At 64.8% G+C, this 114110-nt stretch carries 104 protein-coding genes, 1 other RNA gene and 1 pseudogene (2 of these 106 running past the window's edge); 39 read left to right on the top strand and 67 right to left on the bottom strand.

From position 1 onward, the window contains the following. Both ACYUME_RS05465 and ACYUME_RS05460 read left to right on the top strand, forming a co-directional pair. A protein-coding gene (locus ACYUME_RS05465; protein WP_460418259.1) for an OprD family porin crosses the window boundary here: on the top strand, positions 1 to 288 show its 3' portion. It extends 966 nt beyond the left edge of the window; 288 of the gene's 1254 nt are visible here — the last part of the coding sequence; its start codon lies beyond the left edge, outside the window; the stop codon is at positions 286 to 288. Positions 289 to 435: 147 nt separating this feature from the next. After that, entirely contained in the window at positions 436 to 1419 is a 984-nt protein-coding gene (locus ACYUME_RS05460) for a LysR family transcriptional regulator (RefSeq protein WP_460418258.1), read from the top strand. Here ACYUME_RS05460 and ACYUME_RS05455 read toward each other — a convergent pair. Beyond that, complete coding sequence (locus ACYUME_RS05455) at positions 1319 to 2005, bottom strand: Crp/Fnr family transcriptional regulator (RefSeq protein ID WP_279881475.1); 687 nt, start codon at positions 2003 to 2005, stop codon at positions 1319 to 1321. The two genes, ACYUME_RS05460 and ACYUME_RS05455, sit on opposite strands and share 101 nt — an antisense overlap. A gap of 92 nt (positions 2006 to 2097) precedes the next feature. On the opposite strand from ACYUME_RS05455, the gene ACYUME_RS05450 reads away from it, so the two are divergent. Further along, a complete protein-coding gene (locus tag ACYUME_RS05450; protein ID WP_279881446.1) occupies positions 2098 to 2622 on the top strand; it encodes an Mpo1 family 2-hydroxy fatty acid dioxygenase in 525 nt (174 codons plus the stop codon). Positions 2623 to 2818: 196 nt separating this feature from the next. Here ACYUME_RS05450 and pcaC read toward each other — a convergent pair whose 3' ends face one another. The 9 genes from pcaC to pcaR all read right to left on the bottom strand — a co-directional run bounded on the left by pcaC (position 2819) and on the right by pcaR (position 12534). After that, complete coding sequence (pcaC, locus tag ACYUME_RS05445) at positions 2819 to 3220, bottom strand: 4-carboxymuconolactone decarboxylase (RefSeq protein WP_186713129.1); 402 nt, start codon at positions 3218 to 3220, stop codon at positions 2819 to 2821. A 10-nt stretch (positions 3221 to 3230) separates the two neighbouring features. Then, positions 3231 to 4022 (bottom strand): 3-oxoadipate enol-lactonase, encoded by a 792-nt coding sequence (pcaD, locus tag ACYUME_RS05440; protein ID WP_460418257.1) that lies wholly within the window; start codon positions 4020 to 4022, stop codon positions 3231 to 3233. A 12-nt stretch (positions 4023 to 4034) separates the two neighbouring features. Next, positions 4035 to 5387 carry a 3-carboxy-cis,cis-muconate cycloisomerase gene (locus ACYUME_RS05435; RefSeq protein ID WP_460418256.1) on the bottom strand — a complete coding sequence of 451 codons (1353 nt, stop codon included), beginning with the start codon at positions 5385 to 5387 and terminating at the stop codon, positions 4035 to 4037. A 9-nt stretch (positions 5388 to 5396) separates the two neighbouring features. After that, positions 5397 to 6686 (bottom strand): MFS family transporter, encoded by a 1290-nt coding sequence (locus tag ACYUME_RS05430; RefSeq protein ID WP_279881437.1) that lies wholly within the window; start codon positions 6684 to 6686, stop codon positions 5397 to 5399. 186 nt (positions 6687 to 6872) lie between these two features. Then, a complete protein-coding gene (gene pcaF, locus ACYUME_RS05425) occupies positions 6873 to 8078 on the bottom strand; it encodes a 3-oxoadipyl-CoA thiolase (protein WP_460419293.1) in 1206 nt (401 codons plus the stop codon). Then, positions 8075 to 8854 carry a CoA-transferase subunit beta gene (locus ACYUME_RS05420; RefSeq protein ID WP_460418255.1) on the bottom strand — a complete coding sequence of 260 codons (780 nt, stop codon included), beginning with the start codon at positions 8852 to 8854 and terminating at the stop codon, positions 8075 to 8077. The genes pcaF and ACYUME_RS05420 overlap by 4 nt, the downstream gene beginning before the upstream one ends. Beyond that, a complete protein-coding gene (locus tag ACYUME_RS05415; RefSeq protein ID WP_460418254.1) occupies positions 8851 to 9711 on the bottom strand; it encodes a CoA transferase subunit A in 861 nt (286 codons plus the stop codon). The genes ACYUME_RS05420 and ACYUME_RS05415 overlap by 4 nt, the downstream gene beginning before the upstream one ends. Positions 9712 to 9879: 168 nt before the next feature. Further along, entirely contained in the window at positions 9880 to 11226 is a 1347-nt protein-coding gene (locus tag ACYUME_RS05410; RefSeq protein WP_460418253.1) for an aromatic acid/H+ symport family MFS transporter, read from the bottom strand. A gap of 438 nt (positions 11227 to 11664) precedes the next feature. Beyond that, positions 11665 to 12534 carry a pca regulon transcriptional regulator PcaR gene (gene pcaR / locus ACYUME_RS05405; RefSeq protein WP_279881427.1) on the bottom strand — a complete coding sequence of 290 codons (870 nt, stop codon included), beginning with the start codon at positions 12532 to 12534 and terminating at the stop codon, positions 11665 to 11667. Between the two features lie 561 nt (positions 12535 to 13095). Between pcaR and ACYUME_RS05400 the strand changes: the two genes are divergently transcribed. Together ACYUME_RS05400 and ACYUME_RS05395 are read left to right on the top strand one after the other, a co-directional pair. Beyond that, complete coding sequence (locus ACYUME_RS05400; protein WP_279881425.1) at positions 13096 to 13296, top strand: hypothetical protein; 201 nt, start codon at positions 13096 to 13098, stop codon at positions 13294 to 13296. A 309-nt stretch (positions 13297 to 13605) separates the two neighbouring features. Further along, the gene (locus ACYUME_RS05395) at positions 13606 to 15078 is read left to right on the top strand and encodes an inorganic phosphate transporter (protein WP_279881421.1); all 1473 of its coding nucleotides are present in this window, start codon (positions 13606 to 13608) and stop codon (positions 15076 to 15078) included. Between the two features lie 142 nt (positions 15079 to 15220). On the opposite strand, the gene ACYUME_RS05390 is transcribed toward ACYUME_RS05395, so the two are convergent. Further along, positions 15221 to 16696: a helicase HerA-like domain-containing protein gene (locus ACYUME_RS05390; RefSeq protein WP_460418252.1), complete on the bottom strand. Its 1476-nt coding sequence runs from the start codon at positions 16694 to 16696 to the stop codon at positions 15221 to 15223. A gap of 175 nt (positions 16697 to 16871) precedes the next feature. Between ACYUME_RS05390 and ACYUME_RS05385 the strand changes: the two are divergent. From ACYUME_RS05385 to ACYUME_RS05365, 5 genes and pseudogenes are all read left to right on the top strand, one after another. Continuing rightward, positions 16872 to 17840, top strand: a pseudogene (locus ACYUME_RS05385) (HAMP domain-containing protein); the annotation flags it as partial. 141 nt (positions 17841 to 17981) lie between these two features. Next, positions 17982 to 18746, top strand: a complete 765-nt coding sequence (locus ACYUME_RS05380) for a methyl-accepting chemotaxis protein (RefSeq protein ID WP_460419291.1) — start codon at positions 17982 to 17984, stop codon at positions 18744 to 18746. Positions 18747 to 18935: 189 nt separating this feature from the next. Continuing rightward, positions 18936 to 20057 carry a glycosyltransferase family 4 protein gene (locus tag ACYUME_RS05375; RefSeq protein WP_460418251.1) on the top strand — a complete coding sequence of 374 codons (1122 nt, stop codon included), beginning with the start codon at positions 18936 to 18938 and terminating at the stop codon, positions 20055 to 20057. After that, the gene (locus ACYUME_RS05370; protein ID WP_460418250.1) at positions 20050 to 20814 is read left to right on the top strand and encodes a DUF2334 domain-containing protein; all 765 of its coding nucleotides are present in this window, start codon (positions 20050 to 20052) and stop codon (positions 20812 to 20814) included. The genes ACYUME_RS05375 and ACYUME_RS05370 overlap by 8 nt, the downstream gene beginning before the upstream one ends. Then, positions 20811 to 21803, top strand: coding sequence for a lysylphosphatidylglycerol synthase transmembrane domain-containing protein (locus tag ACYUME_RS05365; RefSeq protein ID WP_460418249.1), 993 nt, complete (start codon positions 20811 to 20813; stop codon positions 21801 to 21803). The genes ACYUME_RS05370 and ACYUME_RS05365 overlap by 4 nt, the downstream gene beginning before the upstream one ends. Here the strand turns inward: ACYUME_RS05365 and ACYUME_RS05360 are convergent. Continuing rightward, on the bottom strand, positions 21709 to 21942 hold the full coding sequence (locus ACYUME_RS05360; RefSeq protein WP_460418248.1) for a hypothetical protein: 234 nt from the start codon (positions 21940 to 21942) through the stop codon (positions 21709 to 21711). The two genes, ACYUME_RS05365 and ACYUME_RS05360, sit on opposite strands and share 95 nt — an antisense overlap. 15 nt (positions 21943 to 21957) lie before the next feature. Beyond that, positions 21958 to 22809, bottom strand: coding sequence for a formyltetrahydrofolate deformylase (gene purU, locus ACYUME_RS05355; protein WP_279881406.1), 852 nt, complete (start codon positions 22807 to 22809; stop codon positions 21958 to 21960). Between the two features lie 295 nt (positions 22810 to 23104). Between purU and mvaT the strand changes: the two genes are divergently transcribed. After that, positions 23105 to 23482: a histone-like nucleoid-structuring protein MvaT gene (gene mvaT / locus ACYUME_RS05350; RefSeq protein ID WP_279807705.1), complete on the top strand. Its 378-nt coding sequence runs from the start codon at positions 23105 to 23107 to the stop codon at positions 23480 to 23482. 73 nt (positions 23483 to 23555) lie between these two features. Here mvaT and sbcB read toward each other — a convergent pair whose 3' ends face one another. The 3 genes from sbcB to ACYUME_RS05335 form a co-directional block, all read right to left on the bottom strand. Further along, positions 23556 to 24986, bottom strand: coding sequence for an exodeoxyribonuclease I (gene sbcB / locus ACYUME_RS05345; protein WP_460418247.1), 1431 nt, complete (start codon positions 24984 to 24986; stop codon positions 23556 to 23558). Positions 24987 to 25047: 61 nt separating this feature from the next. Further along, the gene (locus tag ACYUME_RS05340; protein WP_279881402.1) at positions 25048 to 25407 is read right to left on the bottom strand and encodes a PilZ domain-containing protein; all 360 of its coding nucleotides are present in this window, start codon (positions 25405 to 25407) and stop codon (positions 25048 to 25050) included. A 123-nt stretch (positions 25408 to 25530) separates the two neighbouring features. After that, positions 25531 to 25914, bottom strand: a complete 384-nt coding sequence (locus tag ACYUME_RS05335) for a tetratricopeptide repeat protein (RefSeq protein WP_279881400.1) — start codon at positions 25912 to 25914, stop codon at positions 25531 to 25533. Positions 25915 to 26170: 256 nt separating this feature from the next. Here ACYUME_RS05335 and pyk point away from each other — a divergent pair, with 256 nt between their 5' ends. Continuing rightward, positions 26171 to 27625: a pyruvate kinase gene (gene pyk, locus ACYUME_RS05330; protein WP_279881398.1), complete on the top strand. Its 1455-nt coding sequence runs from the start codon at positions 26171 to 26173 to the stop codon at positions 27623 to 27625. Positions 27626 to 27765: 140 nt separating this feature from the next. Here the strand turns inward: pyk and ACYUME_RS05325 are convergent, their stop codons facing one another. Next, positions 27766 to 28683, bottom strand: a complete 918-nt coding sequence (locus tag ACYUME_RS05325) for an iron-sulfur-binding ferredoxin reductase (protein ID WP_279881396.1) — start codon at positions 28681 to 28683, stop codon at positions 27766 to 27768. A gap of 378 nt (positions 28684 to 29061) precedes the next feature. Here ACYUME_RS05325 and ACYUME_RS05320 point away from each other — a divergent pair, with 378 nt between their 5' ends. From ACYUME_RS05320 to ACYUME_RS05305, 4 genes are all read left to right on the top strand, one after another. Further along, on the top strand, positions 29062 to 30585 hold the full coding sequence (locus ACYUME_RS05320; RefSeq protein WP_279887281.1) for a fumarate hydratase: 1524 nt from the start codon (positions 29062 to 29064) through the stop codon (positions 30583 to 30585). A gap of 139 nt (positions 30586 to 30724) precedes the next feature. Then, positions 30725 to 31687 carry a hypothetical protein gene (locus ACYUME_RS05315; RefSeq protein ID WP_460418246.1) on the top strand — a complete coding sequence of 321 codons (963 nt, stop codon included), beginning with the start codon at positions 30725 to 30727 and terminating at the stop codon, positions 31685 to 31687. 37 nt (positions 31688 to 31724) lie between these two features. Further along, positions 31725 to 34307, top strand: a complete 2583-nt coding sequence (locus ACYUME_RS05310; RefSeq protein ID WP_460418245.1) for a hypothetical protein — start codon at positions 31725 to 31727, stop codon at positions 34305 to 34307. After that, entirely contained in the window at positions 34304 to 36730 is a 2427-nt protein-coding gene (locus tag ACYUME_RS05305; protein WP_460418244.1) for an RHS repeat domain-containing protein, read from the top strand. Before ACYUME_RS05310 ends, ACYUME_RS05305 begins: the two co-directional genes overlap by 4 nt. 21 nt (positions 36731 to 36751) lie before the next feature. On the opposite strand, the gene ACYUME_RS05300 is transcribed toward ACYUME_RS05305, so the two are convergent. From ACYUME_RS05300 to ACYUME_RS05270, 7 genes are all read right to left on the bottom strand, one after another. Further along, on the bottom strand, positions 36752 to 37342 hold the full coding sequence (locus ACYUME_RS05300) for a GNAT family N-acetyltransferase (protein ID WP_279887274.1): 591 nt from the start codon (positions 37340 to 37342) through the stop codon (positions 36752 to 36754). Positions 37343 to 37462: 120 nt separating this feature from the next. Continuing rightward, a complete protein-coding gene (locus tag ACYUME_RS05295) occupies positions 37463 to 38041 on the bottom strand; it encodes a DJ-1/PfpI family protein (RefSeq protein WP_279887272.1) in 579 nt (192 codons plus the stop codon). A gap of 74 nt (positions 38042 to 38115) precedes the next feature. After that, positions 38116 to 39273 (bottom strand): phospholipase D-like domain-containing protein, encoded by a 1158-nt coding sequence (locus ACYUME_RS05290; RefSeq protein ID WP_279887270.1) that lies wholly within the window; start codon positions 39271 to 39273, stop codon positions 38116 to 38118. A 1-nt stretch (position 39274) separates the two neighbouring features. Next, positions 39275 to 39856 carry a YceI family protein gene (locus ACYUME_RS05285; protein ID WP_460418243.1) on the bottom strand — a complete coding sequence of 194 codons (582 nt, stop codon included), beginning with the start codon at positions 39854 to 39856 and terminating at the stop codon, positions 39275 to 39277. Positions 39857 to 39900: 44 nt separating this feature from the next. Next, positions 39901 to 40197: an amidase gene (locus ACYUME_RS05280; RefSeq protein WP_460418242.1), complete on the bottom strand. Its 297-nt coding sequence runs from the start codon at positions 40195 to 40197 to the stop codon at positions 39901 to 39903. Next, complete coding sequence (locus tag ACYUME_RS05275; RefSeq protein WP_460418241.1) at positions 40194 to 41270, bottom strand: serine hydrolase domain-containing protein; 1077 nt, start codon at positions 41268 to 41270, stop codon at positions 40194 to 40196. The genes ACYUME_RS05280 and ACYUME_RS05275 overlap by 4 nt, the downstream gene beginning before the upstream one ends. 130 nt (positions 41271 to 41400) lie before the next feature. Beyond that, positions 41401 to 42342, bottom strand: a complete 942-nt coding sequence (locus tag ACYUME_RS05270) for an acyl-CoA dehydrogenase middle domain-containing protein (protein WP_460418240.1) — start codon at positions 42340 to 42342, stop codon at positions 41401 to 41403. 133 nt (positions 42343 to 42475) lie between these two features. On the opposite strand from ACYUME_RS05270, the gene olsB reads away from it, so the two are divergent. Further along, on the top strand, positions 42476 to 43231 hold the full coding sequence (gene olsB, locus ACYUME_RS05265) for an L-ornithine N(alpha)-acyltransferase (protein WP_279887260.1): 756 nt from the start codon (positions 42476 to 42478) through the stop codon (positions 43229 to 43231). Then, complete coding sequence (locus tag ACYUME_RS05260; protein ID WP_279887258.1) at positions 43231 to 44013, top strand: lysophospholipid acyltransferase family protein; 783 nt, start codon at positions 43231 to 43233, stop codon at positions 44011 to 44013. The genes olsB and ACYUME_RS05260 overlap by 1 nt, the downstream gene beginning before the upstream one ends. Positions 44014 to 44085: 72 nt before the next feature. On the opposite strand, the gene ACYUME_RS05255 is transcribed toward ACYUME_RS05260, so the two are convergent. The 4 genes from ACYUME_RS05255 to ACYUME_RS05240 form a co-directional block, all read right to left on the bottom strand. Next, entirely contained in the window at positions 44086 to 44667 is a 582-nt protein-coding gene (locus ACYUME_RS05255; RefSeq protein WP_279887256.1) for an acyl carrier protein phosphodiesterase, read from the bottom strand. 135 nt (positions 44668 to 44802) lie between these two features. Next, entirely contained in the window at positions 44803 to 45627 is an 825-nt protein-coding gene (locus ACYUME_RS05250; RefSeq protein WP_279887254.1) for an ATPase, read from the bottom strand. An 87-nt stretch (positions 45628 to 45714) separates the two neighbouring features. Further along, the gene (locus ACYUME_RS05245; protein ID WP_460418239.1) at positions 45715 to 46710 is read right to left on the bottom strand and encodes an NAD-dependent epimerase/dehydratase family protein; all 996 of its coding nucleotides are present in this window, start codon (positions 46708 to 46710) and stop codon (positions 45715 to 45717) included. Positions 46711 to 46759: 49 nt separating this feature from the next. Continuing rightward, entirely contained in the window at positions 46760 to 47650 is an 891-nt protein-coding gene (locus tag ACYUME_RS05240; RefSeq protein WP_279887250.1) for a LysR family transcriptional regulator ArgP, read from the bottom strand. Between the two features lie 125 nt (positions 47651 to 47775). Here ACYUME_RS05240 and ACYUME_RS05235 point away from each other — a divergent pair, with 125 nt between their 5' ends. The 9 genes from ACYUME_RS05235 to ACYUME_RS05195 all read left to right on the top strand — a co-directional run bounded on the left by ACYUME_RS05235 (position 47776) and on the right by ACYUME_RS05195 (position 61451). Then, positions 47776 to 48375 (top strand): LysE/ArgO family amino acid transporter, encoded by a 600-nt coding sequence (locus ACYUME_RS05235; RefSeq protein WP_279887248.1) that lies wholly within the window; start codon positions 47776 to 47778, stop codon positions 48373 to 48375. Positions 48376 to 48638: 263 nt separating this feature from the next. Next, positions 48639 to 49235, top strand: a complete 597-nt coding sequence (locus ACYUME_RS05230) for a superoxide dismutase (RefSeq protein WP_279807731.1) — start codon at positions 48639 to 48641, stop codon at positions 49233 to 49235. A gap of 321 nt (positions 49236 to 49556) precedes the next feature. Next, positions 49557 to 51608: a putative bifunctional diguanylate cyclase/phosphodiesterase gene (locus ACYUME_RS05225; protein ID WP_279887246.1), complete on the top strand. Its 2052-nt coding sequence runs from the start codon at positions 49557 to 49559 to the stop codon at positions 51606 to 51608. A gap of 160 nt (positions 51609 to 51768) precedes the next feature. Then, positions 51769 to 53106 carry an imelysin family protein gene (locus ACYUME_RS05220; protein ID WP_279887244.1) on the top strand — a complete coding sequence of 446 codons (1338 nt, stop codon included), beginning with the start codon at positions 51769 to 51771 and terminating at the stop codon, positions 53104 to 53106. 302 nt (positions 53107 to 53408) lie between these two features. Then, the gene (locus ACYUME_RS05215; RefSeq protein WP_460418238.1) at positions 53409 to 54830 is read left to right on the top strand and encodes a di-heme oxidoreductase family protein; all 1422 of its coding nucleotides are present in this window, start codon (positions 53409 to 53411) and stop codon (positions 54828 to 54830) included. A gap of 18 nt (positions 54831 to 54848) precedes the next feature. Then, a complete protein-coding gene (locus ACYUME_RS05210; protein ID WP_279888969.1) occupies positions 54849 to 55913 on the top strand; it encodes an imelysin family protein in 1065 nt (354 codons plus the stop codon). Between the two features lie 2 nt (positions 55914 to 55915). Continuing rightward, positions 55916 to 57013: a DUF1513 domain-containing protein gene (locus tag ACYUME_RS05205; RefSeq protein ID WP_279888968.1), complete on the top strand. Its 1098-nt coding sequence runs from the start codon at positions 55916 to 55918 to the stop codon at positions 57011 to 57013. A gap of 228 nt (positions 57014 to 57241) precedes the next feature. Further along, positions 57242 to 58384, top strand: coding sequence for an efflux RND transporter periplasmic adaptor subunit (locus ACYUME_RS05200; RefSeq protein ID WP_460418237.1), 1143 nt, complete (start codon positions 57242 to 57244; stop codon positions 58382 to 58384). Positions 58385 to 58397: 13 nt separating this feature from the next. Continuing rightward, entirely contained in the window at positions 58398 to 61451 is a 3054-nt protein-coding gene (locus ACYUME_RS05195) for a multidrug efflux RND transporter permease subunit (protein WP_460418236.1), read from the top strand. Between the two features lie 1037 nt (positions 61452 to 62488). Here the strand turns inward: ACYUME_RS05195 and ACYUME_RS05190 are convergent. The 5 genes from ACYUME_RS05190 to colR form a co-directional block, all read right to left on the bottom strand. Further along, complete coding sequence (locus tag ACYUME_RS05190; RefSeq protein WP_279887202.1) at positions 62489 to 62722, bottom strand: hypothetical protein; 234 nt, start codon at positions 62720 to 62722, stop codon at positions 62489 to 62491. Continuing rightward, positions 62719 to 63420 carry a lipopolysaccharide kinase InaA family protein gene (locus ACYUME_RS05185; protein WP_460418235.1) on the bottom strand — a complete coding sequence of 234 codons (702 nt, stop codon included), beginning with the start codon at positions 63418 to 63420 and terminating at the stop codon, positions 62719 to 62721. Before ACYUME_RS05185 ends, ACYUME_RS05190 begins: the two co-directional genes overlap by 4 nt. Positions 63421 to 63426: 6 nt before the next feature. Continuing rightward, positions 63427 to 64107, bottom strand: a complete 681-nt coding sequence (locus ACYUME_RS05180; RefSeq protein WP_460418234.1) for a class I SAM-dependent methyltransferase — start codon at positions 64105 to 64107, stop codon at positions 63427 to 63429. 106 nt (positions 64108 to 64213) lie between these two features. Continuing rightward, positions 64214 to 65524 (bottom strand): sensor histidine kinase, encoded by a 1311-nt coding sequence (locus tag ACYUME_RS05175; RefSeq protein ID WP_279887196.1) that lies wholly within the window; start codon positions 65522 to 65524, stop codon positions 64214 to 64216. Continuing rightward, on the bottom strand, positions 65514 to 66197 hold the full coding sequence (gene colR, locus ACYUME_RS05170) for a two-component system response regulator ColR (RefSeq protein ID WP_279805076.1): 684 nt from the start codon (positions 66195 to 66197) through the stop codon (positions 65514 to 65516). Before colR ends, ACYUME_RS05175 begins: the two co-directional genes overlap by 11 nt. A gap of 178 nt (positions 66198 to 66375) precedes the next feature. Between colR and ACYUME_RS05165 the strand changes: the two genes are divergently transcribed. Then, the gene (locus ACYUME_RS05165; protein ID WP_460418233.1) at positions 66376 to 67104 is read left to right on the top strand and encodes a phosphatase PAP2 family protein; all 729 of its coding nucleotides are present in this window, start codon (positions 66376 to 66378) and stop codon (positions 67102 to 67104) included. A gap of 140 nt (positions 67105 to 67244) precedes the next feature. Here the strand turns inward: ACYUME_RS05165 and groL are convergent, their stop codons facing one another. The 5 genes from groL to ACYUME_RS05140 all read right to left on the bottom strand — a co-directional run bounded on the left by groL (position 67245) and on the right by ACYUME_RS05140 (position 71994). Continuing rightward, positions 67245 to 68885, bottom strand: coding sequence for a chaperonin GroEL (gene groL, locus ACYUME_RS05160; RefSeq protein WP_279887192.1), 1641 nt, complete (start codon positions 68883 to 68885; stop codon positions 67245 to 67247). Positions 68886 to 68933: 48 nt separating this feature from the next. Further along, a complete protein-coding gene (locus ACYUME_RS05155; RefSeq protein WP_003260750.1) occupies positions 68934 to 69227 on the bottom strand; it encodes a co-chaperone GroES in 294 nt (97 codons plus the stop codon). A 221-nt stretch (positions 69228 to 69448) separates the two neighbouring features. Next, on the bottom strand, positions 69449 to 69910 hold the full coding sequence (locus ACYUME_RS05150; protein WP_279887191.1) for an FxsA family protein: 462 nt from the start codon (positions 69908 to 69910) through the stop codon (positions 69449 to 69451). Positions 69911 to 69976: 66 nt separating this feature from the next. Then, the gene (locus ACYUME_RS05145) at positions 69977 to 70708 is read right to left on the bottom strand and encodes a HugZ family pyridoxamine 5'-phosphate oxidase (protein ID WP_279887190.1); all 732 of its coding nucleotides are present in this window, start codon (positions 70706 to 70708) and stop codon (positions 69977 to 69979) included. Positions 70709 to 70986: 278 nt separating this feature from the next. Continuing rightward, positions 70987 to 71994, bottom strand: a complete 1008-nt coding sequence (locus tag ACYUME_RS05140; RefSeq protein WP_279887189.1) for a DUF481 domain-containing protein — start codon at positions 71992 to 71994, stop codon at positions 70987 to 70989. Positions 71995 to 72147: 153 nt separating this feature from the next. On the opposite strand from ACYUME_RS05140, the gene ACYUME_RS05135 reads away from it, so the two are divergent. Beyond that, positions 72148 to 72501: an MGMT family protein gene (locus ACYUME_RS05135; RefSeq protein ID WP_279887188.1), complete on the top strand. Its 354-nt coding sequence runs from the start codon at positions 72148 to 72150 to the stop codon at positions 72499 to 72501. Positions 72502 to 72545: 44 nt separating this feature from the next. Further along, positions 72546 to 74093 carry an AmpG family muropeptide MFS transporter gene (locus tag ACYUME_RS05130; RefSeq protein ID WP_279887187.1) on the top strand — a complete coding sequence of 516 codons (1548 nt, stop codon included), beginning with the start codon at positions 72546 to 72548 and terminating at the stop codon, positions 74091 to 74093. Positions 74094 to 74186: 93 nt separating this feature from the next. Here ACYUME_RS05130 and ACYUME_RS05125 read toward each other — a convergent pair whose 3' ends face one another. The 3 genes from ACYUME_RS05125 to ACYUME_RS05115 form a co-directional block, all read right to left on the bottom strand. Then, a complete protein-coding gene (locus ACYUME_RS05125) occupies positions 74187 to 75431 on the bottom strand; it encodes an MFS transporter (RefSeq protein ID WP_279887186.1) in 1245 nt (414 codons plus the stop codon). Between the two features lie 170 nt (positions 75432 to 75601). Further along, on the bottom strand, positions 75602 to 76441 hold the full coding sequence (locus ACYUME_RS05120; protein WP_279887185.1) for a mechanosensitive ion channel family protein: 840 nt from the start codon (positions 76439 to 76441) through the stop codon (positions 75602 to 75604). A gap of 113 nt (positions 76442 to 76554) precedes the next feature. Then, complete coding sequence (locus ACYUME_RS05115; RefSeq protein ID WP_011535522.1) at positions 76555 to 77040, bottom strand: YajQ family cyclic di-GMP-binding protein; 486 nt, start codon at positions 77038 to 77040, stop codon at positions 76555 to 76557. 100 nt (positions 77041 to 77140) lie between these two features. Between ACYUME_RS05115 and ACYUME_RS05110 the strand changes: the two genes are divergently transcribed. Genes ACYUME_RS05110 through ACYUME_RS05100 form a run of 3 tightly spaced genes read left to right on the top strand, consistent with a single transcriptional unit; the run spans position 77141 to position 80684 of the window. Then, on the top strand, positions 77141 to 78058 hold the full coding sequence (locus tag ACYUME_RS05110; protein ID WP_460418232.1) for a putative 2-dehydropantoate 2-reductase: 918 nt from the start codon (positions 77141 to 77143) through the stop codon (positions 78056 to 78058). Between the two features lie 36 nt (positions 78059 to 78094). Continuing rightward, positions 78095 to 80116 carry a sensor histidine kinase gene (locus tag ACYUME_RS05105; protein ID WP_279887183.1) on the top strand — a complete coding sequence of 674 codons (2022 nt, stop codon included), beginning with the start codon at positions 78095 to 78097 and terminating at the stop codon, positions 80114 to 80116. A 1-nt stretch (position 80117) separates the two neighbouring features. Further along, the gene (locus tag ACYUME_RS05100) at positions 80118 to 80684 is read left to right on the top strand and encodes a cob(I)yrinic acid a,c-diamide adenosyltransferase (RefSeq protein WP_186594287.1); all 567 of its coding nucleotides are present in this window, start codon (positions 80118 to 80120) and stop codon (positions 80682 to 80684) included. A gap of 133 nt (positions 80685 to 80817) precedes the next feature. Here the strand turns inward: ACYUME_RS05100 and ACYUME_RS05095 are convergent, their stop codons facing one another. The 4 genes from ACYUME_RS05095 to secA form a co-directional block, all read right to left on the bottom strand. Continuing rightward, positions 80818 to 81762: a Nudix family hydrolase gene (locus tag ACYUME_RS05095; RefSeq protein WP_279887181.1), complete on the bottom strand. Its 945-nt coding sequence runs from the start codon at positions 81760 to 81762 to the stop codon at positions 80818 to 80820. After that, positions 81759 to 82391 carry a glutathione S-transferase family protein gene (locus tag ACYUME_RS05090; RefSeq protein WP_279887180.1) on the bottom strand — a complete coding sequence of 211 codons (633 nt, stop codon included), beginning with the start codon at positions 82389 to 82391 and terminating at the stop codon, positions 81759 to 81761. Before ACYUME_RS05090 ends, ACYUME_RS05095 begins: the two co-directional genes overlap by 4 nt. Before the next feature lie 91 nt (positions 82392 to 82482). Next, complete coding sequence (gene argJ, locus ACYUME_RS05085) at positions 82483 to 83700, bottom strand: bifunctional glutamate N-acetyltransferase/amino-acid acetyltransferase ArgJ (RefSeq protein ID WP_279887179.1); 1218 nt, start codon at positions 83698 to 83700, stop codon at positions 82483 to 82485. Positions 83701 to 83920: 220 nt separating this feature from the next. Continuing rightward, on the bottom strand, positions 83921 to 86656 hold the full coding sequence (gene secA / locus ACYUME_RS05080; protein WP_279887178.1) for a preprotein translocase subunit SecA: 2736 nt from the start codon (positions 86654 to 86656) through the stop codon (positions 83921 to 83923). Positions 86657 to 87011: 355 nt separating this feature from the next. On the opposite strand from secA, the gene ACYUME_RS05075 reads away from it, so the two are divergent. Further along, positions 87012 to 87467, top strand: coding sequence for a DUF721 domain-containing protein (locus ACYUME_RS05075; protein ID WP_460418231.1), 456 nt, complete (start codon positions 87012 to 87014; stop codon positions 87465 to 87467). Between the two features lie 164 nt (positions 87468 to 87631). Here the strand turns inward: ACYUME_RS05075 and lpxC are convergent, their stop codons facing one another. From lpxC to rsmI, 18 genes are all read right to left on the bottom strand, one after another. Beyond that, positions 87632 to 88543, bottom strand: coding sequence for a UDP-3-O-acyl-N-acetylglucosamine deacetylase (gene lpxC / locus ACYUME_RS05070; protein ID WP_279807136.1), 912 nt, complete (start codon positions 88541 to 88543; stop codon positions 87632 to 87634). Between the two features lie 112 nt (positions 88544 to 88655). Beyond that, complete coding sequence (gene ftsZ / locus ACYUME_RS05065; protein WP_016395521.1) at positions 88656 to 89852, bottom strand: cell division protein FtsZ; 1197 nt, start codon at positions 89850 to 89852, stop codon at positions 88656 to 88658. Positions 89853 to 89907: 55 nt separating this feature from the next. Beyond that, on the bottom strand, positions 89908 to 91176 hold the full coding sequence (gene ftsA / locus ACYUME_RS05060) for a cell division protein FtsA (protein ID WP_028689735.1): 1269 nt from the start codon (positions 91174 to 91176) through the stop codon (positions 89908 to 89910). Positions 91177 to 91190: 14 nt separating this feature from the next. After that, a complete protein-coding gene (locus ACYUME_RS05055; RefSeq protein WP_110736708.1) occupies positions 91191 to 92060 on the bottom strand; it encodes a cell division protein FtsQ/DivIB in 870 nt (289 codons plus the stop codon). A 6-nt stretch (positions 92061 to 92066) separates the two neighbouring features. After that, positions 92067 to 93023: a D-alanine--D-alanine ligase gene (locus tag ACYUME_RS05050; protein WP_279887414.1), complete on the bottom strand. Its 957-nt coding sequence runs from the start codon at positions 93021 to 93023 to the stop codon at positions 92067 to 92069. Continuing rightward, on the bottom strand, positions 93020 to 94468 hold the full coding sequence (gene murC / locus ACYUME_RS05045; protein ID WP_279887415.1) for a UDP-N-acetylmuramate--L-alanine ligase: 1449 nt from the start codon (positions 94466 to 94468) through the stop codon (positions 93020 to 93022). The genes ACYUME_RS05050 and murC overlap by 4 nt, the downstream gene beginning before the upstream one ends. Beyond that, the gene (murG, locus tag ACYUME_RS05040; protein WP_279887416.1) at positions 94461 to 95540 is read right to left on the bottom strand and encodes an undecaprenyldiphospho-muramoylpentapeptide beta-N-acetylglucosaminyltransferase; all 1080 of its coding nucleotides are present in this window, start codon (positions 95538 to 95540) and stop codon (positions 94461 to 94463) included. The genes murC and murG overlap by 8 nt, the downstream gene beginning before the upstream one ends. Then, on the bottom strand, positions 95530 to 96744 hold the full coding sequence (gene ftsW / locus ACYUME_RS05035) for a putative lipid II flippase FtsW (protein WP_460418230.1): 1215 nt from the start codon (positions 96742 to 96744) through the stop codon (positions 95530 to 95532). Before ftsW ends, murG begins: the two co-directional genes overlap by 11 nt. After that, the gene (gene murD, locus ACYUME_RS05030; RefSeq protein ID WP_460418229.1) at positions 96741 to 98087 is read right to left on the bottom strand and encodes a UDP-N-acetylmuramoyl-L-alanine--D-glutamate ligase; all 1347 of its coding nucleotides are present in this window, start codon (positions 98085 to 98087) and stop codon (positions 96741 to 96743) included. The genes ftsW and murD overlap by 4 nt, the downstream gene beginning before the upstream one ends. A gap of 6 nt (positions 98088 to 98093) precedes the next feature. Beyond that, the gene (gene mraY, locus ACYUME_RS05025; RefSeq protein ID WP_279887421.1) at positions 98094 to 99176 is read right to left on the bottom strand and encodes a phospho-N-acetylmuramoyl-pentapeptide-transferase; all 1083 of its coding nucleotides are present in this window, start codon (positions 99174 to 99176) and stop codon (positions 98094 to 98096) included. Continuing rightward, positions 99176 to 100543, bottom strand: coding sequence for a UDP-N-acetylmuramoyl-tripeptide--D-alanyl-D-alanine ligase (locus ACYUME_RS05020; RefSeq protein ID WP_460418228.1), 1368 nt, complete (start codon positions 100541 to 100543; stop codon positions 99176 to 99178). The genes mraY and ACYUME_RS05020 overlap by 1 nt, the downstream gene beginning before the upstream one ends. Continuing rightward, positions 100536 to 101999: a UDP-N-acetylmuramoyl-L-alanyl-D-glutamate--2,6-diaminopimelate ligase gene (locus ACYUME_RS05015; protein WP_460418227.1), complete on the bottom strand. Its 1464-nt coding sequence runs from the start codon at positions 101997 to 101999 to the stop codon at positions 100536 to 100538. The genes ACYUME_RS05020 and ACYUME_RS05015 overlap by 8 nt, the downstream gene beginning before the upstream one ends. Beyond that, positions 101999 to 103729, bottom strand: coding sequence for a peptidoglycan D,D-transpeptidase FtsI family protein (locus ACYUME_RS05010; RefSeq protein ID WP_279887433.1), 1731 nt, complete (start codon positions 103727 to 103729; stop codon positions 101999 to 102001). Before ACYUME_RS05010 ends, ACYUME_RS05015 begins: the two co-directional genes overlap by 1 nt. After that, complete coding sequence (ftsL, locus tag ACYUME_RS05005; RefSeq protein WP_279807145.1) at positions 103729 to 104022, bottom strand: cell division protein FtsL; 294 nt, start codon at positions 104020 to 104022, stop codon at positions 103729 to 103731. The genes ACYUME_RS05010 and ftsL overlap by 1 nt, the downstream gene beginning before the upstream one ends. Then, positions 104019 to 104966 (bottom strand): 16S rRNA (cytosine(1402)-N(4))-methyltransferase RsmH, encoded by a 948-nt coding sequence (gene rsmH, locus ACYUME_RS05000; RefSeq protein ID WP_460418226.1) that lies wholly within the window; start codon positions 104964 to 104966, stop codon positions 104019 to 104021. The genes ftsL and rsmH overlap by 4 nt, the downstream gene beginning before the upstream one ends. Further along, positions 104963 to 105418 carry a division/cell wall cluster transcriptional repressor MraZ gene (gene mraZ, locus ACYUME_RS04995; RefSeq protein ID WP_016395508.1) on the bottom strand — a complete coding sequence of 152 codons (456 nt, stop codon included), beginning with the start codon at positions 105416 to 105418 and terminating at the stop codon, positions 104963 to 104965. Before mraZ ends, rsmH begins: the two co-directional genes overlap by 4 nt. Positions 105419 to 105727: 309 nt before the next feature. Then, positions 105728 to 106087: RNase P RNA component class A (gene rnpB, locus ACYUME_RS04990), an RNA gene on the bottom strand. 66 nt (positions 106088 to 106153) lie between these two features. Then, positions 106154 to 106948: a 16S rRNA (cytidine(1402)-2'-O)-methyltransferase gene (rsmI, locus tag ACYUME_RS04985; RefSeq protein WP_460419289.1), complete on the bottom strand. Its 795-nt coding sequence runs from the start codon at positions 106946 to 106948 to the stop codon at positions 106154 to 106156. Positions 106949 to 107217: 269 nt separating this feature from the next. Between rsmI and ACYUME_RS04980 the strand changes: the two genes are divergently transcribed. The 5 genes from ACYUME_RS04980 (at position 107218) to ACYUME_RS04960 (ending at position 110939) form a co-directional block, all read left to right on the top strand. Next, positions 107218 to 109035 carry a penicillin-binding protein activator gene (locus ACYUME_RS04980; protein ID WP_460418225.1) on the top strand — a complete coding sequence of 606 codons (1818 nt, stop codon included), beginning with the start codon at positions 107218 to 107220 and terminating at the stop codon, positions 109033 to 109035. Continuing rightward, positions 109035 to 109406 carry a YraN family protein gene (locus tag ACYUME_RS04975; protein ID WP_279887429.1) on the top strand — a complete coding sequence of 124 codons (372 nt, stop codon included), beginning with the start codon at positions 109035 to 109037 and terminating at the stop codon, positions 109404 to 109406. Before ACYUME_RS04980 ends, ACYUME_RS04975 begins: the two co-directional genes overlap by 1 nt. An 87-nt stretch (positions 109407 to 109493) precedes the next feature. Beyond that, positions 109494 to 110087, top strand: coding sequence for a phosphoheptose isomerase (locus ACYUME_RS04970; protein ID WP_046857018.1), 594 nt, complete (start codon positions 109494 to 109496; stop codon positions 110085 to 110087). Then, the gene (locus ACYUME_RS04965; RefSeq protein WP_279911454.1) at positions 110084 to 110662 is read left to right on the top strand and encodes a BON domain-containing protein; all 579 of its coding nucleotides are present in this window, start codon (positions 110084 to 110086) and stop codon (positions 110660 to 110662) included. The genes ACYUME_RS04970 and ACYUME_RS04965 overlap by 4 nt, the downstream gene beginning before the upstream one ends. A gap of 58 nt (positions 110663 to 110720) precedes the next feature. After that, positions 110721 to 110939, top strand: a complete 219-nt coding sequence (locus tag ACYUME_RS04960; protein WP_279911456.1) for a YgdI/YgdR family lipoprotein — start codon at positions 110721 to 110723, stop codon at positions 110937 to 110939. Positions 110940 to 110988: 49 nt separating this feature from the next. On the opposite strand, the gene ACYUME_RS04955 is transcribed toward ACYUME_RS04960, so the two are convergent. From ACYUME_RS04955 to ACYUME_RS04940, 4 genes are all read right to left on the bottom strand, one after another. Beyond that, positions 110989 to 111414: a ClpXP protease specificity-enhancing factor gene (locus ACYUME_RS04955; RefSeq protein ID WP_279911457.1), complete on the bottom strand. Its 426-nt coding sequence runs from the start codon at positions 111412 to 111414 to the stop codon at positions 110989 to 110991. A 12-nt stretch (positions 111415 to 111426) separates the two neighbouring features. Beyond that, positions 111427 to 112050, bottom strand: a complete 624-nt coding sequence (locus ACYUME_RS04950) for a glutathione S-transferase N-terminal domain-containing protein (protein ID WP_279911458.1) — start codon at positions 112048 to 112050, stop codon at positions 111427 to 111429. A 117-nt stretch (positions 112051 to 112167) separates the two neighbouring features. After that, a complete protein-coding gene (locus ACYUME_RS04945; RefSeq protein WP_460418224.1) occupies positions 112168 to 112947 on the bottom strand; it encodes a cytochrome c1 in 780 nt (259 codons plus the stop codon). Then, positions 112947 to 114110, bottom strand: partial view of a cytochrome b gene (locus ACYUME_RS04940; protein WP_279888806.1) — the 3' portion only. Its footprint extends 48 nt past the window's final position; 1164 of the gene's 1212 nt are visible here — the last part of the coding sequence; its start codon lies off the right edge, out of view; it ends in the stop codon at positions 112947 to 112949. Before ACYUME_RS04940 ends, ACYUME_RS04945 begins: the two co-directional genes overlap by 1 nt.

The following is a 114110-nucleotide window of genomic DNA, read 5'->3' as shown; positions in this document are numbered from 1 at the left end:
GCCAAGGAACGCTCCTGGCAGCTGCGCCATGACTTCAACTTCGTCACCGTGGGCATTCCCGGGCTGACCCTGATGAACCGCTATATCAAGGGCGACAACGTGCACACCAGTGCGGTGGACGATGGCAAGGAGTGGGCGCGAGAAACGGAGCTGGCCTATGTGGTGCAGTCGGGGACGTTCAGGGACTTGTCGGTGAAATGGCGCAACTCCACCATGCGCCGGGATTTCAGCAGCAACGCGTTCGACGAGAACCGGTTGATCGTCAGCTATCCGCTGAATCTGCTGTAGCCAGTTCCGACCTCTTCGCGGGCAAGCCCGCGAAGAGGTCGGCAGCAAAGAGAACAAAAAGGAATATTCAAATCAAATAACATTCTTTGACGTTATATATGACAACCCGCTAAAACCGAGCCCTGATCCCCGCACCAGAGCCCGAGCATGGACCTCCGCCAACTGCGCTATTTCATCGCCCTCACCGAATACCGCAGTTTCGTCCGCGCCGCCGAGGCCATGGGCATCACCCAACCCGCCTTCAGCCGCGCCATCCAGAATCTGGAGCAGACCTTCGGCTGCGCCCTGGTCGATCGCGCCAGCAAGGCACTGCCGCCCACGCCCGAGGGCCAGGTGGTGCTGCAACACGCCCGCCGCCTGGTGCAGGGCGCCGCCCAGTTGAACAACGAAGTGCTGCAGATGACCAAACTCGATGCCGGCGAGCTGCATTTCGGCAGCGGCCCGGCGCTGGCCGTGCGCCTGGTGCCCGACGCGCTGCAGCACTTCATCGCGGCTCATCCAGGCATTCGCACCTCCTTGCTGGTGGACAACGCCGAGCGCCTGGGCCAAGCCCTGCGGCGCGAGCAGATCGAGTTCTTCGTCGATGACATACGCCCCTTCGAGGCCGACCCGAACTTCCACACCGAAGCGCTGACCCCGCGCCCGGGCCTGTTCTTCTGCCGTCCTGGGCACCCGTTGCTGGCCAAGGACAGCCTGTCGACCAACGACCTGTTCGCCTATCCGCTGGCCAGCGCCCTGCTCGCCCCTGGGGTGCGCAAGCGCCTGGCCAACCTCAGCGGGCGCAGCGACTTCACCCCGCACCTGCAGACCGAGCACCTGGCGGTGCTGCGCAGCGTGGTGCTGGCCAGCGATGCCATCGGCACGGCCAGCGAGGAAGCGGTGAGCGAAGACCTCGTCGCCGGCCACCTGGTACGCCTGCACTGGCGCAACCTGCCACCGGCCCTGGAAGTGCTCAGCGTGCGCTGCGGGGTCGTCAGCCGCAGCGGCTATCGCCTGTCACCCGCGGCGCGGGCGATGATCGATACCCTGCTCAGCCTGGATGCTGCCCCATCGCCCGCAGACGCGGGGCATCGACAATCTCCACCTCGCCATAGCCCAGGCGTACCACGCCGGACTGCTCGAGGCTCCTGAGGATCTGGTTGATGGTCTGGCGTGACAGCGACAGCATCAGCGCCAGCTGTTCCTGGGACACCTGCAGCCGCCACTGGGCGACATCGCGCTCACCGTAGCCTTCGGCCATCTGCAACAAGCGCTGCGCCACCCGCGGCGCGGCGGCCAGCAGGCTCTGCTGTTCCAGGGCGACGAACACCCAACGCAGTTTTTGGCTCATCAACAGGGCCAGGTCGCGCCAATGCACGGGCTCGCGTGCCAGCCATTCGATCAGCGGCGCCTGGGGGATCCACAACAGACGTGTCGCCCCTTCGGCATAGGCGTCATGGGTGCGCGGCTGGCCGTCGAACAGGCTGATCTCGCCAAACCAGTGAGGCGACTCGACCAGCGTCAACAGCGCCTCCTTGCCCTCGCTGCTGACCGCGCCGACCCGCATCGCGCCCTCGAGCACCGCATACAGGCCACAGGGCGCATCGCCGCGCTGGAACAGGCACTGCCCCGCTGCCAGCTCACGCGGACGGCCCAGGGCCAGCAAGCTATCCTGAACGGTAGCGGGCAATTGCCGGAACCACTGGCCATGCAACAGCTGGGTACGCGGGTCGTGCATGGTGCCTCGCAAAACGAACTCTGTCGGCCAGGCGACAGACGACGGTGACTGAACAGGGGCAAGCTGCGCTCACCCCTGATGGAGGAACAACAATGAAAAACCTCGTCGAGCACCTGAGTCAATACGCGGCCTACCACCGTGATCCACGCAACATCGCCACCCACTTCATCGGCATTCCGCTGATCGTGCTGGCGGTGACCATCCTGCTATCGCGCCCCGGATGGGACCTGGCCGGTGTCTGGCTGTCGCCAGCGCTGTTGCTGGCGGGCTGGTCGGTGTGGTTCTACCTGCGCCTGGACCTGCGCTTTGGTTTGGTCATGGGCCTGCTGCTGGGGCTGTGCCTGTGGGCCGGGCAGGCGCTGGCCGTACAGAGCACCGGGGTGTGGCTGAGTGCCGGGTTGGGAGCGTTCGTGGTGGGCTGGATCATCCAGTTCGTCGGCCACTGGTATGAGGGGCGCAAGCCGGCGTTCGTCGATGACCTGAGCGGGCTGATCATCGGGCCGCTGTTCGTGGTGGCGGAGCTGGCGTTCATGGCCGGGCTGTGCCCTGAGCTGAAAAAAGCCGTGGAGGCCAATGCCGGGCCGGTGGCGATCCGCCAGAAGAAAGCGGCGATCTGACCGAGAGATTCTAGGGCCGCTGCGCGCCCCATCGCGACACAAGGCCGCTCCCACAGGCCTGTGCAAACCCTGTGGGAGCAACTGTCTTCTTTGTGGAGCTGACGCCTGCAGGTTTGGAGTGAAGCTCAGGCTTAGCACGGTCCCTGTAGGAGCGGCCTTGTGTCGCGATGGGCTGCGCAGCAGCCCCGGCAATCTCTCAAGTCACCTGAGTGCGCGACTCCACCCCCAGCTCATCCCACACCGACTCGGCCAAGTGGAAAGTGGCATTGGCCGCCGGGATCCCGCAGTAGATCGCGCTTTGCATGATCACCTCCTTGATCTCTTCGCGCGTCACGCCATTATTGGCGGCGGCGCGCAGGTGCAGCTTGAGCTCTTCATTGCGGTTCATGCCGATCAACATGGCGATGGTGATCAGGCTGCGGGTATGCCGCGGCAACCCCGGACGCGTCCAGATATCGCCCCAGGCATGCCGGGTGATCATCTCCTGGAACTCGCCATTGAAATCGTTGAGCTTCTCCAGGCTGCGGTCGACATGCGCATCGCCCAGTACCGCGCGGCGCACCTGCATGCCCGCCTCGTAGCGTTGTTTCTCGTCCACGGTGTACTCCTCAGCGGCTCGACAGGAAGTCGAGCACACGGCGGCTGAACGGCGCGCCGATCTCGACATTGGACAGGTGCGCCGCCGCAAACTCGACGTACTCGGCGCCGAGGATGCCGGCCTGCATGAAGCGACCGTGTTCAGGGGTGGTCACCGCATCGGCGGTGCCGGCGACAATCAGGGTCGGCACCTGGATATGATTGAGCTGGTCACGGAAATCAGCGTCGCGCACGGCGGCGCAATTGGCCGCATAGCCCTCGGGCGAGGTCTGCGCCAGCATCTGGCAGATGCGCAGGGTCCGCTCCGGTTCGGCGGCGGCGAACGCCGGGGTGAACCAGCGAGCGATGGAAGCATCACGCAGATCGGCCATGGCCTGCCGACCGCCCGCGAGCACGGTGCCAATGCGGGTGTTCCACACCTCGTCGTTGGCGATCTTCGCGGCAGTGTTGCACAGGGTCAGGCTGAGCAGGCGGTTTCCCGCGTTGATGCCCAGCCACTGACCGATCAGGCCACCCATGGACAGGCCGATGAAGTGGGCCTTCTCGATATCCAGGGCATCGAGCAGGGCCAGCACGTCGCCACCCAGTTGCTCGATGCTGTAGGGACCCTCGGAGACCAGCGAACCGCCATGCCCCCGAGTGTCGTAGCGCAGCACACGGAAATGTTCGGCCCATGCCGGGATCTGCGCATCCCACATGTGCAGATCGGTGCCCAGCGAGTTGGACAGCACCAGCACCGGCGCATCGTCCGGGCCATCGAGTTGGTAATGCAGTACGCCATCGGCCAGTTGCAGGTGCGCCACAGCAGTCTCCTTTCAGGCAGTGAATCGTTGATGTTCGGCCACGGCGCGTGCCACCCAGACGCGGGCCTGGCCGAGGTAGTGAGCAGGATCGAGCAGACGGTCGAGTTCGTCAGCGGACAGTTCGGCGCTGACCTGCGGTTCGTCGCCGAGCACGGCACGCAGGTGGCGCCCCTCGGCCACGGCGCGCTGGCAACATTGCTCCAGCAGGTGATGGGCACGCTCGCGCCCCAGGCGCTGGGCGAGCACGATACTGACCGCCTCGGCCAACACCAGGCCCTGGGTCAGGTCCAGGTTGCGGCGCATGCGGGCGGCGTCCACCTCCATGCCCTCGGCGATCAGCTGCGCCTGGCGCAGGGCGCCGGAGACCAGGCAGCAGATTTCCGGCAGGGTTTCCCATTCGGCGTGCCACAGGCCGAGGCTGCGCTCGTGCTCCTGGGGCATCGCGGCGAACAGTGTCGATAGCAGACCCGGTACGCGGGTGGCGGCTCCGATCAGCACCGCCGCGCCCACCGGGTTGCGCTTGTGCGGCATGGTCGAGGATCCGCCCTTGCCCGGCGCGCCGGGCTCGAACAGCTCGCCCGCCTCGGTCTGCATCAGCAGGCTGACATCCCGCCCGAACTTGCCCAGGCTGCCGGCGACCAGGCCCAGTACCGAGGCGAACTCCACCAGGCGGTCACGCTGGGTATGCCACGGCTGTTCGGGCAAGGACAGTTTCAACTGCCCGGCCAGGGCCTCGGCCACCGGCAAGGCCTTGCTGCCCAGCGCCGCCAGGCTGCCCGAAGCGCCGCCGAACTGCAGCACCAGCAGGCGCGGGCGCAGCTCCTTGAGCCGCTGCCGATGACGGGTCAGGGCGCCGAGCACACCGGCCAGCTTCATCCCCAGCGTCACCGGCGTCGCATGCTGCAGCCAGGTGCGCCCCACCAGCGGCGTGTCGGCATGCTGCAGCGCCTGGCGTGCCAGGGTGTCGGCCAGCTTGCCGAGATCGCCGTCGATCAGCGCCAGGGCGTCACGCAGTTGCAGCACCAGGCCGCTGTCCATCGCATCCTGGCTGGTGGCGCCCAGGTGCACGTAACGTTCGGCCTCAGGCACGCCGCTGGCGACTACCTTGCCTAGGGCCTTGACCAGCGGAATCGCCGAGTTGCCGGCGATGGCGATCGCTTCGGCCAGGGCTCGCACATCGTAGCGCTCGGCCTTGCAGGCCGCCTCGATGGCGCTCACCGCCGTGTGCGGCACCAGCCCGGCACCCGCCTCGGCGCGGGCCAGGGCGGCCTCGAAATCGAGCATGCCCTGCAGGCGGCCACGGTCGGAGAAGATCTCGCGCATGGCCGGCGCGGTGAAGTAGGCATCGAACAGCTGGTTGCTCATGCAACGTCCTTAATGATCATGGTGCAGGTAGGCCGCCTGCTTGGGCAGGCGCAGGCTGAACAGGAAGGCCACCGCCATCATCGCGGTCACGTACCAGTAGAAGGTGTTCTCCATCCCTAAGGTTTTCAAGCCCAGCGCCACGTACTCGGCCGAGCCGCCGAACACCGCGTTGGCCACCGCATAGGCCAGCCCCACGCCCAGCGCACGGACCTGCGGCGGGAACATTTCGGCCTTCACCAGGCCACTAATGGAGGTGTAGAAGCTGACGATGCACAGCGCCAGGCTCACCAGCACGAACGCCATGAACGGGCTGCTCACGGTCTTCAGCGCCATCAGCAGCGGCACGGTGAAAAGCGTGCCCAGGGCGCCGAACAGCAGCATCGAGTTACGCCGGCCGATACGGTCGGAGAGCATGCCGAACACCGGCTGCAGGATCATGAACAGGAACAGCGCGCCGGTCATCACGAAACTGGCGCTCTTGGCGTTCATGCCCGCGGTATTGACCAGGTACTTCTGCATGTAGGTGGTGAAGGTGTAGAAGATAAGCGAACCACCGGCGGTGTAGCCCAGCACGGTGACGAAGGCGGCTGCATGGTTGCGAAACAGTCCACTGATGGTGCCGGCGTCCTTGTCCTGGCGAGTCTCGGCGCTGCTGGTCTCCTTCAGCGAGCGGCGCAGCATCAGCGAGATCAGCGCGGCGATGGCCCCGACCACGAACGGAATGCGCCAGCCATAGGCCCGCAGCTCCTCCTCGCTGAGCAGTTGCTGGAGGATCACCACCACCAGCACCGCCAGCAACTGGCCGCCGATCAGGGTGACGTACTGGAACGAGGCGAAGAAGCCACGCTGGCCGCGCAGCGCCACTTCGCTCATGTAGGTCGCGGTGGTGCCGTACTCGCCGCCCACCGACAGGCCCTGGATCAGCCGCGCCAGCAGCAGCAACGCCGGCGCCCAGGCACCGATGCTGGCATAGGTCGGCAGGCAGGCGATGATCAGCGAGCCACCACACATCATCAGCACCGAGATCATCAGCGAGTTCTTGCGCCCATGGCGGTCGGCCAGGCGGCCGAAGATCCAGCCGCCGATGGGGCGCATCAGGAAGCCCGCGGCGAATACCCCGGCGGTGTTGAGCAGCTGGACCGTGGGGTCGTCGGAAGGGAAGAACGCCGGGGCGAAATAGATCGCGCAGAAGGCATAGACATAGAAGTCGAACCATTCCACCAGGTTGCCCGACGATGCGCCGACGATGGCGAAGATCCGCTTGCTGCGCTCTTCACCGGTGTAATAGCTGGAAGTCATGGTGTTTTTACTCCTGGGAGGTCACTGCAAAGTCTAGACATACCCAGTAACAATCTTGTTCCGCCACAGCATTGACCATTAGCCTTGTGTCTTACAGGTCCGGCCTCTTCGCGGGTAAACCCGCTCCCACAGGAGGTACGTGATGCCCTGTGGGAGCGGGTTTACCCGCGAAGAGGCCGGTACAGGTCAGACCCGCTCGATGGCCAGCGCCAACCCTTGACCAACCCCCACGCACATCGTCGCCAGGCCTCTACGTCCACCGCCCTTCTCCAGCTGATGCAACGCCGTCAGCACCAGCCGCGCGCCGCTCATGCCCAGCGGATGCCCCAGGGCGATGGCGCCGCCATTGGGGTTCACCTGCGGCGCATCGTCCGCCACGCCCAGCTCGCGCAGCACCGCCAGCCCCTGACTGGCAAACGCCTCGTTGAGCTCGATGACGTCGAAATCCGCCACCGCCACACCCAACCGCTCGGTCAGCTTGCGCACCGCCGGCACCGGGCCGATGCCCATCACCCGGGGCGCCACACCCGCGCTGGCCATGCCCAGCACCCGGGCCCGTGGGGTCAGGCCATGTTTCTTCACCGCCTCGGCCGAGGCCAGGATCAGTGCGGCGGCGCCATCGTTGACGCCCGAAGCATTGCCTGCGGTAACCGTCTTGTCCGGGCCATTGACCGGTTTCAGCCTGCTCAGCGCCTCCAGCGTGGTTTCCGGACGCAGGTGCTCATCCTGCTCGACCACGGTCTCGCCCTTCTTGTGGGCGATGCGCACCGGCACGATCTCTTCGGCGAAGTAACCGGCCGCCTGCGCGGCGGCGGCCTTCTGCTGGCTGCGCAGGGCGAAGGCGTCCTGGTCGGCGCGCGATACCCGATAATCGTCGGCGACGTTGTCGGCGGTCTCAGGCATCGCGTCCACGCCGTACTGCGCCTTCATCAGCGGGTTGACGAAGCGCCAGCCGATGGTGGTGTCCTCCAGCTTCATGCTGCGCGAGTAACCGCTCTCGGCCTTGCCCATCACGAACGGCGCGCGGGACATCGACTCGACGCCACCGGCGATGGCCAGCTCCATCTCGCCACTGGCGATGGCGCGAAAAGCGCTGCCGATGGCGTCCATGCCCGAGGCGCACAGACGGTTGAGGGTCACGCCGGGAATGGTTTGCGGCAAGCCGGCCAGCAGCAGCGCCATGCGCGCCACATTGCGGTTGTCCTCGCCGGCCTGGTTGGCGCAGCCGAGGAACACTTCGTCGAGCAACTCCCACTGCACCTGCGGATTGCGCTCGACCAGCGCCTTGAGCGGCACTGCCGCCAGGTCGTCGGCGCGCACGCCGGCCAGGGCGCCGCCGAAGCGGCCGATGGGGGTGCGAATGGCGTCGCAAATGAATACGTCACGCATCAGGCTTCTCCTGCCGACTGGCCATGGGCGGCGGCGGTGCGCGCCTCGAGGTCGCGCAGGGCGGACAGCTCCACCTCGCTCGGCGCGGCGGTTTCCTGTACGTCGTCGGCGAAGCGGATCGCCCAGCCGGTGGCGGCGATGATCTGCTCGCGGGTGACGCCCGGATGGATCGAGGTGACCACGAATTCGTGGGTGCCGGCCTCCGGTTCCATGATGCACAGGTCAGTGATGATCCCGACCGGCCCCTCACCCGGCAGGCCTAGGCGCTTGCGTGAATCGCCGCCTTCGCCATGACCGACCGAGGTGATGAAATCGAGCTTGTCGACGAAAGCGCGCGGCGACTGCTTGAGAATGATCAGCACCTGCTTGGCGGAACCGGCGATTTCCGGCGCGCCGCCGGCGCCCGGCAAGCGAGTCTTCGGTGCGTGGTAGTCACCGACCACGGTGGTGTTGATGTTGCCAAAGCGGTCGACCTGGGCGGCGCCAAGGAAGCCGACGTCGATGCGCCCACCCTGCAGCCAGTAGCGGAAGATCTCGCCGGTCGGCACCACGGTGTCGGCGGTCTCGGCCAGCTCGCCATCACCGATCGACAGCGGCAGCACGCTGGGCTTGGCACCGATCGGGCCGGACTCGTAGATCAGCACGACATCGGGCGACGAGGTCAGGCGCGCCAGGTTGGCGGCCTTCGACGGCAGGCCGATGCCAACGAAGCACACAGCGCCGTTGCGCAGACGACGGGCCGCGGCGACGGTCATCATTTCGGAAGTGGAGTAGCTCATTGCGCGGCCTCCGCGGTGCTGGCCAGCTTGGCCTGGTAGTCGGTGAAATCCTGGGTGCCGCGAATGTAGGTGTCGATCCAGGCGGTGAACGATTCACGGCTGCGGGCGATCGGGTCCCAGGCCTGGTAGAAGCGATTGTCGCGCTCGTAGTAGCCATGGGCGTAGGACGGGTGGGCACCACCGGGCACCAGGCACACCGCGCTGAGCGCCCAGGTCGGCAGCACACAGGCATTCATCGGTGCCTGAAGGTCATCGACGATTTCCTCGACGGTGACGATGCAACGCTTGGCCGCCAGGGCCGCTTCCTTCTGCACACCGAGGATGCCCCACAGCAGCACGTTGCCCTTGCGATCGGCCTTCTGCGCGTGGATCACGGTTACGTCCGGGCGCACTGACGGCACGGCGGCAAGCACTTCACCGGTGAACGGGCAGGTGACGCTCTTGATCAGCGGGTTGACCTTGGGCAGGTCGGAGCCGGCGTAGGCGCGCAGCACCGCGAAGGGCAGTCCGGAAGCGCCGGCGACATAGGCATTGGCCAGGTCGGCATGGCTGTGCTCCTCGATCTCGATGGCGTGCGGCCACTGCTTCTCCACCGCGTCACGCAGACGGTGCAGCGAACCCACGCCCGGGTTGCCGCCCCAGGAGAAGATCAGCTTGCGCGCGCAGCCGGCACCGATCAGTTGGTCATAGATCAGGTCCGGGGTCATGCGTACCAGGGTCAGGTCACGCTTGCCCTGGCGGATGATCTCGTGGCCTGCGGCGGTGGGGATCAGGTGAGTGAAACCTTCGAGGGCGACGCTGTCGCCATCCTGGATGAACTGCTTCACGGCCTCGTGAAGCGAGAGGATTGCTGCCATTGGAGACTCCTGGTCAGGTCGAGTCGAGTCAGTGAGCAGCGGGCCATTGCGTCGCTGCGATGGGCCCAGATTACGGAGACTGTCAGGGTGGTTACAATCCGATAATCGCACTTTTGTGCGATTATCGAACCATTTGTTGCTCTGCTATTTATATGCGCCCCTATCGCCTCAAGTCGCGTCGGCGTGGCTCACCAGCCCCTTCACCACCACGCCGACGGTGGCCAGCGCCGCCGGCACCAGCAGCGCGGTCAGCACCTGTTCGAAGTTCCACCCCAGCCCGAGCAGCGTCGCCCCGCTCCAGGCACCGAGAATCGCACCGAAGCGACCGATCCCGAGCATCCACGACACCCCGGTGGCGCGCCCCTGGGTCGGGTAGAAGCGCGCCGCCAGCGACGGCATGGCCGATTGCGCGCCGTTGACGCACATGCCGGCGACCAGCACCAGCGTGGCCAGCAAGGTGATGTTGCCCAGGCTCTGCCCTACCGCGTAGGCGAACACACCCGCCAGCAGGTAGAAGATGCCGATCACCTTGTGCGGGTTGAAGCGGTCCATGGCCCAGCCCACGGCCACCGCGCTGAGTACCCCGCCGAACTGGAACAGCGCGCCGATGAAGGCGGCCTGCTCCATGCTCGCGCCACTGTCACGCATCAACGTCGGCAGCCAGCTGGTCAGCAGGTAGACGATCACCAGGCCCATGAAGTAGGTCAGCCACAACAGCACGGTGCCCAGGCCATAAGTACCCGAGAAGATCACCGCGAACACGTTGCGCGCTGCCACGGCTTTCTGCTCCGGCACGCTGAAGCTCGATGCCTGGGCCACCAGCGCCGGCGCGATCGGCGCCAGGGTCTTGCGTACCTTCTCGGTGCCGCGATTGCGCACCACCAGGAACCGCGCCGACTCCGGCAGCCAGACCAGCAGCACCAGCGCCAGCAGCAACGGCAGCACGCCACCGATCACCAGCAGGCTGTGCCAGCCATAAGCGGGAATCAGCTTGGCCGAGATGAAACCACCACCGGCCATGCCGAGGTTGAAACCACAGAACATGCTGGTCACCAGCAACGATTTGAGACGTTCCGGTGTGTACTCGGACAACAGCGTGGTGGCATTGGGCATGCCAGCGCCCAGGCCCAGGCCGGTAAGGAAACGCAGGACCAGCAGTTCATCGACATTGGTCGCGTAAGCCGAGGCCAGGCTGAAGCCACCGAACACCAGTACCGCGCCGACCAGTACCCCCTTGCGCCCGAAGCGGTCCGCCAACGGCCCGGAGCCCAACGCGCCGAACACCATGCCGATCAGCGCGGCGCTCATCACCGGGCCAAGGCTGGCGCGGTCGATGCCCCATTCCTGGGACAGTGCCGGGGCGATAAAGCCCATGGCGGCGGTATCCAGCCCATCGAGAAAGACGATCAGGAAGCACAGGATCACCACCCGCCACTGGTAACGGGACAGGGGCTGGTCATTGATCAAGGACTGGACATCGAGGCAGTTGCCGACAGCGGATTGCGGATTGTTCATTGTTGTTATCCGGGAGTTGGGCACAGGCAGGCTACCGCGCATCAGGGATACGCAGGAACAGGAAACAGCGAATGCGACGGCCTTGGCTCAGCCGGAGTGCAGCAGCACCGTGCGCGGGTGCGGCCGCGACAGCGAAGGGAAGGTATTCATGGGGATGCCCTCGGGCCTGTTGTTATTGTCCGGTCGGCGAAGCCGACTCGTGCGACAGACATTAATCAGCAGGCGGGAGCGGCGCAATTCGTCGGGAACGACACTGTGCGTTTATCGAACACAAAGCGCCCATGCCCCTGTGGGAGCACTGTCTTGTGCAGATTCCTCGATCTGGCGCGCCCCCTGTGGGGCGGGTTTAGCCGCGAACACCGGCGAAGCCGGTGCCAGGCAGCACAAGACAGTTGCTCCCACAGCATTGCGCACAGGGATGAGTGACACCCGCATAGCTCAGCCAAACAGCTGATGGCACAGGTCCCTGCTGGCCGCCAGCAGGATCGGCAGAAAGCGCTGCTCCAACTCCCCACGGCTGACCCGACCGACATGGGTACTCACGTTCAACGCCGCCAGCACCTGCCCGGAGGCGTCATAGATCGGCACGGCGATCGAACGCAGCCCCTGCTCCAGCTCCTGATCGACCACGCACCAGCCCTGCTCGCGCACCTGCTGGATACAGGCGAAAAGCGATTCCGAGTCATGCAGGGTGCGGCTGGTACGCGCCTTGAGGTCCGCGCGGTCCAGGTATTCGTGCAGGCTGGCGTCATCCAGCGCCGCCAGCAGGATGCGTCCCATGGAGGTGCAGTAGGCCGGTAACCGCCCACCGACCGACAGGTCGACCGAGATCAGCCGCTCGACCGTGGCCGAGCGCGCTATATAAAGAATGTCGTCGCCCTCCAGCGTGGCCATGTTGGCCGCCTCGTGGAGCTGGTCACTGATGCGATCCAGGTACGGCTGGGCCGATACCGCCAACGGTGTGGACGACAGATAGGCATGGCCCAAGGTCAGGACCTTGGGCAGCAGCGAGTAGGTGCGCCCGTCGGTGGTCGCGTAGCCCAGCTTCATCAGGGTATGCAGGCAGCGACGCACCGCGGCCCGTGGGATTTCCGTGCGGTGGCTGATCTGGGCGATGGTCAGGTGCCGCTTGCGCTCCTGAAACGCCTGGATCACCGCCAGGCCACGGGCCAGCGAAGTCATGAAGTCCGGGTCGCCGGTGAACGCCTGGATGCGTTTGGCCGCCGACGCCACGATCGGCGGCGCCAACGCGGGGCTGGTGTTGCGCGTCGGCTCGGTCACTTGCGGGCCACGGTTTTCTTCGCTCATGGGCATGCCTCAAAAAATCGGTCGCTTTGTGCGATTATCGAACGAACGACCGATAATCGCAATTGACCGCTGACACTTTTACTTATACCTTTCCCCTGCCACATGTGGCTTCTTTGGAGAGACTGGTCAGGTACCCACCGTAGAAGTCCCAGGCAACGGCCTCGCCCACCAGCGAGGCCGTTTTCATTTCCGACAGCTAACAGTGAACCTTCACACGGGAAACTTGAACTTCTCATCTACTCGTCGGACCAAGCGATATCTACGCTCATCTCAACTTCACGGTCTTGATCAATCTTCGGTAAAGAACCATAGCCTTCCAGTTGCCGATTGCTATACTTCGACCCGTTGGATGCATGAGATGTATAGCGGATCCAATCATTACACCTTCGTCGCCTCATGGCCTGCCCACTCATGGCATGGGCCGCGGCTTGCCGGTGCGGTTTCGAACGACCGTGGACACTTGCAGGTCAATTCATCGCGACGATATATCCGCGCGGATATCCACACACATGATGTGTCTTGCAAAGCCCGCGCTCAACTTAACGCCAATCAGGTATTACTGTGACGAAAGAAGAACTGCGCGCAGAACTTGAGCGCCAGGCTGAACGTTACAAGGATGTTTACGGTGGTGAAGTCACCACCTACGCCGCTCAACCCGAACCCGAACGCAAACCCTGGCGTAAGCGCGCCAGCCTCCTCGACCAGGCGTTTGCCCAGGAACTGGAGAAGATGGAGAAGGACCTGCGCGCCGACGAGACCTGAGTCGAATCGGTCCCGCCGCTCGCTCGTCGCTGCCTGGAACCGACGGAGCCCTGGTCAAATTGCTACGGATGAAATGGAATCACACAAATTTCATACGAGCGTTTGAATCGTGACCGAGCATTGAGAACTCGCACAAATCGTTGTTTTTCAAGAAAATTAACGACATTTTGCGATGACTTTTCTCTGTTTTCACGCTGCCATCGGCGCCGGGCTGGCAGATGCTGGGCTGCCATCGGTCTGCGGCAGGTGCATCGATTGCCATGGTTTTCTGGCATAATCCGCCCCCCCTAAGACCGCCAGAAAACCTTCATGATCGATTTATTCAGCGGACTGGATGCCTGGGTTGTCGTGAGCCTGACGCTCGCTCTGACCTTCGTGCTCGCATTCGAGTTCATCAATGGCTTTCATGACACCGCCAACGCGGTAGCCACCGTCATCTATACCAAAGCCATGCCGCCGCACCTGGCCGTGTTCTTCTCCGGTGTGTTCAATTTCCTCGGAGTGCTGCTCGGCGGTGTCGGGGTGGCCTATGCCATCGTCCACCTGTTGCCGGTGGAACTGCTGATCAATGTGAACACCGGACACGGCCTGGCCATGGTCTTCTCGTTGCTGGCCGCGGCCATCACCTGGAACCTGGGCACCTGGTACTTCGGCATCCCGGCCTCCAGCTCGCACACCCTGATCGGCTCTATCCTGGGCGTGGGCCTGGCCAATGCCCTGCTCAGCGACATTCCGCTGGGTGACGGCGTCAACTGGCAGAAGGCGATCGACATCGCCATGTCGCTGGTGCTCTCGCCGATGGCCGGCTTCGCCGTGGCGGCCCTGGTGCTGATCGGCCTGAAATGGTGGCGCCCGCTGTCGAAGATGCACAAGACCCCGGATCAGCGTCGCAAGCTCGACGACAAGAAGCACCCGCCGTTCTGGAACCGCCTGGTGCTGGTGATCTCGGCCATGGGCGTGAGCTTCGTGCACGGTTCCAACGATGGCCAGAAAGGCATCGGCCTGATCATGCTGGTGCTGATCGGTATCGTCCCGGCCAAGTTCGTGCTCGACCTGAACAGCACCACCTACCAGATCGAGCGTACCCGTGACGCCACCCTGCACCTGAGCCAGTTCTACCAGCGCAACGCCGCGACCCTCGGCGAGTTCCTGGCGCTGGGCAAGGCCCAGGCGAGCGACCTGCCCGAGCAGTTCAGTTGCAACCCGCAGCAGACCGAGCCGACCATCGCCGCGCTGCAGTCCTCGCTCGCCGGCGTGACCGACTACCGCGCGCTGAGCGCCGAGAAGCGCGTCGAAGTCCGCCGCTACCTGCTGTGCCTGGACGACACGGCGAAGAAGGTCGGCAAGCTGCCAGGCCTGGAGGCCCGTGAAAAGGCCGACCTGGAGAAGCTGCGCAAGGACCTGACCGCCACCACCGAGTACGCCCCGTTCTGGGTGATCGTCGCCGTTGCCCTGGCCCTGGGCCTGGGCACCATGGTCGGCTGGAAACGCGTGGTGCTGACCGTTGGCGAGAAGATCGGCAAGCAAGGCATGACCTACGCCCAGGGCATGTCGGCGCAGATCACCGCGGCGTGCGCGATCGGCATGGCCAACGTGTTCAGCCTGCCCGTGTCCACCACCCATGTCCTGTCCTCGGGCGTGGCCGGCACCATGGTCGCCAACAAGAGCGGCCTGCAAGGCGGTACCGTGAAGACCATCCTGCTGGCCTGGGTACTCACCCTGCCAGCCTCGATGAGCCTGGCGGCCGGCCTGTTCTGGTTGGCGTCCAAGGCCATTGGCTGATCCCCTTTCGCGGGATTGAAAAAGGCGCCTTCGGGCGCCTTTTTCGTGTCTGCCTGTACCGACCCTTTCGCGGGTAAACCCGCTCCCACAGGCCAGGAGCCAGGCTCAAGGGCCTGTAGGAGCGGGTTTACCCGCGAAAGACCTAGCGCTTCTTGCCGCCCAGCAACGAGCCCATCAACCCGCGCACCAATTGCCGCCCAAGCTGATTGGCCGCCTGGCGCACCGCCGACTTGATCGCCTGCCCCGCCGCGCTCTGCAGGAACTCCCCAGCCTTGTCGGCGAAGCTGTCGTCATCGGCCTTGGCCTGGGGTACGGGCTCGACCGGCTCGCCCTTGCGCTGGGTCAGCAGCTCATAGGCCGACTCGCGATCGATCGGCTTGTCGTAGCGACCCGCCAGCGGGGAAGCCGTGATCAGCGCGGCACGTTCGCTCGCCGTCAACGGACCGATCCGCGACTGTGGCGGTGCGATCAGCACCCGCTGGACCATGGCCGGTGTGCCCTTCTCCTCCAGCGTGCCAACCAATGCCTCGCCAATGCCCAGTTCAGTCAGCACGGCCAGGCTGTCGAACGCCGGGTTCGGGCGGAAGCCATCGGCCACCGCGCGCAACGACTTCTGCTCCTTGGCGGTGAACGCCCGCAGTCCGTGCTGGATCCGCAGCCCCAGCTGCGCCAGCACCGCGTCGGGCAGGTCGCCCGGCGACTGGGTCACGAAGTAAACCCCCACGCCCTTGGAGCGGATCAGCCGCACCACCTGTTCCAGGCGATCCTGCAACGCCTTGGGCGTGCCATTGAACAGCAGGTGCGCTTCATCGAAGAACAGCGCCAGCACGGGCTTGTCGGCATCGCCGCGCTCGGGCAACTGCTCGAACAGCTCGGCCAGCAGCCACAACAGGAAGGTCGCATAGACCTTGGGCGCGTCGTGCACCAGGCGACTGGCGTCCAGCAGGTGGATGCGCCCACGCCCATCGCTGTCCGGGCGCAGCAGGTCCTCCAGTTGCAGCGCCGGCTCGCCGAACAGTGCCTCGGCCCCCTGTTGCTCCAGCGTCGCCAGGCGGCGCAGCAGGGCCTGGGTCGAGGCGCTGGTCATCAGCGCGCTGTCCTCGCCGAGCAACTGCGGGTTGTCCTTCAGATGCGCGAGCAGCGCCTTGAGGTCTTTGAGATCGAGCAGCAGCAGGCCGTCCCGGTCAGCCACCTTGAAGGCGGCATACAAGGCCGCCTGCTGGCTGTCGGTGAGTTCGAGCAGGTTGCCCAGCAACAGCGGGCCCATTTCACTCAAGGTGGTACGCAGCGGATGCCCCGACTGCCCGGCGATATCCCACAAGCTCACCGGATAGGCCTGCGGCCTGTGGTTCAGCCAGGGCATACCGGCGATGCGTTCGGCCACCTTGCCCTGGGGCGCGCCGGCAGCGCCAAGGCCGCACAGGTCACCCTTCACGTCAGCGGCGAACACCGCCACGCCGGCATCGCTGAACAGCTCGGCCAGATGCTGCAAGGTGACGGTCTTGCCCGTACCAGTGGCACCTGCCACCAACCCATGGCGATTGGCCAGGCGCATGGCCTGGGATACCGGCTGGCCATCCGGACCTGCGCCTATGACCATTCGTAAGGAATCCGACATATTGCTTTGTCCCCTGCTCAAGTTCTGCCACTGAACGGCCGATATTTCAAAATGATTCTTCCCAGAAAGAAAGACAGGAACACCCCGAAAAGGACCCACGGGAATTGTTGCACTGTTTTCCCGCCGTGCTTTGTGCGAACGACCCGATAAAAACCTTAGCGGACACGATCACGTTATGAATAAAAGCCTTCGTTTCAGCCACAAGATTCTACTGGCGGCATCACTGATCGTGATCCTCGCCTTCAGTCTGTTCACCCTCTACAACGACTACCTCCAGCGTAATGCCATTCGCGCGGACCTGGAAAACTATCTGGCCGAGATGGGTGACTCCACCTCCACCAATATCCGCAACCTGTTCGAAGGGCGGATCAAGCTGGTCGAGAACGTCGCCCAGAACCTGGCCCAGTACCCACAGAACACCGGCACCCTGCTCGGCCAGAACGCCCTGACCTCGAGCTTCCTCACCATCTATCTGGGCCAGCCCGACGGCACCTTCACCGTGCGTCCGGACACCAAGATGCCCGATGGCTACGACCCCCGCGTACGGCCTTGGTACAAGGACGGGCTGAACGCCAGCGGGCCGATCCTCACCGAGCCCTACATCGACATGGCCACCAACAAGATGGTCATCTCGATCATCAGCACCGCCTCGCGCTCGGTGGGCGTGGTCGGCGGCGACCTGGCCCTCGACGGCCTGGTGGACATCATCAACTCGCTGAACTTCGGCGGCATGGGCTACGCCTTCCTGGTCAACGACCAGGGCAAGGTCCTGGTGCATCCAGACAAGAACCTGGTGATGAAGTCCCTGTCGGACCTGTTCCCACAGAACACACCGAAACTGACCCGCGAGCTGACCGAAGTCGAGCTCGACGGCCAGACCCGCCTGGTCACCTTCACCCCGGTCAAGGGGCTGCCCTCGGCCAACTGGTACATCGGCCTGTCGGTGGACAAGGACAAGGCCTTCTCGATGCTCAGCACCTTCCGCACCTCGGCGGTGATCGCCACGCTGGTGGCGGTGGTGATCATCATCGCCCTGCTCGGCCTGCTGATTCGCGTGTTGCTGCAACCGCTGCACACCATGACCCGCGCCATGGAGAACATCGCCGAGGGCGAAGGTGACCTGACCCGCCGTCTGCAGATCCACAACCACGACGAGTTCGGCATCCTTGGCACCGCCTTCAACCGCTTCGTCGAGCGCATCCACGGTTCGATCCGCGAGGTGTCTTCGGCCACCGAGCAGGTCAACGAGGTGGCGCTGCGGGTGATCAGTGCCTCGAATTCGTCGATGAGCAACTCCGACGAGCAGTCCAATCGCACCAACAGCGTCGCCGCGGCCATCAACCAGCTCGGCGCCGCCGCCCAGGAAATCGCCGGCAACGCTGCCCAGGCTTCGCAGCATGCCAGCTCCGCCCGCCTGCTGGCCGAAGAAGGTCAGCAGGTGGTGCAGCGCAACATCGACGCGATGAATCGCCTGTCGGACCTGATCGTCGATTCCAGCGCGCACATCGAGACCCTCAACAACAAGACTGTCAACATCGGCCAGATCCTCGAGGTGATCACCAGCATCTCCCAGCAGACCAACCTGCTGGCGCTCAACGCCGCCATCGAGGCTGCCCGCGCCGGTGAGGCCGGACGTGGTTTCGCCGTGGTTGCCGACGAAGTGCGCAACCTGGCGCACCGCACCCAGGAATCGGCGCAACAGGTGCAGACCATGATCGAGGAATTGCAGGTCGGTGCCCGCGAATCGGTCGAGACCATGGGCCAGAGCCAGCGCCACAGCCAGGACAGCCGGGAGATCGCCAACCAGGCGGGCGAGCGCCTGGGCAGCGTCACCCAGCGCATCGGCGAGATCGATGGCATGAACCAGTCGGTGGCCACCGCCACCGAAGAGCAGACCGCCGTGGTCGACTCGATCAACATGGACATCAACGAGATCAACATGCTCAACCAGGAAGGCGTCGAGAACCTGCAGGCCACCCTGCGTGCCTGCTCGGACCTCGAGCAGCAGGCCGGACGCCTCAAGCAGCTGGTCGGCAGCTTCCGTATCTGACCTGATGCCATCGCGGGGCAAGCCCGCTCCCACGAACGGCGTGGGAGCGGGCTTGCCCCGCGATGGCTCGCACCGCACCTCGCTCCACAACCCGATCGAACAAACTATCCTTCAGGTAGGTCAACCCTCAGGCGCGTCATCGGCGGCTCATTCTCCGCCGATGGCACACCCGAGGACGATCCCGGAGGGATGCTGATCGTGCACATCGCCGACATCACCATGTTCTACGCCCCGGCCAGCGGCGGCGTGCGAACCTATCTTGATGCCAAACACCGCCGCCTCGACGCCATGCCCGGCGTTCGCCACAGCCTGCTGATTCCCGGCGCCAGCGCCAGCCATACCGATGGCGTCTACCACGTTCCCGCCCCACCCCTGCCATTCGGCAACGGCTACCGCTTCCCAGTGCGCCTGGCGCCCTGGTGCAACGTGCTGCGGGGGCTGCGGCCCGACCTGATCGAGGTGGGCGACCCCTACCTCACCGCCTGGGCCGCGCTGGAGGCACGGCGCAAACTCGACGTCCCGGTGATCGGTTTCTACCACTCCGACCTGCCACTGCTGGTGAGCAACCGCATGGGCAACTGGTTCACCCCTAATGTCGAGGCTTACGTCAGCAAACTGTACGGCCATTTCGACCGGGTCCTGGCGCCCAGCCAGGCGATGGCCGACAAGCTGCGCAGGCTCGGTGTCGCGAATGTCCACGTACAGCGCCTGGGCGTCGACCTGGGACTGTTCCACCCCGAACGCCGCGACCCCGGCCTGCGCGCGCAACTGGGCATCGCCGACACCAGCCGTCTGCTGGTCTTCGCCGGGCGCGGCTCGCGCGAGAAGAACCTGCCGGTGCTGCTCGACTGCATGCGCATCCTGGGCCGCCACTATCACCTGCTGCTGGTGGGGTCCAACATGCCGGCCAATGTGCCGGACAACGTCAGCGTGATCGATCATTTCTGCCCACCCCAGGAGGTCGCCCGCCTGCTCGCCAGCGCCGACCTGCTGGTGCATGCCGGTGATCAGGAAACCTTCGGCCTGGTCATTCTCGAAGCCATGGCCAGCGCCACGCCCGTAGTGGCGGTGCGCGCCGGGGCCTTCGGCGAAATCGTCGGCGAACAATGCGGTCGCCTGTGCCGAGCCAATGACAGCCCAGCCATGGCCGCAGCGGTTCGCGAAGTGTTCGAGACCGGCGTACGTTCGCTCGGCGTCCAGGCCCGTCGCCATGTCGAGCGACTCTACAGCTGGGATACCGTGGTCAGCGGTCTGCTCGTGCATTACCAGGCGGTGCTCGGTCACCAGCCCCAGGCGCGCGCCCATGGCTGACCCGCATCGCGGCCCACGCAGCCTGATGCTGGTGCTGCACGATGTCGCGCCGGAAACCTGGCCGGATTACCAGCCCTTCGTGCAGGCCATCGACGCCCTGGGCGGTGTCCCCATGACCTGGCTGGTGGTGCCGGACTTCCATCACCGCAACGCGCTACTGCGCTCCCCGACCTTCTGCCGCCTGCTCGAACGGCGCCTGGCCCGCGGCGACGAGCTGGCCCTGCACGGCTACTACCATGCTGACGACGGCCCGACACCTCGCGGGCCGGCCGAATACTTCATGCGCCGCCTGTATACCCACGAAGGCGAGTTCTACGGGCTCGACCAGGCCAGCGCGCGGCAACGGCTGGAGGCCGGGCTGGCGCTGTTCGCGCAGCAAGGCTGGCCAGTGGCGGGCTTCGTCGCCCCAGCCTGGCTGATGAGCGACGGCACGCGCCAGGCGCTTCGCCAACTGCCGCTGCGCTACACCAGCACGCCCCAGCACCTGTATCGCCTGCCGGACTTCACTGCCGTCGCCGCCCCCGGCCTGGTGTGGAGCGCACGCAGCGCCTGGCGCCGCGGTTTGTCGAGAGTCGTCAGCGAGTTGCAATATCGACGCTGGCACGAGGCCGACACCCTGCGCCTGGGGCTGCACCCGGTGGACATGCGCCATGCCAGCGCACGCAACTACTGGCTCGACACCTTGCACACCCTGCTGGCACAGGGTCGCGAACCGCTGACCAAGTCCGCCTGGCTGGATCGCCAGCTGCCCCCATGAAGCGCCTGGGCTGGCTGGCCCTGGCGCTGCTGCCGGCACTGCTGGTCCCGGCCCTGCTCGGCGGCGGTCAGCTGCTGCCGCGCCTGCGCACCTTCGCCCCCGACCTGATGCTGCCGCTTCTGGGGATGATCCTGCTGTGCTGGACCCTCAATGCCGCACGCCTGCGTCTGTTGCTCGGCGAACAGGGCGCGCGACTGGGCCGGGTACGCAGCCTGGGCGTGGTCATGGCCACCGAGTTCGCCATCTGCAGTACGCCCGCAGGCAGCGGCGGCCCACTGACCTTGATGGCACTGCTGAGGCGCGAGCACATCGCCGCCTCGCGCAGCGGTGCGGTATTCGCCATGGATCAGCTGAACGATCTGGTGTTCTTCTTCTGCGCGATGCTGGCGATCGCCGCCTACGCCCTGTTCCACAGCCTTGGGCACAACCAGCAAAGCATGCTGCTGGGCAGTGCCCTGCTGCTGTGCGCGGCACTGGGAGGGATCGTCGGGCTGCTACGCGCCCGGCGCGCGGTGATGCGCGGCAACGGACGCCTGCTACGGCGACTGGGCATGGCCCCCGCGCGTCGACGGCACTGGGCGCGCAAGCTGCTGCGCTTCCTCCATGCCCTGGCCGACACCTGGCGCCTGCCCAAGCCTACCCTGGCGCTGGTGTTCGCCCTCACCTGCGCGCACTGGGGCCTGCGCTACAGCGTGCTGTTCCTGGTGTTGAGAGGGCTGGGGGTGGAACTGGCGTGGATACCGAGCTTCCTGGTGCAGATGCTCTCGCTCAGCGCCGGACAGTTCAGCCTGTTGCCGGGTGGCGCGGGAGCCGCGGAGGTGACCTCGGCGACCTTGTTGGCGCCACTGGTGGGATCGTCGACGGCAGCCGCGGCGATCCTGATCTGGCGTGCGGTCACGTTCTACTTCTATCTGCTTGCTGGCGGGCCGGTGTTTCTATGCCTGATGGCAGGTCCGCTGCTGGCGCGCCGGCGTCGCCAGACGCATTGAAGCGCTGCCAGAGCTCGGCGGCACCGGGAAATTCGGTGCCGTCGTCGTCGCTCAACGCATCGGGATCGAAACGGGCCAGGCAACCCTCGCCCAAGGTCGGCGGCGCCGAGGCGCCGGCCTTGTCACGTGGATCCGCCATGCACGGGCCCTTGCTTCAGTTGAACACCACGGTTTTATTGCCATGCACCAGCACGCGGTCTTCCAGGTGGTAGCGCAGGCCGCGGGCCAGCACCATCTTCTCCACGTCGCGACCGAAACGCACCATGTCCTCGATGCTGTCGGCGTGGCTGACACGCACCACGTCCTGCTCGATGATCGGGCCGGCATCCAGCTCTTCGGTGACGTAGTGGCAGGTTGCACCGATCAGTTTCACGCCGCGCAGGGCCGCCTGATGGTAGGGCTTGGCACCGACGAACGAAGGCAGGAAGCTGTGGTGGATGTTGATGACTTTCTCGGCGTACGCCTGGCACAGCTGCGGCGGCAGGATTTGCATGTAACGGGCCAGTACCACCGCGTCGGCAGCATATTCCTCGACCAGGCGCGACACTTCGGCGAAGGCTGGCTGCTTGTCCTTCGGATCGACCGGGACATGATGGAATGGAATGCCATGCCACTCGACCATGCTGCGCAGGTCGTTGTGGTTGGAGATCACGCAGGGAATCTCGCAATCCAGTTCATCGGTATGCCAGCGGTGCAGCAGGTCGGCCAGGCAATGCGATTCGCGGCTGGCCATCAGCACCACACGCTTCTTCTGGGCGGAGTCGGTGATCCGCCAGGTCATGGAGAACTCTTCGGCGATCGGCGCGAACGCCTCGCGGAAAGCCTCGATACCGAACGGCAGCGACTCGGCACGAATTTCATGGCGCATGAAGAACCAGCCACTCTGCTCGTCGGAGTGGTGGCTGGCTTCGTTGATCCAGCCATTGTAGAGGGCCAGGAAATTACTGACTTTCGCCACGATGCCGACGCGGTCGGGGCAGGCAATCACCAGTCGATAGGTGCGCATGAGAGAGACTCCAGAACTTCGCAAAGGCGCGTATTCTAGCGGCCTGGCGGAAAAAACGCAGTAATCATCTACGCCCGTGCCCTGTCGCTTGCACGCGCAATTTGGCTTGCTAAATTCCCTTCGATTCAAGCGGCTGTGGCCAGCGCCCCGTCAACATGTAATTTTTTTTAACCTAATAGCGAGGAATTTTCCCCCTGCTATTAATTGACTCATGCCTTTTAATTGTTTACTTGCCAGTTTGGCCTGTCTATTATTGCCGGCACTGTCTCTCTGAACATGCATTAAGGAACACACCATGTCCCTGATCAACGAATACCGCGCCACCGAAGAAGCCATCAAGGAACTTCAAGCCCGTCTGGCCAACCTGTCGCAAGATGACAAGCTGAAGAAAGAACTGGAATTCGAAGGCAAGCTGCGCGCCCTGATGGGTGAATACTCCAAGTCCCTGCGTGACGTGATCGCCCTGCTCGATCCGGAAAGCAAACTGAGCAAGGCACCGCGCGGCGCTGTCAAGACCACCGCCACCAAGCGTGCGCGCAAAGTCAAGCAATACAAGAATCCGCACAATGGCGAGATCATTGAAACCAAGGGCGGCAACCACAAGACCCTGAAAGAGTGGAAAGCCAAGTGGGGCGGCGACGTCGTCGAAAGCTGGGCTACCCTGCTGGACTGATTCGCCGTACTGCGCATTGGTTTCAAGATGAAAAACGCCGGCACTTGCCGGCGTTTTTTGTTTTCCGCTCATTTCAAAGCTGGTAGTTCGCCTTCAACTGCCTGATATGTTCCGACCAGGCCGTCAGCACCTGCCGCCCCGCCTCGCTCGCAGCGTCCCAACTGCTCTGGCATGCCAGTTCGAAGTCAGCGATCGTCGTCGGCGCGCCATACCCAGGATCCATCAGGCGCTGCTGGCAGAACCCATGCCAACGCGCACGCTCTTGTTCATCCAGGGTATCGCTGAAGTTGCGCGCACGGTAACGGAACAACAACTCCGGCAGCCGCGCGTCATCGAACATCCAGTGCTGCTTGCCCAATTGTCCGGGGTCCATGCCGCGCACTTGCTCGCTCAGACGCTTATCCCGATCACCCAGGAATCCGTCATACAGCTGTTGCTCCGGATCTTCACTTGGCGCGAACCCTTCCTCCTGGAAAATGACAGGCAACTTGTCCCGCCAGTGGTCCTGCTGATTAGCCAATTGCTCGCCACTTGACTGCAACGCCGACAAGTCGATGCCGAGGCGTTGCTGATCGACAGGGCGCAGTACCGACAGTGGCGCCAATACCGGACAGCGATTGATGTGCACCAACTTGAGCGGTACTGGTAGTTGGCCTTCGGCCATGTCTTCACGTCGTGTGTATAAACGCTGACGCAAGGCTTCTGCACTTTCCTGGAGCAGTGGCTGTGTATCCTGCTGCAGATCACAGACAATCAATGCATTGCGATTACGCGGGTGCCAGGCCAACGGCAGCACCACCCCGATATAGTTGCGCTGGGCCGAGAAGCGACCGGATACATGCACCAGCGGTTGCAACAAGCGAACCTGTTCCATGACCTTGTGCTTGCTGCGCAGCTGGAACAACCAGTCGTACAACTTCGGCTGTTTCTCGCGAATCAGACGCGCCAGGGCGATCGTCGCCCGTACGTCGGAAAGCGCTTCGTGGGCTTGGCCATGATCCAGGCCGTTGGCCTTGCTCAGCAGCTCCAGGCGCAGGCTGGTGCGCCCATCCTGTTGCGGCCACTGGATACCCTCTGGACGCAAGGCATAGGCGGTGCGCACCACATCGATCAAGTCCCAACGGCTGTTGCCGCCCTGCCATTCACGGGCGTAGGGGTCGAAGAAGTTCCGATAGAGGCTGTAGCGGGTGACTTCGTCATCGAAACGCAGGGTGTTGTAGCCGGCGCCACAGGTGCCAGGCCTGGCCAGCTGCTCATGTACCCGGGTCATGAACTCGCCTTCGCACAGCCCATGGCTGGCCAGCAGCTGCGGGGTGATGCCGGTCACCAGGCAAGCCGCCGGGTGCGGAAGAATGTCGTCGGAGGGGCGGCAGTAAAGGCTGATCGGCGCCTCGATCTCATTGAGATCGAGGTCAGTGCGCACGCCGGCCATCTGCAATGGGCGGTCGCAGCGCGGGTTGATGCCGGTGGTTTCGTAGTCGTGCCAGAAGATGCTGGAGCTCACGGGGTCGTCCTGTAACAAGGTCGTCCAGAGTCTAGCGGTCCAAGCGTTGCCCAGGCCAGCCTCAGACCGAGGCGTTCGCGGGGCGGAAAGTGAAGAAATCGCGTAGGGAACGCACGAAGTCGTCGTATTCCTGCGGCGCCTGCAGCAGCATGAAGCCGGCATCGTAGTGCCCAGGTGTTTCGTCTTCGCGGCACCACAGGCAACTGGCGGTCAGGTTGATGAACTGCAGCCCGCCTCCGGCCAACGGCACGCGCAATTGCAGCTCGAAATCAGGCCCTGCCAGCACCGGCAGTTGGCTGATCAGCATCAACCCATCCTCGGACGCATTGCCCAGATAGCCGATCTGCTGGTCGGTGAAGCGGTTGAACACCTTGAGCACGCAAGGCAACTGATGGCGTTCGATGTGTCGCTCGATGAACATGGTCGCAGTGAGGTCCTGTACCTGATGCCAGGAAGACAAGGTACTGGCGATGATCGTTACAACGCTTTAACAGATTAGTCCAAACCGACGGACGGACTACATGAAATCATCGACACCTTGGCATTAACGCCAAGGTGTAGTGTTCGCAGGCGTGGCCATTGCCGCTTCGCCACGCAGGTGCCCAAGCTTCTCCAGCGTCTGCAGGCGCGCCTGCGCGCGGTAGGCATACTCATTGCGCGGGTATTGCTGGATCAGGTACTGGTAGGTCTGCGCCGCGTCGACATAGAGCTTCTGTCGCTCCAGACACTGGCCGCGCAGCAGCGAAACCTCCGGATGGATGAACGGACGGGCGCGACTGGTGCGGTCGACCTGGGACAGCTCCAGCATCACCTTGGCACAGTCGCCACGGTCGTAGGCCCGATAGGCATTGTTCAGGTGATGGTCCATGGACCAGCGGGTGCAGCCGACGACACTGGCCGCCATGGTCAAAACGATCAGGGTGCGCATGGGAATTCTCCTTTGATGGACAGTGTATCGGCGCCTTGCCGGGTTTCTTCAGCTGCAAGCTGCAAGCCTCAAGCCTCGAGCTGCAAGTGGTTGTACGCCGCCCCTTACTTGTAGCTTGCCGCTTGTAGCTTATCGCTGCCGCCGAGCCGACCGTTCAAACGCAACCCTGCCTTGCGTGCCGGTAGTGCAACGGAACAATGACTACAGCGCAATTGAGGAGTAGCCTTTCGCTGCGCTTCACTATAGGAGTCTGTGCATGACCATCCGCCGTACCAAAATCGTCGCCACCCTTGGCCCCGCCAGCAACTCGCCGGAAGTGATCGAACAGCTGATCCTCGCCGGCCTGGACGTGGCACGTCTGAACTTCTCCCACGGCACCCCGGACGAGCACAAGGCCCGCGCCCGCCTGATCCGCGACATCGCCGCCAAGAACGGCCGCCACGTCGCGCTGCTGGGCGATCTGCAGGGTCCGAAGATCCGCATCGCCAAGTTCGCCAACAAGCGCATCGAATTGAAGATCGGTGACAAGTTCACCTTCTCCACCGCCCACCCGCTCACCGAAGGCACCCAGGACATCGTCGGCATCGACTACCCCGACCTGGTCAAGGACTGCGGCGTCGGTGACGAACTGCTGCTCGACGACGGCCGTGTGGTCATGCGCGTCGAGACCGCCACGGCGGACGCCCTGCACTGCGTGGTGATCATCGGTGGCCCGCTGTCGGACCACAAAGGCATCAACCGCAAAGGCGGCGGCCTGACCGCCCCGGCCCTGACCGAGAAGGACAAGGCCGACATCAAGCTGGCCGCGGAAATGGACCTGGACTACCTGGCCGTGTCGTTCCCGCGCGACGCCAGCGACATGGAATACGCGCGCAAGCTGCGTGACGAAGCCGGCGGCAGCGCCTGGCTGGTGGCCAAGATCGAACGCGCCGAAGCGGTCGCCGACGACGAGACCCTGGACAAGCTGATCGCCGCCTCCGACGCGGTGATGGTCGCCCGTGGCGACCTGGGCGTGGAAATCGGCGACGCCGAGCTGATCGCCATCCAGAAGAAGATCATCCAGCACGCCCGCCGCAACAACAAGGCAGTGATCGTCGCGACCCAGATGATGGAGTCGATGATCCAGAACCCGATGCCGACCCGCGCCGAAGTGTCCGACGTGGCCAACGCCGTGCTCGACAACACCGACGCGGTGATGCTGTCGGCCGAGAGCGCCGCCGGCGCCTACCCGATCGAAGCCGTACAGGCCATGGCCCGAATCTGCTCGGGCGCCGAGAAGCACCCGACCAGCCAGAAGTCCAGCCACCGCCTGCACACCACCTTCGAGCGCTGCGACGAATCCATCGCCCTGGCGGCCATGTACACCGCCAACCACTTCCCGGGCGTCAAGGCGATCATCGCCCTCACCGAAAGTGGCTACACCCCGCTGATCATGTCGCGCCTGCGCTCGCACGTGCCGATCTTCGCCCTGTCGCCGCACCGCGCCACCCAGGCCCGTGCCAACATGTTCCGCGGCGTCTACCCGATCGCCTTCGACCCGGCCTCGCTGCCGGCCGACAAGGTGAGCCAGGCAGCGGTCGACGAGCTGCTCAAGCGCGGTCTGGTCGAGCAAGGTGACTGGGTGATCCTGACCAAGGGCGACAGCTACCACACCATCGGTGGCACCAACGGCATGAAGATCCTGCACGTGGGTGATCCGCTGATCGGTTGATCCTGCTCCCGTTGGGGCCGCTTTGCGGCCCTATCGCGACACAAGGCCGCTTCCACAACTACCGCGCAGCTCCAGGGTTGCGGGGAACCTGTGGGAGCGGCCTTGCGTCGCGAAAGGAGGGCAAAGCCCTCCCTGTTCTCTCAGGCATGCTCACTGAACACATCGGCAAACAACTGCCCCCTGGGCATCCCCGCTATAAATAGCCGCCGAGCAAACTGCTCTACCCGCCCCGGCGCCCCGCACACCAGCGCCACCGTCTGACGCGACGCCAAGCGCAACCCCGCCAACGCCTCCTCGAAATCCTCGCTCGCCACCAGTTCCACACTCACCTGTTCCCCAGCCAGCGCCTGTAAAGCTTCGGCCAGGTAATGCTCACGAGCCACATGCAGCACCTTGATCGGCCCCAGGTGCCCTTGCTGCAGCGCCTCGCGCAGGATGCCCCACAACGGCGCCAGCCCGGTGCCTGCGGCCAGCAACCAGAGCGGCCGTGTCTGCCAGTCCGGATCGTAGTGCAACGCCCCGCCCCTGAGCTCGCCCAGCCTCAGCACATCGCCCAAGCGAAGCTGCCTTGCCTGATCGCAGAACGCACCGGGACGGTGGCAGTCCAGGTGGAACTCCAGGAAGTCGTCCTCGCCCGGCAGGCTCGCCAACGAGTAGGGTCGCGCGACGCCGCCGCTCCACAACACCAAGTGCTGCCCGGCCTTGTAGCGCAGTGGCCGCTCCGCTCGCAGCCTCAGGCGCAGCACCTCGGCGAACCAGTCCAACCCGATCACGGTTGCCGGCAGCCCATCGCTTCGGGGATCGAACAGCGCCACCCGCAGGTCGCTGGCGACCGAGCACTGGCAGGCCAGGCGCCAGCCCTGCTCGCGCTTGTCCGCCGCCAGCGCCTCGGGTTTCGCGTCGACGGGCATACCGTCCAGGCAACGCACCAGACAGGCGTGGCAGCTGCCGGCGCGGCAGCTGTAGGGCACGGCGCAACCGGCGTCGTTGAGCGCATCGAGCAGGTTGCTGTCGGCGGGCACCCACCAACGGCGTTCGCCCACGCAAAGTTCGGGCATGTCAGTTCATCTCCAAATGCAAGCGATTGGGGCCGCTCTGCGGCCCTTCGCGGGTAAACCCGCTCCCACAGGGCCATGCATTACCCCCTGTGGGAGCGGGTTTACCCGCGAAGGGCTGCAAGGCAGCCCCGGTCAACATCACGCTGACCTCATTGAACTGCATTGCAACGCTGGCGTCATCAGCAAGAAGGATGCCCACGCCCTGCCGACCTTGGTCCAGACCACGTGCAGGTGTTTCCGAAGGCGCGGCACGGTATACTGCCGCGCCTTTTTGCGCCGGCCCGACCAGCCGGTGCCTTGCCAGGCGTTCCTGACATACAGGTGTGCACTGTCGGAATGCCTTTTCGAATGTTCCCGTCTTTAAGAGGAGCGCGCTGCATGACCGTGATCAAGCAAGACGACCTGATTCAGAGCGTCGCCGACGCCCTGCAATTCATCTCGTACTACCACCCCGTCGACTTCATCCAGGCGATGCACGAGGCCTACCTGCGTGAAGAGTCGCCTGCCGCGCGTGACTCGATCGCCCAGATCCTGATCAACTCGCGCATGTGCGCCACCGGCCACCGCCCGATCTGCCAGGACACCGGTATCGTCACCGTGTTCATCCGCGTCGGCATGGACGTGCGCTGGGACGGCGCGACCATGAGCGTCGACGACATGATCAACGAAGGTGTGCGCCGCGCCTACAACCTGCCCGAGAACGTCCTGCGCGCCTCGATCCTGGCCGACCCGGCCGGTGCCCGCAAGAACACCAAGGACAACACCCCGGCCGTCATCCACTACTCGATCGTGCCCGGCGACAAGGTCGAGGTCGATGTCGCGGCCAAGGGCGGCGGCTCGGAGAACAAGTCGAAGATGGCCATGCTCAACCCGTCCGACTCGATCGTCGACTGGGTGCTCAAGACCGTCCCGACCATGGGTGCCGGCTGGTGCCCGCCTGGCATGCTCGGCATCGGCATCGGCGGCACCGCCGAGAAGGCCGCGGTCATGGCCAAGGAAGTGCTGATGGAGTCCATCGACATTCATGAGCTCAAAGCCCGTGGCCCGCAGAACCGCCTCGAGGAGATCCGCCTGGAGCTGTTCGACAAGGTCAACCAGCTGGGCATCGGCGCCCAGGGCCTGGGCGGCCTGACCACCGTGCTCGACGTCAAGATCATGGACTACCCGACCCACGCCGCCTCGCTGCCGGTGTGCATGATCCCCAACTGCGCCGCCACCCGCCACGCCCACTTCGTGCTCGACGGCAACGGCCCGGCCGAGCTGGAAGCGCCGTCGCTGGACGCCTACCCGGAAATCGTCTGGGAAGCCGGCCCGAGCGCCCGTCGCGTCAACCTCGACGACATCACCCCGGAAGAAGTCGCCAGCTGGAAGCCGGGCGAGACCATCCTGCTCAACGGCAAGATGCTCACCGGCCGCGACGCCGCGCACAAGCGCATGGTCGAGATGCTCAACCGTGGCGAAGAGCTGCCGGTGGACCTCAAGGGCCGCTTCATCTACTACGTCGGCCCGGTCGACCCGGTCGGTGACGAAGTGGTGGGCCCGGCCGGTCCGACCACCGCCACGCGCATGGACAAGTTCACCCGCCAGATCCTCGAGCAGACTGGCCTGCTGGGCATGATCGGCAAGTCCGAGCGCGGCCCGACCGCCATCGAGGCGATCAAGGACAACAAGGCCGTGTACCTGATGGCCGTCGGCGGCGCCGCCTACCTGGTGGCCCAGGCCATCCGCAAGTCGAAGGTCCTGGCCTTCGCCGAGCTGGGCATGGAGGCGATCTACGAGTTCGAAGTGAAGGACATGCCGGTCACCGTCGCGGTGGACAGCAAGGGTGAGTCGGTGCACATCACCGGTCCCGCGCTGTGGCAGGGCAAGATTGCCGAAAGCCTGGCGGTGGAAGTGAAGTAAGCTTCACCGCAATGAAAGAACCGCTCCCCCCGGAGCGGTTTTTTTTGCCCGGACCTTTCCGGCGGCCAAGATTTATTTACCGCAGTCCTACATTCGCCTCCCACTTAAATGAGCCCCTTATCCCACACAGGACTGGCTCATGAACCACACACAACAAGCCAACCAATGGCTTCGCCGCTTCCGCCTCGACATCACCTCGAACAGCAATCGCCTCTATGCCAACGGCCGCCAGCAGGTCGAGGTCACCATCACCATCGAGCCACGGGAAGGCCAGGAAATTACCGAGCAGCAGCTGTCGACCCTGCAACTCGTCCTGATCGATGACGATGGCCATGTTCGCGACCTGGAGGGCGACTTGCAGGCCCGACACCTGCGTGATTCGCGCTTCGACTACCATGCCTCCGGCACGACCGTGCCAGCTGCGCTCACCCAGCCATCAGCCGGAGCCATGCGCCGCCGCTTCTACGTAAGCTCGACGCTGCCCGGTGGCTCATTGAGCACGATCCACGCAGGGATCTGGCGCGACGAGCACACCAGCTTCGAGACCAATGCCGCGCCTTTTCGCTCATCCGTGGTCATCGAATCCGTGGCGCCGCCCAGCCCGCACGAGTCCCGCTTTCAGCTCTCCGTCCAGGACAAGGTCAGCTACAAACTCGACAACGGCAGTTACTGGAACGACGAGATCGAGGAAGAAGTGGCCTACTTCGGCTTTCGCGACCCGAACAACCGGATAGTCGCCAGCCACGCCCAGGCGACACCCTCAGCCGAGCCGTTTTATGTGCGCAACAACTGGGACCATGCGCTGATCTCGTTTCAGCTCACCAACGACTACAGCCAGCACTGCCGCGTGGCAGCCTACGCCGTGGATCAGCCCTTCAGCCTGCAACTGCCCGACTCCAGTCAGACCCTCACCGAGCGCCCACACCACATGACGCTCTACCGTCATTTTTCGCGTTTCTATCGACGCTGGTTCAACGACCTCAACGAATCGACCAGCCTCTGGACCGTGCTGGACCGCCACGGCAACGCGTACACCGTCGAGTTTCTCGCCGGCACAGGGGGTAACGCCTTGAGCTTCCGCCTGAGCGATCGTCACTCCTGAGCCGCGCCGATCAATCTCAGCCACGGGAAATCACCGCATGTCGACCTTGCATACCCAGGCCAGCAACTTCCTGGACTTCATGAAAACCGGCGTGGACAACCGCACCGGCCAGTTCACCCTGGCCCTCGCCCTGCCACTGCCCCCCGCGAACCAGCTCTGCGGGCCATCGCTTCCCGTCACCCTCAGCTTCGCCAGCCTGGCTTCGAACGTGGACAAGGGCTATGGCCTGGGCTGGAGCCTGAACCTGTCCGAGCTGTACCTTGACCAGGACAGCACCCGCCTGAGCCTTGCCTCAGGCGAACAGTTCGCCATCGACCTGGACCGCTCAAGCTTCCTTATCGACAGCCGCCTGAGTTTTCTCGACCAGAAACTCGACAGCTTGCGTTTGCGCCAGCAGGCCGATGGCAGCCTGCGCGTGGAGCACGCATCCGCAAGCAGCGAAATCCTCCGGCAGCAGGCCTCCAGCCCCTGGTTCCTGCTCGAAGAGTTGCGCTCGCCGGAAGGCCGCAGTCTCTATGTGGACTGGCTGCCGTTCGGCGATGGCGGCTATCGGCTCGAACAGATCCGCGATGAACTGCGCACCCTGCTCAGCCTGGAGCGAAGCGAAGACGAAGTGCGCATCACCCTCAACCCCTCCACGCCACAAGCCGCCATGCTGCGCCTGGTGTTGAGCGACAATCGGCTGACCCAGATCCATGTCCCGGGCATCGCGACCCCATTCGAGATCGACTACACCCTGGCCGGTCCACTGCTGTTGCCCAGCGCCCTGCGCAGCCCGATGGGCGCCAAGGATATCGTTCACTGGGCAACCGGCAGCGCAGGTCACCGCCTGCCAACTGGCGCGCCGTTCCCCTACCTGCCCAGGGTCCTGTCCTGGACCCATGCCAGCGGCACGCCGGCCAGCGAATTGAACCGCATCTATGAATGGGTAGGAGACAGCAATTTCCTCGGTTTCGGCAGCGATCAGGCGTTCGCCTGGGACAGCGGCCGGGACAACCTGTACCAGGTCGACAGCGACTACCAGTACCAGCTGGTCGAGACCCTGAGCGATGCCAAGGGCCAGACGCTCGAGACCCTCACCCGGACCTGGAATCGCTTCCATCTCCTGACAGTGGAAACCTCGCGGCGCGGCGCCTGCGAAACCCGCACCCACACCACCTACGGCATCGACCCGCAACTGAACTGGGAACAGCAACCCCCAGCCTGCCAGCTGCCGCACGAGGTTTCGCTCAGCTACATCGACCACGCCCGCGATGGCGCGACACGCACGCAGACCACCCGCTACCGCTACGACACCCACGGCAACCTCGTACAGGTGATCCACCCCAATGGCCTCCAGGAGCTCAGCGAGTTCTATCCGGCGCAGGGCGCCGAAGGCTGCCCGCCAGACCCAATGGGCAGGGTTCGCCACCTGAAGAGCACGACCGTGGTCCCAGCCCCTGCCAAGGGCGAAACCCCGACGCTCGGCACCCGCTACACCTACCTGGCCCTGCCCTCGCTGATCGCCGGGGAACCCGCGCGACCTGTGATGGCCAGCGAAGAAACGTTCAACACAGGTGACGATTGCACGCTGAAACGGACCGAGCAGCATTACAGTTCCGTTCCCGGCGCGACCCATGGCCGGATCGTCCAGCGCAGCACCACGCTCGATGGCAAGGTGACCATCACAACATACCGCTATGAAGTCACAGAAGATGAACTGGTCAGCGAAACCACCTGCATCGGTTTCGAACTCGACGACGAGAACCGCGCGAGCCAGAGCCACGGGCAGTCGCTGCTGAGCGGGCTGACCAGCTGGGAGCGCAGCCAGGCAGGCGCCTGTCAGCGCTACCAGTACGACACCCTCGGCCGCATCGTGCGAACGGTGAGCGCCGCCGACAGCCCCTGGCAGACCGTGCGCAGCGCGCACTATCACGTGGATGACGCCGTGGCACGCGGGGCCAGGCAAGACGACAAGATCAATCCGGTCATGCTCGAACAGGTCGACGCCAACGGCGCGCGCCAGCGTCAATGGCTCGATGGCGATGGTCGCACCGTGCAGGTGGAGCAGGAAGACATCGATGAAGCGCCCGGACAGTTCAGGGTGATCGCCCTGTACCGCTATGACGCCCTCGGGCGACAGATCAGCCAGACCTCGCAGGACTGGCTCGGCCCCGACGCCCCGACGCCACTGACCCTGACCACCACCACGACCTATGACGACTGGGGCCAGGCGTGTCTCGACATCGGCCCCGACGGCGTGCACAGCCACAGCCGGTACGACCCGCTCACCTTGCGCGTCGAGCAGTGGCAGGAGGCCGGCGGCCAAACCGGTGCGAAGCAGGTCGTGCTCAGCGATTTGGCTGGCCAGCCGATCGAGTACCAGGACATCGATGCCGACGGTGCCCTGGTGCGCACCCGCAAGCTCTTGCGCGACGGGTTGGGCCGGGTGATCGAAGAACGTATCGAAGTACCCGACGCCCCGGTCATCACCACGCGCCTGCGCCATGACCACCATGGCCGCGTCATTGAAAAACAGCTGGCCGACGGCACCCGGTTGACCTGGACCTTCGCGGGACACAGCGACGACCAGCACCCGGAATCCATCTCGCTCACCCCTGCCCAGGAGCCGCAACCATGACCGCCCTTCCCATCCTGCTGGGCCGGCAGACGTTCGACGGCCTGGGACGCCAGCGCAGCGTACAGGTCGCCGGACGCACCACCCACTACCATTACCGCCCAGGCCAACTGCCGCCTACAGCCAATACCCTGGCCGATGGCACGCACCTGGCCTACACCTATGAACCACAGCTGGACAACGCCCTGCTGTCCAGCGCGACGCCCGACCAGCCAGGCGAACGGCTGAGCTATCACGCCCCGCTCGGCCTGCCCGCCTCGGCCAGCAACGCCCTGGGCGAGCAGCGATGGCACTTCACGCCGTCAGGCAAGGCATTGCGCGACACCTGGACTGTCGATGGCATCGAGCACAGCACCCACTGGCGGCACTCGCTCAATGGCCTGTTGCTGGGTTTCACCGACAGCGCGGGAGGCAAACACCGGCACCAATACGATGCATTCGGACGCTTAAGCGTGCTTTCGGTCGGCGGCGTGCGCACGACCTTCACCTACGACGCCTGGTCCCGACCCGCGACCATCTCCACCGACGACCCGGCCAGTGACCGCCAGCTGGTCAAGCAGCTGAGCTACGACAGCATGGGCCGTGAGGCAGCCTGTGCCTTCAAGGTGAAGCAGGCGGGCAAGACTCGCTCCTGGCACCAGACGCTGGTCTATGGCCCGCTCGACCAGGTCGTTTCCCGCACCTGGCACGATGGCGAGCGACAAGGTGAAGAACATTTCGCCTACGACCTGCGCGGGCGCTTGGTGCACTACACCGCCAACGCCGTGGCGGCACCGCAGGATCCGTTCGGCAATCCCATCGTCGATCAACGCTTCACCTTCAATGCCCTCGATGGCTTGCGCGAGGTGGTCAGCACCTTTGCCGATGGCAGCCAGGACCACGCCCGGTTCAGCTATGCCGCACACGATCCCACCCAGGTCGTGTCGATCAGCCACAGCCACGACAGCTGGCCGAGCCGCATCGATCTACGCTACGACGCCTGTGGACGGGTGATCGGCGACAGCCTCGGCCGGCGCATGAGCTGGACCGCCCACGACCGCCTGGCCAGCGTCAGCGTCGGCGCGCGAACCTGCCACTACCGCTACGATGCCAGTGGCCAGCTGTGCGACCGGATACTCGACGGCGAGCTCGAGCGCAGCTGGCACAGCGCCGGGCAGTTGACCCATGTGCAACAAGCCGAACAACGGCTGGAGCTGATCGGCAATGGCGCGGGCCTGTTCGCCTTGAGCAAGGCGGCCGATGGCATACGCCAGACCATCCTGATCGGTTGCGATGCCCAGGGCAGCGCGCGCCTGGAGGTCAAGGAGCAAGTGCGCAGCCGCCGCTACACCGCCCATGGCGCCGAGGCGGACGAGGGCGAACAGCCCTTCGGCTACGCCGGCCTGCGTCGTGAACCGCTGACCGGCTGGTACATTCCGGCAGGCTATCGACCCTACGATCCCATGCTCATGTGCTTCCTCGCTCCCGACAGCGAAAGCCCGTTCGGCCGTGGCGGCATCAACCCCTATGCCTATTGCGCCGGCGACCCGGTCAACCGCATCGACCCAGACGGCCACAGCTGGGTGACCTGGGCCCTGGCAGGTGTCGGGCTGGCCCTCGGCGCCGCCATCACCCTGGCCAGCCTGGGCACCGCCATGCCCGCCGTCGCCGGCCTGTTCGCCGGCGGCCTGGGCAGCCTCAGCGCCAGCGGTGCCTGGGCGATCGGCACGGCGGCGCTCAACGCCGTGTCGCTCGGCACCGGCGTCGCCGCCATGGCCCTCGAAGCCAGTGGCAGGGACCAGCACAGTGCCAGCGTGCTTGGCTGGATTTCCCTGGCCAGCGGCCTGGCCAGCCTGGGGACCGGCGCGGCTGCACGCCTGGCTGCGGCTCCCGCCCGGGCGCCGCAGCTGACCCGCGGGGCCGGAGCCATTCGCCTGCGTGAACCAAGGATCACTCGTCCAGCGTACTGGGAACAGCGCAGCGAAGTCCTCTATGCCGAAAGAGCGGGGCAAAACGATGTCGCCATGCACTACAACCTTTGGGGCCAAGGCATTCGCGCGTTCGAGACCCACGGCAGCAAAGGCGGCCAGCTGATGAACGCGGTGGGACAGATGGACGATCCGGCGCGTATCGCATTGAAGGAAATCGCGCCACGCCTGGCAGGGGTCGAGCAGAATGTGCCATTGGTGCTGCTGGCCTGCCATGGCGGCAAGAGTGGCGCGGCGCAGCGCATCGCCGATGTCCTGCAACGCCCGGTGTACGGCTACGACAAGGTCATCTGGGTCAACCGCGCAGGCTTCATCCAGTCACTCAGGGTCGATAACTTCACCAGCAGCCTGCCCTCGCAGAACATCTCGCGCTGGAAACGCCTGCAAGGCGCGAAAGGACCGTTTTCCTTCTATCCACAACGCGAGATCGCCACCGGCAGAACCTACTACCCACGCTGAAATGATCGTTGCCGGCACGCATCACGCCGGCAGCGCCTTGAGCCAGAACGACATGATCTTGGCCGACTGCGCCTGCTCGTCGAGGTCTTGCCAACTGCAGGCGGTCCGCAGCGAGGGTTCGTGCAGAAAGCCACGGTTGCGCCAGAACCCCTGCAATGGCTTGTAGTGCGTCGGACGACGTGGATGCCCGGCGGGGCGTTCCACCGAACAGAACGCGCAGTAGTCGAACTCGGCGAGCTTGTGCGCATAGGACTCGCGCTCGATGAAGAAGCGCACGCCCAATCCTTGCCCGCGATAGGCCGGCAACAGGATCGACTCGCCGAAGTAGTAGACCGCTGCCGGGTCGCGGCCCTGAGCCAGAAACGGCTGTTGCAGCTCGGCGGCAACGTCCACCAGCGGCAGACCGGTGGCGGCGCCCACCACCTCGCCGCCGTCCAGCGCCAGCACCACCAGGCTGCGCCCGGAGTCGGCATAGCTGGCCAGGTAGTCGGCCTGGTGATTCAGCGAGCTATCCCAAAGATAGGGAAACTCGCGAAACAGCCCCAGGCGCAGGCGCGCGAGATCATCGATGTAAGGCGCGATGGCGGCACCATGGAGCAGGCGTATTTCCATGCGGGGCGTTCATCCTGTCGATGTGATGACTGAAGGCCAACCCTAGCATCCGCCCACCGCCCGGACCTTTCCCCTACGCGACAGGTATTTCTCCATGGCCGCTATCGAAGCGGATGCGTATCAGGCGATGCGCGTTCCCAGCACTTTCAGAAACGCCGCCAGCCACGCCGGGTGCGCCGGCCAGGCGGGCGCGGTCACCAGGTTACCGTCCACGTGTGCCTGGTCCACGGCGATATCGATGAACCGCCCTCCCGCCAGCCGAACCTCCGGCGCGCAGGCCGGGTAGGCACTGCATTCGCGACCCTCCAGCACACCAGCCGCGGCCAGTAGCTGCGCCCCATGGCACACCGCCGCGATCGGCTTGCCGGCCTGGTCGAAGGACTTGACCAACGCCAGCACCTTGTCGTTCAGGCGCAGGTACTCCGGCGCGCGGCCACCGGGGATCAGCAATGCGTCATAGCTTTCAGCGCGCACCTGGACGAAGTCGAAGTTCAGGGCAAAGTTGTGTCCCGGCTTCTCGCTGTAGGTCTGCTCGCCCTCGAAGTCGTGGATCGCCGTGCGCACGGTCTGCCCCGCGACCTTTTCCGGGCACACCGCGTGCACCGTGTGGCCGACCATGCGCAGGGCCTGGAACGGCACCATCGCTTCGTAGTCCTCCACGTAGTCGCCCACCAGCATGAGAATCTTCTTCGCCGTCATCGCATCCACTCCTTCCATTGCTTGGGATCAATCCCAGCACGATAGTCTGCTTTGCCAGACAGAGAAATACGTCGTCAGCTGCGCCGGTCGAGCAAATTGGCCACCAGCCGGTCGAGCCAGCCCCACAGCCGCTGCTGCACCCGCCACCACAAGGGGCGCGCATGCCAATCCGTCAGGTCGACCTCCTGGCTCTGGGTGAAGTCACGCGCGAAGCTGGCGGCGACCGCCGCGGTCAGCGGCGGGTCGAGTGCCTCGACATTCGCCTCGAGGTTGAAGCGCAGGTTCCAGTGATCGAAGTTGCACGACCCCACGCTGACCCAGTCGTCCACCAGCACCATCTTCAGGTGCAGGAAACGCGGCTGGTACTCGAAGATCCGCACCCCGGCACGCAGCAGTCTCGGGTAGTAACGATGGCCGGCATAGCGCACCGCCGGGTGATCGGTGCGCGGCCCGGTCAGCAACAGGCGCACATCGACGCCCTTCTGCGCGGCACGGCGCAGTGAACGACGCACGCTGAACGTCGGCAGGAAGTAGGGCGTGGCCAGCCAGATGCGCCGCTGGCCGCTGTTCAGGGCACGCACCAGCGCGTGCAGGATGTCCTTGTGCTGGCGGGCGTCGGCGTAGGCCACCCGGCCCATGCCCTGGCCCTGGGCTGGCACCTGCGGCAGACGTGGCAGGCCGAAGCCCTCGGGCGGTCGCCAGGCGGTGCGCCGCTGGTTGGCGTGCCACTGGCGGTCGAACAGCAGTTGCCAGTCGGTGACGATCGGCCCCTCCATGCGTACCATCACTTCGTGCCAATCGCTGGTGTCCGAGCCGGGCGTCCAGAACTCATCGGTGATGCCAGTTCCGCCCACCACCGCCCAGCGTTCGTCCACCAGCAGCAACTTGCGATGGTCGCGATAGAGATTGCGCAAGCCCCGCCGCCAGCGCAGGCGGTTGTACCAGCGCAGATGAACCCCGGCTTTGTGCAGGCGTTCGCGCAGCGTCGAGGGAAACGCCAGCGAGCCGTAGTCGTCGAACAGGCAGCGTACCCGCACGCCGCGGCCCGCCGCCTGCTCCAGGGCCTCGACCACCGCCTCGGCGCAGGCGCCCCCTTCGACCAGGTACAGTTCCAGGTCGACCTGGAACTCGGCGCGCACGATCGCCAGCAGCATGCGCGGAAAGAATTCGGGGCCGTCGATCAGCAGTTCGAACTGGTTGCCGTCCCGCCAGGGGAAGACCGGCCCCGGCATGTCAGCGGGCGGTGAAGATCAGCACCGCACTCACCGGCACCGAAGGGTTGATCGACTTGAGCCCGGCCAGCTTGCGCAGTTTTTCCAGCCCCGGCAGCAGGCCGAAGTCCGAGGCGCGCAGGATCAGCGGCTCCAGGGTGACCACCTGGAAACGCCGCTCGTCCAGGCGCGTGGCCAGCAGCAGGGTGTTGTAGCTGCGCGTCTGGCCATGCAGGGTGACGCTCACCGGCAGACGCAGCTCCAGTTGCGCGCCATCGGCCAGGTCGTTGATCGGGCGCAGGTCGATCTGTGCCTGCACACGGGCTTCGGGAAACTGCTCGAACGCGAACAGCTCATCGCGCATGCGCTCGTCACGCAGCGGGATACCGCTGCTGATCGAGTCCATCTCGATGCTCACCTCGGCCCCGCCCTTGCGGTCGACCTTGCCGTGCAACACCAGGAAACGGTTGACCTCGGCGATGTTGCCGTTCTTGCCAGTGACGAAGGACAGGCGCGAGGACTCGCCGTCCAGATGCCAGTTGGCATGGGCGGGCAGGCACAGGGCGAGCAGTAGCGCGGGTAGCAGACGGGAGGCTTTGAACATGTGAAATCCTGTGAATCAAGGCCGTCAACCTTACCCGCACGGTTTCACGGCAGCAAGCGGCAGCCCGTGCGGGCGCCTTGCCACTGCGCCTGGTTGCGCTGGCCCAGCCCCTCGGCGGTGACCAGGCGCCGAGCGCCGTCCTCGTCGAGCCGGGTCAACGGCAGGTACTGCTTCACATATCCCCGGCAATACGCCGCATCGAAGTCCATGACGAATCGGCACGAACAGTACTCCTTGGCCGAATAGGCCGAGAGGATGCCCGGGAAGTCCGCCAGCGCCTGGCGCTCGTGCCAGGCCCAGGCCAGCAGCAGCGCCAGTGACAACAGCAGGATCCGCTTCATGCGCCCTCCCCGGCCAGGGTTGCCAGCACCCGCCTGAGCAGTTCGTTGTGGCTGTAGCGGCCGTCGCGGTCATCGGCGTAGCGCACGATCACCAGCCTCTGCGAGGGCAGCACATAAAGTGCCTGGCCCCAGTGCCCCAACGCGGCGAAGGTATCCGCTGGCGCGTCCGACCAGGGCCTAGGCTGGCCGGGCAACGGCTGGTTCAGCCACCAGTGGCCACCTGGGTTGGCCTCGCCGGGGATGGGCTCGGCGGTGCTGAACAAGGCACGGTTGAACGCCACCCAGTCCCCGGGCAGCAGCTGCTGGTCGCGCCAGCGTCCGCCGCGTTGCATCAGCAGGCCGATGCGCGCCAGGTCGCGCGCACTCAGGTAAAGATAGGAAGAGCCTACATAGGTGCCTTCGGCGTCGCGCTCCCATACGGCGCTGTCGATGCCCAGCGGCGTGAACAGGGCCTGCCAGGGGTAGTCGGCGTAGCGCCCAGGCTCGAGCATGCCACGCAACGCTGCCGCCAGCAGGTTGCTGTCACCGCTGGAATAGGCGAAGCGCCTGCCGGGCTCGCTGGCGGCGGGCATCGCGGCGGCATAGCCGGCCATGTCGCGATGGCCTCGGGTGTAGAGCATGGCGATCACCGACGACTTCAACGGCGCGTATTCGTAATCTTCCTGCCAGGCCAGCCCGCTGGCCCAATGCAACAGGTCGGCCAGGCACAGCGCCGGATGGGCCTGCAAGGCCGGGTAGTAACGGACCGCAGGGTCGTCGAGCCTGAAGCGCCCCTCGCCATAGGCGACCCCCATGACCGTGGCCAGCACACTCTTGCTCACCGACCAGGTCAGATGGGGCGTCTCGGCACGCGTGGGTGCAGCGTAGCGCTCATGAATGATGCGCCCGTCACGGATGATCAGCAGCGCATCGGTACGGATGCCACCGCGCTCGGCGTCGCGCCGTGGGAACGCGTAACTGTCGACCGCTTGCCAATCGAAGCTGCCATCGTCGACCGGCCATTGCGCACCGGGCCATTCCTCGGCCCAGGCTGGGCAGACAACCAAGGCCAGGAAAAACAGCATTACCTTCATGATGATTGCCTGACAGAGACCGTGTGGAAGCAACTGCCTTGCCCAGACTCCCCACCTGTGGGAGCGGGCTTGCCCGCGAAGGGCCATCCAGCGGCCCCTGATTCAACGGCTCCCCCAGCCTCTCAGGCTTTCATGACAATCCCGCGGCAGCCCAGGCCTTGGCCAGGCGTTTTTCACGGGCAGCGCTGGCCAGCGCCAGCACGCCCTGATCGCGCTGCCAGAGCTGTGCCCAGTGAATCGGCCCCGTCGCCAGCGCTTGGTCGATCTCGCCACGCAGGTCCTGAAGCTCAGCGAACAATCCACCCAGCAGCAAATGGCAGGCACCGCTGTCGGGACACTGCCGGCTGCCCTCGGCACAACCGGCGAGCAGCGCGACCAGGCGCAGACGCAATGCCTGGGGCCAGGCGCACTCCTGGGCGACACCGTGCAGCCAGGCCACCAGGGCCGCCAGCACATAAAGGTCCTCGAGGGAGCGGAAGGGTTTGACGTAGGCGTCCCAGCCATCGCCGGCGAGCAACTCGCAGGCGGCATCCTTCAGCGACAGCCGGCCATGCCCGACTTCCGGCATCAACGGCAGGGTCGGCAATGCTTCGAGGCTGACGCCGGTTTCGCCGGGGTAGACCACCGCCAGCCGCAACTGCGGCGGCTCGCCCCCTGCTTCGTCGCGCGCCGCCACCAGCAGCCATTCGGCCTCCAGTCCCGCGGTGACGAAATCCTTGCTGCCGGTCAGGCGCAAGCCATCGAGGCGGGTGTGCATGTCCGCCGGGCGCACGCTGCGCCGTTCGGTGGCGCACAGCGCGCCCAGGCTGGCCGGCGCGCTGGGCCACAGCACACGTAGCGCCGCCTGGTAGCCGAGCAGGAAGGCCAGCCCCGGCGTGGCCATGGCCCGGCCACCGAGCACCGCCAGCTCGAACGGCGTGCCAGCGCCGAGGCGCTCGAGCGGCGTGCCAGCGCCGAGGCGCTCGAGCGGCGTGCCAGCGCCGAGGCGCTCGAGCGTGGCCGCGTAGGTTTCGCCCAGGGTCGCCGCCAGCGGCTGGCGCCAGGGGTCGTTGAGTCGTTGCAGCCAGGCCATCGCAAGCTCCTTGTGGGGGTGTCACGCAAGCATCACCAAAGATTCACGGGGGTGACACCAGCCGTACCTAGGCTGACTTTGCACAACAAAGCCGACCGGCCGCAACCCTTTGGCTGGCTTATGGAGACTCGCAATGACTCGGATCGCTCGCTCTGGCGACAACAGCACTGAACGCCGTCTGCAAGCCGAGCGCCTGGTCGGCGCCGCGGCCCTGCAGGAAGCACAGGCCCTGCGTTTCAAGGTGTTCAGCGCCGAATTCAAGGCCAAGCTCAAGGGCGCCGAACACGGCCTGGACATGGACGACTACGATATCCACTGCCGCCATATCGGCGTGCGCGACCTGGCCACCGGCCAGCTGGTCGCCACCACCCGCCTGCTCGACCACCAAGCCGCCAGCAGCCTGGGCCGCTTCTACAGCGAGGAGGAGTTCAGCCTGCACGGCCTGCTGCAATTGCAAGGGCCGATCCTCGAACTGGGGCGTACCTGCGTCGATCCGGACTACCGCAACGGCGGCACCATCGCCGTGCTCTGGGGCGAACTGGCCGAAGTGCTCAACGAGGGCCGCTACAGCTACCTGATGGGTTGCGCGAGCATCCCCATGCAGGACGGCGGCGTGCAGGCCCATGCGATCATGCAGCGCCTGCGCGAGCGCTACCTGTGCACCGAACACCTGCGGGCCGAACCGAAGAAGCCGCTGCCGAGCCTGGCCCTGCCGAACAACGTCATCGCCGAAATGCCGCCGTTGCTCAAGGCCTACATGCGCCTGGGCGCGAAGATCTGCGGCGAGCCGTGCTGGGACGAGGATTTCCAGGTCGCCGACGTGTTCATCCTGCTCAAGCGTGACGATCTCTGCCCGCGCTACGCCCGCCACTTCAAGGCGGCGGTCTGATGCCGGGACTGCGGGCCTGCGCCCGCCTGCTGCGACTGCTCGCGGTGCTGACGCTGGGCCTGGCGATGGCCAGTGTCATCGCCCTCGGCGAACGCCTGGGGCTGCGTGCCTCGGTCGAACGCCGCCAGCGCTGGACACGTCTGTTCATGCAGCGCCTGGTCGGCGCCTTGCCGTTCGAGGTCCGGGTGCTCGGCGAGCTGCCGGCGCGCCCCATGCTGTGGGTCTGCAACCATGTGTCGTGGACCGACATCCCGCTGCTCGGCATGCTCGCCCCGCTGTCGTTCCTGTCCAAGGCCGAGGTACGCCAATGGCCGGTGGCCGGATGGCTGGCCGAGAAGGCAGGGACACTGTTCATCCGCCGTGGCGGCGGTGACGCCCAGCGTCTGCGCCAGCAGATCGGCGAGCAATTGGGCGAGCGGCGCCCGTTGCTGATCTTCCCCGAAGGCACCACCACCGACGGCCGCACCCTGCGCACCTTCCATGGGCGCTTGCTGGCCGGGGCCATCGACCAGGGCACTCCGCTGCAACCGGTGGCGATCCAGTACCTGCGTGCAGGCGAGCCCGATCCGATCGCGCCGTTCATTGGCGAGGACGATCTGGTTTCCCATCTGCTGCGCTTGTTCGCCCAGGACCGGGGCGAGGTGGTGATCCACCTGCTGCCACCGATCGCCAGCGAGGACCAGGAACGGGCGGCACTGGCGTTCCTGGCGCAGCAGGCGATTCATCAGGCCTTGTTCGATATCGAGGACTTCGCGCCGCGCCGCCAGGCCAAGGCGGCGTGATACCTCTTCGCGGGTAAACCCGCTCCCATAGGCTGTGGGAGCAGGTTTACCCGCGAAGAGGCCAGTGATGCATCAACTGTCCGTCCTCTGCCCCGCCGCGAACGCCTGCAACTGCGGATAGAACTCGCGAAAGTCCGCCAGCAACGGCTCGTACAGGCGCTCCAGCTCCACCATCACCCCGTTCATCCCCTCCGGACGTGACAAGCGTCGGGCAATCCCGCTAAACACTTGCTCGAGGGTGGCGAAGTCACCATAGGCGCCCAGCCAGTCGTCCGCTGCCATGAACGGCGCGATCCGTGCCAAGCGCCCCGGCAACGCGGGTTCGGCCAGCAGCACTTTGTAGAAGTCCCCGGTGAACTGCGCCAGCGGCTGGCGCGCATAGTCGCCCCAGTGCCGCGCCAGGCAATGGTCAAAGAACACATCCAGGACGATGCCGGCAAAACGCCGCCGCTCGCGCGGGAAACGCGCCAGCGCCGCCAGCACCAACGGATGGCTGTCGGTGTAGCTGTCGATATGTCGGTGCAGGCGGATCGCGGCTTCCAGCTGTGGCGGAAACCGCCCCTCCAGCGCGCCCTTGACGAAATCGCCGTACAGGCTGCCGAGCTGTTGTTGCGGCGCGGGGCCGCCCAGGTGCAGGTGTGCGAGGTAGTTCATGGCGGCAGTCTAGCACCGCGCCGACCGGCACCGTCATGGCGCGGGCTGCTCGCTGAGAGGGCTATTGGCCGCGTCAGGGCCTCAAGGTGTCCGCCGCAACTGCAAGCGGCGAACACACCTTGAAAGGGATGCCCTTCAAGGCCGGGCGTTGATCTGCTGCTGCAGGTTCTGGATCTGGCTCTGCAGGGTGTTGATGTTGCGCGTCACCTGGCCGCGGAAGGCATCGAATTCCTGCACCGAAGCGCCGCTGGCCGACGGTGCCGAGCGGTTGTCGAGCTGGCTCTTGAGCACCAGCACATCCTGCTCCAGGCTCGCGATGGCCGCACTCGGATTGCCCTGTTTCTTCAGCGCCGCCACGTCGCTGCTCAGGCTCTTGAGCTGACCATCGAGCTTGCCCCCATCCACCTGGCCCGACTTGAGCGCCGCCAGCTCGGTATTGACCGCCTTGAGCTGCGCCTGCAGTTGACTCTGCAGCTCGGTCACCGCCTTCTGCTGCTCGCGGGTATCGGCCAGCACCTGCTCCAGGCGCTTGCCCAGGTCGCCCGCCTGGCCGGCGACGCCCTGCTGCTGCTTGCCCTGCTCGGCCAGCGAGGCCTGCAGCTGGCGGATCTGCAGCTTCAGCGCCTCGCTGCCGGTGCTGACGCTGGACTCGCTGGCATCGACCTTGCCGCTGATCGCCTGCAGGCGCCCGGCGGCCTCTTCACTGATGCGGGCAAAGCTTTCCTGGGTGGCCACCAGTTGCTGCTCCATCAGCGAGATCTGCTGGAAGCTCCACCAGCCAAGTCCCGCCAGGGCAATGAACGACGCGCCGAGCAGGGCCCACAGCGGGCCGTTGCTGCGCGGCCGCGCGGCCTGCTGGCGGCTGCGGGCCACATGGGCCGGCAGCAGTTCATCGTCATCGGGGGTGCCGGCGCGCAGGGGGGGCACGTCGTCGAAATCGTCGTGGGCGTCGTTACGCATGAGTACATTCAACCGCTGTGGTAGCAAAGAGGCATGAGTATAAACCGCCAGGGCGGCGCACTGATGACCATCATCGCGCCCACAGGTTCAGCGCTGGCCCGGCTGCGCCTGCCACCAGGTGCAGAATTCATCCAGCGCGCTCCACACATCGGTCCTGGGCCGGTAGTCCAGGTACTGGCGGGCGCGGCTGATATCCAGGGTGAAATCCTGACTCATCACCTGCATCGCCGTGCGGCTCAGGGTCGGTTGCGGGCGCCCCGGCCAGAGCAGGCAGGCCGCCTCGTTGAGCGCTGCCAGGCTGTAGGCCAGGCCGTAGGAACGGTAGCGGGTGACCTGGGGCAGCTGCATTCGGCGCATGACGTAGTTGACCACGTCCCACAACGGCAGCGGATGGCCGTTGCTGATGTTGTAGGCCTGCCCGAGAGCCGCCTGCTCGGCGAACAGCGCGCCGAGCAACGCCTCATTGAGGTTGTGCACGCTGGTGAAGTCGACCTTGTTCAGGCCATTGCCGATGATCGCCACGCGGCCCTTGCGCTGCATGCGCATCAGCTGCGGGAAAATGCTGGCATCGCCCGCCCCGGTGACGAAGCGCGGGCGCAGGGCCAGCACCTCCAGGCCGAACTCCTGGGCACCGAATACCTTCTGCTCGGCCAGGTGCTTGGTCAGCGCGTAGTGATCGTGGAAGCGACGCGGCACCTGGTCTTCGCGGATGTCCAGTTGCGAGCGACCATTGAAGTAGATCGACGGCGACGACAGGTGCACCAAACGCCGCACATGCTCCTTGATGCAGCCTTCGACCACGTTTTCGGTGAGCACCACGTTGCCTTGGTGGAAGTCCTGATAACGTCCCCAGGTCCCCATCGCGCCCGCGCAATGCACCACCGCATCCATCCCCTGGCACAGGCGGCGCGCCAGCTCGGCGTCGCCCAGGTCGCCCGGGATGAACTGCGCGCCACGCTTGACCAGATGCTCCACGCCCTCCGCCCGCCGACCGTTGACCCGCACCTCCAGGCCCTGCTCCAGGGCGAAACGCGCGAAACGCCCGCCGATGAAGCCGCTCGCGCCGGTGACCAGAATTCGCATGTAAGACTCCGCCTTGCCAGATTTCGGATGCAACTGACGCCCGCCGCGCCTACAAGGGCACCAGCCAGTCTCGCGCCGAATGGCGCAGGTGGTCGGTCAGCTGGGCGAGCAGTTGCCCGCCATTGCGCCAATGATGCCAGTACAGCGGCACATCGACAGGGGTATCGCGGCAGATTTCCACCACCTCGCCCCGGGCCAGTTGCTCGGCCACCTGCCGCTCAGGCGCCAGCCCCCAGCCAAGGCCCGTCTCGATCATGCGCAGGAAGCCTTCGGACGAGGGGCACAGGTGATGCAGGAAACCATCCTCGACCCCCAAGGAAGCGAGATAGCGATGCTGCAGGAAATCATCCGGACCAAACACGATCGCCGGGGTACGGGTGAGCCGTTCGACCGCGAAGCCGTCCGGGAAGTAGCGCGCCATGAACGCCGGGCTGGCCAGCGCCCGATAGCGCATGGATCCAAGCGGCAGGCTGCGAGCCCCGGCCACCGGGCGCTCGCTGCCACACAGGCAGGCTGCCACTTCGCCTGCGCGCATGCGCTTGAGGCCGACCTCCTGGTCTTCGACCACCAGGTCGAGCAGCACCTGCTGTTCGGCGCAAAAGGCGCCGACCGCGCCAGCCCACCAGGTCGCCAGGCTGTCGGCGTTGAGGGCAATGCGCAGGCGCTCGGGCATGCCCTCCTCGTCCAGCGCCGGCACCTGACGCTGCAGGTCGCGCTCGAGCAGGCGCACCTGCTGCACATGGTTGAGCAACTGCCGGCCGACCTCGGTCGGACTCGGTGGCGTGGCGCGCACCAGCACCGGCTGCCCGACCCGCGCCTCGAGCAGCTTGATGCGCTGGGAGATGGCCGATTGCGACAAGCCCAGCACCTGGGCGGCGCGTTCAAAGCCCCCTTGTTCGATCACCGCGGCGAGGGCGGCGAGCAGCTTGTAGTCGAACATCGATTTCTCTAATGACTGATCAGGTCTATTTGTTTTTCTTATACAGGCGCAGCCGTGACAATGGCCACCTCTTTCTTGGCAGTCCGCGCCGGCGACAACGCCGGCGCCAGTGGAGCATTCGCGCTATGTGGCAAAGTTACTTCAACGGCATGCTGGTGGCCTTCGGTCTGATCATGGCCATCGGCGCGCAGAACGCCTTCGTCCTGGCGCAGAGCCTGCGCCGCGAGCATCACCTGCCGGTGGCGGCGCTGTGCATCGTCTGCGATGCCCTGCTGGTGGCAGCCGGTGTGTTCGGCCTGGCCACCGTGCTGGCGCACAATCCGACGCTGCTGGCCATCGCCCGCTGGGGCGGCGCGGTGTTCCTGATCTGGTACGGGGCCAAGGCGTTGCGCAGCGCCTTTTCCAAGCAGAGCCTGCAGCATCAGCAAGGCCAGGGTCAGCGCTCGCGTCGCGCGGTGCTGCTGAGCGCCCTGGCGGTGACCTTGCTCAACCCCCATGTGTACCTGGATACCGTGCTGCTGATCGGCTCGCTCGGCGCCCAGCAGACCATGCCCGGCGCCTATGTGGCGGGCGCCGCCAGCGCCTCGCTGCTGTGGTTCTCGACCCTGGCCATCGGTGCCGCCTGGCTCGCGCCCTGGCTGGCCCGCCCGGCGACCTGGCGCCTGCTCGACCTGATGGTGGCGGTGATGATGTTCGCGGTGGCCGCGCAGCTCATTCTCAACTGAGCCTGTAGGGGCTGCTTTGCAGCCCTTTCGCGACGCAAGGCCGCTCCTACAGGGATTGCACATCGCCGGCCGGAATCCCGTCTGTCGCCCCCCGGCAACCGCTCTGGAACCTCTATTCCCCACAGATGTTGCGTGGTTAAGCGCAAGACCCGGTGCTATGATCCAGCCCTTGCGTCGCAAAGAGTACAGACTCGCCGACGCTCAGAAGGCCACCCGTGAGGCCTCGCGCAACCCGCAAACAGACCTGAATCAGGAGATCCACCATGGCTTTTGAATTGCCGCCGCTGCCGTACGCCCACGATGCCCTGCAGCCGCACATCTCCAAGGAAACCCTGGAGTATCACCACGACAAGCACCACAACACCTATGTCGTGAACCTGAACAACCTGGTCCCAGGCACCGAATTCGAAGGCAAGACCCTGGAAGAGATCGTCAAGACCTCTTCGGGCGGTATCTTCAACAACGCCGCTCAAGTCTGGAACCACACCTTCTACTGGAACTGCCTGGCACCGAACGCCGGTGGCCAGCCGACCGGCGCCCTGGCCGAGGCCATCAACACCGCCTTCGGCTCCTTCGACAAGTTCAAGGAAGAGTTCACCAAGGTTTCGGTCGGCACCTTCGGTTCCGGCTGGGGCTGGCTGGTGAAGAAGGCCGACGGTTCCCTGGCCCTGGCCAGCACCATCGGCGCCGGCAACCCGCTGACCAGCGGCGACACCCCGCTGCTGACCTGCGACGTCTGGGAACACGCCTACTACATCGACTACCGCAACCTGCGTCCGAAGTACGTCGAGGCGTTCTGGAACCTGGTCAACTGGAAGTTCGTTGCCGAGCAGTTCGAAGGCAAGACCTTCAAGGCCTGATCACCGCGGCCTTGTACAAGGAACCCGGCCTCGCGCCGGGTTTTTTGTGGCCGGCGATCGGCCTGCGCGCGCAGGCCAGGACCCGACCGGTTGAATTCGCGACATCCCCACCTTCGTGCTCTTGCTCAGGCCGCATTGCGCGCTAACATCAACCTTCGGGAAAGTTGACGCAGCGCACTCAAGTCGCATGACCGCTCAACCGATACAGGGCCAAGGGCCGATACGTCGATAGACGTGTTGCCTGGTGCGGCACTCGGTCGATAGTCTGTCGCCATGGTTGATGGCAAAATAATGGCATGCGCATGGATTAAGGAAACCCCATTGAAGCTGGAATTTCGGCACAGCTTATCGGTCAAGTTGCTCAGGGTCGTGCTGCTCTCGGCACTGGCTGTCGGCGTCGTGCTCAGTTGCGCGCAGATCGTCTACGACGGTTACAAGACACGCCAGGCCGTGAACAACGATGCCCAGCGCATCCTCGACATGTTCCGCGATCCCTCGACGCAGGCCGTGTACAGCCTTGACCGGGAAATGGGCATGCAGGTAATGGAAGGCCTGTTCCAGGACGAGTCGGTGCGCATGGCCTCCATCGGCCACCCCAACGAAACCATGCTGGCGGAGAAATCCCGCCCGATGCAGGACATGGCCATGCGCTGGCTGACCGACCTGATTCTCGGCCAGGAGCGCACCTACACCACGCAACTGGTCGGTCGCGGCCCCTACAGCGAGTATTACGGCGACCTGAGCATCACCCTCGACACCTCGCGCTATGGCAAGGACTTCCTGGTCAATGCCGTGATCATCTTCGTCTCGGGTGTCCTGCGCGCCCTGGCCATGGGCCTGGTGCTGTACCTGGTCTATCACTGGCTGCTGACCAAGCCGCTGTCGAAGATCATCGAGCACCTTACCCAGATCAACCCCGACCGCCCCAGCCAGCACCAGATCCCCCAGCTCAAAGGGCATGAGCGCAACGAACTGGGCATCTGGGTCAACACCGCCAACCAGCTGCTGGCCTCCATCGAGCGCAACACCCACCTGCGCCACGAGGCGGAAAACAGCCTGCAGCGCATGGCCCAGTACGATTTTCTCACCGGCCTGCCGAACCGCCAGCAGCTGCAGCAACAGCTGGACAAGATCCTCGTCGACGGCGGCCGCCTGCAACGCCGCGTCGCCGTGCTGTGCGTAGGGCTGGACGACTTCAAGGGTATCAACGAACAGTTCAGCTACCAGGTCGGCGACCAGTTGCTGCTGGCCCTGGCCGACCGCCTGCGCGCCCACAGCGGCCGCCTGGGCGCCCTCGCGCGCCTGGGCGGCGATCAGTTCGCGCTGGTCCAGGCCAACATCGAGCAACCCTACGAAGCCGCCGAACTGGCGCAGAGCATTCTCGACGACCTCGAGGCGCCCTTCGACCTCGACCACCAGCAGATCCGCCTGCGCGCCACCATCGGCATCACCCTGTTCCCCGAGGACGGCGACAGCACCGAGAAGCTGCTGCAGAAGGCCGAGCAGACCATGACCCTGGCCAAGGCCCGCTCGCGCAACCGCTACCAGTTCTACATCGCCAGCGTCGACAGCGAGATGCGCCGGCGTCGCGAGCTGGAAAAGGACCTGCGCGAAGCGCTGCCGCGCAACCAGCTATATCTGGTGTACCAGCCGCAGATCAGCTACCGCGACCACCGCGTGGTCGGCGTCGAAGCCCTGCTGCGCTGGCAGCATCCGGAGCTGGGCATGGTGCCACCCGACCAGTTCATCCCCCTGGCCGAGCAGAACGGCAGCATCATCAGCATCGGCGAATGGGTGCTCGACCAGGCCTGCCGGCAACTGCGCGAATGGCACGACCTGGGCTTCGGCGAGCTGCGCATGGCGGTCAACCTGTCCACCGTGCAGCTGCACCACAATGAGCTCCCGCGGGTGGTCAACAACCTGCTGCAGGCCTACCGCCTGCCACCGCGCAGCCTGGAGCTGGAAGTCACCGAGACCGGCCTGATGGAAGACATCAGCACCGCCGCCCAGCACCTGCTGAGCCTGCGCCGCTCCGGCGCCTTGATCGCCATCGACGACTTCGGCACCGGCTACTCCTCGCTCAGCTACCTGAAGTCGCTGCCGCTGGACAAGATCAAGATCGACAAGAGCTTCGTCCAGGACCTGCTCGACGACGATGACGACGCCACCATCGTTCGCGCCATCATCCAGCTGGGCAAGAGCCTGGGCATGCAGGTGATCGCCGAAGGCGTGGAAACCGCCGAGCAGGAGAGCTACATCATCGCCCAGGGCTGCCATGAAGGTCAGGGCTACCACTACAGCAAGCCGCTGTCGGCACGCGAGCTGACGCACTTCCTCAAGCAGGCGCAACGCGACCAGGTGTCCGCGCTGTAACCCCCGGCCACCTTGGCGATGCGGGGCAAACGGGCGTTTGCATGAAATGCGCGCCCGGCCCTTTACAGCAAATGCAAATCTTTCGCATGATGTCACGGTTTCGCGTGCCACGGCGCACGGTCCACCCCATGGTCCAACCACACGACGCAGGAAACCAACAATGATTCGAATGCCTCTGGCCTCCGCCAGTCTGCTGGCCATCGCCATCGCTCTCGCCGGCTGCGGCGAAGGCAAGGATGACAAGGCCGCCGCGCCGCAAGCCCAGGCACCTGCCGCCGCCAGCACCAGCACCGCAACGCCGGGCGCTGTCGACGAAGCCGCCGCCAAGGCCGTGGTCAAGCATTACGCCGAAATGGTCCATGCCGTGTACAGCGACTCGCTGAGCACCGCCAAGCAACTGCAGACCGCCGTCGACGCGTTCCTCGCCAAGCCCGACGACCAGACCCTGAAGGCCGCCCGTGACGCCTGGGTCGCCGCTCGCGTGCCGTACCTGCAGAGCGAAGTGTTCCGCTTCGGCAACACCATCATCGACGACTGGGAAGGCCAGGTGAACGCCTGGCCCCTGGACGAAGGCCTGATCGACTACGTCGACAAGAGCTACGAGCACGCCCTGGGCAACCCGGCAGCCAACGCCAACATCATCGCCAACACCGAGATCCAGGTCGGCGAGGACAAGATCGACGTCAAGGACATCACCCCCGAGAAGCTCGCCACGCTCAACGAGCTGGGCGGTTCGGAGGCCAACGTCGCCACCGGCTACCACGCCATCGAATTCCTGCTCTGGGGCCAGGACCTCAACGGCACCGGCCCGGGTGCGGGCAACCGTCCGGCCTCCGACTACCTGGAAGGCAAGGGTGCCACGGGCGGGCATAACGACCGTCGCCGTGCCTACCTCAAGGCGGTCACCGACCTGCTGGTCAAGGACCTCGAGGAGATGGTCGGCAACTGGGCGCCGAACGTCGCCGACAACTACCGCGCCACCCTCGAGGGCGAGCCGGCCAACGACGGCCTGCGCAAGATGCTGTTCGGCATGGGCAGCCTGTCGCTGGGCGAACTGGCGGGTGAGCGCATGAAGGTCTCGCTGGAGGCCAACTCGCCGGAAGACGAGCACGACTGCTTCAGCGACAACACCCACTACTCGCACTTCTACGACGCCAAGGGCATCCGCAACGTCTACCTGGGCGAGTACACCCGTGTCGACGGCACCAAGATGACTGGCCCGAGCCTGTCGTCGCTGGTGGCCAAGGCCGACCCGGCTACCGACGCCACGCTCAAGGCCGACCTGGAGGCCACCGAGGCCAAGATCCAGGTGATCGTCGACCACGCCCTCAAGGGCGAGCACTACGACCAGCTGATCGCCGCCGACAACGCCGCCGGCAACCAGATCGTGCGTGACGCCATCGCCTCGCTGGTCAAGCAGACCGGCGCGATCGAGCAGGCCGCGGGCAAGCTGGGCATCGACAACCTGAACCCGGACACCGCCGATCACGAGTTCTGATCAGCGTCACGGTTCAGCAGAGGCGGCCTTCGGGCCGCCTTTTTGTTTTTCCGCACCACCAACTCCCCCTGTAGGAGCGGCCTTGTGTCGCGAAAGGGGCGCGAAGCGGCCCCAGGATGTCGGCGTTGACACAACGATTGCTGGGGCCGCTTCGCGACACAAGGCCGCTCCTACAGGTACCGCGCTCGCCGATAAGGCCAACTGACGGCGATTTCATCTGGCAATTGCAAATTGCTCTTATTCAAAAACAGCCGGCCTGATAAGCTTGCACGCCGGTTTTTCGCCCATGCCCAGGATCCTCGATGTCCTTGCTCCGCCTAAGCCCCCTGCTGCTGGCCTTCGCCCTCGCCGCCTGTGACGACGCTCCGCGCTTCACCCAGGCCGAGCCCGGCGAAGCCCTCTCCGGCGGCAAGGCAACGGTGCAGCGCAGCGATCGCAACGCTTATTCGCTGCCCTCGGCCAACCTCAGCGCCGAGCGACGCCTGGATTTCGCTGTGGGCAACAGTTTCTTCCGCAACCCCTGGGTGATCGCCCCAGCCACCACCACCGCCCGCGACGGCCTCGGCCCGCTGTTCAACACCAACGCCTGTCAGAACTGCCACGTGCGCGACGGCCGCGGCCACCCGCCGGAGCCGGGCGACAGCAACGCGGTGTCGATGCTGGTGCGCCTGTCGATTCCCGACCAGCCCTATTACGCCCGCGAGATCGAACGCCTGGGCGTGATCCCCGAGCCGGTCTACGGCACGCAGCTGCAGGACATGGCCATCCCCGGCGTGGCGCCGGAGGGCAAGGTACGGGTGACCTACGACAACCACAGCGTGACGTTCAAGGACGGCCACCAGGTCGAACTGCGCCGCCCCACGCTGCAGATCACCCAGCTCGGCTACGGTCCGATGCATCCGGACACCCGTTTCTCCGCTCGCGTCGCCCCGCCGATGATCGGCCTGGGCCTGCTCGAAGCCATCCCCGAAGCCGACATCCTGGCCAACGAAGACCCGGACGACCGCAACCGCGACGGCATCCGTGGCCGGGCCAACCGAGTGTGGGACGATGCCCTGGGCAAGACCGTGGTCGGCCGCTTCGGCTGGAAGGCCGGGCAACCCAACGTCAACCAGCAGAACGTGCATGCCTTCGTCGGCGACATGGGCCTGACCTCCACCCTGCAACCGAAGGACGACTGCACGCCGGCCCAGGTCGATTGCCTGGCAGCGCCCAATGGCGATGGCCAGAACGGCGAAAAGGAGGTCAGCGACAACATCCTGCGCCTGGTCACCTTCTACGCCCGCAACCTCGCGGTACCTGCTCGTCGTGACGTCGCTGCGCCGCAGGTGCTGGCGGGCAAGAACCTGTTCTTCCAGGCCGGCTGCCAGAGCTGCCACACCCCACAGTTCACCACCGCCGCCGATGCCGCCGAGCCGGAGCTCGCCGGCCAGGTGATCCGCCCCTACAGCGACCTGCTGCTGCACGACATGGGCCCTGGCCTGAGCGACGAGCGCACCGAGTTCGCCGCCAACGGCCAGGACTGGCGCACGCCACCGCTGTGGGGCATCGGCCTGAGCGAAACCGTCAGCGGCCACAGCCAGTTCCTTCACGACGGTCGCGCCCGCAATCTGCTCGAGGCCGTGCTCTGGCACGGCGGCGAAGCCCAGGCGGCACGCGACCGGGTACTGACCTTCAACGCCGAGCAGCGCGCCGCGCTGCTGGCCTTCCTGAACTCACTTTAAAACGCGCAAGGAGCCGGCATGTTCCGACCCAAACTGTTGTTCACCAGCCTCGCCGCACTCGCCCTCGGCGCCTGCTCGCCGCAGGACCCGCAGGCCGTGACGTCCGCCGCCATCGCCAAGCAGGTGATCCTGCCGACCTACAGCCGCTGGGTCGAAGCAGACCGTGCGCTGGCCGCCAGCGCCCTGGCCTACTGCGAAGGCAAGCAGAACCTGGAAACCGCCCGCGCCGACTTCCTCAACGCGCAGAAAGCCTGGGCCGAGCTGCAGCCGTTGCTGGTCGGCCCGCTGGCCGAGGGCAATCGCCCATGGCAGGTGCAGTTCTGGCCGGACAAGAAGAACCTGGTCGGCCGTCAGGTCGAGCAACTGGTCAACGGCGAGCAGGCGGTCACCGCCGAGTCGCTGGGCAAGGCCAGCGTGGTGGTGCGTGGCCTGTCGGCCTACGAATACATCCTGTTCGACAGCAAGCCGGACATCGCCAGCGCCGAACAGAAAGCCCGCTACTGCCCGCTGCTGGTCGCCATCGGCGAACACCAGAAAGCCCTGGCCGAGGAAATCCTCAAGGGCTGGAACAGCACCGACGGCATGCTGTCGCAGATGACCAAGTTCCCCAACCAGCGCTACGCCGACTCCCATGAGGCGATCGCCGACCTGCTGCGTGCCCAGGTCACCGCCCTGGACACCCTGAAGAAGAAGCTCGGCGCGCCGATGGGCCGCCAGAGCAAGGGCATCGCCCAGCCGCTGCAGGCCGAAGCCTGGCGCAGCCACTCGTCGATCAAGAGCCTGGAAGCCTCGCTCAAGGCTGCCCAGACCGTCTGGGCCGGGGTCGACAACCAGGGGCTGCGCGGCCTGCTGGGCAAGGACCAGGCGGCACTGGCGCAGAAGATCGATGATGCCTACGCTACCGCGATCAAACTGCTGGCCGACAATCAGGAAACCCTGGGCGAGCTGCTGGCCAACGACGCCGGCAAGCAGACCCTCAACCAGATCTACGACGCGCTCAACGTCGTCCACCGCCTGCACGAGGGCGAGCTGGCCAAGGCGTTGAACATCCAGCTGGGCTTCAACGCCAACGACGGTGACTGATCATGCTGCGACGCCAGGCCCTGAAACTCGGTAGCGTATTGCTCAGCGCCCTCACCCTGGGCGGCTGGAGCCTGTTTCGCGGCAAAGGCGGCGAACCCTTGCTGCTCTCGGCGCGCGACGATGGCGACGGCAGGCACTATGCCGTCGGGTTCCGCCTGGACGGCCGCGAGGTGTTCAGCACTCAGGTGGCCCAGCGTTGTCACGCGATCATCAACCATCCCGAACTGCCCATCGCCCTGTTCGTCGCCCGTCGCCCCGGGACCGAGAGCTACCTGATCGACCTGCGCGACGGGGGTCTGCTGCAGACCATCGCCTCGCAGCCGAACCGCCACTTCTACGGCCACGCGGTGATCCACAAGGGCGGTGAATGGCTGTACGCGACCGAGAACGACACCACCGATCCGGGGCGTGGCGTTCTCGGCGTCTATCGTTTCGAAGGCCAGCGCCTGGTGCATACCGGCGAGATCCCGACCCATGGCATCGGCCCCCACGAGGTGGCGTGGCTGCCGGACGGCGAGACACTGGTGGTGGCCAACGGCGGCATCCGCACCGAAGCCGAAAGCCGGGTGGAGATGAACCTCGACGCCATGCAGCCGAGCCTGGTGCTGATGCAGCGCGACGGCACCCTGCTGAGCAAGGAGACCCTGGCCCAGCAGATGAACAGCGTGCGCCACCTGGCCGTGGGCGACGATGGCACCATCGCCGCCTGCCAGCAGTTCATGGGCAGCTCGGAGGAGACCGCCGAGCTGCTGGCGATCAAGCGCCCGGGCGAGGCGTTCAAGGCCTTCCCGGTGCCGGAGCGGCAGTTGCAATCGATGGCCCAGTACACCGCCAGCGTCGCCATTCACAGCGACCTGCGCCTGGTGGCCCTGACCGCGCCGCGGGCCAACCGCCTGTTCATCTGGGACCTGGACAGCGGCGCGGTGAAGCTCGACGCGCCGATGCCCGATTGCGCCGGGGTCGGGGCCGTGAAGGATGGCTTCGTCGTTACCTCCGGGCAGGGGCGTTGCCGGTTCTACGATTGCCGCAAGGCGCAGCTGATCGGCCAGCCGATGGACCTGCCGTCAGGCTTCTGGGACAACCACCTGCATCTGGTCTGATTTGTCGTTAAAGCTATCGCGGGGCAAGCCGCATCGGCGCACCGCCGCTCCCACGGTCTGACGTGGGAGCGGCGGTGCGCCGATGCGGCTTGCCCCGCGATTTGGCCGGCACACGTTTATCCCTCCCCTTTTCGCAAAAACCGACAATACTTTCCCCCACCGCACGTGGGCCGGATCGCCCGTGGTCGTGCCCGATGAATAACAAACCCACATCCAGGGAACCGGACCATGTTGCGCCGCCGCATGCTGATCATGTTGGCCATCGTCCTGCTGATCGTGTTGATCCTGGGGGGCATCAAGGCCTTTTCCATCTACAAGCAGGTGCAGATGTTCTCGCAGCCCAAGCCGCCGGTCAGCGTCGCCGCGGCCCAGGCCGAGCTGCGCCAGTGGCAGGAGCGTCTGCCGGCGGTCGGCAGCCTCAAGGCCTATCAGGGCGTGGAGTTGAGCCTGGAAGTCGCCGGTACGGTCAGCTCGCTGCACTTCGAGTCGGGCCAGCAGGTCAAGGCCGGCCAGTTGCTGCTGCAACTGGACAGCGACCAGGAGACCGCCCTGCTCGGCACCGCCCAGGCCGACCTGGGGCTGGCCAAGGTCGACTTCGGCCGCGGCAGCCAGCTGGTCGGCGACTCGGCCATCTCCCGTGGCGAATACGACCGCCTGACCGCCCAGTATCGACGCAACCAGGCGGTGGTCGATCAGCTCAAGGCCTCGCTGGCGAAGAAAAGCATCCGCGCGCCGTTCAGCGGCACCATCGGCATCCGCCAGGTGGATATCGGCGCCTATCTGCCCAGCGGCACGGTGATCGCCACCCTGCAGGACCTGTCCAGCCTCTACGTCGACTTCAACGTGCCCGAACAGGCCCTGCCGCACCTGAGCCTCGGCCAGCAGGTGCTGGTACAGGTGGCCGCCTATCCGGAGCAGACCTTCCCCGCCAGCCTCAGCGCGATCAACCCCAAGGTCGAGGAAAGCACCCGCAACCTGCTGGTACGCGCCACCCTGGCCAACCCGGACGGCAAGCTGCTGCCAGGCATGTTCGCCAGCCTGCGGCTGCTGCTGCCCGATCCCAGGCAACAAGTGGTGGTCCCGGAAAACGCCATCACTTACACGCTGTATGGCAACTCGGTGTATGTCGTCAGCCAGAAGAAGGCCGAAGACGGTCAGGCGCAGCACGACACCGAGGGGCAGCCGCAGCTGATCGCTGAGCAGCGCACCGTGCAGACCGGCGAGCGCCGCGACGGCTGGGTCGTGGTGAGCAAGGGCCTGCAGGCCGGCGATCAGGTGGTCACCGCTGGCCAGCTCAAGCTCAGCCCAGGCGCGGCGATCCGTATCAATGCCGACACCGCCCTCAAGCCCGCCGCGCCGGGCGCGGACTGAACGGGAGGCGGCCATGGCGTTCACCGACCCGTTCATCCGTCGCCCGGTGCTGGCTTGCGTGGTCAGCCTGCTGATCCTGCTGCTGGGCCTGCAGGCCTGGAACAAGCTGCAGATCCGCCAGTACCCGCAGATGGAAAACGCCCTGATCACCGTGACCACCGCCTACCCCGGGGCCAACGCCGAGACCATCCAGGGCTACATCACCCAGCCGCTGCAGCAGAGCCTGGCCAGCGCCGACGGTATCGACTACATGACCTCGGTAAGCCGGCAGAACTTCTCGGTGATCACCGTCTATGCACGCATCGGCGCCGACAGCGACCGCTTGTTCACCCAGTTGCTGGCCAAGGCCAACGAGGTGCGCAACAAACTGCCCCAGGACTCCGAGGACCCGGTGCTGAGCAAGGAGGCGGCCGACGCCTCGGCGCTGATGTACATCAGCTTCTACAGCAACGAGATGAGCAACCCGCAGATCACCGACTACCTGTCGCGGGTGATCCAGCCCAAGCTGGCCACCCTGCCGGGCATGGCCGAAGCCGAGATCCTCGGCAACCAGCTGTTCGCCATGCGCATCTGGATCGACCCGGTGAAGCTCGCCGGTTTCGGCTTGTCGGCGGTGGACGTGACCAACGCCGTGCGCCGCTACAACTTCCTCTCCGCCGCCGGCGAGGTGAAGGGCGAATACGTGGTCACCAGCATCAACGCGACCACCGAGCTCAAGTCCGCCGAGGCCTTCGCCGCCCTGCCGGTCAAGACCGACGGCGACAGCCGGGTGTTGCTAGGCGATGTGGCGCGCATCGAAATGGGCGCGGAAAACTACGACACGGTCAGCTCGTTCGACGGCACGCCGTCGGTGTACATCGGCATCAAGGCCACCCCGGCGGCCAACCCGCTGGAGGTGATCAAGGAGGTGCGGCGCATCATGCCGCAGCTCGAGGAGGAGCTGCCGTCGAGCCTGAAGGTGTCCATTGCCTACGACGCCACGCTGTTCATCCAGGCTTCGATCGACGAGGTGATCAAGACCCTCGGCGAGGCGGTGCTGATCGTCATCGTCGTGGTGTTCCTGTTCCTCGGCGCCCTGCGCTCGGTGGTGATCCCGGTGGTGACCATCCCACTGTCGATGATCGGGGTGCTGTTCTTCATGCAGATGATGGGCTACTCGCTGAATCTGCTGACGCTGCTGGCCATGGTGCTGGCCATCGGCCTGGTGGTGGATGACGCCATCGTCGTGGTGGAGAACATCCACCGCCATATCGAGGAAGGCAAGACGCCGACCGAGGCAGCCCTGGAAGGCGCCCGCGAAATCGCCCTGCCGGTAGTGTCGATGACCATCACCCTGGCGGCGGTGTACGCGCCGATCGGTTTTCTCACCGGGCTGACCGGCGCCCTGTTCAAGGAGTTCGCCCTGACCCTGGCCGGCGCGGTGGTGATTTCCGGGGTCGTGGCCCTGACGTTGTCGCCGATGATGTGCGCGCTGCTGCTGCGCCACGAGCAGAACCCCAGCGGCCTGGCCCATCGCCTGGACCTGATCTTCGACAGCCTCAAGGTGCGCTACCAGCGCCTGCTGCACGGCACCCTGGACAGCCGTCCGGTGGTGCTGGTGTTCGCCGTGCTGATCCTGTGCCTGATTCCGCTGCTGCTGATGTTCACCCGCAACGAACTGGCGCCGGACGAGGACCAGGGGGTGATCTTCATGATGAGCAGCTCGCCGCAGACCGCCAACCTCGATTACCTCAACGCCTATACCGATGAGTTCACCCCGTTGTTCAAGCGTTTTCCAGAGTACTACTCGTCGTTCCAGATCAACGGTTTCAATGGTGTGCAGAGCGGCATCGGTGGCTTCCTGCTCAAGCCGTGGAACGAGCGCGAGCGCACGCAGATGCAGCTGCTGCCGCTGGTGCAGGCCGAGCTCGAGCAGATCGGCGGTCTGCAGATCTTCGGCTTCAACCTGCCCTCGCTGCCCGGCACCGGCGAGGGGCTGCCGTTCCAGTTCGTGATCAATACCGCCGGCGACTATCCGGCGCTGCTGGATGTGGCCCAGCGGGTCAAGGAGCGCGCCCAGGCCTCGGGCAAGTTCGCCTTCCTCGACATCGACCTGGCGTTCGACAAGCCCGAGGTGGTGGTCGATATCGAGCGGGCCAAGGCGGCGCAGATGGGGGTGTCGATGGATGTCCTGGGCGGCACCCTGGCAACCTTGCTGGGCGAGGCGGAAATCAACCGTTTCACCCTGGAAGGCCGCAGCTACAAGGTCATCGCCCAGGTCGAGCGTCCCTACCGCGCCGATCCTGGTTGGCTGAACAGCTATTACGTGAAGAACGACCAGAACCAGTTGCTGCCGCTGTCGACGCTCATCACGCTCAGCGATCGCGCCCGGCCACGCCAGCTCAACCAGTTCCAGCAATTGAACTCGGCAATCATCCAGGGGGTTCCGTTGGTGAGCATGGGCGAGGCGCTGGACACGGTGCGCGCCATCGTCCGGGAGGAAGCGCCGGAGGGCTTCTCGATGGACTATGCCGGCACGGCGCGGCAGTTCGTCCAGGAGGGTAGCGCGTTGTGGGCGACCTTTGGCCTGGCGCTGGCGATGATCTTTCTGGTGCTGGCGGCGCAGTTCGAGAGTTTCCGGGATCCGCTGGTGATTCTGGTGACCGTGCCGCTGTCCATCTGCGGGGCGTTGTTACCGCTGTTCCTTGGGGTTTCGAGCATGAACATCTACACGCAAGTGGGGTTGGTGACCTTGATCGGGCTGATCACCAAGCATGGGATTCTGATCGTCGAGTTTGCCAACCAGCTGCGCGATGAACGTGGGCTTGGGGTTCGCGAGGCCATCGAAGAGGCCGCCGCGATTCGCCTGCGGCCGGTGCTGATGACCACCGCGGCCATGGTGTTCGGCATGGTGCCGCTAATTCTGGCCAGCGGGGCTGGGGCGGTCAGCCGGTTCGATATCGGGATCGTGATAGCCACGGGGATGTCGGTTGGGACTTTGTTCACGTTGTTTGTGTTGCCCTGTATTTATACCGTTTTGGCGCATAGAGGGGGGCGGGTTGGGGTGGGGGTTGTTAAGGAAGGTTGACGGTTCTGGTTCTGGTTCTGGTTCTGGTTCTGGTTCTGGTTCTGGTTCTGGTTCTGGTTCTGGTTCTGGTTCTGGTTCTGGTTCTGGTTCTGGTTCTGGTTCTGGTTCTGGTTCTGGTTTCAGAGTGATTGTTTTGATTTTTTTATGCGCATTCATTGGCGATGGTGACGCACAGTCACCTTTCCGCCCTTACGGCGGGTCACTTTTTGTCAAACGCGACAAAAAGTAACCAAAAAACGCTGCGCTCCATCATCCGGCCCCTACGCTGCGCTCCGGGGTTCCCTCGCTCCGTTCTTGCTCCCGGGAGGACCGCGCTGAACGCCCCATCCTGGGGCGCAGCGCTTGACGGGCATCCATGCCCGTCACCTCCCTCCGCAAGAACTCCACTCGGCCTCCTGAAGTCGCAATTGGCGGCGCCTGGACTATCGCGCGCTTAGAAGCAAGAGCAAGAGCAGAAACTTTAAATTAGCTCTTGGCAGTTATTTATATATTGGTTGTTCTGGCCCGGCCCTTTCGCGGGTAAACCCGCTCCCACAGGAGAGTGGTGGGAGTTGAAAGCATGCATAACGCTGTGGGAGCGGGTTTACCCGCGAATACGGACTTGAGATCACACACCTGCAACTAGCGTCAGCTGCGCCAGCCCAGTCGCCGCCTGTAACTTCGCGACTTCAGGAGGCCGAACGCAGGACTTGCGGAGGGAGGTGACGGGCATGGATGCCCGTCAAGCGCTGCGGCCCAGGATGGGCCGTTCAGCGCGGTCCTCCCGGGAGCAAGGCCGGAGTGAGGGAACCCGGAGCGAAGCGTAGGGCCGGATGAATGGAGCGCAGCGTTTTTTGGTTACTTTTTGTCGCGTTTGACAAAAAGTGACCCGCCGTAAGGGCGGAAAGGTGACTATGCGTCGACATCGCAAATGAATGCGCATACAACTTTCAAAACAAACCCACAAACCAACAAACCAACAAACCAACAAACCACAGAATGCAAAAACGCCAGAAGTTCATCTATAAACCCCTGGCGCCCGAAAACCAGACCAGACATCAACCAAACGGCCGCAGCCCCTGCTTCATCCCAAACAGAAACAACAAAAGATCATGATCCGGCTCAGCCCGCGCCACCTGCCCAGGTTTCACCTCACGAGGCGCAGCACACACCCCACCGACCTCAGCCTTGCTGAACACCGTTGGCCTAGGCTGCTCCCAGGCCGCCGCCGCCGCGGTCGTGACCGCCAACGCCGCCACCAGGAACAAAGCTCGAGCGATTTCTAGTTTCATTGCTCTAACCCTTTGACAGCGCTGCCAAACGCCATTTGGTAAAAGTAGAGCAAAGTCTGCCATTCCGCGTCGTTGAACGACGAATGGCGCCGCAACTGACGCAGGTCGTTGTACGCCGCTCGCTGGCAACGAATACGTCGCCGGCACTTCTCCAGATCCAGCAACGCAACCTCGGCCCGGGCCTGCTCACCCTCGCCGATCACCTTGACGAACACGTGCTTGCCATACAGACAGCCGTGCTGCCAATGCCCCAGGTGCATGCGCGCCAGGTTGTCGGCCAGGTCCTTGAGCATGCGCTCGTGCACCACCTGCGCATAGCGTTCGCGGGCACCTCCGGCGTGCCAGGTGTCCAGGTCGACGAACCCATCCAGCGCCTCGCTCACCAGTAGCGCACGCCACTGGTGATCGTCGTCACGCTCGGCACCGGCATAGACGATGCGCGGTACCCGCACCCCGAGCTGCTCGAAACTGTGCAGGGCATCGAGCTCACGCAGCACCGTCGGCCGCCCGAACGGATGCAGCAGGCTGCGATAGATATGCCCAACCTGGCGCTTGGCATATAGCAAGTGGCCGTCGGCGTCGCTCAGCCGCTGCACGCCACTTTCACCGCCACGCCGTTGGTTGGGCTCTTCGACCCACTCCCCCTGCTGCTGCCAGTAATACGCGAACTGGCTGGACTCTTTCTGGGCTACCGCCATCAATCTCTACCCCTTGCGCAATACATACACTCGCCACATGGCATAGAACGGCAGGAAGTCGAGACGTTCCTGGATTCTGAAACCAGCCGAGGTAAATTCTTCTTCTACTGTAGCCGCCGGTAACACGAAGCGGTTCTGGTAGCTGTCCTGCTTCGTTCTGGTGCTGCGTCGCGCCTCGAGTTTCTTGCGCCGCCACGCCTTGAAATTGCCATCCACCCACAGCGAGAGAATCACGCTGTCTCGGCTAACACGTTGAAATTCCGAAAGAATCGTTTTGCGATGAGCCGGATCGCCGATGTGGTGGAACAACCGCATGCAAAAAATGCTGTCCACCGCGTTGTCCGGCAGGTCGATCGCAAAGGCGGAAGTCTGCAAAGGGCGTACCCGCGCCACCACCTCTGGCGGTTGTGCCACACAGGCTGTCTCGATCATCGCGGCCGAGTTGTCGGCGCCGATGATCACGCGATTGGCCTTCTCCGCCAGCAGCGGCCAGAAACGCCCGGCGCCACATGGCAGGTCGAGCACCAGCCCCGGTTCCCCGGCCAACGCCAGTGCGCGCCGCGCCAACTGCTCGTCACGCTGGTGGGAAAGACGACGGGCCAGGCCATCCTGGTGCTTGAGGAAGTACTCACGGGCATGGTCCCGGTCGTATTTTTCCGAGAACTCAAGTTTGATGGGGCTACGCATTGGGCATCTCCTGACTCGATGCGCCCACCTTAGGCAGGTGAGCGTTGGTTTCAGGTCATGCCCATGTGAAAAATCTGTCAGCACACACGCCAGGTGTTACAGAAAGTTAACCCGGATCCAATACTTCCTGCGCCACCTTGGTGCCCTGGCTCAGATCCACCTGGAAGCGGCAACCATGGGGCAGCGTCGCCGTCAGGGTCACGCGCCAGCCCTGGTCGTCGCAGATTCGCTGCACCAGCGACAGGCCAAGCCCCAGCCCTTCCCCGCGGCGCTCGTCGCCACGCACGAAAGGCCGGAACATCGCCTCGCGCTGCTCCTCCGGAATACCCACGCCGCTGTCTTCGACACAGAAACCCGTGGGCTCCAGACTCAGGCGAATGTAACCCGTATCGGTGTAGTGCGCAGCATTGCGCAGCAGGTTGCCCATGACCGACTGCAGGAAAGTGGCGTTGTACAGTACCGGGCTGGCGCTGACCCGACCATCGTAGTAAAGCGTCAGGCCCTTCTGTTCGATGGTGTCGCGCCATACGCCGATCAGGTCGTCGCCCACCTCGCGCAAGGTCGCGCGCGACGCGATGGCGCCTTCGTCATGCTGGGCACGAGCAAGCATCAGGAAGGTCTTCACCAGCTCACGCATCTCCTCGGTCGCTCGGGCGATGCGCTCGACCTGACTGCGCGAGCGGGTGTCGAGGTTGGGGTTCTCCATCAACAGCTCACAGGACGTGGCCAGCACCATCAACGGCGTACGCAGTTCATGACTGACGTCACTGGTGAACAAGCGCTCACGGGTCAGGGCGTCACGCAGACGCCCAAGGGTGTCGTCGAAGGCCACGGCCAGCTGGCCGACTTCGTCCGCGGCGTAGTCCGGCGCCAGCGGCGGCGCCAGGCCCAGCAACTGATCGCGGTGGCGCACCTGCCGTGCCAGGCGGATAACCGGCGCCATCACCCGCCGAGCCAGCAGCCAGCCGAGAATCACGGCGAGCGCCAGGCTGAGCACGAAGCCCACCACCACCACGGCGAACAGTACCCGCTCGCGCTCCTCGAAATCGCTCTGGTCCTGCAGCAGCACATAGCGCCGGCCATCGACGATCTCGACCATGGCGTGGTACGAAAGCTGGTCGCGGAACACTTCGTGGAACCCCGCATCCAGATGGCGCAGGTCCTTGGGCAGTTCGAAGTCGTCGCGCCCGCCACTGAAATAGAACAGCTGGTCCGGGCGCGGCCGATGGCTCCAGTCGCTGACGCTGTCCATGCGCAGCAGGCGCTGCAGGTCGCCCCCCAGCACCGAGGAAATCAGCCGCTCCTCCACCAGGTGGACGGTGGCGACGATGCCGAAGGCGAAAGCCCCGGCGACCAGCGCGCTCATCAGTGCAAAGGCGATGATGATGCGCTGGGCAAGACTTTGCCTAAACTCCATCGCGGCCCTCGGCGAGGCGATAGCCGACGCCATGGACGGTATGCAGCAGCGGTTTGTCGAAGGGTTTGTCGATCACCTGGCGCAACTGGTGGACATGGCTGCGCAGACTGTCGCTGTCCGGGCAGTCATCGCCCCACAGCGCTTCTTCCAGTACTTCTCGGCGCAGCACATGGGGGCTCTTCTGCATCAGCACGGCGAGCAGTTTGAGGCCGACCGGATTGAGCTTGAGCAGGCGACCCTGGCGGGTGACCTCGAGGGTATCCAGGTCGTAGCTCAGGTCGGCGACCTGCAGCGCGCGTCGACCACCGCCCTGGGCACGACGCAGCACCGCCTCGATGCGCGCGGCCAGCTCGGACAGGGCGAATGGCTTGAGCAGGTAATCATCGGCCCCGGAGCGGAAGCCTTGCAGGCGGTCATCCAGCTGGTCGCGGGCGGTGAGCATGATCACCGGCGTGTCGCGACGCGCGTCCTCGCGCAGGCGCTTGCACAGCGTGTAGCCGTCGATGCCGGGGAGCATGATGTCGAGCACGATCAGGTCATAGTGCTCGGTAGCGGCCAGATGCAGGCCGGACAGGCCATCCTGGGCACAATCGACGGTGTAGCCTTTCATGCCGAGGTAGTCGGCCAGGTTGGCAAGGATATCGCGGTTGTCTTCAACCAAAAGAATGCGCATGGGGTCTCCTGTGCGGCGCTTCGCCGGGCGCGGCAGGCGCAGCTTACGGCCAATGCCCGCATGGTGCCATGCCCTGGGCCGAAATCACCGAACTTGACAGTTTTTTCACTGATCATTCACGCACACAGGATAGCGGGCACCTGACAATGCACGGTCTTTTCCATCCTCTGGAGTCACCATGCAGGCATCCGTCCGCCCTCGCCCGATCAATCCGTGGCTGTATCTGGGCATCCCTTTCGTCACCGCAGCGGCATTGCTCCTGCTCGAATGGACGTCGCTGGACATGGATGTGGCCAACCTGTTCTACGACCCGGCTGCCGGCCAGTTCATCGGTCGCCACAGCTACCTGCTGGAGACCATCCTGCATGACCGGGTCAAGCAGGGCGTGATCGTCTTCGGGCTGCTGGCCGTGGTCGGTTTCGTCCTGAGTTTCTTCTGGAAACGGCTGGTGGGCTGGCGCCGCGAGCTGGGTTGCCTGGTGTTGGCGCTGGGGCTGTCGACTGCCTTCGTCACGCCGCTGAAGAAAGTGACCCAGGTGCAATGCCCGTGGAGCCTCGCCCAGTTCGGCGGCAAGGAGACCTACAGCAAGCTGCTGGAGGCGCGCCCTGCCACCGACAAGCCCGGACTGTGCTGGCCGGGTGGGCACGCCGCGACCGGGTTCTGCCTGTTCGGCCTGTTCTTCATGCTGCGCGACCGCCGTCCGCGCCTGGCACGGGTGGCGCTGGCGGTGGCCTTCGTGGCCGGTTCGGTGCTGTCGGTCGGACGGATGATGCAGGGCGCGCACTTCCTGTCGCACAACGTGTGGACGGCGGTGTTCTGCTGGCTGATCGGGCTGGGGTCGTACTACCTGATCCTGTACCGGCGTGGCCTCGTGGAAGTGCCAGCCGTCGAGCGCAACGTCGCCTGATTCGCGGGTAAACCCGCTCCCACAGGGATCGCGCCATACCTGTGGGAGCGGGCTTGCCCGCGAAGAGGCCGGTACAGAAAAACGAAAAGCCCCGGTTCTCGCGAACCGGGGCTTTTCCTGGTACAGGGGGTAAGGCTGGCTTACATCATGCCGCCCATGCCACCCATGCCGCCCATGTCAGGCATGCCAGCAGCTGGCTTGTCTTCCGGCAGGTCGGCGACCATGGCTTCGGTGGTGATCATCAGACCGCCGATCGAAGCAGCAGCTTGCAGGGCCGAACGGGTGACCTTGGCTGGGTCCAGGATACCCATCTCGATCATGTCGCCGTATACGCCGGTAGCAGCGTTGTAGCCGTAGTTGCCCGAACCTTTCTTGACGTTGTCGGCGACAACGCTTGGCTCGTCGCCGGCGTTGGCGGTGATCTGGCGCAGCGGCGCTTCGACCGAGCGGCGCAGCAGGGCGATACCGACGTTCTGGTCTTCGTTGTCGCCTTTCAGGTCGCCGATGGCAGCCAGGGCGCGAACCAGGGCAACACCACCGCCAGGCACCACGCCTTCTTCGACGGCTGCACGGGTAGCGTGCAGGGCGTCTTCGACGCGGGCTTTCTTCTCTTTCATTTCAACTTCGGTACCGGCACCGACCTTGATCACGGCAACACCGCCAGCCAGCTTGGCCAGGCGCTCTTGCAGCTTCTCACGGTCGTAGTCCGAGGAAGTCTCTTCGATCTGGGCACGGATCTGCTTGACGCGTGCTTCGATGTCGGCGTCCGAACCGGCGCCGTCGATGATGGTGGTGTTTTCCTTGGACAGGATGACGCGCTTGGCGTTACCCAGGTGCTCCAGGGTGGTGGTTTCCAGGGTCAGGCCGATTTCCTCGGAGATGACCTGGCCGCCGGTCAGGGTGGCGATGTCCTGCAGCATGGCCTTGCGGCGGTCGCCGAAGCCAGGTGCCTTGACCGCGGCGACCTTGACGATGCCACGCATGTTGTTGACCACCAGGGTGGCCAGGGCTTCGCCTTCGACGTCTTCGGCGACGATCAGCAGCGGACGGCCAGCCTTGGCGACAGCTTCCAGCACTGGCAGCAGCTCGCGGATGTTGGAGATCTTCTTGTCGACCAGCAGCAGCAGCGGGCCTTCCAGCTCGGCAACCATGGTGTCCGGCTTGTTGACGAAGTACGGCGACAGGTAACCACGGTCGAACTGCATGCCCTCTACGACGGACAGTTCGTTTTCCAGGCCCGAGCCTTCCTCGACGGTGATCACGCCTTCTTTACCGACCTTTTCCATGGCTTCGGCGATGATTTCACCGATGGAGGTGTCGGAGTTGGCGGAGATGGTGCCTACCTGGGCAATGGCCTTGGAGTCGGCGCATGGCTTGGACAGGTTCTTCAGCTCGACGACGATGGCGGCGGTGGCCTTGTCGATGCCGCGCTTCAGATCCATCGGGTTCATGCCGGCAGCGACGGCTTTCAGGCCTTCGTTGACGATGGCCTGGGCCAGGACGGTGGCGGTGGTGGTGCCGTCACCGGCAGCATCGTTGGCCTTGGAAGCAACTTCCTTGACCAGCTGGGCGCCCATGTTCTCGAAGGCGTCCTTGAGCTCGATCTCTTTGGCGACGGAAACGCCGTCCTTGGTGATGGTCGGAGCGCCGAAGCTCTTGGCCAGGACTACGTTGCGACCTTTCGGGCCGAGGGTGGCCTTGACGGCGTCAGCCAGAACGTTGACACCAACCAGCATTTTCTTACGAGCGGAATCGCCGAATTTTACGTCTTTAGCAGCCATGATCGTTTAATCCTTGGAAATCTTTGGAGTAACGGGAAGTCGGGGAAATCAGCCTTCGATGACGGCGAGGATTTCGTTCTCGGCCATGACCAGCAGGTCTTCACCATCGACTTTCACGGTGTTGCTGCCCGAGTAAGGGCCGAAAACCACTTTGTCACCCACTTTCACGGCCAGCGCGCGCACTTCGCCATTGTCCAGGATGCGACCGGTGCCGACGGCGACGACTTCACCGCGGTTTGGTTTTTCAGCGGCCGAACCCGGCAGGACGATACCGCCAGCGGTTTTCGATTCTTCTTCGCTGCGACGGATGACGACGCGGTCATGCAGAGGACGAAGCTTCATTGTCGATCTCTCCCAAATTGTGGTTTTCATCGGCCGGTGTCAGCACCGGCAGGTTGATGCGGTCCGGCGTTGCCGGTCAGGGCCCGCAAGGGGCGAACCCTGTGTGTCATGTCCGGTGAACTCACCGGAAACCTTGCGGTGACCACTACATGAGGCCGCCTTGTTCGATTACAAGGCTTTGAAAGGAAATTTTTTCACTTCATTTCAACGAGCGAGTGACGTTACTTGTCGCGACGCTCGTACTCGCCTTCGATCACATTGGGGCGCTGGCCGCCATCACGCGGCTGCGCCTGGAACGGGTCATCCCGGAACGCCCGCTGGCGCATGGCCTGTTCCTCGGCGCGGCGGCGCAACCGGCCGGCCACCAGGCGACGGGTGAACGGCAGCAGGCACAGCACGCCCAGCACATCGCTGATGAAGCCAGGCAGCAGCAGCAGGCCGCCACCGACGGTGAGCATCAGACCCTGGAACATGTCCTCGGCGGGCAGCTCGCCGCGCTGCAGGCTCTCACGGGCACGCAGGGCGGTGGCCAGGCCGGCCACGCGCATCACCAGCACACCCAGGGCGGAGCCGGCGATGATCAGCAGCAGCGCCGGGAAGAAACCGATGGCGGCGCTGACCTTGACGAAGACGAACAGCTCCAGCACCGGAAAAAGCAGTAACAGCAATAGAAAAGCACGCATCAAGGATTCCTCGACGGAAGAGAATCTTCCTGTAAGACCATCAGATGGATGCCTCGACGCCTGTTTTCAACCCTCGACGCTCTGCGCAACCGGCCACTGGTCTGTGCGAGCAAGCAAAACCAAGGCTTCGCGGACTTGTGTCGGCGTGTTGCAAGTGCTCGGGAAGGCCAGCCAGTACACCCCCTGGCCGATACGCAGGTGCATGCCTTCGCTGTCGATGCCGACCATTTCGGCCGGCGCTGCGCGCGGCAGGTCGGTCAGCTCGACGTAATGAGCGATGGCGTTGGCGTGATCGCTGTTCATGTGCTCGATCATGCTGGCCTCGGCCTTGCCGGCAAAGGGGTTGGCCAGGGTCACCTGATCGAGCCAGTGGATCGCGCCGAAGCCGCCGATGTAGCGGTGGCGTACCGGCTCCAGCACCCAGAAATCGAAGTCGTGGGCCTTGTGGTAGTTCGCCGATTCGGGGAAGTAGCGGTAGTAGCGGGCCGCAGCGGCTTCGATGGCGGCTTCGTCGGTCAGCTTGCGCGCCTCGGCCATCACCGTCAGGCGGCCGACCGCCTGGACGTCCTCGGCGTCGCGCTCGCCCACCAGCAGCGAACACTTGGCGTCCTTCTGCAGGTTATGGGTGTGCTGGGCGATGCGGCTGATGAGGATCAGCGGATGGCCCTCGGCATCCAGGCAGTAAGGCACCACCGACCCGAAGGGATAGCCGGGCATGGACTTGGAGTGGGTCGAGAGGACGCCACGGTACTCCTTGAGCAGCAGTTCCCGGGCGGGGCGAAGGGCGTTGGTACTCACTGAATAGGCTCCTGGCGGCGGACTGGATGGGTGACAAGATAAGCATTATCACCCTGCCCTGCCACTGGGTCTGCTGCGCAGGCCGGCTCACGTATGGGCTTGCCCGAACATCAAAACCTACGCATATCCCTGTAGGAGCGGCCTTGTGTCGCGATAGGGCTGTGCAGCAGCCCCAGGATCTCAGCGACAAGGCAGACATTGCCGGGGCCGCGTTGCGGCCCTTTCGCGACACAAGGCCGCTCCTACAAAGAGCACGCACAGCGCGTTACCGGATCGACTTACCAGGTAACGCCAAACCCTGCGGTATAGCGAGTCTTGTCCAGGTCGCTGTCGCTTGTGCCCTTGATCAGGTCCTTCTCCGCCTTGAGGTTGAGCGAAGCCCACTCGGTCACCTTGTAGCGCAGCCCCATCTCGGCATCCAGCGAGTAGTCGGCCACGCCACCCAGCGGCTTGCCGAATTCGCCATTGGTGAAGAACTCCACCTTCTTGCCGATCAGGTAGCGGTTGTAATCCCACTTCACCGCGGCGGAATAGAAGTTGTCCTTGCCACCATCGCGGTATTCGAAATCGGTGCGGTTGATCAGCGATCCCAGCGAGAACGCGCCCAGCTCGTTGTCCCAGAACTGGTAGCCCGGACCGGTACCGACGGTACGCTGGCGGGCCAGGTCCTCGATCTGGTCGCGCTTGTACTCCAGACGCCCCTGCCAGAACCACTTGTCGGTGATGAAGCGGTCGAGGGCATACTCGGCGCTCCAGTTGTTGGTGGTGGTGACATCGTCCTTGGTCTCGCGGTTGTATTCGCCTTCGGCGTTGTGGCGCCAGCGACCGTGGCGGGCCGTGGTCTTGAAGCTGATGTCATAGTCGTCGCTGTCGGTCTCGGCACGCTTGTAGTCCATCGCCACATCGACGTTGCCCTTCCACAGCAAGTCCTCGACCACCGGCCGGGGCTTCATGATCTGTTCGATGCTGGCCAGTTCGACGGTCTTGGGCGCATCACCGTTGGCCAGCGTCACCTTGCCCGGCTCGGCGGCCTTGAGCGACTTGGCCTTCTCGCCGGAGTAAGCGTCCTGCTTGACCAGCAGCTCCTGGTCGCTCTCCAGTGTCTGCACCTGTTTCCAGTCCAAAGCGATCGAGCCGCCATAGGGCGTCTCCAGCAGCAGCTTGCCGCCGTCGAAGACCTTGATCTTGCCGCTCAGGCGGTCACCGTTCTTCATCCACACGGTGTCGGCAAGCACGGGGGTACAGAGAGACGCGGCGATGAGGCAAAGCAGGGTTCTAGAAGACATAAGCGCAATACGGGTTCGATTCGACGAAAAAGCCGGGCATTATCCAGATACCGACAACCTGAGCAAGGACAGACCCAAGACCATGCCGATGAGTTCCACTCGCATTTGCCCGGACCGCCTGTCCGATTTCATCCGCAGGCCAGGTACGCCGTGATGTCCATGCCACCGCCCTCCCCGCCGGAAGACGCCGAAGCCCGACGAATGGCGCTGTACTCGGTGCTCGGCCAAGTGCCATCCGGCAAGGTGGTCAGCTACGGCCAACTGGCCGACCTGGCGGGCCTTGGCCGCGCCGCTCGCTGGGTCGGCCGCACCCTCGGCCAGCTGCCGAGCGACACCCGCCTGCCCTGGCATCGGGTCATCGGTGCCGGTGGGCGCCTGAGCCTGGCCCTCGGCACGCCATCGGGCGACGAACAGCGCGCCCGGTTGCGCGCAGAAGGCGTGAATGTAGCCAATAATCGTGTGGATATGGCGCGCCATGGCTGGCGCCCGATGGAGCACAGCGGTTAGAGTGCGCGCTTTGTTTTCGCAAACCTTGAGGCAGATGTTGGCCCATGCCCCGTAAAACCTGGCGCGCTGCGCTCGCTGCCTATGCCAGCCCGTCAACTTTGGTGCTTTTGCTGCTCGGATTCGCCGCCGGCCTGCCCTACATGCTGGTGTTCTCGACGCTGTCGGTCTGGTTGCGCGAGGCGGGCGTGGCGCGCGAGACCATCGGCTACGCCAGCCTGATCGGCCTGGCCTATGCCTTCAAGTGGGTCTGGTCGCCGCTGCTCGACCAATGGCGCCTGCCGTTGCTCGGCGGCATGGGCCGTCGCCGCTCATGGCTGCTGCTGTCGCAGATGCTGGTGGTACTCGGGCTGATCGGCATGGGCTTTTGCGACCCGCAGAAGCATCTGTCGTGGCTGATCGCCCTGGCCGTGCTGGTGGCCTTCGCCTCGGCCACCCAGGACATCGCCGTCGATGCCTACCGCCTGGAGATCGCCGACGATCAGCGCCAGGCCGCGCTGGCCGCCAGCTACATGGCCGGCTATCGGGTCGCGGCCCTGCTCGCCACCGCCGGCGCGCTGTTCTTCGCCGAGTGGTTCGGTTCCACCGGTTTCAGCTACCTGCACGAAGCCTGGACCGGCACCTACGTGCTGTTCGGCGTGCTCATGCTGCCCGCGGTGTTCACCACCCTGGTGATGCGCGAACCGCCCGTGCCCCTGCGCACCCAGCTGTCGGCCGCCCGCTATGGACTGATGCACCAGTTGGCGTCGGTGTTCGTGCTGATCATCCTGCTGGTCTCGGTGCCAGCCAGCTTCACCCAGATGTTCAACACCGACTGGGCGAGCGTGGTGTTCGGTGACTCGACCATGCTCGACCTGCTGCTCGAGGACCGTGCCTTCCTGCGCCTGATCCTCTATGTACTGCTGACCTGGGCCTGCCTGTCGTCCCTGGGCCGGCGCGGCCTGGCGCCAGTGCTCACGCCGGTCAACGACTTCATCGCGCGCTACCGCTGGCAGGCGTTGCTGCTGCTCGGGCTGATCGCCACCTACCGCATGTCCGACACGGTGATGGGCGTGATGGCCAACGTGTTCTATATCGACATGGGTTTCACCAAGGACCAGATCGCCAGCGTCAGCAAGATCTTCGGCCTGATCATGACCCTGGTCGGCGCCGGTGCCGGTGGCCTGCTGATCGTGCGCTTCGGCATCCTGCCGATCCTGTTCATCGGCGGTGCGGCGTCGGCGGCCACCAACATCCTGTTCCTGATGCTGGCCGACATGGGGCCGAACCTGGAAATGCTGGTGGTGACCATTTCCCTGGACAACTTCAGTTCGGGCCTGGCTACGTCGGCCTTCGTCGCCTACCTGTCGAGCCTGACCAACCTGAAGTTCTCGGCCACCCAGTACGCGCTACTGAGCTCGATCATGCTGTTGCTGCCACGTTTGATCGGTGGCTATTCCGGGGTGATGGTGGAGAAGTTCGGTTACCACGACTTCTTCCTGGTCACCGCGTTGCTGGGCGTGCCGACGCTGATCCTGATCGCCCTGCACTGGCGGCAGGAAGTCGGGCGGGGAAAGCCGGTGCCGGTGGAGAGTCCGGCGGCTGAACAAAACTAGACCTTCACCGGCCTTATCGCGGGGCAAGCCCGCTCCTACGCAGTCAGTCATTCAGTCTGAAATACGTGGGAGCGGGCTTGCCTCGCGATGTTTCTACTGTGTCACAGCCCCTTCCCCCGAACGCCCGCCCACGACGAACCACAACGGCCACAGCGCCAGCGCGCCCGCCACGCCTGCGGCCAGGGCGAAGTGCATCAGGCTCGCGCCCGCGCCGAGCATCGCCAACACCGCGCCCCCCAGCCCCAGCAGGGCGATGGTGATCATGCCCAGCATCGCCGACACCAACCCCTTGCTCTGCTCGCTGGAAAACAGCGTCATGCGATACAGCACCGCGTTGGCCACGCCCAGCCCCAGGGCATACAGCGACATGCCGGCCACCACGCTGGTCACCGTCGGCCAGCACCAGGTCGCCAGGAGCATCAGGCTCAAGCCTGCCAGGTACGGCCATAGCGCGCCCCGGACCAGCGTCGGCAACGGATAGCGATCGGCGATGCGGTTGATGATCAGGTTGCCAAGGATCAGCCCGGCGAACACCGGCAACTGCCACAGCGCGTATGCCATCGTGCTCAGTCCCTCGTCGTGGATCAGCAGTACCGGCGACAGACCGATCCAGCCGATCAGCGGCAGCCCCACCAGCCCCAGCGCCGCGCTACCGGCGACGAAGCGCCGATTGCCCAGCAACTGGCCGTAGCCGGCGAGCAGCGGCAACAGGTGAATCGGCGTGAACGGCAGACGCGAACCATCGCGGCGCTCCACGCCAAGGGTTTCCGGCATCAATCGGTACAGCAGCAGCCAGCACAGCACCGCGCCCGCGGCGAAGGCCACGAACAGCCAGCGCCAGTCCAGCCACTGCAGCATCAGGGTACCCACCAGCGGACCGAGCAGCGGCGACAGCAGGGCGATGTTGGCCAGCAGCGCCATCATGCGCACGGCGTCGGCCTCGCTGAACGCTTCGTTGAGCGCCGGGTAGCTGACCGTGACCACGAAGCCCAGGCCGATGCCTTGCAACAGACGCAGCAGGTTGAACAGGCCGATGTCATGGACCCAGAAGGTCGCCAGGCAGGCCAGGCCAAAGAAGATGCAACCGCCCAGCAACAGCGGACGCCGACCATAACGGTCGGCCAGCGGGCCGATCAGCCATTGCAGGACCACCCCGCCCAGCAGGTACAGGTTCAGGGCATGGGGAATGTATTCGGGGCTGGCCCGCAGGTCACCGACCACCACCGGCATGGCCGGCATGACCGCGTCGCTGGCCAGGTAGGTCAGCAACTCGAACAGCGCCAGGGTCAGGCCGAACAGCAAGGCGCGCAACGGGGTGATATACAGCAGAGGTTTCATGGCGGACATCGGGTTGGTAGGCAGGATCAGGGTATATGCCAGATATGGCGGCCCCTGGCTGTGAACAAGTGTAAGGGTCTTGAAAAGCATCGCGGGGCAAGCTCGCCCCCACATGGCCAGTACCGGTCTTGTGGGAGCGGGCTTGCCCCGCGATGGGAAGCGACGCGGCGTTACTGAACCGCCGCCTCCTGCACCACGCGAATCACCCGCTGCGGGAACGGAATATCGATTCCCTCGGCCTTGAGCCGGTCACGGGCATGCTCGTTGAGCATGAACAGCACGTCCCAGTAGTCGGCGGTCTTGGTCCAGATGCGCAGCGACACGGTGATCGAGCTGTCGCCCAGGGTCGAGATCACCGCCTGTGGTGCCGGGTCTTGCAGCACGCGAGGGTCCTGCGCCAGCTCCAGCAGCACGTTGCGCGCCTTCTGCAGGTCGGCCTCGTAGTCCACGCCCACATCGAACACCACCTTGCGGGTCGGCTGGCGATTGGTGTTGGTGATGATGCCGTTGGACAGCGCGCCGTTGGGCATGATCACTGTCTTGTTGTCGCCGGTGCGCACCACGGTGTGGAAGATCTGGATGCTGTCCACGGTGCCTGCGACACCTTGCGCCTCGATCCAGTCGCCGATGCGGAACGGGCGGAACATCAGGATCAGCACGCCACCGGCGAAGTTCGCCAGGCTGCCCTGCAAGGCCAGGCCAATGGCCAGGCCGGCGGCACCGATGGCGGCGACGAACGAGGTGGTCTCGATGCCGATCATCGACGCCACGCTGACCATCAGCAGGACCTTCAGCACGATGTTGGCCAGGCTGCTGATGAAACCCTGCAGGGCCACGTCGGCACGCAGGCCGACCAGCTTGCCCAGGCGCGTGCTGAGCTTGTTGATGATCCACCAGCCGATGGCCAGTGTCAGCAGCGCCAGAACCAGGCGGCTGCCGTATTCCATGATCAAGGGAATCCAGGTTTGCGATTGGCGGACCAGCTGATCGACTTCAGCGTTCAAATCCATGTTTATCTCCTGATGCCGAACGGCAAGTACACAATGAAGCAGACCGCGACGAGTCGGCGGCCCGGGCCCCGATGGACATCACTGCGCCATCAAGGTTCCGGGCCGAGCCATGATCAGTCGCGGAAGTTGTTGAACTGCAGCGGCATGTCGAATTCCTTGGTGCGCAGCAAGGCGATGGCCTCCTGCAGGTCGTCGCGCTTCTTGCCGGTCACGCGCACCTGCTCGCCCTGGATGGCGGCCTGGACCTTGAGCTTGCCGTCCTTGATGGTGGCGACGATCTTCTTGGCCAGGTCCTTGTCGATGCCTTCGCGGAACTTGGCTTCCTGTTTCTTTTCCTTGCCGGAGGCGTAGGGGTCCTTGGTTTCCAGGCATTTGACGTCGATCTTGCGCTTGACCAGCGCCAGGCGCAGGATTTCCAGCATCGCCTCGAGCTGGAACTCCTCCTCGGCGGTCAGCAGCACGGTCTGCTCCTTGTCCTTGAACTCGAAGGTGCCCTTGCCCTTGAGGTCGTAACGGCGGTCGAGGTCCTTGATGGCGTTGTCGACGGCGTTCTGCACTTCGTGCTTGTCCAGTTCCGATACCACGTCGAACGAAGGCATGGATGATCTCCAGAAAAAAAAGCGCGCTCGGCCTGAAGATGGAGCGCGTCGGGTTTGATGGTTAAAATGCGGACTCATTATAACGGGTTGCGAAACGCAGATGAGCAGCACCTGGCATATTCTCGGCGCCGGCAGCCTCGGCAGCCTGTGGGCCTGCCGCCTGGCCCGCGCCGGCAAGGCGGTCCGCCTGATCCTGCGCGATCAACAGCGCCTGGCCGCCTATGAGCACGGCGGCGGGCTGACCCTGGTCGAACAGGACGGCGTCCACCACTACGCGATCCCTGCGGAGACTGCCGACGCCCCCGGCCCGATCCATCGCCTGCTGGTCGCCTGCAAGGCCTACGACGCCGCGCCCGCCGTGGCCCGGCTGGCCCCGCGGCTGGCCAACGGCGCCGAGCTGGTGCTATTGCAGAACGGCTTGGGCAGCCAGGACGAGGTCGCCGACCAGGCACCCCACGCCCGCTGCATCTTCGCCTCCAGCACCGAGGGCGCGTTCCGCGAAGCCGACTGGCAGGTACGCTTCGCCGGCCACGGTTTCAACTGGCTGGGCGACCCGGCCAATCCCAATGTCCCGTCCTGGTTCGAAGAACTGCACGCCGCCGGCATCCCGGCCCAGTGGGCGCTCGATATCCCCACCCGCCTGTGGCGCAAGCTGGCCCTCAACTGCGCGATCAACCCGCTCACCGTGCTGCACGACTGCCAGAACGGCGGCCTGCTCGGCCACCTGGCCGAGGTCGACCAGCTGTGCGACGAACTGGCCGGCCTGCTACGCCGTTGCGGCCAGCCCGAAGCTGCCAACGATCTGCACGAGGAAGTACAGCGGGTGATCCTCGCCACCGCGGCCAACTACTCTTCCATGTACCAGGACGTCCGCCAAGGCCGGCGCACCGAGGTCCATTACCTGCTCGGCCACGCCTGCCGCGTCGCTGCCCGGCATGGTGCCAGCGTGCCGCACCTGGAAAAGTTGCGCCGGCGCCTGGTGGCAAACCTCGAGGCGCGCGGCTTGCGCAGCGACTGACGCCCCTTATCCACAGGACAGGACACCTCTTCACCCATGACCCTGCGTCAACGCCTGGAAAACCTGCCGGTCGGGCAGAAACTGCTGGCGGCCCTGCTGGTGCTGCTGGTGACCATCCTGCTGGTGGCCAACCTGGCCTTCATCAGCGCCGCCTACTGGATCACCCAGGAAAGCATGGCGCCCCAGGCCCTGCAGACCATCGGCAAGCTGGTCTCCAACCCGCAGCTGTCCGCGCGCGCCGGCGACTCGGCAGAGAACGCCACGGCGCTGCTCAAGGAACTCGATAGCTACTCGCCGCTGCGCGCCGCCGCCATCTACGGCGGCGACGGGCAGATGCTGGCCCAGCTGCAGCATGGCGACCCGCTGACCCTGCCCAAGCGCTACCGCAACATCGACGGCTGGCGCCTGATGGAGTTTCGCAGCACCCAGCTGATCCGCCTGCCGCGCAACGCCGCCCCGCCCGCGCACCTGCTGCTGGTGGCCAGCAGCGAGCTGCCCACCGCGTTCTACACCGGCACGCTCTCCGCCAGCCTGGCCATCCTGGTGTTCAGCGTGCTGCTGTGGCTGGTCATCGCCCGGCAGATCAAGCGCCTGATCACCGTACCGATCAACCGCCTCCAGGAGCTGACACGCCAGGTCACCCGCGAGGAGAGCTACGCCCTGCGCGCCCAGCGCGGCAACGACGACGAGATCGGCGGCCTGGCCGACGCGTTCAACACCATGCTTTCGCGCATCGAGGCCCGCGAACAGCAGCTCAAGCGTACCCGCGACGAGTTCCAGAGCGCCTACGACCAGGCTCAGGGCCTGGCCGAGGAAACTCGCCACACCAACCGCAAGCTGGAACTGGAAGTCCAGGTGCGCAGCAAGATCGAGAAGAAGCTCACGGGCTTTCAGAACTACCTGAACAGCATCATCGACTCCATGCCCTCGGCGCTGATCGCCCTCGACGAACAGCTCTACGTCACCCAGTGGAACCACGAGGCCACGGTGCTTTCCGGCACGCCGCTGGACGAGGCGCTGAACCAGCCCATCTTCCTCGCCTTCGAACCGCTCAAGCCGTTCCTGCCGCAGCTCAAGGAGAGCGTGGAGAAACACCGGGTGGCCAAGATCGAGCGGGTCACCTGGCCCAAGGGCGAGGACCTGCGCCACTATGCCCTGACCTTCTACCCGCTGATGGGCGGTGGCGGACGCGGCGTGGTGATCCGCATCGACGACATCACCCAGCGCCTGTCGCTGGAAGAGATGATGGTGCAGTCGGAGAAGATGCTCTCGGTCGGCGGCCTGGCCGCCGGCATGGCGCACGAGATCAACAACCCGCTGGGCGCCATCCTGCACAACGTGCAGAACATCCGCCGACGCCTGTCGCCGGACCTGCCGCGCAACCAGGAGCAGGCCGTCGAACAGGGCATCGACCTGCAGAGCGTCAACCGCTACCTGGAAAGCCGCGAAGTGCCGCAGTTGCTCGATGGCATCCAGCAGGCCGGGGCACGGGCCGCCAAGATCGTCACCCACATGCTCAGTTTCAGCCGCCGCAGCAACCGCCAGCTGGTTCCGTGCGACCTGCCGGCGTTGATCGACCAGGCCGTGGAGATCGCCGGCAACGATTTCGACCTGGCCATCGGCTTCGACTTCAAGGGCCAGGCCATCGTCCGCCAGTTCGACCCGCAACTGGGACCGGTGCCCTGCACCGCCAACGAGCTGGAGCAGGTGCTGCTCAACTTGCTGAAGAACGCCGCCCAGGCCATCCACCAGCGCCCGCAACCGAGCGAACCGGGGCGCATCACCCTGCGTACCCGGCTGAACCCGCCCTGGGCGGAGATCCAGGTCGAGGACAACGGCGTGGGCATGCCCGAGGCCGTGCGCAAACGCACCTTCGAACCGTTCTTCACCACCAAGGAGATCGGCCAGGGCACCGGGCTTGGGCTGTCGGTGTCGTACTTCATCATCACCAACAACCACAAGGGGCAGATGGAAGTGCAGTCCACGCCCGGCCAGGGCACCTGCTTCACCCTACGCCTGCCCCTCGGCCAGCCGGCCACCACCAAGACGGAGACATGACATGGGCTATCGCCTGTCGAAGATCTACACCCGCACCGGCGACAAAGGCGAAACCGGCCTGGGCGACGGACGCCGGGTGCCCAAGGACCATCCGCGGATCGAGGCGATCGGCGAGGTGGACAGCCTCAACAGCCAGCTGGGCGTGCTGCTGGCCGGGCTGGCCGAGGCGGGTCTTGGCGAACTGATCGAGGTGCTGGCGCCTTGTCAGCACCGTTTGTTCGACCTCGGTGGGGAGCTGGCGATGCCCAGCTACCAGGCGTTGAACATTGCCGAGGTGGAGCGCCTGGAAGCGGCGATCGACCGCTGGAACGAAGAGCTGGGGCCGCTGAAGAATTTCATCCTGCCTGGCGGCTCGATGCTGGTGGCCCAGGCGCATGTTTGTCGCAGCGCGGCGCGGGCGGCGGAGCGGCGGTGCCAGCAGTTGAATGCGCTGGAACCACTGGAGGGGGTGGGGTTGGCCTACATCAACCGAGTGTCGGACCTGCTGTTCGTCGCGGCCCGGATCATTGGGCGGCGCCAGGGTGTGGACGAGGTATTGTGGCAGCCTGCGCCTAAACCTGAGGCCTGAGACTGCTGGGGCTGCTGCGCAGCCCATCGCGACACAAGGCCGCTCCTACAGGTATCGCGCAGACGTTGAATACTGCTCGATACCTGTAGGAGCGGCCTTGTGTCGCGATGGGCCGCAAAGCGGCCCCAACTACTCAGATCTCAGGCCAGAACGCCCGAATCCCCGCCACGCCCTGCGCCCCAACCTCCCAGGCCCGCTCCCGCTCACCAGGCCCGACCCCGCCCAGCAGGAACACCGGATGATTGATCCCGCCGATCAGCCGTTGCGCCTCATCCCATCCCAGCGGTACCGCCTCGGGATGAGTCTGGGTCGGCTGCACCGGCGACAGGGTGACGAAGTCCACCCCCATCTGCTCGGCCAGCGCCAGTTCCTCGGCGCTGTGGCAGGACGCCGCCAGCCAGCGCTCTTTCGGGAACGGCCGGCCCCTGGCGGCGTACTTGCGCAGCTGCGCGGCGGTCAGGTGCCATCCGGCCGACGGGAAGTCGCCCAGCCATTCCAGCGGCCCCTTGAGCATCAGTTGGGCCTTGCCCGCGCACAAGCCGACCGCATCCACCGCCACATCGCGGTACTTGGGGTCGTACATGTCCGGCGCGCGCAGCTGGATCAGCTTGATACCGCTGGCAACGGCCTTCTGGATGCCCTTGAGCAGCTCTGGCACTTCCAGCCCGTCCGGAGTGATCAGGTACTGGTCGGGCAGGCGCGCCGCGGCGACGATCGGCTTGTTGGCCTCGGGGAACTCATATTGGCCAAGGTCACGCGGTGCTACCCAGGCCAGGGGCTGCCCCTCGGCGCCATGGGGCTCGCCGGTAAAGGCGTGCACTTCACGCACATCCAGCAGCACCTGCTTGTCCGGATAGTCGTGGCTGACCTTGATCAACGGCCGCGATCCTGCGACCTCGATACCCAGCTCCTCGCGCAGCTCGCGGGCCAGCGCCGCCTCGACGCCCTCGCCCTCCTCCACCTTGCCGCCAGGGAATTCCCACAGGCCACCCTGGTGCTGGGTATCGGCACGGCGGGCGATCAGGATGCGACCGTCGGCGCCACGGATGACCGCTGCCACTACATGAATCCGTTTCACCCTTCACGCTCCGCCAGGCCAGCTTTTTGCCAGGCCTGGAAGGCCGGCCATTGGTAGATGGTCTCGATGTACGCGGCCGCTTCGGCCGGCACCGCGACACGGTAGGTGCGCAGGCGCACGGCCACGGGGGCGAAGAACGCATCGGCCAGGGTCGGACGGCCGAACAGGAACGGACCCTTGTCCTTGGCGACCACTCGGCATTCGTTCCACAAGGCAACGACACGGTCGATATCGACCTGCACGTCCAGTGGCACCTCATCCAGTGCCTGGTCGCGGGAAAGGTCGAACGGCATGTTGCCGCGCAGGGCGAAGAAGCCGCTGTGCATCTGCGCGCAGGCCGAGCGCGCCTGGGCACGGGCGGCGATGTCTTCAGGCCACAGGCGAGCCTGCGGGTGCTGTTCGTTGAGGTATTCGGCGATGGCCAGGGAGTCGGCGATCACGCCGTGCTCGGTCTTGAGCAGCGGCACCTTGCCGGTCGCCGAGAACGCGAGGATGCGCTGGCGGGTGTCGGGCTGGTTGAGTTTGATCAGGGTTTCTTCATAAGGGACGCCGGCCAGCTCGAGGGCCAGGGCGCCGCGTAGCGACCAGGAGGAATACAGCTTGTCGCCGATGATCAGGTGATAGCTCATGGTTCGGCTCCATGTTGCGGGTAATGTGCAGGAGTCGCGGGGCAAGCCCGCTCCCACGACAGTCGTGGGAGCGGGCTTGCCCCGCGATGGATCAGGTGCGGTATTCGGCGTTGATCTTCACGTACTCGTGGGACAGATCGGTGGTCCAGATGGTTTCGCTGCACTGGCCACGGCCCAGTTCGATGCGGATGGTGATCTCCTCCTGGGCCATCACCTTCGAGCCCTGCTCTTCGGTGTAGCTCGGGCTGCGACCGCCCTTGCTGGCGATGCAGACCTCGCCCAGGTAAACATCGATCAGGCTGACATCCAGTGCCGGCACACCTGCCCGGCCGACCGCGGCGAGAATCCGGCCCCAGTTGGGATCGGAGGCGAACAGCGCGGTCTTGATCAGCGGCGAGTGGGCCACGGCGTAGCCCACGTCCAGGCACTCCTGGTGGTTGCCGCCGCCGTTGACCTGCACGGTGACGAACTTGGTGGCGCCTTCGCCGTCGCGGACGATGGCCTGGGCCACCTCCATGCAGACTTCGAACACCGCCTTCTTCAGCGCCTCGAACAGCGCACCGCTGGCCTCGGTCACCTCCGGCACATCGGCCTGGCCGGTGGCGATCAGCATGCAGCAGTCGTTGGTCGAGGTGTCACCGTCGATGGTGATGCGGTTGAACGACTTGTTGGCACCGTCGAGGATCAGGTCCTTCAGCACGGCCGGCGCGACCTTGGCGTCGGTGGCGATGTAGCCGAGCATGGTGGCCATGTTCGGGCGGATCATGCCCGCGCCCTTGCTGATGCCGGTGACCGTGATGGTCTTGCCGTCGAACTGGAACTGACGGCTGGCGCCCTTGGGCAGGGTGTCGGTGGTCATGATGCCGGTGGCGGCTTCGGCCCAGTGGTTTTCCGACAGGTTGTCCAGGGCAGCCTGCAGCGCGCCTTCGATCTTCTCGACTGGCAGCGGCTCGCCGATAACGCCGGTGGAGAACGGCAGCACGGATTCAGCCGGCACGCCGGCCAGCTCGGCCAGCTTGGCGCAGGTGCGCTCGGCTGCGGCCAGGCCTGGCGCGCCAGTGCCGGCATTGGCGTTACCGGTGTTGGTCAGCAGGTAGCGCACGGTGCCCTGCACGCGCTGCTTGGCAAGAATGACAGGCGCCGCGCAGAAGGCGTTGAGGGTGAATACGCCGGCGACGCTGGAACCTTCGGCGCAGCGCATCACCACCACATCCTTGCGCCCAGGGCGCTTGATGCCCGCCGAGGCGATACCGAGTTCGAAACCGGGAACCGGGTGCAGGGTGGGCAGGGGACCAAGACCAACAGCCATTAGAGCGCTCCTATGGAAAACAAGGGATGTGACGACGTCGGACGATCTTAATGTCGGCCGGTTACCTGAGGGAAGAGCGGGGCCGCTTCGCAGCCCATCGCGACACAAGGCCGCTCCCACAGAGACTGCGCTGCTCTTCAGCCGAGCGCTGTACCTGTGGGAGCGGCCTTGTGTCGCGAAAGGGCCGCAACGCGGCCCCTCGGATGTCACGCAGGATCGATTACTCGATCTGACCGTGGCAATGCTTGAACTTCTTGCCCGAACCACACCAGCACGGCTCGTTGCGGCCCAGCTTCATGTCGTTGCGAACCGGTGCCGAGGCCACGGCGACTTCAGCGCCCTCCTCGGCCGCCTGCGCGCCTTCCAGGCCCGGCGCGGCGGCATGCTGGAACTGCATGCGGCTGGCCAGTTCCTCGGCCTCGCGGCGCAGGCGCGCTTCTTCCTCGACCGGATCTTCGCGACGCACCTGAACGTGCGACAGGACGCGGATGGTGTCGCGCTTGATCGAGTCCAGCAGTTCCTGGAACAGGGTGAACGACTCGCGCTTGTACTCCTGCTTCGGGTTCTTCTGCGCATAGCCACGCAGGTGAATACCGTGGCGCAGGTGATCCATGGTCGACAGGTGGTCTTTCCACAGATCGTCCAGCACGCGCAGCAGGATCTGCTTTTCGAAGGTACGCAGCGCGTCCTCGCCGGCCTGGTCCTCTTTCTCGTTGTAGGCGCTGGTGATCTCGCTCATCAGCTTCTCGCGCAGGGTCTCTTCGTAGAGCTTGTCGTCCTCGTCGAGCCACTGCTGGATCGGCAGCTTCATGGCGAAATCGCTGGCCAGCGAGGCCTCCAGGCCGGCCACGTCCCACTGCTCGGGCAGCGATTGCGGCGGGATGTGCTGGCTGATGGTGGCATCGAGCACTTCCTGGCGGAATTCACCGATGGTGTCGCCGATGTTGTCGGCGGCGAGCAGGCTGTTGCGCATGTGGTAGATCACCTTGCGCTGTTCGTTGGCCACGTCGTCGTATTCGAGCAGTTGCTTGCGGATGTCGAAGTTACGGCCTTCGACCTTGCGCTGCGCCTTCTCGATCGCGTTGGTCACCATGCGGTGCTCGATGGCCTCGCCGGACTGCATGCCGAGCGCCTTCATGAAGTTCTTCACCCGGTCGGAGGCGAAGATGCGCATCAGGCTGTCTTCCAGCGACAGGTAGAAGCGACTGGAACCGGCGTCGCCCTGACGGCCGGCACGGCCACGCAACTGGTTGTCGATACGACGCGATTCGTGGCGCTCGGAGGCGATCACGTGCAGGCCACCGGCCTCCAGTACCTGCTGGTGACGCTTCTGCCAGTCGGCCTTGATCTGGGCGATCTGTTCGGCGGTCGGGTTGTCCAGGGCGGCCACCTCGGCCTCCCAGTTGCCGCCCAGCAGGATGTCGGTACCACGACCGGCCATGTTGGTGGCGATGGTCAGGGCGCCTGGAGCACCTGCTTGCGCGATGATCTCGGCTTCCTTCTCGTGGTACTTGGCGTTCAGGACCTTGTGATCGATACCTTCCTTCTTGAGCAGGTTGGACATGTGCTCGGAGGTTTCGATAGTCGCGGTACCGACCAGGACGGGACGGCCCTGGGCCATGCTTTCCTTGATGTCGGCGATGATCGCGGCGTATTTCTCGTCGGCGGTCAGGTACACCAGGTCGTTGAAGTCCTTGCGGGCCAACGGCTTGTTCGGTGGGATGACCATCACGTTGAGGGCGTAGATCTGGGCGAACTCGAACGCCTCGGTGTCGGCGGTACCGGTCATGCCGGACAGCTTGGTGTAGAGACGGAAGTAGTTCTGGAAGGTGGTCGAGGCCAGGGTCTGGCTCTCGGCCTGGATATTCAGGTTTTCCTTCGCTTCGATGGCCTGGTGCAGGCCTTCGGACAGGCGGCGGCCCGGCATGGTACGACCGGTGTGCTCGTCGATCAGCAGGATCTGCCCTTCCTGGACGATGTACTCGACGTTGCGGTGGAACAACTTGTGCGCGCGCAGGCCTGCATAGACGTGGGTCAGCAGGCTCAGGTTATGCGCCGAGTACAGGCTCTCGCCTTCGGCCAGCAGGCCGGACTGGGTGAGCATGTCCTCGATGAACTGGTGGCCGGCCTCGTTCAGTTCGACCTGACGGCTCTTCTCGTCGATGGTGTAGTGGCCTTCCTGAGTGACCTGGCCTTCGACTTCCTCGATGTGCTGGGTCAGGCGCGGGATCAGGCGGTTGATCTCGATGTACAGCTTGGAGCTGTCCTCGGCCTGGCCGGAGATGATCAGCGGGGTACGCGCTTCGTCGATGAGGATCGAGTCGACTTCGTCGATCACCGCGAAGTTCAGCTCGCGCTGGAACTTCTCGTCCTGGCTGAACGCCATGTTGTCGCGCAGGTAGTCGAAACCGAATTCGTTGTTGGTGCCGTAGGTGATGTCGGCGGCATAGGCGGCGCGCTTTTCTTCCGGCGGCTGGAACGCCGAGACGATGCCGACGTTGAGGCCGAGGAATTCGTACAGCGGACGCATCCAGTTGGCGTCGCGGCGGGCCAGGTAGTCGTTGACCGTGACCACGTGCACGCCCTTGCCGGACAGCGCGTTGAGGTACACGGCCAGGGTACCGACCAAGGTCTTGCCTTCACCGGTGCGCATTTCTGCGATCATGCCCTCGTGCAGGGTCATGCCGCCGATCAGCTGGACATCGAAGTGGCGCATGCCCATCACGCGCTTGCCGGCCTCACGGGCCACGGCGAAGGCTTCGGGCAACAGCTGGTCGAGGGTTTCGCCTTTGGCCAGGCGCTCCTTGAACTCTGCGGTCTTGCCCCGCAGCTGCTCGTCGGAGAGGGCCACCATCTTCTCTTCGAAGGCATTGACGGTGCTCACCGTCTTGAGCATGCGCTTGATTTCACGCTCGTTCTTGCTTCCAAAAAGTTTTTTTAACAAAGGCGCAAACATATCGGCAGGATCTTCCACACGTAGGGATGGAGGGCGGCCCCATGAGTCGCCCGTGCAGCCCTGAGGCCGCATGCGAACGAGCATTCTACCCGGAAACGAGAGTGAGGAAAGTGGTGGATTTCCACGATGCTGGCACAGCGTTTTTCAGGGGCCTGACTAACATAGGGGCTTTTCGCGCAAGTTCAAGGTGCGCGAGGATGAAACGTATCGAGAATGACTTGCATCAAGATCCAGCGACCGCTCGCGGGGCAAGCTCGCTCCCACGCCCCGCCACACGCTGGCGTGGGAGCGGGCTTGTCCCGCGATGAATGCCCAACTGGTAGACTGTCGATCCTGTAACCCTCTGCATACCTCCATGGCCTACAAACCCACCCCTGCCCGCCCTCCCGCCGACCTGCTGCGCAAGGCCCGGCCACTGCGCCTGCTGCTCAACCAGGCCGAGCGCCTGGAGCACCTGCAGCGCCTGCTGGAAAGCCAGCTGCAACCGGCCGCCCGCGAGCATTGCCACGTGGCGTCCTGGAAGGAAGGGGCCTTGTTGCTGGTGGTGACCGACGGGCACTGGGCAACGCGCCTGCGTTACCAGCAGAAGCGCCTGCAGCGCCAGTTGCAGGCCATGGAAGTCTTCGCCAACCTCAACCGCATCCAGTTCAAGGTGCAACCACCGCTGGTAGCAGCAAAACACCAAGGCCACGGGCCTGAACTGTCGGAATCTGCCGCAGACAGCATCCTTGGTTCGGCCGAGGGCATCAGCGATCCGAAGTTGCGCGCAGCGCTGGAGCGCCTGGCGGCGCATGCGCAGGGCAAAGCCTGATATACGACCACGTGGGAGCGGCGATGCGGCGACCCGACTTGCCCCGCGATAGCGTGCGCGGACCCATCGCGGGTCAAGCCCGCTCCCACGCGCCATCTTCTGGCTGCACTCCATAAAAAAGGCCACCCGAAGGTGGCCTCAATCACTAGAGAGAGTGTTCGAACTTACACGGCCGCAACAGGGCGCATGTACGAGATCGGTGCCGTGCTGGCATCTTCGAAAGTGACCACTTCCCAGGCGTCGGTTTCTGCGATCAGCTTGCGCAGCAGCTGGTTGTTCAGCGCGTGTCCGGACTTGTAGCCCTTGAACTCGCCGATCAGGCTGTTGCCCAGCAGGTAGAGGTCGCCGATGGCGTCGAGAATCTTGTGCTTGACGAATTCGTCATCGGAACGAAGGCCGTCTTCGTTGAGCACACCGGTCTCGTCGACCACGATGGCGTTTTCCACGCTGCCGCCCAGCGCAAGGTTGTGCTTGCGCAGGTACTCGATGTCACGCATGAAGCCGAACGTGCGGGCGCGACTGACTTCCTTCACGAACGAGGTGCTGGAGAAGTCGACGACCGCGCTCTGGGTCTGGCCCTTGAGGACCGGATGATCGAAGTCGATCTCGAAGCTCACCTTGAACCCGTCGAAGGGCAGGAAAGTGGCGCGCTTGTCGCCCTCTTCCACCGTCACTTCGCGCAGGATGCGGATGAACTTCTTCGGTGCGTCCTGTTCTTCCAGGCCGGCCGATTGAATCAGGAATACGAAGGGTCCGGCGCTGCCATCCATGATCGGCACTTCCGAGGCGGAGAGCTCGACGTAGGCGTTATCGATGCCCAGGCCCGCCATGGCGGAGAGCAGGTGCTCGACCGTATCGACTTTGACGTCACCGTTGACCAGCGTGGTGGACATGGTGGTCTCACCGACATTGGCCGCGCGCGCCGGGATCTCCACGACAGGCGAGAGATCGGCGCGACGGAAGACGATGCCGGTGTCGACAGGCGCAGGCTTGAGGGTCAGGTAGACCTTCTCCCCGGAGTGCAGGCCGACACCTGTGGCACGGATGGTATTCTTCAGGGTGCGTTGTCTAATCATGGCATTGGCCGCTTCAGCGCAAATTGCGAACAGGTATCAACAAAGGCTGGGGATGATAACAGACCCGGCCTTTGCTGAACACCAATCACCCTTATACCCCTGATAAATTCCATTAATCGGCCTGACGACGCAGGAACGCCGGGATATCCAGGTAGTCCAGGTCATCCTGAGGGTTGAGTTTAGCTGCCGCCGCGGCACCCGCATGGGCCTGGTTGCGCATCACGGTCGGACGCTCCAGGTCACGGTAGTTGACGGCCGACTGCTCCTGGCGGACCGGGGCCGGGTTGGAGGCTTCGTACGCCTGCTGCGCGGTCTGCAGGGTGTTGTCGACGACCTTGACCGGCTTCTCGATGCGCGCGCCCAGGCCAGTGGCGACCACGGTCACGTGCAGTTCGTCGCGCATGTCCGGATCGATCACGGTGCCGACCTTGACCATCGCGTGGTCGGAGGCGAAGGCTTCGATGATGCTACCCACGTCGGAGTACTCGCCCAGCGACAGGTCGGGGCCTGCGGTGATGTTCACCAGGATGCCGCGGGCGCCCTGCAGGTTGACGTCTTCGAGCAGCGGGTTGCGAATCGCCGCCTCGGTGGCTTCGCGGGCACGGTTCGGGCCGCTGGCGCAACCGGTACCCATCATCGCCATGCCCATCTCGCCCATCACGGTGCGCACGTCGGCGAAGTCGACGTTGATCATGCCCGGACGCTTGATGATGTCGGAGATACCGCGCACGGCACCGGCCAGCACGTCGTCGGCCTTGGCGAAGGCGGACAGCAGGCTGGCATCCTTGCCCAGGATGGTCAGCAGCTTCTCGTTGGGGATGGTGATCAGCGAGTCGACGCTTTCAGCCAGCATGCGGATGCCTTCGTCGGCGATCTGCATGCGCTTGCGGCCTTCGAACGGGAACGGACGGGTCACCACCGCGACGGTGAGGATGCCCATTTCCTTGGCCACTTCGGCGATGATCGGCGCCGCGCCGGTACCGGTGCCGCCGCCCATGCCGGTGGTGATGAACACCATGTTGGTGCCCTGCAGCACCTCGGCGATGCGCTCACGGTCTTCCAGCGCGGCCTGACGACCGACTTCCGGATTGGCGCCGGCACCCAGGCCCTTGGTCACGCCAGTGCCCAGTTGCAGGATGGTGCGTGCGCCGATGTTTTTCAGCGCCTGAGCATCAGTGTTGGCGCAGATGAATTCCACGCCCTCGATGCTGCTCTTGACCATGTGGTTGACGGCGTTGCCGCCGCCACCGCCGACACCGATCACTTTGATGACCGGGCTTTGCGGGACGTTGTCTACGAGCTCGAACATTTTCCCTCTCCTTACAGTTCTCTAGTTGTCGCGCCTACCACTACTGCTTTGAAACTTAGAAGTTGCTCTGGACCCAACGCTTGAGTCGTTCAAGCACAGGGCCCTTCGGTTCATCGCCATAGCTGTTGTTGCTGCTGTTGCTGTTGCTGATACCGGTCAGGGACGGGTCCTCGGACTGCTTCTGCAGGCCATAGGTGAGCAGGCCCACACCGGTGGAGTAGATCGGGTTGCGCACCACGTCGCTCAGCCCCCGAACGCTGTGCGGCACGCCCAGGCGTACCGGCATGTGGAAGATTTCCTCGGCCAGTTCCACGGCGCCTTCCATCTTCGCGGTGCCGCCGGTGAGCACGATGCCGGCTGGCACCAGGTCCTCGAAGCCGCTGCGGCGCAGCTCGGCCTGGATCAGGGTGAACAGCTCGTCGTAACGCGGCTCCACCACCTCGGCCAGGGCCTGGCGCGACAGCTCGCGCGGCGGACGATCGCCGACGCTCGGCACCTTGATGGTCTCGCCGGCGCCGGCCAGCTTGGCCAGGGCGCAGGCGTAGCGGATCTTGATTTCCTCGGCGTACTGCGTGGGCGTGCGCAGGGCCATGGCGATGTCGTTGGTGACCTGGTCGCCAGCGATCGGGATCACCGCGGTGTGACGGATCGCGCCTTCGGTGAAGATGGCGATGTCGGTGGTGCCGCCGCCGATGTCCACCAGGCACACGCCCAGCTCTTTCTCGTCGTCGGTCAGCACCGAGTAGGCCGAGGCCAGCTGCTCGAGGATGATGTCGTCGATTTCCAGGCCGCAGCGGCGCACGCACTTCTCGATGTTCTGCGCGGCGTTGACCGCGCAGGTGACCACGTGAACCTTGGCTTCCAGGCGCACGCCCGACATGCCCAGGGGCTCGCGCACGCCTTCCTGGTTATCGATCACGTAGTCCTGCGGCAGGGTGTGCAGCACGCGCTGGTCAGCCGGAATGGCCACGGCCTGGGCGGCGTCGAGCACGCGCTCGAGGTCGGCGGTGCTGACCTCGCGGTCGCGGATGGCGACGATGCCGTGGGAGTTCAGGCTGCGAATGTGATTGCCGGCCACGCCGACGAACGCCGAGTGGATACGGCAGCCAGCCATCAGCTGGGCCTCTTCGACGGCGCGCTGGATCGACTGCACGGTCGACTCGATGTTCACCACCACGCCCTTCTTCAGGCCGCGCGAAGGGTGGGTGCCGATGCCCACGATCTCCAGGGTACCGTCCTCGCCGACCTCACCCACCAGCGCCACCACCTTGGAGGTGCCGATGTCCAGCCCGACGATCATTTTGCCGCTATGCGCGTTTGCCATGGTCCTGCCTCTCTCTAATTCTTCGCAACGGCGGGTTGGGCCGTCGTCGGTGCATTCGGTTCCCGCCAACCAACGGCAAGTCCGTTGGAATAACGCAGATCGATGCGGGCGATATTGGTGATCTGGTCTTTAAGCGATTTGTCGTAAATGGCAATGAAACGGCGCATCTTCTCCACCAGGTGGTCGCGCCCCAGCAGCAGCTCGACGCCTGGGCCGGCGCTACCCGCGCCGGTGGTCAGGAACCAGCTGCCTCGCTCGCGCAGCTCCAGGCGAGCGATGGAAAAGCCCATGGGGCGCAGCATCTGGCTCAATACCTGATACTGCTGCATGACTTGTTGCTGAGCGCGCTGCGGCCCGAACAGCTGCGGCAGGTGCTCGTAGTTGGCCAGCTCGCGCGGGGTGAAGGCCTGGCCCTGGTTGTTGAGCAAGGCCTCGTCACCCCAGCGTGCCACCGGCAACTGTTCTTCCAGGCGGATCACTACCTCGTCCGGCCACACCCGGCGCACCTCGGCATGGGCGATCCAGGGCATCTGCTCCAGTTCCACACGCATCGCCGCCAGGTCGACGGTGAAGAAGCTCGCCGCCACATAGGGCGCGATCCGCTGCTGTACCGACTGCTGGCTGATGTAACTCAGGTCACCCTGCACGTCGATCTTGGTGATCGGCCGGTCGGCGTAGGGCATCAGGCGGATGGCGCCCTCGTAGGCGCCAAAGCCCGCGGCGACCAGCAGCACCGGCCACAACAGGCGCTTGAGACCGCCGAAGCTTGGTCGTGGCAGGCGCGCCGATACGGGCTCGTCGGCCACCAGTCGGCTGGCACCACGCGGCACCGGCTTGCTGCGGCCGGTAACGGGTGGTTGCTGACGTATCATCGCGCCTTGCATGGCTGGTTAACCTCGCTTCGCTACGCTGTCGGCCAGGATCGCCAGCACCAGTTGCTGGAAATCCAGGCCGGCGGCGCGGGCCGCCATGGGCACCAGGCTATGGTCGGTCATGCCCGGTGCGGTGTTGACTTCGAGCAGCCAGAACCGGCCTTGCTCGTCCTGCATCACGTCCAGCCGGCCCCAGCCCTCGATGCCAACGGCATCGCAGGCGCGCGCGGTCAGGTCGATCAGCTCTTGCTCCTTGGCACTGTCCAGGCCGCACGGGATGCGGTACTGGGTGTCATTGGCGATGTACTTGGCGTCGTAGTCGTAGAACACGTGCGGGGTGCCCAGCGCGATCGGCGGCAGCACCTGGCCGCGCAGCACAGCGATGGTGAACTCCGGACCGTGGATCCACTGCTCGACCAGCACCTGAGAGTCATACTTGGCGGCGTCCTTCCAGGCGGCGACCAGCTCTTGCTCGCTGTTCACCTTGGCCATGCCGATGCTGGAGCCTTCATGGGCCGGCTTGACGATCAGCGGGAAGCCCAGCTCCGCGCTGGCGGCAACGCAGTCCTGCTCGCTGGCCAGTACCGCGTGACGCGGCGTCGGGATGCCCAGGCTCTGCCACACCTGCTTGGTGCGCAGCTTGTCCATGGCCAGCGCCGAGGCGAGGATGCCGCTGCCGGTGTAAGGGATGCCCAGGCACTCGAGCAGGCCCTGCATGCTGCCGTCCTCACCGCCACGACCGTGGAGGATGATGAAGGCGCGGTCGATCTTCTCGCGCTGCAGGCGGGCCAGCAGGTCGTCGCCGACATCGATGGCGACCACGTCGACACCGGCGCTGGTCAGCGCCTCGATCACGGCCTTGCCCGACTTGAGCGAAACTTCACGTTCGGCGCTCTTGCCGCCGTAGAGCACGGCGACGCGGCCGAAGGCCTTGACGTCGAGGGTGGAATGCAGCGTGTCGTAGGCGCTGGTCATTTCGACTTCTCCTGCTTGGCGCCAGCGAACAGCGGGCTCTTCATCAGTTGCGGAGCCAGGCCGCCGACATCGCCGGCACCCTGGCAGATCAGGATGTCGCCGGCGCGCAGCAGCGGCTTGACCAACGGCGCGAGTTCGGCGCCGCGCTCGATGTAGATCGGATCGAGCTTGCCGCGCTGGCGAATGCTGTGGCACAGCTGGCGGCTGTCGGCGCCGGGGATCGGCTCTTCGCCGGCCGGGTAGACCTCCATCAGCAGCAGCACGTTGGCATCGCCCAGCACCTGCACGAAATCGTCGTACAGGTCGCGGGTGCGGCTATAGCGGTGCGGCTGGTAGACGATCACCAGACGCCGGCTCGGCCAGCCGCCACGCACGGCCTTGATCACCGCGGCGACCTCGGTCGGGTGGTGGCCGTAGTCGTCGACCAGCATCACGCTGCCGCCGTCGACCGGCAGTTCGCCGTATACCTGGAAGCGTCGACCGACGCCCTGGAAGCCAGACAGCCCCTGGACGATGGCTTCGTCGCTGATGCCTTCGTCGGTGGCGATGGCGATGGTGGCCAGGGCATTGAGCACGTTGTGGTTGCCCGGCATGTTCACCGACACTTCCAGCGGCTCGCAGTCACGGCGCAGCACGGTGAAGTGGGTCTGCATGCCCTGCTGGCGCACGTTGATGGCGCGGATGTCGGCCTCTTCGCTGAAACCGTAGGTGACGGTCGGACGCTTGACCTGCGGCAGGATCTCGCGCACCACCGGATCGTCCAGGCACATCACGGCCAGGCCGTAGAACGGCAGGTTGTGCAGGAACTCGACGAAGGTCTTCTTCAGCTTGTTGAAGTCGCCTTCGTAGGTCGCCATGTGGTCGGCGTCGATATTGGTGACCACGGCCACCATCGGCTGCAGGTGCAGGAAGCTGGCGTCGCTCTCGTCGGCCTCGGCGATCAGGTAGCGGCTGGTGCCCAGCTGCGCGTTGGTGCCGGCCGCGGTCAGGCGCCCGCCGATGACGAAGGTCGGGTCCAGGCCACCGGCGGCGAACACCGAGGCCAGCAGGCTGGTGGTGGTGGTCTTGCCGTGGGTACCGGCCACCGCCACGCCGTGGCGGTAGCGCATCAGCTCGGCGAGCATCTCGGCGCGCGGCACGACGGGAATACGGCGCTCCAGGGCGGTGGCGACTTCCGGGTTGGCCGGATTGATCGCGCTGGACACCACCAGCACGTCGGCATTGGCGGCGTTCTCGGCGCGATGGCCGACGAAGATCTCGGCGCCGAACGACTCCAGGCGCTCGGTGACCGGCGAAACCTTGAGGTCGGAACCGGACACTTCATAGCCCAGGTTCAGCAGCACCTCGGCGATGCCGCACATGCCCACGCCGCCGATGCCGACGAAGTGGATACGACGGATACGGCCCATCTTCGGCTGGGGCATGGCTTTCTGGCTCTCAACCATGGGCCACCTCCAGGCAGATATCGACCACGGTGCTGGTTGCGGCAGGCTTGGCCAGGCGACGCGCGGTGCCGGCCATGGTGTTGAGTTTCTCGGGTTGCATCAGCACCTCGTTCAGGCGTTCAGCGAGCTGCGCTGCGCCAGTTGTCGCTTGTGGCATCAGGAAGGCGGCGCCTTCACGAGCCAGGTATTGGGCGTTGTGGGTCTGGTGGTCGTCGATGGCATGGGGCAACGGCACCAGCATCGAGGGCAGGCCCGCCGCCGCGAGTTCGCTGACGGTCAGGGCGCCGGCCCGGCACACCACCATATCGGCCCAGCCATAGGCATGGGCCATGTCCTTGATGAACGGTTCGACCTGGGCCTCGACCCCCGCCTCGCGATAACGCTCGGCGGTGACCGGACCATGGTTTTTCCCAGCCTGGTGGAACACCTCGGGACGCAGGTTTTCCGGCACCTCGGACAGGGCCTTAGGCAACAATTTGTTCAATGGTTCCGCACCCAGGCTGCCACCCATCACCAGCAGGCGCGCACGACGCTCGGCGAGCGGCGCGCGCCGGGCGTCCATGAACAGCTCCGGGCGCACCGGATTGCCGGTGGTGCGCAGCTTGTCGCTGGCCGCGAAGGTGTCCGGGAAGGCCTCGCAGACCCGCGCCGCCATCGGCAGCAACAAGCGATTGGTGGTACCGGCGCGGGCGTTCTGTTCGTGGATCACCAGCGGCACGCCGCACAGCCGCGCGGCGACGCCGCCGGGGCCGGTGACGTAACCGCCGAAACCGACCACGCAGACCGGCTTGAGCTCGCGGATGATCCGCCGCGCCTGCAGCACGGCCTTGACCAGCGTGAATGGCGCCTTGAGCAGCGACAGCTTGCCCTTGCCGCGCAAGCCGGTGACCTGGATCAGGTGCAGCGGCAGGCCGGCCTGGGGCACCAGCTCGTTCTCGATGCCACGCGGGGTGCCCAGCCAGTGCACGCTGTAGCCACGGGCCTGGAATTCGCGGGCACAGGCCAGCGCCGGGAACACGTGGCCACCGGTACCGCCGGCCATGATCAGGACGTTCTTGCCGTCAGCGGCCATGACTGGTCTCCTCGGCAAAATCGCTTTCCTTGAATTCGTGCTCTTCGCTGCCCAGGTGCGTGCGACTCTCCCATTCGATGCGCAGCAGCAGCCCCACGCAGGCGCAGCAGATCACCAGCGAGCTGCCTCCGTAGCTGAGGAACGGCAAGGTCAGGCCCTTGGTCGGCAGCAGGCCGACGTTCACGCCGATGTTGATCAGGAACTGGCCGATCCACAGGAACGCCAGGCCAAAGGCCATGTAGGCGGCGAAGAACTGCTTGGCCTTCTCGGCCCACAGGCCGATGTACAGGGCGCGCACGGTGATGAAGACGAACAGCGCGATGGTCAGCAGCGAGCCGACCACGCCGAGCTCTTCGGCCAGCACCGAGAACACGAAGTCGGTATGCGCTTCGGGCAGGTAGAACTGCTTCTGCACGCTGTTGCCCAGGCCCACGCCCAGCCATTCGCCGCGACCGAAAGCGATCAGCGCCTGGGTCAGCTGGTAGCCGGAACCGAACTGGTCGGACCATGGGTCGGTGAAGGTGATCAGTCGCGCCATCCGGTAAGGCTGCGCCTGGACCAGGACGACCACCGAAACCACCGCCAGCACCACCATCAGCGAGAATCGGAACAAGCCGACCCCACCGAGGAACAGCATGGCCGCCGCCGCCCCCATCATCACCACCGTGGCGCCGAAGTCGGGCTCCATCAGCAGCAGGCCGGCCATCGGCAACAGCACGATGAACGGCTTGAAGAAGCCCATCCAGCTTTCGCGCACTTCGGTCTGCCGGCGCACCAGGTAGCCTGCCAGGTAGATGACCACGAAGACCTTGGCGATTTCCGATGGCTGGACGTTGAAGAAGCTGAAGCCGATCCAGCGCATCGAACCGTTCACTTCGCGACCGATACCTGGCACCAGCACCAGCACCAGCAGGCCGAAGGCGCCGAGCAGCATCATGAAGCCCATGCGCTGCCAGGTGGCGATCGGCACCAGCATGGTCATCAACCCGGCGCCGAGGCCAAGGGCGACGTACACCAGGTGGCGGAACATGTGATAGAGCGGGTTGCCCGACTGCACCGCGGCCACTTCCGAGGAGGCCGAGGTGATCATCACCAGGCCCAGGCCGAGCAGCGCCAGGCAGCCCGCCAGCAAGGGGAAGTCGAGGTCGATGCCACGGCCGCTGATCAGCGGCGACGGGTACGGCTTGAGGATGCCGAAGATCATGCCAGCCCCTCCGCCGCCTGGGCGAACAGGCGCCCGCGTTCTTCAAAGTTCTTGAACATGTCGAGGCTGGCGCAGGCAGGCGAGAGCAGGACCGCGTCACCCGGCTGGGCCAGTTCGGCGCAACGCTGCACGGCCTCGTCGAGGGTCTGCACGCGGACCAGTTGCACAGTGTCCTTCAGGGTGTCGGCCAGGCGTTCGGCATCGCGGCCGATCAGCACCACCGCGCGGCAATGCTGCGCCACCGGTGCGCGCAGGGCGGCAAAATCGGCGCCCTTGCCATCGCCACCGGCGATCAGCACCAGCTTGCCTTCGATATCAGCGCCCAGGCCTTCGATGGCAGCCAGTGCGGCGCCGACGTTGGTGGCCTTGGAATCGTCGTACCAGTTGACTCCATTGCGCTCGCGCACCCACTGGCAGCGATGGGCCAGGCCCTTGAATTCGCGCAGGGCATCGAGCATCGGCGCGAACGGCAGGCCGACAGCGTGACCGAGGGCCAGCGCGGCCAGGGCGTTGCCATGGTTGTGGGCGCCACGGATCTTCAGCTCGCGCACCGGCATGAGGGTCTGGAATTCGAACGCCAGGTACTTCTCGCCATCGACCTCGCGCAGGCCGAAGGCTTTGAAGTCGGGCGCGTTGAGCCCGAAGCTCCAGCTCGGACGGCCTTCGACCGGCAGCGGACGGCTCAGGGCATCCTGGCGATTGACCACCACCTGGCGGGCGCCGCGGAAGATCCGGTGCTTGGCCAGGTGATAGGCCGGCAGGCCGCTGTAGCGGTCCATGTGGTCTTCGCTGATGTTCAGCACGGTGGCCACTTCGGCGTTGAGCTGGTCGGTGGTTTCCAGCTGGAAGCTCGACAGCTCCAGCACGTACAGCTCGACGTCGTCGGCCAGCAGGTCGAGGGCCGGGGTGCCGAGGTTGCCACCGACCGCCACACGTTTGCCTGCCTTGGCGGCCATCTCGCCGACCAGGGTGGTGACGGTGCTCTTGGCATTCGAGCCGCTGATGGCGACGATCGGCGCCTTGGCGTAGCGGGCGAACAGCTCGATGTCGCCGGACAGCTTCACGCCGCGCGCGGCGGCCTGCTGCAGGGCCGGCGTGGCCAGGGCCAGGCCGGGGCTGACGTACAGCTCGTTGGCCCGGCACAGGAAGTCCACGTCCAGCTCGCCACAGCGCACTTCCACCTGCGGGTATTCACGGCGCAGGGTGTCCAGTTCCGGCGGTTGCTCGCGGGTGTCGGCGACCGCAAAGGCAATGCCCCGGCTCGCCAGGAAGCGAACCAGGGACATGCCGCTCTTGCCGAGGCCGACAACGATGCGGAATTGGTCGGAAGCGATCAGTGACACGCTCGTTTACCTCAGTTTCAGGGTGGCAAGGCCAATCAGCACCAGAATCACGGTGATGATCCAGAAGCGGACGATCACCCGTGGCTCGGGCCAACCCTTGAGTTCAAAGTGGTGGTGGATCGGCGCCATGCGGAACACGCGCTTGCCGGTGAGCTTGAACGAAGCCACCTGGATGACCACCGACAGGGTTTCCATCACGAACACGCCGCCCATGATGAACAGGACGATCTCCTGGCGAACGATGACCGCGATGGTGCCCAGCGCCGCGCCCAGCGCCAGGGCGCCGACGTCGCCCATGAATACCTGGGCCGGGTAGGTGTTGAACCACAGGAAGCCCAGGCCCGCGCCGATCAGCGCGCCGCAGAACACGATCAGCTCGCCGGCGCCCGGCACGTACGGGATCAGCAGGTATTCGGCAAACTTCACGTTGCCCGACAGGTAGCAGAAGATGCCCAGGGCACCGCCGACCATCACCGTCGGCATGATCGCCAGGCCATCGAGGCCGTCGGTCAGGTTGACCGCGTTGCTCGAGCCGACGATGACGAAATAGGTGAGCACGATGAACCCGGCGCCCAGCGGAATGGCCAGGTCCTTGAGCATCGGGATGATCAGCGTGGTCTCGACGCTGGTCGGCGCGGTCTTGTACAGGAAGATCGCCGCCGCCAGGCCGAATACCGACTGCCAGAAATACTTCCAGCGGCTTGGCAGCCCACGGGAGTTCTTTTCGATCACCTTGCGATAGTCGTCGACCCAGCCGATGGCGCCGAACGCCAGGGTGACGACCAGCACCACCCACACGTAGCGGTTGCTCAGATCGGCCCACAGCAGGGTGCTGATGGCGATGGCGGACAGGATCAGCGCGCCACCCATGGTCGGGGTGCCGGACTTGGACAGGTGCGATTGCGGGCCGTCGTTGCGCACGGCCTGACCGATCTGGCGGATCTGCAGGGTACGGATCATCCACGGGCCCAACCACAGGGCCAGGGACAGCGCGGTCAGCACACCCAGGATCCCGCGCAGGGACAGGTACTGGAAGACCGCGAAGCCCTTGTGGAACTGTTGCAGATACTCAGCCAACAGCAGCAGCATTAATGTTTCTCCCCGCTGGCACCGCACAATGCCGCCACGACGTTTTCCATCGCAGCGCTGCGCGAGCCCTTGATCAAGATAGTGGTATCGCTGGAACCTTCGGCGCCAACGGCAGCGATAAGCTCAGCTTGAGTAGCGAAATGGCGGCCATTGGCACCGAACGCCGTAACTGCATGGACCATGTTGCTGCCCACCGCATACAGCGCGTCGACCTTACCGCGTGCGTATTCGCCCACCTGGCGATGGCCTTCCTCGGCCCATTGCCCCAGTTCGCCGATATCCCCGAGCACCAGGACGGTGCGTCCGGAAAAGCCGGCGAGTATATCAATGGCGGCGCACATCGAGGTGGGATTTGCGTTGTAGCTGTCGTCGATGACCCGCACGCCGTTCGGCGCGATCTGGGCCACGGTGCGGCCCTTGACCGGTTGCACGGCGCCGAGACCCGCGGCGATGCCGCTCAGGCTCAGACCAACGGCATAAGCGGCGGCCGCGGCGGCCAGGGCGTTGCTGACGTTATGGGTGCCGAGCAGATTCAGCTGTACCGGGACGCTGCCGTCCGGCCCATGCAGGGTGAACGACGGGCAGCCACGAGCATCGCGACCGATATCGCTGGCGTAGAAGTCCGCCTGCGGGTTGTCCAGGGCGAAGCTGAGGACACGGTGCTTGCCGGCACGCTTGCGCCAGATGTCGAACGCCTTGTCGGCCAGGTTGAGGATGGCCGTGCCGCCCTCGCCCAGGCCCTCGAGGATCTCGCCCTTGGCTTCGACGATCTTCTCCGGACCACCGAACTCGCCCACATGGGCGGTGCCGGCGTTGTTGATGATGACTACCTGTGGCTGGGTCAGACCGACGGTGTAGCGGATCTCGCCGATGCGCGAGGCGCCCAGCTCGATCACTGCGGCACTGTGCTCCGGGGCAATCTCCAGCAGGGTCAACGGCGCGCCGAGGTCGTTGTTCAGGTTGCCGCGGGTGGCATGCACCGGGCCGCGGGTGCGCAGGATCGCGGCGAGCATTTCCTTGACCGTGGTCTTGCCGCTGGAACCGGTGATGGCGACCACCGGCTTATCGAAGTACCCCCGGTTGAGCGCACCCAACTGGCCGAGGGCGACGCGGCAGTCGGCGACCAGCAACTGAGGCAGGTCGACGTCGGCGACCTCGCGTTCGACCAGGGCGGCGACGGCGCCCTTGGCCTGCACGTCGGCCAGGTAGTCGTGGCCATCGAAGCGCGGCCCGGTCAGGGCGACGAACAGCTGGCCGGCACCGACCGTGCGGCTGTCGATGCTGACACCGGTGAAGCTGGCGTCGGCACCGACCTGACGGGCATTCAGTGCCGTGGTCAGCTGGCTGAGTGTCATGGGCTTAAGCATGCGGAGCCTCCCAGGCTGCAAGTGCCTTGTCGGCTTCGACCAGGTCGGAGAAGTCATGGCGTTCGCCATTGATCTCCTGGTAATCCTCGTGTCCCTTGCCAGCCAGGACGATCACGTCGTCGGCACTGGCACTGGCGATCAGCTGGGCAATGGCCGCGCCACGGCCAGCGACGAACGCGACGGCAGCGGGCCGGGCGAAACCGGGGCGAATATCGTCGAAGATCCGCAGGGGGTCTTCGGTACGCGGGTTGTCGTCGGTAACCAGCACACGGTCGGCCAGGCGCTCGGCCACTTCGGCCATCAGCGGGCGCTTGCCGGCATCACGATCGCCACCGCAGCCGAACAGGCACAGCAGCTTGCCGTGAGCGTGCGGACGCAGGGCTTCGAGTACTTTTTCCAGGGCATCCGGGGTGTGGGCATAGTCGACCACCACCAACGGCTTGTCACCGCCGCCCAGGCGCTGCATGCGGCCGACCGGCCCATGCAGTTGCGCGGTGACCTTGAGAATTTCGTCCAGCGGGTAATCCAGCGCCATCAGCGTGGCTACCGCCGCCAGCATGTTGCTCAGATTGAAACGCCCCAGCAGGCGGCTGCGCAGGACATGCTCGCCCTGTGGGGTGACGATCACGGCGCGCACGCCATCATCGTTGAAGACAGCCTCTTTGCAGAACAGTGTCGCCGCCGAATCCTGCAGGCTGTAGCTGATCAGGCGCGACGTGGCAGGCGCTTCTGCCAGGCGACGCCCAAAGTCATCATCCAGGTTGACCACCCGGGCACGCAGGCTCGACCAGGCGAACAGCTTGGCCTTGGCCGCCTCGTAGGCCTCCATGCTGCCGTGGTAGTCCAGGTGGTCGCGGGACAGGTTGGTCATCACCGCGATATCGAAGTCCAGCGCGGCGACCCGGCCCTGTTCGAGCGCATGGGAGGAAACCTCCATGGCCACGGCCTTGGCCCCGCCCTTCTTCAGGTCGTTCAGGGTCGATTGCACGGCGATCGGGTCCGGCGTGGTCAGACGGCCGCTCTGCAGCTCGCCATAAAAGCCGGTGCCGAGGGTACCGATCAGGCCACAGCGCTTGCCCAGGGCATCGAGGGCCTGGGCCAGCAGTTGCGTCACGCTGGTCTTGCCGTTGGTGCCGGTCACCCCGACCAGGTCGAGCTGGCGGCTCGGCTCGCCGTAGAAGCGCCCGGCAATCTGCGACAGCTGGCCGATCAGGCCCTTGACTGGAATCAGCGGCGCATCGGTGATCGGCAGCACGCTGGCGCCCTGCTCTTCGTAGGCGACAGCGGCGGCGCCACGGGCCAGGGCGTCGGCGATATGGTCACGACCATCGACCTTGGCCCCCGGCACGGCCAGGAACAGGTCGCCCGGGCGCACGGCGCGACTGTCCAGGGTCAGCTCGCGGATCAGCGGATCGCGACTGGCATGGGCGAACAGCTTGCTCAATGGCATCGTCATCAACCTCGCCCTCCCTTGGCGGGTACTGCGCTGGCTTGCTGCGTCGAAGGCGCAGGCAGGTTGTCCGGCGGCACATTCATCAGGCGCAGGGTGCCCGACATCACTTTGCTGAATACAGGGGCCGAGACCAGGCCACCGAAGTAACCGCCCTTGCTGGGCTCGTCGATGACCACGACGATGGCGTAGCGCGGATCGCTCATCGGCCCGAAGCCGGCGAACAGCGAACGGTAGGCGTTCTCGGTGTAGCCCTTGGAGCCGACGGTGGCTTTACGCGCCGTACCGGACTTGCCGCCCACGTGATAGAACGGCACCTGGGCACGGAACACGCCGCGCGGCGCCTCGATCACCTGCTGCAGCATGCCCTGCACGGTCTCGGCGGTTTCCTTGGGAATGGCCTGCACGGCTTCTGGCGCCTTGTCGACCTTGAGAATCGACAGCGGCACCATCTTGCCGTCGTTGGCGATCGCGGCGTAGGCATGCACCAGCTGCAGGGCGGTGACGGAGACGCCATAGCCGTACGACAGGGTCGCGGTCTCGGCCTTGCGCCACTCACGGTGGTTGGGCAGGTTGCCGACGCGCTCGCCCGGGAAGCCGAGACCGGTGTACTGGCCCAGGCCAACCTGGGACATCACCCGGTAGATGGCCTCGCCACCGATATCGAAGGCGATCTTGCTCATGCCGACGTTGGACGAGTTGATCAGGATGCCGGTCAGGTCGAGGATCGGGCCCTCGCTGCGCGACACGTCCTTGATGGTGTAGCGGCCAATTTGCAGGCTGCCCGGATACACCTCGACCTTGTCGGTGACCTTCCAGCGGCCACTCTGCAAGGCGGCGCTCATGGAAATCGGCTTGACCGTCGAGCCCGGCTCGAACACGTCGATGATCGCCCGGTTGCGCATCGCGGCCGGGAACATGCTGCGGCGGTTGTTGGGGTTGTAGGTCGGCTGGTTGACCATGGCCAGGACTTCACCGGTCTTGACGTCCATGATCACCAGGCTGCCAGCCTTGGCGTCCTGCTCGGCGATGGCGTTGCGCAGCTCGCGGGTCGCCAGGTACTGCAGGCGCAGGTCTATCGACAACGCCAAGGTCTTGCCGGCCTTGGCGTTCTTGGTCACCTGGATGTCCTTGATCAGCCGGCCACGCCGGTCCTTGATCACCTGTCGCTTGCCGGGCACCCCGGCGAGCCATTCGTCGTAGGCGAGCTCGACGCCTTCACGACCATGGTCGTCCAGGTCGGTGAAGCCGACCATGTGCGCGGTGACGTCGCCAGCCGGATAGAAGCGGCGGAACTCCTCCAGGCCATAGACGCCCGGGACCTTCAGGTCCAGCACGTGCTGACCCTGCTCGGGCGTCAGGCCACGGACCAGATAGATGAATTCCTTGCTGGCCTGCTGGGTGAGCCGCTCGGTCAACTGCTGGGCGTTCTGCCCGAGCGCCGCGGCCAGCTGCGGCCAGCGCTCCTTCGACGCCTGCATTTCCTTGGGGTTGGCCCACAGGGTGGTGACCGGCGTGCTGACGGCCAGCGGCTCGCCGTTGCGATCAGTGATCAGGCCACGGTGCGCGGGAATGGGAATGTGGCGCAGGCTACGGGCGTCGCCCTGCCCCTTGAGGAAGTCACGGTCGACCACCTGCAGGTCGATGATGCGCCAGCAGATGGCGCCGACCATCAGCGCCAGCAAGCCGATCACCACCCGGAACCGCCAGGGGTAGAGTGCGCCCTCGAGCTTCATCATGGCGCCACCATCCGCACTTCGTCAGCGGCCGGCACGCGCATCTTGAGCTGTTCGGAAGCCAGGCTCTCGATACGACTGGAGGCGGTCCAGGTGCTTTGCTCGAGAATCAGCCGCCCCCACTCGGCCTGGGCCTTGTCGCGCTCGCTCAGCTCGCCGTACAAGGTGTTGAGCAACTGGCGGTTCCAGTGGGCGCTGTAGGACACGGCGATTGCCGAAATCAGCACACCCACGAACAGCAGAAGCATCAGGAAGCTTCCGCCTGGCAAAGGTTTGGCGAACAGCCGGCTCACCGCAACTTCTCCGCCACCCGCATCACGGCGCTGCGCGCCCGCGGGTTGGCCTTGAGCTCGGCTTCGGAAGCGAACTGCGCCTTGCCGATGAGCTTGATCTTCGGCTCGAAGACCTTGTGCTGCACCGGCAGATTGCGCGGCAGGTTATCCTGCTCGCCCTTGGCCAGCTTGCGCATGAACAGTTTGACGATGCGGTCTTCGAGAGAGTGGAAGCTGATCACCGCCAGGCGACCGCCGACCTCCAGGGCATCGATCGCAGCCTCGAGGCCGGTCTCCAGATCACCCAGTTCGTTGTTGACGTGAATGCGCAGCCCCTGGAACGCGCGGGTGGCCGGGTTCTTGCCCTTTTCCCAGGCCGGGTTGGCGACCTTGAGCACTTCGGCCAGATCGCCGGTGCGGGTGAACGGCTGCTGCTCGCGACGCAGCACCACCGCGCGGGCCATGCGCTTGGCAAAGCGCTCTTCGCCGTATTCCTTGAAGACACGGGCGATCTCTTCTTCCGCCGCCGTGGCGATGAACTCGGCGGCACTGATGCCCTGGTCCGGGTTCATGCGCATGTCCAGCGGCCCGTCGTTCAGGAAACTGAAACCACGCTCCGGGTCGTCCAACTGCGGCGAGGACACGCCAAGGTCGAGCAGGATACCGCTGACCTTGCCATCGAGACCACGTTCGGCAACTTCCGCGCCCAGCTCGGCAAAGCTGCGCTGCACAATGACAAAGCGGCCGTCTTCGGCCGCCAGCGCTTGCCCGGTGGCAATCGCCTGTGGATCTTTGTCGAATCCCAGCAGCCGCCCTTGCGGCCCGAGCTTGCTGAGAATGAGGCGACTGTGGCCGCCACGCCCGAAGGTGCCGTCCAGATAGCAACCGTCGGCGCGCAGGGCCAATGCCTCGACAGCTTCGTCGAGCAGGACGGTGATGTGGTTGAAGCCGCTATCTATGGTCACAGGATCAGGTCACGCAAATCATCGGGCATGGCGCCCGGTTGTTGAATAGCTGCAAGGTCGGCCGCCGAAACCACGTTCCAGGCATCCTCATCCCACAGCTGGAATTTGTTCAGCTGCCCCACCAGCATCGCCTTCTTGTCGAGCTTGGCGTATTCGCGCAGGCGGGGCGGCACCAGGAAACGGCCACTGCCATCGAGCTCCAGATCAACCGCATTGCCGATCAGCAAACGCTGCAGGCGGCGGTTTTCCTCACGCAACGATGGCAAGGCACGCAACTTGGCTTCTATCTGTTCCCACTCGTCGAGGGGATAAACACACAAGCAGGGGTCAACGGCGTCGATGGTCACGATCAATTGACCATTGCAACGCGAATCGAGCTCGTCACGGTACCGGCTCGGCATGGCGAGACGGCCCTTGGCATCGAGACTGACGGCGTTGGCTCCGCGGAACACGGCTGCGTTTCCCCACAATGTTAGCTTTTTTGTGCCAGAAAACCCACTTCATCCCACTTTCTGCCACTTGCGCACACTATAGGAATCCGTCCGCCACACCGTCAAGGCACGTTCATAAGGAAATCCCTTACAGGACGGCGATTTAGCGCAACAAAGGAAGATGGAAGGATTAACAGAGAGGAAAAATGACGGAAAAAATCAAACACACTCAAGCGGATAGAGTGCCGAGTTAAAGTAATTTATTAAGAGTAAGAATTTTTCGGTATTACCAGGACACATCTGCTATCGATTCAAGCAGGGAGGGAAAAGGTGGAGAGTCGATCTGTAAGCCGGGTTTTGTCGAGGACAGTCATTCCTCTACGACGGCCATCACTGGACGCCTCTAGCAACCTACCCGGTTCCGACGCGGGCCACGCCGTATGGAACCCTATTTGGTCTTGCTCCGAGTGGGGTTTACCTAGCCACGGACTGTTGCCAGCCGTGCGGTGCGCTCTTACCGCACCTTTTCACCCTTACCGGCACCGAAGTGCTTAGGCGGTTGTTTTCTGTGGCACTTTCCGTAGGCTCGCGCCTCCCAGGCGTTACCTGGCACTCTGCCCTATGGAGCCCGGACTTTCCTCCCCCGCCTTTTGCGGAACAAAAGGTGGCAGCGACTGTCCGATCGACTCTCCGCCGACAAGGTTACCGGTAGCCGCGCTCAAGAACAAGCGAGACGGCACCAATATCACTACGCCATTAGTTGGATTTCTGCTTCTCCAGCGCCAGCTGATAGAGCAGGTTCTTGCGCACCCCCGTGATCTCGGCGGCCAGCGCCGCCGCTTTCTTCAGCGGCAGCTCGGCCAGCAGCAGATCGAGCACTCGCTGGGCCTCGGCACTGATCGCCTGCTCACCTTCCGGCGCGCTCCAGCCCGCCACCAGCACCACGCACTCGCCGCGCTGCTGGTTGCTGTCGCCCTGCACGAACCCGCGCAGCTCGGCCAGAGGCAGCCCTTTCAGGGTCTCGAAGGTCTTGGTGATCTCGCGAGCCAGCACTGCCGGACGCTCCCCCCCGAACACCAGCTCCATATCCTCCAGGCACTCCAGAATTCGGTGCGGCGCCTCATAGAAGATCAGTGTGCGTGGCTCTTCCTTCACCTGCTCCAGCCGCGCCCGGCGCCCTGCGGCCTTGGCCGGCAGGAAACCTTCGAAAATGAATCGGTCCGATGGCAGACCCGCCGCCGACAGCGCGGCGATCAACGCGCAGGCACCCGGCACCGGCACCACCTGCACGCCCGCCGCCCGCGCCTGGCGCACCAGGTGATAGCCCGGGTCGGAGATCAGTGGCGTGCCGGCGTCGGACACCAGCGCCACATCATCCCCCGCCAGCAACCGGGTGATGAAGCGCCCGCCCTCGTCGCGCTCGTTATGCTCATGGCAGGCCGCCAGCGGCGTGTCGATGCCGAAGTGCTGCAGCAGGCGCACCGAGTGCCGGGTATCTTCCGCGGCGATCAGGCTCGCGTCAGCGAGCACCTTGAGCGCCCGAGCGCTCATATCGTCGAGGTTGCCGATGGGCGTGGCGACGACATAAAGCTTGCCCAACGTGGATTTCGAAACCCCTGCAACATCAGTCACTGCGCGCACCTGCTTTCCGGATCAAAGGCCGCCATTGTAGCCCGAGCACCTGCAACAGGGCGCAAAGAACTTCCGCGGTGCCCTCCTCTCGTCCATCTATAGTGAAGGTTCGTTGTCGGCAAGATCGCGCCGCGCGCGGCGCTTGGGTACAATTGCCGGCCAACTTGATCGAGTAACAGGACCTTTACATGATCGCTTGCCTGCGGCTGTTCACAGCCTTCTGCCTCGCTGCCCTGCTGGCGGCCTGCGCCAGCTCGCCCTCATCCAGCCTGGGCGAACTGCCACGCACCCCTGATGCCAGCATCGAGCAACTGCTCGAGAAAGCCGCGTCCAGCAAGTCCGCAGAGGACGCCGCCCTGCTGCGCCTGAGTGCCGCGGACCTGGCGTTCAAACAGAAGGACTTCCCACGCTCGGCCCGCATCCTCGAACAGGTCCCGCTGGACTCGCTCAAACCCGGCCAGCAAGTGTTCGCCTCCACGCTGGCCGCCGAACTGGCCATGAGTCGCAACCAGCCCAAGGCTGCGCTGAACGCCCTGGGCCACCCCAGCCTGCAGCGCGTCGCCGAGCTTCCCGAGGAGCAGCAGGTCCGCACCTACAGCGTCCATGCCGCAGCCCTGGAGGCCGACGGCCAGACCCTGGCCGCCGCCCAGCAACGCGTGCTGCTGGCCCCGCTGCTCAGCGGCCAGGCCGCCGCGCAGAACAACGACGCCATCTGGGCGCTGGTCGCCGCGCTGCCCGCCGAGCAACTCCAGCAACCGGCCGGCAACGAAACCCTGGGCGGCTGGACCAGCCTGGCCCTCGCCGTGAAACGCGCCGGCACACTGGAGCAGCAACAGGCCGCCATCGATACCTGGCGCAACCAGCATCCGGATCACCCGGCCGCCAAGCAGCTTCCCCAGGCCCTGGTGAAACTCAAGGAACTGGCTAGCCAGCCACTGACCAAGATCGCCCTGCTGCTGCCTCAGGAAGGTCCGCTCGCCAGCGTTGCCCGCGCCCTGCGCGATGGCTTCATGGCCGCTCACTTCCAGGCCCAGCAAGGCGGCCAGCCAGCGCCAGCCGTGCAGGTGTTCGACAGTTCGCGCATCACCTCGCTCGACGACTTCTACCGCCAGGCCCAGGCCGCGGGCGTGCAACTGGTGGTCGGCCCGCTGGAAAAACCGCTGGTCAAGAAGCTCGCCGCCTATCCGCAACTGCCCATCACCACCCTGGCGCTGAACTACGCCGACGCCGGCCAGATCGCGCCACCACAACTGTTCCAGTTCGGCCTGGCCGCCGAGGACGAAGCTCGCGAAGTGGCGCGTCGCGCCCGCGCCGACGGCATGGTCCGCGCCGTGGCCCTGGTGCCGAGCGGTGAATGGGGCGACCGCGTGCTGGCCGCCTTCCGCCAGGACTGGGAAGGCAATGGCGGCACCCTGATCACCGCCCAGCGCATCGCCCAGCCCGTCGCCCTCGCCCAGCAGATCGCCGAGCTGTTCCAGCTGCGCCAGAGCGAAGGCCGGGCCAAGAGCCTGCAGAGCACCGTCGGCGGCAACATCGCCGCGCAGCCTTCGCGGCGCCAGGACATCGACTTCATCTTCCTCGCCTCGACCCCACAGCAGGCCCAGCAGATCAAGCCGACCCTGAACTTCCAGTACGCAGGCGACGTGCCGGTCTACGCCACCTCCAACCTCTACAGCGCAAGCGGTGACGTGAACCAGTACAACGACATGAACGGCATTCGCTTCTGCGAAACACCGTGGCTGCTCGACAACACCAACAGCCTGCGCCAGCAGGTCGTTCAACAGTGGCCACAGGCCGCCGGCAGCCTGGGCCGCCTGTATGCCATGGGTGTCGACGCCTACAGCCTGGCGCCACGCCTGGGGCAACTCAAGGCGCTGCCGGACAACCGCGTCGAAGGCCTGTCCGGCAGCCTGAGCATGAGCGCCAGCCAGCGCGTCGAACGCCAACTGCCGTGGGCCGAGTTCTCCGGCGGCCAGGTCAAGCGCCTGCCGGACACCCCGCGCTGATGCCCCAGCCATCGCCCACCCGCGCAGGCAATGCCGCCGAAGACCATGCCCTGGAATTTCTCCAAGGGCATGGCCTGGAGCTGCTGACGCGCAACTGGCGATGCAAGGGCGGCGAGCTCGATCTGGTCATGCTCGATACCGATACAGTAGTATTCGTCGAAGTCCGCTATCGGTCGCACGCGGGCTTCGGTGGCGCGCTTGGCAGTATCGATGAGCGCAAGCAGAAGCGCCTGACGCTTGCCGCCAGCCTTTTCCTGCAGAGCGAACCCCGCTGGGCCACCCGTCCATGCCGCTTCGACGTAGTTGCCCTGCAGGGCCAGGGGCATGCGGGGCAACCGCTTCAATGGCTGAAAAACGCCTTCGAATGCTGAACCCTATCCGAATTTCTAGCTCTATGTTTCGCGGGCTGGTCCCTGTCGCGCGTCGCGCCAGCCACCGCCCTACTTAAGGTCACCCAGATGGACATGCAATCCCGAATCCGCCGGCTGTTTCAGGCCAGCATCGATACCAAGCAACAGGCAATGGACATCCTGGCCCCCCACATCGAGCAGGCCAGCCTGGTCATGGTCAACGCCCTGCTCAACGACGGCAAGATGCTCGCGTGCGGCAATGGCGGCTCGGCCGGCGACGCCCAGCACTTTTCCTCGGAACTGCTCAACCGCTTCGAGCGCGAGCGCCCGAGCCTGCCGGCCATCGCCCTGACCACCGACAGCTCGACCCTGACCTCCATCGCCAACGACTACAGCTACAACGAAGTCTTCTCCAAGCAGATTCGCGCCCTGGGCCAGCCCGGCGACGTTCTGCTGGCGATCTCCACCAGCGGCAACTCGGCCAACGTGATCCAGGCGATCCAGGCCGCGCACGACCGCGAAATGATTGTCGTCGCCCTGACCGGACGCGACGGCGGCGGCATGGCCTCCCTGCTGCTGCCCGAAGACGTGGAAATCCGCGTCCCCGCCACGGTCACGGCACGCATCCAGGAAGTCCACCTGCTGGCGATCCACTGCCTGTGCGACCTGATCGACAGCCAACTGTTCGGGAGTGAAGAATGATCTCCAAGCGTCTCGGCCTGATGGCCCTTACCCTGTGCCTGGGTGTTTCCGGCTGCAGCTCGGTACTGACCTCGGCGCGCAATTCGCCGATCGAGGATGACCGCGGCACGCGCACCATCGGCAGCAAGATCGACGATTCGCTGATCGAGACCAAGGTCTCGGTCAACATCGCCAAGGCCAACCCTGAGCTGGACAAGGGTTCACACATCGTCGTCAGCAGCTACAACGGCGTGGTACTGCTCGCCGGCCAGACCCCGCGCGCCGACCTCAAGTCCCTCGCCGAGCAGACCGCCGGCCAGGTGCAGCGGGTCAAGAAGGTGCATAACGAGCTGCAGGTGATGCAGCCGTCGTCGATCCTGGCGCGCAACAACGACGCCTGGCTGACCACCAAGATCAAGACCCAGATGCTGACCGACGAAAGCGTCCCCAGTTCGCGCATCAAGGTGATCACCGAGAACGGCATCGTCTACCTGCTCGGCCTGGTCCGACAACAGGAGGCCAACGCCGCCACCAACGTGGTGCAGGGCGTGTCCGGCGTGCAGAAGATCGTCAAGCTGTTCGAATACATCGACTGACAACCCTTCGGCGGGCGTCATGACGCCCGCCTTCTCCCCCTGATCCAGGAAGTACCCCATGAAAAAGCTGCTGCTGCCCGCCCTGCTGATCGGCGCCTTCGCCACCCTGGCCGGTTGCTCCACCCCGAGCGTGATCATCCTCAACGATGGCCGCGAACTGCAGACCACCGACACGCCGCACTACGACCGTGACTCGGGCTTCTACGAGTTCAAGCAACTGGACGGCAAGCCGACCCGCATCAACAAGGACCAGGTGCAAAGCATCAAGGACCTGTGATCCGGACAGCGGTAACGAAAAAGGCGATCCATCCGGATCGCCTTTTTCGTTACTTGACCACCTTGAGGCTGGGTCGACCGCTGGGGCGCGGCGGCTGGCCACCTCCCTCGGGTGGACCCTCGTCATCCGGCTCGACGCCGTCCTCCTCGAGATCATCTTCCAGCGGCGGCTCGAGCTCGAAGACCATGCCCTGGCCATTTTCCCGGGCATAGATACCCAGGATCGCGCCCACCGGCACGTACAGCGAGTGCGATACACCGCCGAAGCGCCCTTCAAAGCTCACCGCCTCGTTGTCCATGTGCAAATTGCGCACGGCGCTGGGCGAAATATTGAGAACGATCTGGCCATCGCTGGCAAAACCTTGGGGCACCTGGACCGCCGGATACTCGGCATTGACCAGCATGTGGGGGGTGCAATCGTTGTCGACGATCCACTCGTACAGCGCGCGAACCAGATAGGGGCGACTGGAGTTCATCAACGGCTCCTTTTAAACCTTGCGCATTTCACGTTCAGTAGCGGACAGGCTCGCCTGGAAAGGCTCGCGGGCGAACTGTCGCTCCATGTAATCCAGCAGCGGCTTGGCCTGCCGCGGCAATTCGATACCCATCACCGGCAAGCGCCAGAGAATGGGCAGTAGACAGCAATCGACCAGGCTTTGCTCCTCGCTCATGAAACAGGCCATCTCGCCAAACAGCGGCGCAACGCCCGTCAGGCTCTCGCGCAGCTCCTTGCGCGCCTGGGTACGCGCAGACTCGCTGCTGCGCGAATCGAGCAAAGTGTCGGCCAGCGCGCACCAGTCGCGCTGGATACGGTGCATCAGCAAACGGCTATTGCCGCGCGCCACCGGATAGACCGGCATCAGCGCAGGGTGCGGATAGCGCTCGTCGAGGTATTCCATCACCACGGTCGATTCGTACAACGCCAGATCACGATCCACCAGGGTCGGCACACTGCCGTAGGGGTTCACCTCGACCAGCTTGGGCGGCAGGCGATCGGCGGCAACATCGATGATCTGCACAGTGACGCCCTTCTCGGCGAGCACCAGGCGTACCCGATGGGAATAATGATCAGCGGGGTCGGAATAGCAGGCTAACCTGTTGGTCGCGCCCATGTAACGCCTCCTCGCACGGGATGCTTGTAAAACTGTAAATGAAAACGCGCCCGGGGTGACCCAGCATTATTGCTGGGCCACCCCGGGCGCGTTCAACTACCAGAAACTACTGCGTGATCAGTGCACGTCCTTCCAGTATTCGCGTTTGAGCAAGTAGGCGAACACGAAGAAGAAAGCCAGGTACAGCAACACATAGGTACCGATGCGCTGGCTTTCCAGTTTGACCGGGTTGGCCGAATAGGCCAGGAAGGTCACCAGGTTCTTGACCTTCTCGTCGAACTGCTCGGCCGTCAGGGTACCGGATTTCTCCTCCACGGTCAGCTGATCGCACGCTTCATGGGTCAGTGGGCTGCCGGTCAGCGGGTCGAACTGCTTCTTGCCGTCGACCTCGGTCTGCACCTGCTTGCAACCGATGACCTGGTTGCCCTGCAGGCCAACCAGCACGTTAGGCATGCCGACGTTGGGGAAGACCTTGTTGTTCACCCCGTATGGCCGCGCCTTGTCCTCGTAGAAGCTGCGCAGGTAGGTGTACAGCCAGTCGTTGCCACGCACCCGGGCGACCAGGGTCAGATCGGGCGGCGCCGCGCCGAACCAGGTCTTGGCGTCGTTGGGCTGCATGCCGATCTTCATGTGGTCGCCGATCTTGGCGCCGGTGAACACCAGGTTTTCGAGCATCAGCTCGTGAGGGATGCCCAGGTCGTCGGCGACGCGCTCGTAACGCTGGAACTTGGCGCTGTGGCAACCCATGCAATAGTTGGCGAACGTCCGCGCGCCATCCTGCATCGCGGCCTTGTCGGTCAGGTCGATATCGACCTTGTCCAGCTCCAGGCCATGCTCGGCGGCGAAGGAAAGGCCAGGCATCAGTGCCAGCAAGCATACTGCAATAAACTTTTTCATCAGCCAGTCACCCTTTCCGGAACCGGTTTGGTCTTCTCGAGCCTTGTGTAGAACGGCATCAGCAGGAAGTAGGCGAAGTACAACACCGTGCACACCTGCGACAGCAAGGTACGCCCCGGGGTTGGCGCCAGCACGCCGAGCACGCCGAGGATGACGAAGGCCACGCAGAACACCAGCAGGAAGATCTTGCTCAGCCAACCCTTGTAGCGCATGGAGCGCACGGGGCTGCGGTCGAGCCAGGGCAACACGAACAGCACGGCGATCGCCGCGCCCATGGCGATGACCCCTAACAGCTTGTCAGGCACCGCGCGCAGGATCGCGTAGAACGGCGTGAAGTACCATACAGGGGCGATGTGCTCAGGCGTCTTGAAAGCGTTGGCCTGCTCGAAGTTCGGTTTTTCCAGGAAGTAGCCGCCCATTTCCGGGAAGAAGAACACCACGGCGCAGAACACGAAGAGGAAGACCACCACGCCGACGATGTCCTTGACGGTGTAGTACGGGTGGAATGGAATGCCATCCAGCGGGATGCCGTTCTCATCCTTTTTCTTCTTGATGTCCACGCCATCGGGGTTGTTCGAACCCACTTCGTGCAGGGCCAGGATGTGCAGCACTACCAGGCCGAGGATCACGATCGGCAGGGCCACCACATGCAAGGCGAAGAAGCGGTTCAGGGTGATGCCGGAAATCAGGTAGTCACCACGGATCCACTGGGTCAGGTCATCACCGATGACCGGGATCGCACCGAACAGCGAGATGATCACCTGGGCGCCCCAGTAGGACATCTGCCCCCACGGCAGCAGGTAGCCCATGAAGGCTTCGGCCATCAGCGCCAGGTAGATCAGCATGCCGAACAGCCAGACCAGCTCGCGTGGCTTCTGGTAGGAGCCGTAGAGCAGCCCGCGGAACATGTGCAGGTAGACGACGATGAAGAATGCCGAGGCGCCGGTGGAGTGCAGGTAGCGCAAGATCCAACCATACTCGACGTCGCGCATGATGTACTCGACCGAGGCGAAGGCCTCTTCCGCCGAGGGGGTGAAACTCATGGTCAGCCACACGCCGGTGACGATCTGGTTGACCAGCACCAGCAGTGCCAGGGAGCCGAAGAAGTACAGGAAGTTGAAGTTCTTGGGCGCGTAATACTTGCTCAGATGGTCTTCCCACAT

This window comes from Pseudomonas sp. microsymbiont 2, from assembly GCF_054788395.1.
Note: the sequence above shows the minus strand (reverse complement) of the source record. Positions and strands in the feature narration are given on the sequence as shown.

Bases quoted from the DNA above. Each gene is read 5' to 3' on its own strand.
- ACYUME_RS05460 (WP_460418258.1), top strand. From the start codon at position 436: ATGGACCTCCGCCAACTGCGCTATTTCATCGCCCTCACCGAATACCGC.
- ACYUME_RS05455 (WP_279881475.1), bottom strand. From the start codon at position 2,005: ATGCACGACCCGCGTACCCAGCTGTTGCATGGCCAGTGGTTCCGGCAA.
- ACYUME_RS05450 (WP_279881446.1), top strand. From the start codon at position 2,098: ATGAAAAACCTCGTCGAGCACCTGAGTCAATACGCGGCCTACCACCGT.
- ACYUME_RS05435 (WP_460418256.1), bottom strand. From the start codon at position 5,387: ATGAGCAACCAGCTGTTCGATGCCTACTTCACCGCGCCGGCCATGCGC.
- ACYUME_RS05430 (WP_279881437.1), bottom strand. From the start codon at position 6,686: ATGACTTCCAGCTATTACACCGGTGAAGAGCGCAGCAAGCGGATCTTC.
- ACYUME_RS05420 (WP_460418255.1), bottom strand. From the start codon at position 8,854: ATGAGCTACTCCACTTCCGAAATGATGACCGTCGCCGCGGCCCGTCGT.
- ACYUME_RS05415 (WP_460418254.1), bottom strand. From the start codon at position 9,711: ATGGCAGCAATCCTCTCGCTTCACGAGGCCGTGAAGCAGTTCATCCAG.
- ACYUME_RS05410 (WP_460418253.1), bottom strand. From the start codon at position 11,226: ATGAACAATCCGCAATCCGCTGTCGGCAACTGCCTCGATGTCCAGTCC.
- pcaR (WP_279881427.1), bottom strand. From the start codon at position 12,534: ATGAGCGAAGAAAACCGTGGCCCGCAAGTGACCGAGCCGACGCGCAAC.
- ACYUME_RS05395 (WP_279881421.1), top strand. From the start codon at position 13,606: ATGATCGATTTATTCAGCGGACTGGATGCCTGGGTTGTCGTGAGCCTG.
- ACYUME_RS05390 (WP_460418252.1), bottom strand. From the start codon at position 16,696: ATGTCGGATTCCTTACGAATGGTCATAGGCGCAGGTCCGGATGGCCAG.
- ACYUME_RS05380 (WP_460419291.1), top strand. From the start codon at position 17,982: ATGAGCAACTCCGACGAGCAGTCCAATCGCACCAACAGCGTCGCCGCG.
- ACYUME_RS05375 (WP_460418251.1), top strand. From the start codon at position 18,936: ATGCTGATCGTGCACATCGCCGACATCACCATGTTCTACGCCCCGGCC.
- ACYUME_RS05370 (WP_460418250.1), top strand. From the start codon at position 20,050: ATGGCTGACCCGCATCGCGGCCCACGCAGCCTGATGCTGGTGCTGCAC.
- ACYUME_RS05365 (WP_460418249.1), top strand. From the start codon at position 20,811: ATGAAGCGCCTGGGCTGGCTGGCCCTGGCGCTGCTGCCGGCACTGCTG.
- ACYUME_RS05360 (WP_460418248.1), bottom strand. From the start codon at position 21,942: ATGGCGGATCCACGTGACAAGGCCGGCGCCTCGGCGCCGCCGACCTTG.
- purU (WP_279881406.1), bottom strand. From the start codon at position 22,809: ATGCGCACCTATCGACTGGTGATTGCCTGCCCCGACCGCGTCGGCATC.
- mvaT (WP_279807705.1), top strand. From the start codon at position 23,105: ATGTCCCTGATCAACGAATACCGCGCCACCGAAGAAGCCATCAAGGAA.
- ACYUME_RS05340 (WP_279881402.1), bottom strand. From the start codon at position 25,407: ATGTTCATCGAGCGACACATCGAACGCCATCAGTTGCCTTGCGTGCTC.
- ACYUME_RS05335 (WP_279881400.1), bottom strand. From the start codon at position 25,914: ATGCGCACCCTGATCGTTTTGACCATGGCGGCCAGTGTCGTCGGCTGC.
- pyk (WP_279881398.1), top strand. From the start codon at position 26,171: ATGACCATCCGCCGTACCAAAATCGTCGCCACCCTTGGCCCCGCCAGC.
- ACYUME_RS05325 (WP_279881396.1), bottom strand. From the start codon at position 28,683: ATGCCCGAACTTTGCGTGGGCGAACGCCGTTGGTGGGTGCCCGCCGAC.
- ACYUME_RS05320 (WP_279887281.1), top strand. From the start codon at position 29,062: ATGACCGTGATCAAGCAAGACGACCTGATTCAGAGCGTCGCCGACGCC.
- ACYUME_RS05315 (WP_460418246.1), top strand. From the start codon at position 30,725: ATGAACCACACACAACAAGCCAACCAATGGCTTCGCCGCTTCCGCCTC.
- ACYUME_RS05310 (WP_460418245.1), top strand. From the start codon at position 31,725: ATGTCGACCTTGCATACCCAGGCCAGCAACTTCCTGGACTTCATGAAA.
- ACYUME_RS05305 (WP_460418244.1), top strand. From the start codon at position 34,304: ATGACCGCCCTTCCCATCCTGCTGGGCCGGCAGACGTTCGACGGCCTG.
- ACYUME_RS05300 (WP_279887274.1), bottom strand. From the start codon at position 37,342: ATGGAAATACGCCTGCTCCATGGTGCCGCCATCGCGCCTTACATCGAT.
- ACYUME_RS05295 (WP_279887272.1), bottom strand. From the start codon at position 38,041: ATGACGGCGAAGAAGATTCTCATGCTGGTGGGCGACTACGTGGAGGAC.
- ACYUME_RS05290 (WP_279887270.1), bottom strand. From the start codon at position 39,273: ATGCCGGGGCCGGTCTTCCCCTGGCGGGACGGCAACCAGTTCGAACTG.
- ACYUME_RS05285 (WP_460418243.1), bottom strand. From the start codon at position 39,856: ATGTTCAAAGCCTCCCGTCTGCTACCCGCGCTACTGCTCGCCCTGTGC.
- ACYUME_RS05280 (WP_460418242.1), bottom strand. From the start codon at position 40,197: ATGAAGCGGATCCTGCTGTTGTCACTGGCGCTGCTGCTGGCCTGGGCC.
- ACYUME_RS05275 (WP_460418241.1), bottom strand. From the start codon at position 41,270: ATGAAGGTAATGCTGTTTTTCCTGGCCTTGGTTGTCTGCCCAGCCTGG.
- ACYUME_RS05270 (WP_460418240.1), bottom strand. From the start codon at position 42,342: ATGGCCTGGCTGCAACGACTCAACGACCCCTGGCGCCAGCCGCTGGCG.
- olsB (WP_279887260.1), top strand. From the start codon at position 42,476: ATGACTCGGATCGCTCGCTCTGGCGACAACAGCACTGAACGCCGTCTG.
- ACYUME_RS05260 (WP_279887258.1), top strand. From the start codon at position 43,231: ATGCCGGGACTGCGGGCCTGCGCCCGCCTGCTGCGACTGCTCGCGGTG.
- ACYUME_RS05255 (WP_279887256.1), bottom strand. From the start codon at position 44,667: ATGAACTACCTCGCACACCTGCACCTGGGCGGCCCCGCGCCGCAACAA.
- ACYUME_RS05250 (WP_279887254.1), bottom strand. From the start codon at position 45,627: ATGCGTAACGACGCCCACGACGATTTCGACGACGTGCCCCCCCTGCGC.
- ACYUME_RS05245 (WP_460418239.1), bottom strand. From the start codon at position 46,710: ATGCGAATTCTGGTCACCGGCGCGAGCGGCTTCATCGGCGGGCGTTTC.
- ACYUME_RS05240 (WP_279887250.1), bottom strand. From the start codon at position 47,650: ATGTTCGACTACAAGCTGCTCGCCGCCCTCGCCGCGGTGATCGAACAA.
- ACYUME_RS05235 (WP_279887248.1), top strand. From the start codon at position 47,776: ATGTGGCAAAGTTACTTCAACGGCATGCTGGTGGCCTTCGGTCTGATC.
- ACYUME_RS05230 (WP_279807731.1), top strand. From the start codon at position 48,639: ATGGCTTTTGAATTGCCGCCGCTGCCGTACGCCCACGATGCCCTGCAG.
- ACYUME_RS05220 (WP_279887244.1), top strand. From the start codon at position 51,769: ATGATTCGAATGCCTCTGGCCTCCGCCAGTCTGCTGGCCATCGCCATC.
- ACYUME_RS05215 (WP_460418238.1), top strand. From the start codon at position 53,409: ATGTCCTTGCTCCGCCTAAGCCCCCTGCTGCTGGCCTTCGCCCTCGCC.
- ACYUME_RS05210 (WP_279888969.1), top strand. From the start codon at position 54,849: ATGTTCCGACCCAAACTGTTGTTCACCAGCCTCGCCGCACTCGCCCTC.
- ACYUME_RS05205 (WP_279888968.1), top strand. From the start codon at position 55,916: ATGCTGCGACGCCAGGCCCTGAAACTCGGTAGCGTATTGCTCAGCGCC.
- ACYUME_RS05200 (WP_460418237.1), top strand. From the start codon at position 57,242: ATGTTGCGCCGCCGCATGCTGATCATGTTGGCCATCGTCCTGCTGATC.
- ACYUME_RS05195 (WP_460418236.1), top strand. From the start codon at position 58,398: ATGGCGTTCACCGACCCGTTCATCCGTCGCCCGGTGCTGGCTTGCGTG.
- ACYUME_RS05190 (WP_279887202.1), bottom strand. From the start codon at position 62,722: ATGAAACTAGAAATCGCTCGAGCTTTGTTCCTGGTGGCGGCGTTGGCG.
- ACYUME_RS05185 (WP_460418235.1), bottom strand. From the start codon at position 63,420: ATGGCGGTAGCCCAGAAAGAGTCCAGCCAGTTCGCGTATTACTGGCAG.
- ACYUME_RS05180 (WP_460418234.1), bottom strand. From the start codon at position 64,107: ATGCGTAGCCCCATCAAACTTGAGTTCTCGGAAAAATACGACCGGGAC.
- ACYUME_RS05175 (WP_279887196.1), bottom strand. From the start codon at position 65,524: ATGGAGTTTAGGCAAAGTCTTGCCCAGCGCATCATCATCGCCTTTGCA.
- colR (WP_279805076.1), bottom strand. From the start codon at position 66,197: ATGCGCATTCTTTTGGTTGAAGACAACCGCGATATCCTTGCCAACCTG.
- ACYUME_RS05165 (WP_460418233.1), top strand. From the start codon at position 66,376: ATGCAGGCATCCGTCCGCCCTCGCCCGATCAATCCGTGGCTGTATCTG.
- groL (WP_279887192.1), bottom strand. From the start codon at position 68,885: ATGGCTGCTAAAGACGTAAAATTCGGCGATTCCGCTCGTAAGAAAATG.
- ACYUME_RS05155 (WP_003260750.1), bottom strand. From the start codon at position 69,227: ATGAAGCTTCGTCCTCTGCATGACCGCGTCGTCATCCGTCGCAGCGAA.
- ACYUME_RS05150 (WP_279887191.1), bottom strand. From the start codon at position 69,910: ATGCGTGCTTTTCTATTGCTGTTACTGCTTTTTCCGGTGCTGGAGCTG.
- ACYUME_RS05140 (WP_279887189.1), bottom strand. From the start codon at position 71,994: ATGTCTTCTAGAACCCTGCTTTGCCTCATCGCCGCGTCTCTCTGTACC.
- ACYUME_RS05135 (WP_279887188.1), top strand. From the start codon at position 72,148: ATGTCCATGCCACCGCCCTCCCCGCCGGAAGACGCCGAAGCCCGACGA.
- ACYUME_RS05130 (WP_279887187.1), top strand. From the start codon at position 72,546: ATGCCCCGTAAAACCTGGCGCGCTGCGCTCGCTGCCTATGCCAGCCCG.
- ACYUME_RS05125 (WP_279887186.1), bottom strand. From the start codon at position 75,431: ATGAAACCTCTGCTGTATATCACCCCGTTGCGCGCCTTGCTGTTCGGC.
- ACYUME_RS05120 (WP_279887185.1), bottom strand. From the start codon at position 76,441: ATGGATTTGAACGCTGAAGTCGATCAGCTGGTCCGCCAATCGCAAACC.
- ACYUME_RS05115 (WP_011535522.1), bottom strand. From the start codon at position 77,040: ATGCCTTCGTTCGACGTGGTATCGGAACTGGACAAGCACGAAGTGCAG.
- ACYUME_RS05110 (WP_460418232.1), top strand. From the start codon at position 77,141: ATGAGCAGCACCTGGCATATTCTCGGCGCCGGCAGCCTCGGCAGCCTG.
- ACYUME_RS05105 (WP_279887183.1), top strand. From the start codon at position 78,095: ATGACCCTGCGTCAACGCCTGGAAAACCTGCCGGTCGGGCAGAAACTG.
- ACYUME_RS05100 (WP_186594287.1), top strand. From the start codon at position 80,118: ATGGGCTATCGCCTGTCGAAGATCTACACCCGCACCGGCGACAAAGGC.
- ACYUME_RS05090 (WP_279887180.1), bottom strand. From the start codon at position 82,391: ATGAGCTATCACCTGATCATCGGCGACAAGCTGTATTCCTCCTGGTCG.
- argJ (WP_279887179.1), bottom strand. From the start codon at position 83,700: ATGGCTGTTGGTCTTGGTCCCCTGCCCACCCTGCACCCGGTTCCCGGT.
- secA (WP_279887178.1), bottom strand. From the start codon at position 86,656: ATGTTTGCGCCTTTGTTAAAAAAACTTTTTGGAAGCAAGAACGAGCGT.
- ACYUME_RS05075 (WP_460418231.1), top strand. From the start codon at position 87,012: ATGGCCTACAAACCCACCCCTGCCCGCCCTCCCGCCGACCTGCTGCGC.
- lpxC (WP_279807136.1), bottom strand. From the start codon at position 88,543: ATGATTAGACAACGCACCCTGAAGAATACCATCCGTGCCACAGGTGTC.
- ftsZ (WP_016395521.1), bottom strand. From the start codon at position 89,852: ATGTTCGAGCTCGTAGACAACGTCCCGCAAAGCCCGGTCATCAAAGTG.
- ftsA (WP_028689735.1), bottom strand. From the start codon at position 91,176: ATGGCAAACGCGCATAGCGGCAAAATGATCGTCGGGCTGGACATCGGC.
- ACYUME_RS05055 (WP_110736708.1), bottom strand. From the start codon at position 92,060: ATGCAAGGCGCGATGATACGTCAGCAACCACCCGTTACCGGCCGCAGC.
- ACYUME_RS05050 (WP_279887414.1), bottom strand. From the start codon at position 93,023: ATGACCAGCGCCTACGACACGCTGCATTCCACCCTCGACGTCAAGGCC.
- murC (WP_279887415.1), bottom strand. From the start codon at position 94,468: ATGGTTGAGAGCCAGAAAGCCATGCCCCAGCCGAAGATGGGCCGTATC.
- murG (WP_279887416.1), bottom strand. From the start codon at position 95,540: ATGGCCGCTGACGGCAAGAACGTCCTGATCATGGCCGGCGGTACCGGT.
- ftsW (WP_460418230.1), bottom strand. From the start codon at position 96,744: ATGATCTTCGGCATCCTCAAGCCGTACCCGTCGCCGCTGATCAGCGGC.
- mraY (WP_279887421.1), bottom strand. From the start codon at position 99,176: ATGCTGCTGCTGTTGGCTGAGTATCTGCAACAGTTCCACAAGGGCTTC.
- ACYUME_RS05020 (WP_460418228.1), bottom strand. From the start codon at position 100,543: ATGCTTAAGCCCATGACACTCAGCCAGCTGACCACGGCACTGAATGCC.
- ACYUME_RS05015 (WP_460418227.1), bottom strand. From the start codon at position 101,999: ATGACGATGCCATTGAGCAAGCTGTTCGCCCATGCCAGTCGCGATCCG.
- ACYUME_RS05010 (WP_279887433.1), bottom strand. From the start codon at position 103,729: ATGAAGCTCGAGGGCGCACTCTACCCCTGGCGGTTCCGGGTGGTGATC.
- rsmI (WP_460419289.1), bottom strand. From the start codon at position 106,948: ATGAGCGCTCGGGCGCTCAAGGTGCTCGCTGACGCGAGCCTGATCGCC.
- ACYUME_RS04980 (WP_460418225.1), top strand. From the start codon at position 107,218: ATGATCGCTTGCCTGCGGCTGTTCACAGCCTTCTGCCTCGCTGCCCTG.
- ACYUME_RS04975 (WP_279887429.1), top strand. From the start codon at position 109,035: ATGCCCCAGCCATCGCCCACCCGCGCAGGCAATGCCGCCGAAGACCAT.
- ACYUME_RS04970 (WP_046857018.1), top strand. From the start codon at position 109,494: ATGGACATGCAATCCCGAATCCGCCGGCTGTTTCAGGCCAGCATCGAT.
- ACYUME_RS04965 (WP_279911454.1), top strand. From the start codon at position 110,084: ATGATCTCCAAGCGTCTCGGCCTGATGGCCCTTACCCTGTGCCTGGGT.
- ACYUME_RS04960 (WP_279911456.1), top strand. From the start codon at position 110,721: ATGAAAAAGCTGCTGCTGCCCGCCCTGCTGATCGGCGCCTTCGCCACC.
- ACYUME_RS04955 (WP_279911457.1), bottom strand. From the start codon at position 111,414: ATGAACTCCAGTCGCCCCTATCTGGTTCGCGCGCTGTACGAGTGGATC.
- ACYUME_RS04950 (WP_279911458.1), bottom strand. From the start codon at position 112,050: ATGGGCGCGACCAACAGGTTAGCCTGCTATTCCGACCCCGCTGATCAT.
- ACYUME_RS04945 (WP_460418224.1), bottom strand. From the start codon at position 112,947: ATGAAAAAGTTTATTGCAGTATGCTTGCTGGCACTGATGCCTGGCCTT.